Origin of the sequence: Stenotrophomonas sp. TWI273 (assembly GCF_039674765.1) — a bacterium.
Classification (GTDB): Bacteria; Pseudomonadota; Gammaproteobacteria; order Xanthomonadales; family Xanthomonadaceae; genus Stenotrophomonas.
This window is the reverse complement of the sequence record NZ_JBDJOA010000005.1, coordinates 1-112,813: the sequence shown is the minus strand read 5'-3', so window position 1 is coordinate 112,813 and position 112,813 is coordinate 1. Positions and strand designations below refer to the sequence as shown.

Annotated in this window: 102 protein-coding genes, 1 tRNA gene and 1 riboswitch (1 of these 104 cut by a window edge); of the genes, 59 read left to right on the top strand and 44 right to left on the bottom strand. The window is 67.3% G+C overall.

Annotated features, from left to right (window positions below; all coding sequences use genetic code 11):
• The 3 genes in view from ABE571_RS08725 to ABE571_RS08715 are tightly spaced (at most 55 nt apart) and all read right to left on the bottom strand, a layout consistent with a single transcriptional unit that may run on beyond the window.
• On the bottom strand, positions 1-1,794 hold the 5' portion of the coding sequence (locus ABE571_RS08725) for an acetyl/propionyl/methylcrotonyl-CoA carboxylase subunit alpha (protein WP_346493564.1). 189 nt of this gene lie to the left of the window's left edge; only the first 1,794 of its 1,983 coding nucleotides appear in the window; it begins with the start codon at positions 1,792-1,794; its stop codon lies beyond the left edge, outside the window.
• Between the two features lie 55 nt (positions 1,795-1,849).
• Positions 1,850-3,460: a carboxyl transferase domain-containing protein gene (locus ABE571_RS08720; protein WP_070426393.1), complete on the bottom strand. Its 1,611-nt coding sequence runs from the start codon at positions 3,458-3,460 to the stop codon at positions 1,850-1,852.
• Positions 3,461-3,470: 10 nt separating this feature from the next.
• The gene (locus tag ABE571_RS08715) at positions 3,471-4,634 is read right to left on the bottom strand and encodes an isovaleryl-CoA dehydrogenase (RefSeq protein WP_121044350.1); all 1,164 of its coding nucleotides are present in this window, start codon (positions 4,632-4,634) and stop codon (positions 3,471-3,473) included.
• Between the two features lie 146 nt (positions 4,635-4,780).
• On the opposite strand from ABE571_RS08715, the gene ABE571_RS08710 reads away from it, so the two are divergent.
• The 3 genes from ABE571_RS08710 to ABE571_RS08700 all read left to right on the top strand — a co-directional run bounded on the left by ABE571_RS08710 (position 4,781) and on the right by ABE571_RS08700 (position 7,559).
• A complete protein-coding gene (locus tag ABE571_RS08710) occupies positions 4,781-5,386 on the top strand; it encodes a TetR/AcrR family transcriptional regulator (RefSeq protein WP_121044348.1) in 606 nt (201 codons plus the stop codon).
• A gap of 114 nt (positions 5,387-5,500) precedes the next feature.
• Positions 5,501-6,019: a c-type cytochrome gene (locus tag ABE571_RS08705; RefSeq protein WP_070474313.1), complete on the top strand. Its 519-nt coding sequence runs from the start codon at positions 5,501-5,503 to the stop codon at positions 6,017-6,019.
• A 94-nt stretch (positions 6,020-6,113) separates the two neighbouring features.
• Positions 6,114-7,559, top strand: coding sequence for an ExeM/NucH family extracellular endonuclease (locus ABE571_RS08700; RefSeq protein WP_346493563.1), 1,446 nt, complete (start codon positions 6,114-6,116; stop codon positions 7,557-7,559).
• A gap of 83 nt (positions 7,560-7,642) precedes the next feature.
• Here the strand turns inward: ABE571_RS08700 and ABE571_RS08695 are convergent, their stop codons facing one another.
• Positions 7,643-8,509 carry an EamA family transporter gene (locus ABE571_RS08695; protein WP_346482613.1) on the bottom strand — a complete coding sequence of 289 codons (867 nt, stop codon included), beginning with the start codon at positions 8,507-8,509 and terminating at the stop codon, positions 7,643-7,645.
• 55 nt (positions 8,510-8,564) lie between these two features.
• Between ABE571_RS08695 and ABE571_RS08690 the strand changes: the two genes are divergently transcribed.
• Both ABE571_RS08690 and zapE read left to right on the top strand, forming a co-directional pair.
• Positions 8,565-9,239, top strand: a complete 675-nt coding sequence (locus ABE571_RS08690) for a CocE/NonD family hydrolase (protein ID WP_313208898.1) — start codon at positions 8,565-8,567, stop codon at positions 9,237-9,239.
• Positions 9,236-10,336, top strand: a complete 1,101-nt coding sequence (gene zapE / locus ABE571_RS08685) for a cell division protein ZapE (protein WP_313208897.1) — start codon at positions 9,236-9,238, stop codon at positions 10,334-10,336. Before ABE571_RS08690 ends, zapE begins: the two co-directional genes overlap by 4 nt.
• Before the next feature lie 92 nt (positions 10,337-10,428).
• On the opposite strand, the gene ABE571_RS08680 is transcribed toward zapE, so the two are convergent.
• Complete coding sequence (locus tag ABE571_RS08680) at positions 10,429-11,259, bottom strand: DUF2884 family protein (RefSeq protein WP_346465424.1); 831 nt, start codon at positions 11,257-11,259, stop codon at positions 10,429-10,431.
• A gap of 579 nt (positions 11,260-11,838) precedes the next feature.
• Between ABE571_RS08680 and ABE571_RS08675 the strand changes: the two genes are divergently transcribed.
• The 5 genes from ABE571_RS08675 to ABE571_RS08655 all read left to right on the top strand — a co-directional run bounded on the left by ABE571_RS08675 (position 11,839) and on the right by ABE571_RS08655 (position 18,354).
• Positions 11,839-14,223 carry a ribonucleoside-diphosphate reductase subunit alpha gene (locus tag ABE571_RS08675; RefSeq protein WP_313219878.1) on the top strand — a complete coding sequence of 795 codons (2,385 nt, stop codon included), beginning with the start codon at positions 11,839-11,841 and terminating at the stop codon, positions 14,221-14,223.
• 110 nt (positions 14,224-14,333) lie between these two features.
• Complete coding sequence (locus ABE571_RS08670) at positions 14,334-15,353, top strand: ribonucleotide-diphosphate reductase subunit beta (protein WP_313208894.1); 1,020 nt, start codon at positions 14,334-14,336, stop codon at positions 15,351-15,353.
• Positions 15,354-15,868: 515 nt separating this feature from the next.
• Positions 15,869-16,282 carry an acyl-CoA thioesterase gene (locus tag ABE571_RS08665; protein ID WP_313219879.1) on the top strand — a complete coding sequence of 138 codons (414 nt, stop codon included), beginning with the start codon at positions 15,869-15,871 and terminating at the stop codon, positions 16,280-16,282.
• 46 nt (positions 16,283-16,328) lie between these two features.
• A complete protein-coding gene (locus ABE571_RS08660) occupies positions 16,329-17,147 on the top strand; it encodes an NAD-dependent protein deacetylase (protein ID WP_346462707.1) in 819 nt (272 codons plus the stop codon).
• 58 nt (positions 17,148-17,205) lie between these two features.
• A complete protein-coding gene (locus ABE571_RS08655; RefSeq protein ID WP_313208892.1) occupies positions 17,206-18,354 on the top strand; it encodes an NADH:flavin oxidoreductase/NADH oxidase in 1,149 nt (382 codons plus the stop codon).
• 50 nt (positions 18,355-18,404) lie between these two features.
• On the opposite strand, the gene ABE571_RS08650 is transcribed toward ABE571_RS08655, so the two are convergent.
• Positions 18,405-19,337 (bottom strand): LysR substrate-binding domain-containing protein, encoded by a 933-nt coding sequence (locus tag ABE571_RS08650; RefSeq protein WP_313208891.1) that lies wholly within the window; start codon positions 19,335-19,337, stop codon positions 18,405-18,407.
• 223 nt (positions 19,338-19,560) lie between these two features.
• Here ABE571_RS08650 and aceE point away from each other — a divergent pair, with 223 nt between their 5' ends.
• Complete coding sequence (aceE, locus tag ABE571_RS08645) at positions 19,561-22,233, top strand: pyruvate dehydrogenase (acetyl-transferring), homodimeric type (RefSeq protein WP_346493562.1); 2,673 nt, start codon at positions 19,561-19,563, stop codon at positions 22,231-22,233.
• Positions 22,234-22,307: 74 nt separating this feature from the next.
• The gene (gene purU / locus ABE571_RS08640; protein ID WP_313219882.1) at positions 22,308-23,159 is read left to right on the top strand and encodes a formyltetrahydrofolate deformylase; all 852 of its coding nucleotides are present in this window, start codon (positions 22,308-22,310) and stop codon (positions 23,157-23,159) included.
• Between the two features lie 238 nt (positions 23,160-23,397).
• On the opposite strand, the gene pncA is transcribed toward purU, so the two are convergent.
• The 3 genes from pncA to metE all read right to left on the bottom strand — a co-directional run bounded on the left by pncA (position 23,398) and on the right by metE (position 27,134).
• Positions 23,398-24,024: a bifunctional nicotinamidase/pyrazinamidase gene (gene pncA, locus ABE571_RS08635; RefSeq protein WP_313208888.1), complete on the bottom strand. Its 627-nt coding sequence runs from the start codon at positions 24,022-24,024 to the stop codon at positions 23,398-23,400.
• Positions 24,025-24,076: 52 nt separating this feature from the next.
• Positions 24,077-24,766 carry an epoxyqueuosine reductase QueH gene (locus ABE571_RS08630; RefSeq protein WP_346493561.1) on the bottom strand — a complete coding sequence of 230 codons (690 nt, stop codon included), beginning with the start codon at positions 24,764-24,766 and terminating at the stop codon, positions 24,077-24,079.
• A 70-nt stretch (positions 24,767-24,836) separates the two neighbouring features.
• A complete protein-coding gene (metE, locus tag ABE571_RS08625) occupies positions 24,837-27,134 on the bottom strand; it encodes a 5-methyltetrahydropteroyltriglutamate--homocysteine S-methyltransferase (RefSeq protein ID WP_346493560.1) in 2,298 nt (765 codons plus the stop codon).
• Positions 27,135-27,347: 213 nt separating this feature from the next.
• Positions 27,348-27,581: riboswitch (cobalamin riboswitch) on the bottom strand.
• A gap of 104 nt (positions 27,582-27,685) precedes the next feature.
• Between metE and ABE571_RS08620 the strand changes: the two genes are divergently transcribed.
• From ABE571_RS08620 to ABE571_RS08565, 12 genes are all read left to right on the top strand, one after another.
• Complete coding sequence (locus tag ABE571_RS08620; RefSeq protein ID WP_313208885.1) at positions 27,686-28,468, top strand: hypothetical protein; 783 nt, start codon at positions 27,686-27,688, stop codon at positions 28,466-28,468.
• A 70-nt stretch (positions 28,469-28,538) separates the two neighbouring features.
• On the top strand, positions 28,539-29,108 hold the full coding sequence (locus ABE571_RS08615) for a sigma-70 family RNA polymerase sigma factor (RefSeq protein ID WP_313208884.1): 570 nt from the start codon (positions 28,539-28,541) through the stop codon (positions 29,106-29,108).
• Positions 29,105-29,890 carry an anti-sigma factor gene (locus ABE571_RS08610; RefSeq protein WP_313208883.1) on the top strand — a complete coding sequence of 262 codons (786 nt, stop codon included), beginning with the start codon at positions 29,105-29,107 and terminating at the stop codon, positions 29,888-29,890. Before ABE571_RS08615 ends, ABE571_RS08610 begins: the two co-directional genes overlap by 4 nt.
• Positions 29,891-29,981: 91 nt before the next feature.
• Positions 29,982-30,941, top strand: coding sequence for an acyl-CoA desaturase (locus ABE571_RS08605; RefSeq protein WP_070474347.1), 960 nt, complete (start codon positions 29,982-29,984; stop codon positions 30,939-30,941).
• A gap of 1 nt (position 30,942) precedes the next feature.
• Positions 30,943-32,223 carry an FAD-dependent oxidoreductase gene (locus tag ABE571_RS08600; RefSeq protein ID WP_346466237.1) on the top strand — a complete coding sequence of 427 codons (1,281 nt, stop codon included), beginning with the start codon at positions 30,943-30,945 and terminating at the stop codon, positions 32,221-32,223.
• Positions 32,220-32,987, top strand: a complete 768-nt coding sequence (locus ABE571_RS08595) for a DUF1365 domain-containing protein (protein WP_313219890.1) — start codon at positions 32,220-32,222, stop codon at positions 32,985-32,987. Before ABE571_RS08600 ends, ABE571_RS08595 begins: the two co-directional genes overlap by 4 nt.
• Positions 32,984-34,240 (top strand): cyclopropane-fatty-acyl-phospholipid synthase family protein, encoded by a 1,257-nt coding sequence (locus ABE571_RS08590; protein ID WP_313219891.1) that lies wholly within the window; start codon positions 32,984-32,986, stop codon positions 34,238-34,240. Before ABE571_RS08595 ends, ABE571_RS08590 begins: the two co-directional genes overlap by 4 nt.
• Position 34,241: 1 nt before the next feature.
• Positions 34,242-34,799, top strand: a complete 558-nt coding sequence (locus ABE571_RS08585) for a DUF2878 domain-containing protein (protein ID WP_346466235.1) — start codon at positions 34,242-34,244, stop codon at positions 34,797-34,799.
• Entirely contained in the window at positions 34,796-35,593 is a 798-nt protein-coding gene (locus tag ABE571_RS08580; RefSeq protein ID WP_346493559.1) for a DUF1295 domain-containing protein, read from the top strand. Before ABE571_RS08585 ends, ABE571_RS08580 begins: the two co-directional genes overlap by 4 nt.
• Positions 35,590-36,663, top strand: coding sequence for a class I SAM-dependent methyltransferase (locus ABE571_RS08575; RefSeq protein WP_313208877.1), 1,074 nt, complete (start codon positions 35,590-35,592; stop codon positions 36,661-36,663). The genes ABE571_RS08580 and ABE571_RS08575 overlap by 4 nt, the downstream gene beginning before the upstream one ends.
• Before the next feature lie 28 nt (positions 36,664-36,691).
• Positions 36,692-37,228, top strand: coding sequence for a lipocalin family protein (locus ABE571_RS08570; RefSeq protein ID WP_346493558.1), 537 nt, complete (start codon positions 36,692-36,694; stop codon positions 37,226-37,228).
• 144 nt (positions 37,229-37,372) lie between these two features.
• On the top strand, positions 37,373-39,262 hold the full coding sequence (locus ABE571_RS08565; protein ID WP_346482618.1) for an RpoH suppressor: 1,890 nt from the start codon (positions 37,373-37,375) through the stop codon (positions 39,260-39,262).
• A 154-nt stretch (positions 39,263-39,416) separates the two neighbouring features.
• Here the strand turns inward: ABE571_RS08565 and ABE571_RS08560 are convergent, their stop codons facing one another.
• Positions 39,417-40,787, bottom strand: a complete 1,371-nt coding sequence (locus tag ABE571_RS08560; protein WP_346493634.1) for a short-chain fatty acyl-CoA regulator family protein — start codon at positions 40,785-40,787, stop codon at positions 39,417-39,419.
• Positions 40,788-40,898: 111 nt separating this feature from the next.
• Between ABE571_RS08560 and ABE571_RS08555 the strand changes: the two genes are divergently transcribed.
• Genes ABE571_RS08555 through mmsB form a run of 5 tightly spaced genes read left to right on the top strand, consistent with a single transcriptional unit; the run spans position 40,899 to position 46,449 of the window.
• Positions 40,899-42,404 (top strand): CoA-acylating methylmalonate-semialdehyde dehydrogenase, encoded by a 1,506-nt coding sequence (locus ABE571_RS08555; protein ID WP_313208873.1) that lies wholly within the window; start codon positions 40,899-40,901, stop codon positions 42,402-42,404.
• Positions 42,405-42,429: 25 nt separating this feature from the next.
• Positions 42,430-43,596, top strand: a complete 1,167-nt coding sequence (locus ABE571_RS08550; RefSeq protein ID WP_121044261.1) for an acyl-CoA dehydrogenase family protein — start codon at positions 42,430-42,432, stop codon at positions 43,594-43,596.
• The gene (locus ABE571_RS08545) at positions 43,593-44,390 is read left to right on the top strand and encodes an enoyl-CoA hydratase (protein WP_346464223.1); all 798 of its coding nucleotides are present in this window, start codon (positions 43,593-43,595) and stop codon (positions 44,388-44,390) included. The genes ABE571_RS08550 and ABE571_RS08545 overlap by 4 nt, the downstream gene beginning before the upstream one ends.
• Entirely contained in the window at positions 44,387-45,562 is a 1,176-nt protein-coding gene (locus tag ABE571_RS08540) for an enoyl-CoA hydratase/isomerase family protein (RefSeq protein ID WP_346493557.1), read from the top strand. The genes ABE571_RS08545 and ABE571_RS08540 overlap by 4 nt, the downstream gene beginning before the upstream one ends.
• Positions 45,559-46,449: a 3-hydroxyisobutyrate dehydrogenase gene (gene mmsB, locus ABE571_RS08535; RefSeq protein ID WP_346493556.1), complete on the top strand. Its 891-nt coding sequence runs from the start codon at positions 45,559-45,561 to the stop codon at positions 46,447-46,449. Before ABE571_RS08540 ends, mmsB begins: the two co-directional genes overlap by 4 nt.
• Positions 46,450-46,642: 193 nt before the next feature.
• Here mmsB and ABE571_RS08530 read toward each other — a convergent pair whose 3' ends face one another.
• On the bottom strand, positions 46,643-47,425 hold the full coding sequence (locus ABE571_RS08530; RefSeq protein ID WP_346493555.1) for a hypothetical protein: 783 nt from the start codon (positions 47,423-47,425) through the stop codon (positions 46,643-46,645).
• An 86-nt stretch (positions 47,426-47,511) separates the two neighbouring features.
• A complete protein-coding gene (locus ABE571_RS08525; RefSeq protein ID WP_346464218.1) occupies positions 47,512-47,937 on the bottom strand; it encodes an organic hydroperoxide resistance protein in 426 nt (141 codons plus the stop codon).
• A 110-nt stretch (positions 47,938-48,047) separates the two neighbouring features.
• Between ABE571_RS08525 and ABE571_RS08520 the strand changes: the two genes are divergently transcribed.
• The gene (locus ABE571_RS08520; RefSeq protein ID WP_346464216.1) at positions 48,048-48,884 is read left to right on the top strand and encodes an AraC family transcriptional regulator; all 837 of its coding nucleotides are present in this window, start codon (positions 48,048-48,050) and stop codon (positions 48,882-48,884) included.
• 21 nt (positions 48,885-48,905) lie between these two features.
• Here the strand turns inward: ABE571_RS08520 and ABE571_RS08515 are convergent, their stop codons facing one another.
• Positions 48,906-49,862, bottom strand: coding sequence for a cation transporter (locus tag ABE571_RS08515; RefSeq protein ID WP_102788854.1), 957 nt, complete (start codon positions 49,860-49,862; stop codon positions 48,906-48,908).
• Positions 49,863-49,933: 71 nt separating this feature from the next.
• Positions 49,934-50,680: a Crp/Fnr family transcriptional regulator gene (locus ABE571_RS08510; protein WP_346493554.1), complete on the bottom strand. Its 747-nt coding sequence runs from the start codon at positions 50,678-50,680 to the stop codon at positions 49,934-49,936.
• Between ABE571_RS08510 and ABE571_RS08505 the strand changes: the two genes are divergently transcribed.
• The 5 genes from ABE571_RS08505 to ABE571_RS08485 all read left to right on the top strand — a co-directional run bounded on the left by ABE571_RS08505 (position 50,659) and on the right by ABE571_RS08485 (position 55,228).
• Positions 50,659-51,345 (top strand): hypothetical protein, encoded by a 687-nt coding sequence (locus ABE571_RS08505; protein ID WP_346493553.1) that lies wholly within the window; start codon positions 50,659-50,661, stop codon positions 51,343-51,345. The two genes, ABE571_RS08510 and ABE571_RS08505, sit on opposite strands and share 22 nt — an antisense overlap.
• Positions 51,346-51,406: 61 nt before the next feature.
• Positions 51,407-52,441: a tRNA dihydrouridine(20/20a) synthase DusA gene (dusA, locus tag ABE571_RS08500; RefSeq protein WP_346493552.1), complete on the top strand. Its 1,035-nt coding sequence runs from the start codon at positions 51,407-51,409 to the stop codon at positions 52,439-52,441.
• Positions 52,442-52,653: 212 nt separating this feature from the next.
• Positions 52,654-53,022, top strand: coding sequence for a hypothetical protein (locus ABE571_RS08495; RefSeq protein ID WP_313208862.1), 369 nt, complete (start codon positions 52,654-52,656; stop codon positions 53,020-53,022).
• 77 nt (positions 53,023-53,099) lie between these two features.
• Complete coding sequence (locus ABE571_RS08490; RefSeq protein WP_019185514.1) at positions 53,100-53,783, top strand: response regulator transcription factor; 684 nt, start codon at positions 53,100-53,102, stop codon at positions 53,781-53,783.
• Positions 53,784-53,803: 20 nt separating this feature from the next.
• Positions 53,804-55,228, top strand: a complete 1,425-nt coding sequence (locus ABE571_RS08485; protein ID WP_070474511.1) for a sensor histidine kinase — start codon at positions 53,804-53,806, stop codon at positions 55,226-55,228.
• A 94-nt stretch (positions 55,229-55,322) separates the two neighbouring features.
• On the opposite strand, the gene ABE571_RS08480 is transcribed toward ABE571_RS08485, so the two are convergent.
• Together ABE571_RS08480 and ABE571_RS08475 are read right to left on the bottom strand one after the other, a co-directional pair.
• The gene (locus ABE571_RS08480) at positions 55,323-56,108 is read right to left on the bottom strand and encodes a M90 family metallopeptidase (RefSeq protein ID WP_346493551.1); all 786 of its coding nucleotides are present in this window, start codon (positions 56,106-56,108) and stop codon (positions 55,323-55,325) included.
• Positions 56,075-56,350: a hypothetical protein gene (locus tag ABE571_RS08475; protein WP_121044234.1), complete on the bottom strand. Its 276-nt coding sequence runs from the start codon at positions 56,348-56,350 to the stop codon at positions 56,075-56,077. Before ABE571_RS08475 ends, ABE571_RS08480 begins: the two co-directional genes overlap by 34 nt.
• A gap of 129 nt (positions 56,351-56,479) precedes the next feature.
• Here ABE571_RS08475 and birA point away from each other — a divergent pair, with 129 nt between their 5' ends.
• The 7 genes from birA to ABE571_RS08440 all read left to right on the top strand — a co-directional run bounded on the left by birA (position 56,480) and on the right by ABE571_RS08440 (position 60,904).
• Entirely contained in the window at positions 56,480-57,445 is a 966-nt protein-coding gene (gene birA, locus ABE571_RS08470) for a bifunctional biotin--[acetyl-CoA-carboxylase] ligase/biotin operon repressor BirA (RefSeq protein WP_346493550.1), read from the top strand.
• The gene (locus ABE571_RS08465) at positions 57,442-58,179 is read left to right on the top strand and encodes a type III pantothenate kinase (RefSeq protein ID WP_313208859.1); all 738 of its coding nucleotides are present in this window, start codon (positions 57,442-57,444) and stop codon (positions 58,177-58,179) included. The genes birA and ABE571_RS08465 overlap by 4 nt, the downstream gene beginning before the upstream one ends.
• A 9-nt stretch (positions 58,180-58,188) precedes the next feature.
• A complete protein-coding gene (locus tag ABE571_RS08460) occupies positions 58,189-59,022 on the top strand; it encodes an SPOR domain-containing protein (protein ID WP_346493549.1) in 834 nt (277 codons plus the stop codon).
• Positions 59,023-59,063: 41 nt separating this feature from the next.
• Positions 59,064-59,139, top strand: a tRNA-Thr gene (locus tag ABE571_RS08455).
• Between the two features lie 93 nt (positions 59,140-59,232).
• Positions 59,233-60,153 carry an arginase gene (rocF, locus tag ABE571_RS08450; RefSeq protein ID WP_346464204.1) on the top strand — a complete coding sequence of 307 codons (921 nt, stop codon included), beginning with the start codon at positions 59,233-59,235 and terminating at the stop codon, positions 60,151-60,153.
• Positions 60,154-60,344: 191 nt separating this feature from the next.
• Complete coding sequence (locus tag ABE571_RS08445) at positions 60,345-60,482, top strand: entericidin A/B family lipoprotein (protein ID WP_019185522.1); 138 nt, start codon at positions 60,345-60,347, stop codon at positions 60,480-60,482.
• Between the two features lie 200 nt (positions 60,483-60,682).
• Positions 60,683-60,904 carry a CsbD family protein gene (locus ABE571_RS08440; RefSeq protein ID WP_019185523.1) on the top strand — a complete coding sequence of 74 codons (222 nt, stop codon included), beginning with the start codon at positions 60,683-60,685 and terminating at the stop codon, positions 60,902-60,904.
• A gap of 90 nt (positions 60,905-60,994) precedes the next feature.
• On the opposite strand, the gene ABE571_RS08435 is transcribed toward ABE571_RS08440, so the two are convergent.
• Positions 60,995-61,798 (bottom strand): hypothetical protein, encoded by an 804-nt coding sequence (locus ABE571_RS08435; RefSeq protein ID WP_346493548.1) that lies wholly within the window; start codon positions 61,796-61,798, stop codon positions 60,995-60,997.
• A gap of 107 nt (positions 61,799-61,905) precedes the next feature.
• Between ABE571_RS08435 and ABE571_RS08430 the strand changes: the two genes are divergently transcribed.
• The 4 genes from ABE571_RS08430 (at position 61,906) to ABE571_RS08415 (ending at position 66,392) form a co-directional block, all read left to right on the top strand.
• Positions 61,906-63,195, top strand: coding sequence for a tryptophan--tRNA ligase (locus ABE571_RS08430; RefSeq protein WP_313208855.1), 1,290 nt, complete (start codon positions 61,906-61,908; stop codon positions 63,193-63,195).
• Positions 63,196-63,365: 170 nt separating this feature from the next.
• Positions 63,366-63,695, top strand: coding sequence for a hypothetical protein (locus ABE571_RS08425; RefSeq protein ID WP_019185526.1), 330 nt, complete (start codon positions 63,366-63,368; stop codon positions 63,693-63,695).
• 40 nt (positions 63,696-63,735) lie between these two features.
• The gene (locus ABE571_RS08420) at positions 63,736-64,668 is read left to right on the top strand and encodes an MBL fold metallo-hydrolase (protein ID WP_313208854.1); all 933 of its coding nucleotides are present in this window, start codon (positions 63,736-63,738) and stop codon (positions 64,666-64,668) included.
• A 71-nt stretch (positions 64,669-64,739) separates the two neighbouring features.
• A complete protein-coding gene (locus ABE571_RS08415; protein WP_346481178.1) occupies positions 64,740-66,392 on the top strand; it encodes a M28 family metallopeptidase in 1,653 nt (550 codons plus the stop codon).
• Positions 66,393-66,411: 19 nt separating this feature from the next.
• Here ABE571_RS08415 and ABE571_RS08410 read toward each other — a convergent pair whose 3' ends face one another.
• Positions 66,412-66,795: a hypothetical protein gene (locus ABE571_RS08410; RefSeq protein WP_346493547.1), complete on the bottom strand. Its 384-nt coding sequence runs from the start codon at positions 66,793-66,795 to the stop codon at positions 66,412-66,414.
• 40 nt (positions 66,796-66,835) lie between these two features.
• Entirely contained in the window at positions 66,836-68,170 is a 1,335-nt protein-coding gene (locus ABE571_RS08405) for an MFS transporter (protein ID WP_313208852.1), read from the bottom strand.
• A gap of 178 nt (positions 68,171-68,348) precedes the next feature.
• On the opposite strand from ABE571_RS08405, the gene yedA reads away from it, so the two are divergent.
• Both yedA and rarD read left to right on the top strand, forming a co-directional pair.
• Positions 68,349-69,251 carry a drug/metabolite exporter YedA gene (gene yedA / locus ABE571_RS08400; protein WP_313219912.1) on the top strand — a complete coding sequence of 301 codons (903 nt, stop codon included), beginning with the start codon at positions 68,349-68,351 and terminating at the stop codon, positions 69,249-69,251.
• A complete protein-coding gene (gene rarD / locus ABE571_RS08395) occupies positions 69,248-70,168 on the top strand; it encodes an EamA family transporter RarD (RefSeq protein WP_313219913.1) in 921 nt (306 codons plus the stop codon). Before yedA ends, rarD begins: the two co-directional genes overlap by 4 nt.
• Positions 70,169-70,947: 779 nt before the next feature.
• On the opposite strand, the gene ABE571_RS08390 is transcribed toward rarD, so the two are convergent.
• The 6 genes from ABE571_RS08390 to ABE571_RS08365 form a co-directional block, all read right to left on the bottom strand.
• Positions 70,948-73,770, bottom strand: a complete 2,823-nt coding sequence (locus ABE571_RS08390; protein WP_346493546.1) for a TonB-dependent receptor — start codon at positions 73,768-73,770, stop codon at positions 70,948-70,950.
• An 84-nt stretch (positions 73,771-73,854) separates the two neighbouring features.
• The gene (locus ABE571_RS08385; protein ID WP_146027597.1) at positions 73,855-74,103 is read right to left on the bottom strand and encodes a hypothetical protein; all 249 of its coding nucleotides are present in this window, start codon (positions 74,101-74,103) and stop codon (positions 73,855-73,857) included.
• A gap of 98 nt (positions 74,104-74,201) precedes the next feature.
• The gene (locus ABE571_RS08380) at positions 74,202-75,512 is read right to left on the bottom strand and encodes an ABC transporter permease (RefSeq protein WP_313208848.1); all 1,311 of its coding nucleotides are present in this window, start codon (positions 75,510-75,512) and stop codon (positions 74,202-74,204) included.
• A 10-nt stretch (positions 75,513-75,522) separates the two neighbouring features.
• Positions 75,523-76,683 (bottom strand): FtsX-like permease family protein, encoded by a 1,161-nt coding sequence (locus ABE571_RS08375; RefSeq protein ID WP_346493545.1) that lies wholly within the window; start codon positions 76,681-76,683, stop codon positions 75,523-75,525.
• Between the two features lie 14 nt (positions 76,684-76,697).
• A complete protein-coding gene (locus ABE571_RS08370) occupies positions 76,698-77,387 on the bottom strand; it encodes an ABC transporter ATP-binding protein (RefSeq protein ID WP_313208846.1) in 690 nt (229 codons plus the stop codon).
• Positions 77,388-77,553: 166 nt separating this feature from the next.
• The gene (locus ABE571_RS08365; RefSeq protein WP_346493544.1) at positions 77,554-78,789 is read right to left on the bottom strand and encodes an efflux RND transporter periplasmic adaptor subunit; all 1,236 of its coding nucleotides are present in this window, start codon (positions 78,787-78,789) and stop codon (positions 77,554-77,556) included.
• A 205-nt stretch (positions 78,790-78,994) separates the two neighbouring features.
• Between ABE571_RS08365 and ABE571_RS08360 the strand changes: the two genes are divergently transcribed.
• Genes ABE571_RS08360 through ABE571_RS08345 form a run of 4 tightly spaced genes read left to right on the top strand, consistent with a single transcriptional unit; the run spans position 78,995 to position 82,502 of the window.
• Positions 78,995-79,894 carry an ABC transporter ATP-binding protein gene (locus ABE571_RS08360; RefSeq protein WP_313208844.1) on the top strand — a complete coding sequence of 300 codons (900 nt, stop codon included), beginning with the start codon at positions 78,995-78,997 and terminating at the stop codon, positions 79,892-79,894.
• Complete coding sequence (locus ABE571_RS08355; RefSeq protein WP_313208843.1) at positions 79,891-80,661, top strand: ABC transporter permease; 771 nt, start codon at positions 79,891-79,893, stop codon at positions 80,659-80,661. The genes ABE571_RS08360 and ABE571_RS08355 overlap by 4 nt, the downstream gene beginning before the upstream one ends.
• A 6-nt stretch (positions 80,662-80,667) precedes the next feature.
• Positions 80,668-81,903: a sensor histidine kinase gene (locus tag ABE571_RS08350; RefSeq protein WP_313208842.1), complete on the top strand. Its 1,236-nt coding sequence runs from the start codon at positions 80,668-80,670 to the stop codon at positions 81,901-81,903.
• The gene (locus tag ABE571_RS08345; RefSeq protein ID WP_346482634.1) at positions 81,900-82,502 is read left to right on the top strand and encodes a response regulator transcription factor; all 603 of its coding nucleotides are present in this window, start codon (positions 81,900-81,902) and stop codon (positions 82,500-82,502) included. Before ABE571_RS08350 ends, ABE571_RS08345 begins: the two co-directional genes overlap by 4 nt.
• Positions 82,503-82,623: 121 nt before the next feature.
• Here the strand turns inward: ABE571_RS08345 and ABE571_RS08340 are convergent, their stop codons facing one another.
• The 10 genes from ABE571_RS08340 to ABE571_RS08295 all read right to left on the bottom strand — a co-directional run bounded on the left by ABE571_RS08340 (position 82,624) and on the right by ABE571_RS08295 (position 91,319).
• A complete protein-coding gene (locus ABE571_RS08340; protein ID WP_313208840.1) occupies positions 82,624-83,190 on the bottom strand; it encodes a cytochrome b/b6 domain-containing protein in 567 nt (188 codons plus the stop codon).
• A complete protein-coding gene (locus ABE571_RS08335; RefSeq protein WP_346464193.1) occupies positions 83,187-84,299 on the bottom strand; it encodes a catalase family peroxidase in 1,113 nt (370 codons plus the stop codon). The genes ABE571_RS08340 and ABE571_RS08335 overlap by 4 nt, the downstream gene beginning before the upstream one ends.
• 166 nt (positions 84,300-84,465) lie before the next feature.
• Positions 84,466-85,833 (bottom strand): leucyl aminopeptidase family protein, encoded by a 1,368-nt coding sequence (locus tag ABE571_RS08330; RefSeq protein WP_313208838.1) that lies wholly within the window; start codon positions 85,831-85,833, stop codon positions 84,466-84,468.
• Between the two features lie 28 nt (positions 85,834-85,861).
• Positions 85,862-86,572, bottom strand: coding sequence for an HAD family hydrolase (locus ABE571_RS08325; RefSeq protein ID WP_102788871.1), 711 nt, complete (start codon positions 86,570-86,572; stop codon positions 85,862-85,864).
• Between the two features lie 64 nt (positions 86,573-86,636).
• Complete coding sequence (locus ABE571_RS08320) at positions 86,637-87,113, bottom strand: hypothetical protein (protein ID WP_313208837.1); 477 nt, start codon at positions 87,111-87,113, stop codon at positions 86,637-86,639.
• Between the two features lie 85 nt (positions 87,114-87,198).
• The gene (locus ABE571_RS08315) at positions 87,199-88,290 is read right to left on the bottom strand and encodes an AI-2E family transporter (RefSeq protein ID WP_313208836.1); all 1,092 of its coding nucleotides are present in this window, start codon (positions 88,288-88,290) and stop codon (positions 87,199-87,201) included.
• Positions 88,291-88,426: 136 nt separating this feature from the next.
• Complete coding sequence (locus ABE571_RS08310) at positions 88,427-88,909, bottom strand: protein sip-5 (RefSeq protein ID WP_313208835.1); 483 nt, start codon at positions 88,907-88,909, stop codon at positions 88,427-88,429.
• Positions 88,906-89,406, bottom strand: a complete 501-nt coding sequence (locus ABE571_RS08305) for a phage holin family protein (RefSeq protein WP_313208834.1) — start codon at positions 89,404-89,406, stop codon at positions 88,906-88,908. The genes ABE571_RS08310 and ABE571_RS08305 overlap by 4 nt, the downstream gene beginning before the upstream one ends.
• An 8-nt stretch (positions 89,407-89,414) precedes the next feature.
• A complete protein-coding gene (locus ABE571_RS08300) occupies positions 89,415-89,780 on the bottom strand; it encodes a hypothetical protein (protein WP_019185548.1) in 366 nt (121 codons plus the stop codon).
• 111 nt (positions 89,781-89,891) lie between these two features.
• Positions 89,892-91,319: a Do family serine endopeptidase gene (locus ABE571_RS08295; RefSeq protein WP_313219918.1), complete on the bottom strand. Its 1,428-nt coding sequence runs from the start codon at positions 91,317-91,319 to the stop codon at positions 89,892-89,894.
• Positions 91,320-91,874: 555 nt separating this feature from the next.
• On the opposite strand from ABE571_RS08295, the gene ABE571_RS08290 reads away from it, so the two are divergent.
• Both ABE571_RS08290 and ABE571_RS08285 read left to right on the top strand, forming a co-directional pair.
• Positions 91,875-92,879, top strand: a complete 1,005-nt coding sequence (locus tag ABE571_RS08290) for a histone (RefSeq protein ID WP_346493543.1) — start codon at positions 91,875-91,877, stop codon at positions 92,877-92,879.
• 214 nt (positions 92,880-93,093) lie between these two features.
• The gene (locus ABE571_RS08285) at positions 93,094-93,777 is read left to right on the top strand and encodes a hypothetical protein (protein WP_313219924.1); all 684 of its coding nucleotides are present in this window, start codon (positions 93,094-93,096) and stop codon (positions 93,775-93,777) included.
• A 15-nt stretch (positions 93,778-93,792) separates the two neighbouring features.
• On the opposite strand, the gene ABE571_RS08280 is transcribed toward ABE571_RS08285, so the two are convergent.
• Positions 93,793-96,210, bottom strand: a complete 2,418-nt coding sequence (locus ABE571_RS08280; RefSeq protein ID WP_346493542.1) for a DPP IV N-terminal domain-containing protein — start codon at positions 96,208-96,210, stop codon at positions 93,793-93,795.
• Positions 96,211-96,380: 170 nt separating this feature from the next.
• Positions 96,381-96,740 carry a DUF1428 domain-containing protein gene (locus tag ABE571_RS08275; RefSeq protein ID WP_313208823.1) on the bottom strand — a complete coding sequence of 120 codons (360 nt, stop codon included), beginning with the start codon at positions 96,738-96,740 and terminating at the stop codon, positions 96,381-96,383.
• Between the two features lie 662 nt (positions 96,741-97,402).
• Here ABE571_RS08275 and ABE571_RS08270 point away from each other — a divergent pair.
• Together ABE571_RS08270 and ABE571_RS08265 are read left to right on the top strand one after the other, a co-directional pair.
• On the top strand, positions 97,403-97,975 hold the full coding sequence (locus ABE571_RS08270; protein WP_121044142.1) for an Ax21 family protein: 573 nt from the start codon (positions 97,403-97,405) through the stop codon (positions 97,973-97,975).
• 132 nt (positions 97,976-98,107) lie between these two features.
• Positions 98,108-98,533, top strand: a complete 426-nt coding sequence (locus ABE571_RS08265; protein WP_313208822.1) for an NUDIX domain-containing protein — start codon at positions 98,108-98,110, stop codon at positions 98,531-98,533.
• A gap of 19 nt (positions 98,534-98,552) precedes the next feature.
• Here the strand turns inward: ABE571_RS08265 and ABE571_RS08260 are convergent, their stop codons facing one another.
• Genes ABE571_RS08260 through ABE571_RS08235 form a run of 6 tightly spaced genes read right to left on the bottom strand, consistent with a single transcriptional unit; the run spans position 98,553 to position 107,416 of the window.
• The gene (locus ABE571_RS08260; RefSeq protein ID WP_346493541.1) at positions 98,553-99,656 is read right to left on the bottom strand and encodes a sugar kinase; all 1,104 of its coding nucleotides are present in this window, start codon (positions 99,654-99,656) and stop codon (positions 98,553-98,555) included.
• Complete coding sequence (locus tag ABE571_RS08255; RefSeq protein WP_346466209.1) at positions 99,653-100,834, bottom strand: GDSL-type esterase/lipase family protein; 1,182 nt, start codon at positions 100,832-100,834, stop codon at positions 99,653-99,655. Before ABE571_RS08255 ends, ABE571_RS08260 begins: the two co-directional genes overlap by 4 nt.
• Positions 100,835-100,864: 30 nt before the next feature.
• Positions 100,865-101,620: a glucose 1-dehydrogenase gene (locus tag ABE571_RS08250; protein ID WP_346464174.1), complete on the bottom strand. Its 756-nt coding sequence runs from the start codon at positions 101,618-101,620 to the stop codon at positions 100,865-100,867.
• A 44-nt stretch (positions 101,621-101,664) separates the two neighbouring features.
• Positions 101,665-102,957: an MFS transporter gene (locus ABE571_RS08245; protein WP_313208819.1), complete on the bottom strand. Its 1,293-nt coding sequence runs from the start codon at positions 102,955-102,957 to the stop codon at positions 101,665-101,667.
• Positions 102,954-105,194, bottom strand: coding sequence for an oligoalginate lyase (locus tag ABE571_RS08240; RefSeq protein ID WP_346493540.1), 2,241 nt, complete (start codon positions 105,192-105,194; stop codon positions 102,954-102,956). Before ABE571_RS08240 ends, ABE571_RS08245 begins: the two co-directional genes overlap by 4 nt.
• Positions 105,191-107,416: a polysaccharide lyase 6 family protein gene (locus ABE571_RS08235; protein ID WP_346493539.1), complete on the bottom strand. Its 2,226-nt coding sequence runs from the start codon at positions 107,414-107,416 to the stop codon at positions 105,191-105,193. Before ABE571_RS08235 ends, ABE571_RS08240 begins: the two co-directional genes overlap by 4 nt.
• 281 nt (positions 107,417-107,697) lie before the next feature.
• Here ABE571_RS08235 and ABE571_RS08230 point away from each other — a divergent pair, with 281 nt between their 5' ends.
• Positions 107,698-110,589 carry a TonB-dependent receptor gene (locus ABE571_RS08230; protein WP_346493538.1) on the top strand — a complete coding sequence of 964 codons (2,892 nt, stop codon included), beginning with the start codon at positions 107,698-107,700 and terminating at the stop codon, positions 110,587-110,589.
• 89 nt (positions 110,590-110,678) lie between these two features.
• The gene (locus ABE571_RS08225) at positions 110,679-111,422 is read left to right on the top strand and encodes a FadR/GntR family transcriptional regulator (protein ID WP_088432357.1); all 744 of its coding nucleotides are present in this window, start codon (positions 110,679-110,681) and stop codon (positions 111,420-111,422) included.
• A gap of 21 nt (positions 111,423-111,443) precedes the next feature.
• Here ABE571_RS08225 and ABE571_RS08220 read toward each other — a convergent pair whose 3' ends face one another.
• Complete coding sequence (locus ABE571_RS08220; RefSeq protein WP_259260470.1) at positions 111,444-111,833, bottom strand: DUF6165 family protein; 390 nt, start codon at positions 111,831-111,833, stop codon at positions 111,444-111,446.
• Positions 111,834-112,068: 235 nt separating this feature from the next.
• Here ABE571_RS08220 and ABE571_RS08215 point away from each other — a divergent pair, with 235 nt between their 5' ends.
• Positions 112,069-112,707: a TorF family putative porin gene (locus ABE571_RS08215; RefSeq protein WP_346493633.1), complete on the top strand. Its 639-nt coding sequence runs from the start codon at positions 112,069-112,071 to the stop codon at positions 112,705-112,707.
• Positions 112,708-112,813 lie beyond the last annotated feature (106 nt).

The window sequence follows — 112,813 nt, the reverse complement described above, 5'->3', positions numbered from 1 at the left end:
GCCCGGCATCGGCGCGACCAGGCTGCCAGCATCGGCAACGGACTGGTCCGCTTCGCTGACCGGATCATGCAGGGTGAAGCGCTGCACGCCTTCGCTGCCGAACAGGTACAGCTCGTTGCCGTCGCGGATGACGGTGGCGCGGTGCAGCTGCTCGCCGATCTGTACGCGAAGTGCATCACCGTCCAAACCACCGCTGCCCGCGAGCGCGTTGCCATCCATGTGGACGGTCCACTGTTCGCCCGCGCCCTGCACGGTGACGCTGCGCTGCGCGCCCCGGTGTTCCAGCGTCAGCGCGCGTGCGGCGGCCGCGCCGAGGCGCCAGCCGTCCTGGGCCTGCCACGGCGAGTGCGGGTCACGCGCATCACGGCGGGCGGCTTCGCTGGTGGCCACGCCGGCAATCGCGGCCAGCGCCCACAGCGCCGGATCACTGTCGCCGTCGTTGGGGGCCAGGGCGGCCTGCTCGCGCTCGATCAGCGCGGTGTCCAGCTTGGCCTGGGTGAACGAATCGGTCATCACCAGCCGGCGCAGGAAGGCGGCATTGGTGGTCACGCCGACCACTTCGCACTCGGCCAGGGCCTGCTGCATGCGGCGCAGCGCGGCGTCGCGGTCGACATCCCAGACGATCAGCTTGGCGATCATCGGGTCGTAGAACGGGGTGATCGCATCGCCCTGCTCGACACCGGCGTCCACGCGCACGTGCGCGGTGTTGGCCGGCAGGCGCAGGTGGCGCAGGGTGCCGGTGGAGGGCAGGAAACCGCGGTCGGCATCTTCGGCGTACAGGCGGGCTTCCAGTGCATGCCCGCGGATCTGCAGCTGATCCTGCTGCAGCGGCAGTGGCTCACCGCTGGCCACGCGCAGCTGCCATTCCACCAGGTCGGTGCCGGTGATGCACTCGGTGACCGGGTGCTCCACCTGCAGGCGCGTGTTCATTTCCATGAAGTAGAAGTCGCCATCGGGGCCGGCGATGAATTCCACCGTGCCGGCGCCGACGTAGTTGACCGCGCGCGCGGCATCGACGGCGGCCTTGCCCATCGCGGCGCGGCGCTCGGGCGTCATGCCGGGCGCAGGCGCTTCTTCGAGCACCTTCTGATGGCGGCGCTGCACCGAGCAGTCGCGCTCGAACAGGTACACCACGTTGCCGTGGCTGTCGCCGAACACCTGGATCTCGATGTGGCGCGGACGCTCGACATACTTTTCGACCAGCACGTGTGCGTTGCCGAAGGCGGACTGCGCTTCACGCTGGCAGCTGGCCAACGCCTCGGTGAAGGTGGCGCTGTCATCCACGCGGCGCATGCCCTTGCCACCGCCGCCGGCGCTGGCCTTGATCAACACCGGGTAGCCGATGCTGTCGGCCTGCTTGCGCAGGAACTCGGGGATCTGCTCGTCGCCGTGGTAGCCCGGGGTCAGCGGCACGCCGGCCTGCTGCATCAGCGCCTTGGCCGCGCTCTTGTCGCCCATCGCGCGGATCGCCGCCGCAGAGGGGCCGATGAACACGATGCCCGCCTCGGCGCAGGCCTGCGCGAAGCCGGCGTTCTCCGAGAGGAAGCCGTAGCCGGGATGGATCGCCTGCGCGCCGGTGCGGCGGGCGGCGGCCAGGATGGCGTCGCCGCGCAGGTAGCTCTCACGCGCCGGCGCCGGGCCGATCGCGATGGCCTCGTCGGCCAGGCGCACGTGGCGCGCGTTGCGGTCGGCGTCGGAGTACACCGCCACGGTGGCGATGCCCAGGCGCTGGCAGGTAGCGATGACGCGGCAGGCGATTTCGCCACGGTTGGCGATCAGGATCTTGGTGAACATGGTGGTCTCGTTGCGCGGGCCAGGGGCGGCGGTGCCAGGCGGCACCGCTCGTGCATTACATGCGGAACACGCCGAAGTCGGTCTTCTTCGCCGGGGCGTTGAGGCTGGCCGACAGCGCCAGGCCCAGCACACGACGGGTGTCGGCCGGATCGATCACGCCGTCATCCCAGAGACGGGCGCTGGCGTAGTACGGGTGGCCCTGCGATTCGAACTGCGCGCGGATCGGCGACTTGAAGCCGTCTTCTTCCTCGGCCGACCACTGCCCGCCCTTGGCTTCGATGCCATCGCGCTTGACCGTGGCCAGCACGCTGGCGGCCTGCTCGCCGCCCATCACGCCGATGCGCGCGTTCGGCCACATCCACAGGAAGTTGGGCGAGTAGGCGCGGCCGCACATGCCGTAGTTGCCGGCACCGAACGAGCCGCCGATCACCACGGTGAACTTGGGCACCTTGGCGCAGGCCACGGCCATGACCAGCTTGGCCCCGTCCTTGGCGATGCCGCCGTGCTCGTACTTGCGGCCGACCATGAAGCCGGTGATGTTCTGCAGGAACACCAGCGGAATGCCGCGCTGCGTGCACAGTTCGATGAAGTGCGCGCCCTTCAGCGCGGACTCGGAGAACAGGATGCCGTTGTTGGCGATGATGCCCACCGGGTAGCCATGCAGGTGCGCGAAGCCGGTGACCAGGGTGTTGCCGTAGCGCGGCTTGAACTCATCAAAGCGCGAATCGTCGACCAGACGCAGGATCACTTCGCGCACGTCGTACGGCTTGCGCGTGTCGGCCGGGATCACGCCGTACAGCTCGTGGGCCGGATGCCGCGGTTCCACCGGGGCCTGCACCGCCAGTGCCGGCTCGGGCTTGCGCCAGTTGAGCTGGGCGATGATCGCGCGGACCCGGGCCAGCGCCTGCAGGTCGTTGTCGGCCATGTGGTCGGCCACGCCGGAGATGCGCGTATGCACATCGGCACCGCCCAGTTCTTCGGCGGTGACCACTTCACCGGTGGCCGCTTTCACCAGCGGTGGGCCGCCGAGGAAGATGGTGCCCTGCTCGCGCACGATCACCGTTTCATCGCTCATCGCCGGCACGTAGGCGCCACCGGCGGTGCAGCTGCCCATCACGCAGGCGATCTGCGGAATGCCCTGCGCGGACAGGTTGGCCTGGTTGTAGAAGATGCGGCCGAAATGGTCGCGGTCCGGGAACACCTCGTCCTGCAGCGGCAGGAACGCACCGCCGGAATCCACCAGGTAGATGCAGGGCAGGCGGTTCTGCTCGGCCACTTCCTGCGCGCGCAGGTGCTTCTTGACCGTCATCGGGTAGTAGGTGCCACCCTTGACCGTGGCATCGTTGGCCACGATCACGCACTCCACGCCCGAGACCCGGCCGATACCGGCGACCACGCCGGCGCTGGGGATCGGGTCGCCATACATGCCGTGCGCGGCCAGCGGGGCGATTTCCAGGAAGGCGCTGCCCGGGTCGAGCAGGGCATCGATGCGGTCGCGCACCAGCAGCTTGCCGCGTGCGGTGTGCTTGGCGCGTGCCGCTTCGCTGCCGCCCAGCGCGGTCTGCGCCAGGGTGGCGCGCAGGTCATCGACCACCGCCTGCAGCGCGGCGCGGTTGGCCTCGAAGGTGTCGCTGCCCGGTTGCAGCTGGGTGCTCAATACGGTCATGGCAGGGCCCTTACTTGGTGCGCTGGAACAGTTCGCGGCCGATCAGCATGCGGCGGATCTCCGAGGTGCCGGCGCCGATTTCATACAGCTTGGCATCGCGCCACAACCGCCCGGTCGGGTACTCGTTGATGTAGCCGTTGCCGCCCAGGATCTGGATCGCCTGGCCGGTCAGCCAGGTGGCCTTCTCGGCCGAATACAGGATCGCGCCGGCCGCGTCCTGGCGCGTGGTGCGGCCCTGGTCGCAGGCGCGTGCCACCGCGTAGACATAGGCGCGGCAGGCATTGAGGCCCACGTACATGTCGGCCAGCTTGGCCTGGATCAGCTGGAAGGTACCGATCGCCTCGCCGAACTGCTTGCGCTCGTGCACGTACGGCATCACCACATCCATCGCGGCGGCCATCAGGCCGAGCGGGCCACCGGACAGCACCACGCGCTCATAGTCCAGACCGGACATCAGCACCTTGACGCCACCGCCGACCACGCCAAGCACGTTGGCTTCGGGTACTTCGCAATCCTGGAAGACCAGCTCGCAGGTGTTGGAGCCGCGCATGCCGAGCTTGTCCAGCTTCTGCGCCGTGGAGAAGCCCTTCATGCCCTTTTCGATCAGGAACGCGGTGATGCCCTTGGCGCCGCCATCCGGATCGGTCTTGGCATAGACCACCAGCACATCGGCATCCGGGCCGTTGGTGATCCACATCTTGTTGCCGTTGAGCACGTAGTGATCGCCGCGCTTGTCCGCCCGCAGCTTCATCGAGACCACGTCCGAGCCGGCGCCCGGTTCGCTCATGGCCAGCGCGCCGACCAGCTCGCCGCTGCACAGGCCGGGCAGGTAGCGCTTTTTCTGATCTTCGTTGCCGTTCTTGCGCAGCTGGTTCACGCACAGGTTCGAGTGCGCACCGTAGGACAGCGCGATGGCACCGGAGGCGCGCGAGATCTCTTCCATCGCCACCACATGCGCGAGGTAGCCCATGCCGCTGCCGCCGTATTCCTCTTCCACGGTCAGGCCGAGCAGGCCCTGTTCGCCGAGCTTGCGCCACAGCGCATTGGGGAACAGATTCTCTTCGTCGGCCTGGGCCGCCAGCGGGGCGATTTCAGCGGAGGCAAAATGGGCCACGCTCTGGCGCAGCAGGTCGATCTCTTCGCCGAGATCGAAGTTCATGGTCGGGACGTGCATGGGCGACTCCGCAACAACAAGGGATGGGACGCGCCGGGAGGGATGGACGGGCTGACAGGGCCGTCCCGCGGGCGATGTACCCCCAGCGTAGCCGGGTTCGACAAAGAAGTGAACACAAATTCAAAAATTGAACATAGAATCAACAAATGGCCTATAAACGCTCCGCCCTGATGGAAGAACGCCTTGCCGGCGCCCGTGAACGCATCCTGCTGGCGACCCGTGTGCTGGTGGCGGCCGGCGGCTACCGCAACGCCCCGGTGACCGCCGTGGCGGCCGAAGCCGGGGTCTCCACCGGCCTGATCTACCGGCACTTCCCCTCCAAGGCCGAACTGTTCGTGGAGGTGCTGACCGCCGCCGTCGAGCACGAGCTGCGCATCTTCGAGGCGATCGCGGCCGAGCCGCTGCCCGCGCCGGAGCGCCTGCGCCGGGCGATCACCGCCTTCGTGCGCCGCGCGCTGGCCGGGCCTGGCCTGGCCTATGCCTTCATCGCCGAGCCGGTCGATCCGGAAGTGGAAGCCGAGCGCATCCGCTGCCGCCGCCTGTTCGGCGATGTGTTCCGGCGCATCGTCGCCGATGGCGTGGAGGCAGGCACCTTCCCGCCGCAGGACACCCATGTCGCAGCGGCCTGCATCGTCGGCGCGTTCACCGAGGCGCTGGTCGGCCCGACCGCACTGAGCCGCGACGCGCACGGCGACGAAGATGCGCTGGTCGAGTCGATCTGTGTTTTCTGCCTGCGTGCCGCGGGCGCCTGAGCCGCGCCGATGCTGCATTGCGACACCCGGCGGTCGCTTGCGCAGCGCCGCCGACGCTGGTCATACTCGGCCGACAAGCCGTGGTCCAACGACTACCAGCCAGGGGTATAGAGAGTGCGGAATTACGACCTCGAGTTCCTGAAACGCTTTTCCATGGTCATCGCGCTGCTGATGGCCATCACACTCGGCCTCATCATCTTTGCGGCCTACCTGCATACCAGCATTCCCCCTGAAGTCTCGCCGATGGCGGCCAAACGTACCGAGCAGCGCATCGCGCCGGCCGGTGCGGTGTACGCCGGCAGCACCGGTGCCGCCGCGCAGGCCGCCGCCCATGCCGCCGCGCTGGTCAAAGCCGCCTCGCAGGTCGCCTACGGTGGCACCACCGACGGCAAGGTGATCTACGACAACCTCTGCACCGCCTGCCATACCAATGGCGTCGGCAAGGCGCCGACGCTGGATCACGGGCATTGGGATGCGCGCATCGCCCAGGGCAAGGACACGCTCTACAAGCACGCGGTGGAGGGCTATACCGGCCCGGACGGTGGCATCATGCCGCCCAAGGGCGGTAATCCGGCGCTGACCGAGGAGCAGATCCATGCCACGGTCGATTGGATGCTCGCCAACCTGAAATGACGGCTTTGCCGGATCAGGCCACCGACGCCGCCGAAGGGCGGCGTTTCACTTTATGTGGTTAGCCTTGTCGTACTTCCCTGGAGTCCCGCTTCCGATGCGCCGTACCCCCCTCGTGTTCGCTCTCGCGCTGGCGTTGTCCGGCGCGGTCCATGCCGCCCAGCCGCAGCCCGCCACCTCGCCGCAGGTGCGTCCGGCGCCGACCACGTCGGCCACGGTCACCCTGACCGCGCCGCCCACCGACTGGCGCACGCTGGATGGCCAGCAGGTCCGCATCGCCGCGCCGCTGACCCTGGCCGGCACCGATGGCCTGTCGCGCTTTGGTGAGTTGACCGTGGCCTTCGGTGGTCGCCTGTGGCAGCCGAGCGAAGTGGCCGCACCCGGCACCGCCGGGCATGCCCAGGTGGTGGCCGACAACCTGCATCGCCGGCTGGTGCTGGACGATGGCAGCGACGCCCGCGATCCCGGCCCGGTGGCCTACCTGCCGGCGGCCGCGAACCTGCGTACCGGCATGGTCCTGCGCAACGTTGAAGGCATCGTCCGTATCGATCCCAAGGGCAACACCCGCCTGCAGGTGACCCGCCCGCTGAACCTGCCGGCGCTGGAGCGCCCGGCCGTACCGGTGGTGGCCGGGGCTCTGCACGTGGCGGCGTTCAACCTGGAGAACTTCTTCAATGGCGACGGCCAGGGCGGCGGTTTCCCGACCCTGCGTGGCGCCCGTACCCCGGCCGAACACCAGGCGCAGAAGACCAAGCTGGTCGCCACCATCAACGCGCTCGGCGCCGATGTCGCCGCGCTGATGGAACTGGAGAACGATGGCTACGGCCCGCAGTCGGCGATCGCCCAGCTGGTTGATGCGCTCAATGCGGACCGGGGCCAAGGTGCCGACTGGCGTTTCATCGATGCCCGGCAGGGCCCGGGTGACAACCCGATCCGGGTCGGCATCATCTATCGCGCCTCGCGCGTGACCCCGGTCGGCGCCCCCGCCGTGCTGGAGAAGGAGCCCTTCGGCGAGCGCAGCCGCGTGCCGCTGGCGCAGGCCTTCCGTGCGGGCAAGGGCGCGCCGTTCGTGGTCGTGGCCAATCACTTCAAATCCAAGGGCTGCTCCGAAGCGACCGGCGCCGATGCCGATCAGAAGGACGGCCAGGCCTGCTGGAATGCCACCCGGGTCGCCTCGGCCACGCTGCTGGACCAGTGGCTGGCGACCGATCCCACCGCTGCGGGCACCCGCGATGCAGTGCTGCTGGGTGACTTCAACGCCTACGCGATGGAAGACCCGATCCGCACCCTGCACGCGGCCGGCTGGCGGGATGCGTTCGCGGTGGCGAAGGTCGAACGGCCTTACAGCTATGTCTACAACGGCATGACCGGCCGGCTGGACCATGCGCTGTTGAGCCCGGGCATGGCCAAACGCCTGCGCGCGGCCGCGGAGTGGCACATCAATGCCGATGAGGCCGACGATGTCGGCTACCGCGACCGCAACGAAGCGGGCCCGTGGCGCAGCTCGGACCATGATCCGCTGCTGCTGGGGTTTGATCGCTGATACCGCACGGGTGCGCCGGCACGCCCGGCCACCGTCGCGTTGCCCGGGTAGTGCCGGCCGCTGGCCGGCACCGCATCAACCAGTTACCACGTGCCCCACGCGATCAACCCGATCGCCACCACGGCCAACCCCAGGCCCACCCGGTTCCACACACTGGTGCGCTCGCCGAAACCGACGATGCCCACCAGCGCGCCCAGCACCACCACGCCGATGTTCATGCCGGCGAACACCACCGCCGGGCTGTCCGGCAGATGCTGGTGGGCGCGCACGTAGAACAGGATGTTGCCGAAGTTGAGCAGCCCGAGCAGGGCGCCGCCGACCCCGTTGCGCCACTGCAGGCGGGCGATGCCGCGCAGGTGACGCCATAGCTGCAACGCCAGCATCAGCACGAAGGCCAGGCTGAAACTGGCCAGCAGCGCGGCCATCGAGGGCGTGCCCGACAACGCCACCTTCTTGAGCAGGATGTCCACCAGGGCATAGCCCACCCACACCGCCAGCAGCCACGGCCAGGCCCGCCCGCCAGTGGGCTCGGCCGCACCGGCGCGCGGGCGCACGCTGATCCCCAGGATCGCCAGCAGGCCCAACCCCAGGCCGGCCAGCTTCCAGCCGTTGGCGGTCTCCCCGAACACCAGGAACGCGGCCAGCAGCGAAAGCAGGAGTGACAACCGCTGGGCCACGTCGCTACGCACGATCCCGGCGCGGGTGACCGCGCGGGCCATCATCAGGAAGATCGCCGGCAGCGCCAAGGCCAGGCAGAGCAGGGCGGCCCACGGCGCATGCGCGGTCTGCAGTGACGCCAGCGATGGCTGCAGCAGCACCGCGCTGAGCACGCTGGCGACCAGATAATTCCACGTCACCACCTGCGGCATGTCCAGCCGCTGGCGCGGCGCCAGCTTCAGCAGGACCGAGACCAGCACGCTGCAGAGAACGCTGAAAACCAGAAAGTGCATGTACGGATCCGGCGGGGCGGCGGTGAAGCACGCGGAGGGACGGTATTATGACGCCATGCACAATCCCCCATTTCCCCAAGAAAGCGGTGCGCTGACGCTGGACGGACCGGTCGGTCCGCTGGATGTCGTGGTTGATCTGCCCGAGGCCGATGTCGCGGTGCAGCCGGTGGTGGCGATCGTCTGCCATCCGCTGTCCACCGAGGGCGGCAGCATGCACAACAAGGTGGTGACCATGGCCGCGCGCTCGCTGCGCGACCTGGGCATCGCCACCGTGCGCTTCAACTTCCGCAGCGTCGGCGACTCGGCCGGCACGTTCGACAACGGCGTGGGCGAACAGGACGACCTCAAGGCCGTCGCCGCCTGGGTCCGTGCGCAGCGGCCGGGCCAGGCCCTGTGGCTGGCCGGTTTCAGCTTCGGCGCGTACGTCTCGCTGCGCGCGGCGGGCGACCTGCAGCCGACCACGTTGATCTCGATCGCGCCGCCGGCCGGGCGCTGGGATTTCGAGGGCATGCAGCCGCCGGCCCAGTGGCTGGTGATCCAGGGCGAGGAAGACGAGATCGTCGACCCGCAGGCGGTCTATGACTGGCTGGACAGTATGGATGCACCGCATGAACTGGTGCGCATGCCCGATACCAGCCACTTCTTCCACCGCAAGATCGTCGACCTGCGCGGCGCGCTCATCCATGGCGTCAAGCAGTGGCTGCCCAACCCCGCCCCCGACGCGGCATGAGCGACACCGTGATGACCCCGTCGCAGCGCTACGCCGATGGCGTGGCCCGGGGCGAATGGCAGAACGACCCGGCCCAGCACGCCGCCCTGGCCGAGCTGGATCGCATCCATCTGGCGCTGGTCGACAGCGCCCAGGACGGCTGGCTGGACCGCCTCTCCGCATTCTGGAAGAAGCCCGAGCCGGTCAAGGGCCTGTACTTCTGGGGCGGGGTGGGGCGCGGCAAGACCTTCCTGGTCGATCTGTTCTATGACGGCCTGCCGATCGAACAGAAGTACCGCACCCATTTCCATCGCTTCATGCGCGGCATCCACGAGCGCCTGCGCGAGCACCAGGGGCAAAGCGATCCGCTGGCGAAGATCGCCCAGGAGTGGCGCAGCAAACTGCGCGTGCTGGTGCTGGACGAATTCTTCGTCACTGACATCGGCGATGCGATGCTGCTGGCGCGCCTGCTCGAACGCATGTTCGCCGAGGGCGTGACCCTGGTGACCACCTCCAACACCGCGGTGGAAAACCTGTACCTCAACGGCCTGCAGCGCGACAGCTTCCTGCCCGCGATCGGACTGCTGCAGACCTACTGCGTGGAGCTCTACGCCGAAGGCACCGAGGACTACCGCATGCGCGCGCTGACCCGCTCGCCGGTGTACCAGTCCCCGATCGATGCCGGCAGCGATGCCTGGCTGGCCGGCCGCTGGGCCGAGCTCAGTGGTGGGCAACCGGCCAAGGCGGGCAACATCGAGATCGAGGCGCGCAAGATTCCGGTGCGCGGCCGCGGCAAGAGCATCGTCTGGTTCGATTTCAAGGCGCTATGCGAAGGCCCACGCGGCCCGTCGGATTACATCGAGATCGCGCACGAGTTCAACACCGTGCTGCTCGGCGACATCCCGCACTTCGACACACTCAACGAAGATGCCGCGCGCCGCTTCGTCAACCTGATCGACGAGCTGTACGACCGCCACGTCAACCTGGTCTGCACCGCGACCGATTCACCGGTCGGGCTGTATTCGGGCATCCGCCTGCAGGGCGCGTTCGAACGTACCGCCTCGCGCCTGATCGAAATGCAGAGCGCCGAGTACCTGGGCACCCCGCACCGCGCGTAAATCCACGCCGGGCCTGGACAGGCCGTGATGTAGATCCACGCCATGCGTGGATAGGCCGTGCAACGTAGATCCACGCCATGCGTGGATGCTCTCTACAACGGCGGCAACACCAACGCGTCCCCGCGCGGCTGTTCGTGCGCGATCGGCGCGGCCGCGTCCTCGTTGCGGTCCATCACCATCATTGCCAGCGGCCTGCCCTGGTAGCGCACCTCCAGCGACTGCTGGATCGCGTCCAGCGCCAGCACCTGCGTGCACAGCGACTGGGCCTGCGCCTCCAGCGCCTTGCCACGCAACTCCATGCGGTGCTCCAGGTCGGCCTCCATCTTCTCGGCGCGCGCCTCGATCCGGCCAGAGCCGCCGGTCAGCATCGTCCACAGCACCCCGCGGGCAAGCGAGGCCGACATCGACTCGGCCGCCTGCTCGATGCGCGCCTCGAACTGCTCGCCGAACAGGTCCTGCTCCCAGATCCCGCGGCCCAGCGTACGGCCAACGTATTCGTGGGCATCCCTGCGCAGCCCTTCCACCTCGCGCGCCTTGCGGCCGCTGCCGGTCATGATCTCCACCGTCGCCCCCAGCGCATCGAAGGCGATGTCCGTGGCCTCGCCGGCCACCCCGGCCACCGCAGGCACCAGCTGGCGGGTGCCCCATTCGAGCTGGCGCAGGCGCTGGGCATCGGCGTCACTGACCGGGATCGGCTGGCGATCGATGTTCAGCTCGCCATCGTGGAAGAAAATCTCCGCCGGCAGCTGCTCGCGGTTGCGCAGCCAGATCCCGCCGCTGTCCACCAGCACGTTGTAGGGCGTGCTCACCCCGCACTGGCGCGAGGAGAGGGCCGGCGCCTTGGTCTGGCCATCGGCGGCGGCGGTGCCGGTGCCGGCCAGGGTCAGGCCCAGCAACAGACATCCAGTCAGGGGCAGGCGCATGGTCGCGTTCATATGAAAGGAGACGCGTTGGAGCGTCGCACCCCGGGGCGGCCCCGGCGCGGGTCGGAAGTCACCCTGACCGGCGGCCATTCGTTAGGGCCATGTGAGGCCGCTGTTCCGTTTTTCGCGCCCCTGCGTCGCATCCGGCACCGGCGTTTTGGCCTTGACTGCGCACTCGCTTTCGACAGGTCCGGACCGTTCGTCGGACGCCTTTCCGGCCCGGTCCTTGCGCCGCAAGGGATTAGGGAAATTCACTACATTTGGCGTTGACGACACCTGGTACCCCCACTATCTTGTGGCCGTCGGTACCGCCGACCACAAGTCGACGGGCGTATCGCCTTCACGCCGATGGCCTGAAGACCTACTGACAACCGCACGAAGTACAGCGTGTGGTGCCGGTCGCAGGATTCTCCGGGGGGAGAGGACCGGTGACGCAGGGGAACCGCCCGCAGGCTTGCCTGCCCGGGTCGCGGCTCCTGCGACGCCGATAGTCCACCCTGAGCATCTCTGCATCGGTTCCGGCGCCTGCCAGGCAGACCCACGCTGCACCACCCCAAATCACGCCAAGAGGAAAACGCCGTGAGCACCGAAACCAGCGCAGCTATCGATAAGGAAAGCGAATTCCTGCTGACCTCGCCGCCCACGGCGACCGCCATGAGCGTCACCAAGCGCAATGGCACGACCGAACTGGTGGACCTGAACAAGATCGTGCGCGCCGTACAGCGCTGCTGCGAAGGTCTGCATGCGGTGGATCCGATGCGCGTTGCGACCCGCACCATCTCCGGCCTGTATAACGGCGCGACCACCCAGGAGCTGGACGAACTGTCCATCCGCACCTCGGCGCTGCTGATCGGTGAAGAACCCGAATACGGCCGCCTCGCCGCGCGCCTGCTGGCCAACTTCATCGCCAAGGAAGTGTCCGGCCAGGAAATCCATGCGTTCTCGCAGTCGGTCGGCCGCGGCCACGAAGTCGGCCTGATCAACGCACGCCTGCTGGAGTTCGTGCAGGTCAACGCCCGCAAGCTCAACGACGCGATCGATCCGTCGCTGGACCTGCATTTCGATTACTTCGGCCTGCGTACCCTGTACGACCGGTACCTGCTGCGTCATCCGCACACCCGCAAGGTGATCGAGACCCCGCAGCAGTTCTTCCTGCGCATCGCCAGCGCCCTGAGCGAAGACGTGCCGGAAACCCTCGCGCTGTACAAGCGCATGGGCAATCTGGATTACCTGCCCTCCAGCCCGACCCTGTTCAACTCCGGCACCACGCATGAGCAGCTGTCCTCGTGCTTCCTGCTGGATTCGCCGCAGGATTCGCTGGAGTCGATCTACGCCAAGTACGGCGATATCGCCCAGCTCTCCAAGTTCAGCGGCGGCATCGGCGTCAGCTACAGCCGCGTGCGTTCGCGTGGTTCGCTGATCAAGTCGACCAACGGCCATTCCAACGGCATCGTGCCGTGGCTCAAGACCATGGATTCGTCCGTGGCCGCGGTGAACCAGGGCGGCAAGCGCAAGGGCGCGGCCTGTGTGTACCTGGAAACCTGGCACGCCGATATCGAGGACTTCCTCGAACTGCGTGACAACACCGGCGACGAATCGCGCCGTGCGCACAACCTGAATCTGGCCAACTGGATCCCCGACCTGTTCATGCAGCGCGTCGAGGCCGACCAGGAATGGTCGCTGTTCGATCCGAGCGTGGTGCCCGAGTTCACCGATCTGTTCGGCGAAGCGTTCGAGCAGGCCTACCTGCAGGCCGAAGCCCAGGGCAAGGCCCAGCGCACCATCTCCGCACGCAAGCTGTACTCGCGGATGATGCGTACCCTGGCCGAGACCGGCAACGGCTGGATGACCTTCAAGGACAAGTGCAACCGCGCCAGCAACCAGACCCTGCGTCCGGGCAACGTGATCCACCTGTCCAACCTGTGCACCGAAATCCTGGAAATCACCTCGGCCGAAGAGACCGCGGTGTGCAACCTGGGCTCGATCAACCTGGGCAATCATTTCGACGGCCACGGCGAGTTCGATTTCGAGAAGCTGGCCGACACCGTGCGCCTGGCCGTGCGTCAGCTCGACCGCGTGATCGACCTGAACTTCTACCCGATCGAAACCGCCCGCCGCGGCAACCTGCGCTGGCGTCCGGTCGGCCTGGGCTGCATGGGCCTGCAGGACGTGTTCTTCCGCAAGCGTCTGGCCTTTGACAGTGCCGAAGCCCGCGCGCTGTCCAGGCAGATCGCCGAAACGATCTACTTCCACGCGCTGGAAACCTCGTGCGAGCTGGCCCAGGAACGCGGCAAGCACCCGTCCTTCGCCGACACCCGTGCGGCCAGCGGCGAGCTGCAGTTCGATGCCTGGAACGTGGTGCCCGAAGACACCGCCCGTTGGGACGCCCTGCGTGAGCGCATCAAGGAACACGGCCTGCGCAACTCGCTGCTGATCGCGATTGCCCCGACCGCGACCATCGCCTCGATCGCCGGTTGCTACGAGTGCGTCGAGCCGCAGGTCTCCAACCTGTTCAAGCGCGAAACGCTGTCCGGCGACTTCCTGCAGGTCAACCGTTACCTGGTGAACGAGCTGAAGAAGCTCGGCCACTGGACCCCGGAAATGCGCGACGCGATCAAGCTGGCCGAAGGCTCGATCCAGGGCATCACCCAGATCCCGGAAACGCTGCGCCACATTTACCGCACCGCCTGGGAACTGCCGATGCGTTCGCTGATCGACATGGCCGCCGACCGCGGCGCGTTCATCGACCAGTCCGCCTCGCTCAATCTGTTCATGGAAAGCCCGAACATCGGCGCGATGTCCTCCATGTACATGTACGCCTGGAAGCAGGGCATCAAGACCACGTACTACCTGCGTTCGCGCCCGGCGACCAAGATCGCCAAGACGACCGTCAGCAGCTACACCCCGGTCGAAGCCGTCGCCTGCTCGCTGGAAAACCCGGAAAGCTGCGAGGCGTGCCAGTAACCAAGGCGTGCCGACCCACCGGGCCGGCACCGCCGGGTGCACGGACGGAAAATCACACATTCGGTAGCTACCGACCGTTGGTCGGTAGTCGCCAAGAAGGACGAAACACCATGGCCGACAAGCCGACTCAAATGCTGCTCGATCCAGGTTTTGAACTGACGTTGCGCCCGATGCGCTACCCGCAGTTCTATGACATGTATCGCAACGCGATCAAGAACACCTGGACGGTCGAGGAAATCAACTTCCAGATCGACATCAGCGACCTGCACGGCAAGATGTCGCCGGGCGAGCGCCACCTGATCCACCGCCTGGTCGCGTTCTTCGCCACCGGCGATTCGATCGTGTCCAACAATCTGGTGCTGAACCTGTATCAGCATCTGAACGCGCCGGAAGCGCGCATGTACCTGTCGCGCCAGCTGTACGAAGAAGCGCTGCACGTGCAGTTCTACCTGACCCTGCTCGACAACTACCTGCCCGATCCGGACGAGCGCGCCAAGGCGTTCGACGCGGTGGAGAACATCGACTCGATCAAGAAGAAGGCGGACTTCTGCTTCAAATGGATCGATTCGATCCAGAACCTGAAGCGCATCGAGACCCGTGACGAGCGTCGCCAGTTCCTGCTCAACCAGATCTGCTTCGCGGCGTGCATCGAGGGTCTGTTCTTCTTCGCGGCCTTTGCCTACGTCTACTACTTCCGTTCGCGCGGTCTGCTCAACGGTCTGGCCTCGGGCACCAACTGGGTGTTCCGCGACGAGAGCGCGCACATGGAGTTCGCGTTCGAGTGCGTGGACGTGATCCGCGAGGAAGAGCCGGACCTGTTCGACGATGCGATGAAGCAGGAGGTCTACGACATGCTGGCCGACGCGATCGAGTGCGAAGTGCAGTTCGCCGAGGACGTGCTGTCGGGCGGCGTGGCGGGCATTTCGACGCGCGACATGCGCCAGTATCTGCAGCATTGCGCGGACAATCATTTCCATCGCCTGGGCATGGAGAAGAAGTACAACGTGCGCAATCCGCTGAGCTTCATGGAGCTGCAGGACGTGCAGGAGTTGACCAACTTCTTCGAGCGCCGTTCCTCGGCCTACCAGGTAGGCGTGAAGGGCGAAGTGTCGTTCGACATGTCGTTCTGATCTGACGCTCACGTCGTGATTTCGAAAAGCCCCGGACATGTTCCGGGGCTTTTTGTTTGCGCTCTGCTTGCTTGAGCGTTGAAGCGTTGAGGCAACAGCGTTGGCGTCCGGATGCTGCGAGTAGAAGTGACCCGGGCAGGCGAATGCTGGACCCGCCGTAAATACGTCCGTGTAGGCTCGTGGGCCGCATCCATGCGGCCCAACGGTCCTGCATTCGCCTACCCGGGTCACGTCCCATGGATCTTCCATTGCGGTTGGAAAGGCGGTTGCCACCAACGTGCGCTGACTATCAATGAAGACCTTGGTATCAACACGTCGTGTAGAGCCGAGCCATGCTCGGCTGCTCTTCCTCTCCCACACCACGTCGCGTAAGCACTCGCCAAAGCCGCTCTCCCCACCGCGCATAAGCAAACTATCTAGAGGAGGTCGGGGGTCCCTTTGCAGGACCGTTAAGCGGCATGGATGCCCCCCTGTCGTATCATCCGCGCCATCCCACAGCATTCCCGGCCCCCGCCATGACCCCGATCCCCGAAACCATCCCGCCCATCGAAGTCCGCATGGCCGAGATCGTGTTCCCCAACCACACCAATCACCTGGGCACCCTGTTCGGTGGCCAGGCCCTGGCATGGATGGACAAGGCGGCGTTCCTGGCCGCGGCCCGCTACTCGCGCCGCACCGTGGTCACCGCACGCTCGGACCAGGTCGATTTCAAGCTGCCGATCCGCATCGGCCAGATGGTGGAGACCGTTGGCCGCATCGTGGACGTCGGGCGCAGCTCGATGAAGGTGGAGGTTGAACTGATCGCCGAAGACCTCCACACCGGTGAGCGCAAGCTGTGCACGCGCGGACACTTCGTGATGATCGCGCTGGATGCCGACGGTCACCCGACCAGCGTCCCGTCGCTGCCGGGTGACATCCCGGGCCCGTAAGCGGCCCGCGATTGCCTCTCCGCACCTGCGCCCCCATCTGCTGATCATGAGCACACCCCTCGCCGAGTTCATCGACCGCGCCCAGCGCCTGTTCGTGCTGACCGGCGCGGGCTGCAGCACCGATTCGGGCATCCCGGATTACCGCGATGCCGATGGCCAGTGGAAGCGGACGCCGCCGGTCACCTACCAGGCCTTCATGGGCGAGCTGGCCACCCGCCAGCGCTACTGGGCGCGCAGCCTGCTGGGCTGGCCCCGGTTCGGCTGGGCCCGGCCGAACGGCACGCATGCCGCGCTCGCCGCGCTGGAGGCCCGTGGCCAGGTCGAGCTGCTGCTCACCCAGAATGTCGACCGGCTGCATCAGCGGGCGGGCAGCGAGGCGGTGATCGACCTGCATGGGCGGCTGGACCAGGTGCGCTGCATGGGCTGCGAAGCGCGCACCCCGCGCGAGGCGTTCCAGCACCGGCTGCTGGCGCTCAACCCCGGCTGGGAGCATCTGGAGGCCGGACAGGCGCCCGACGGCGATGCCGATCTGGAGATGGACTTCTCCGCCTTCCAGGTGCCGGCCTGCCCGGCATGCGGCGGGGTGCTCAAGCCGGACGTGGTGTTCTTCGGTGAAAGCGTGCCGCGCGAGCGGGTCGCCACCGTCCACGACCATCTGCAGCGGGCCGATGCGGTGCTGGTGGTCGGCTCCTCGCTGATGGTCTATTCCGGCTTCCGCTTCGTGCAGGCCGCGGCCCAGGCCGGGCTGCCGATCGCCGCGCTCAACCGCGGCCTTACCCGCGCCGACGCGCTGCTGAGCCTGAAAGTCGACCAGTCCTGCGCCGACGCGCTGGCCTTCCTGCTGCCAGGAACCGCCGCCGCCTGAGCCGCTACGAAACACTGATCCATTGGCACGGTTGCCTCCGCCGCCGCACAGGAGTGCAATGGCGCCCGGTTCCATTTCCTCTTCCCGAGTTCCCCCCTTGAGCCAGCTCTTCTCCTCCATCCCCTTCGGTCCGCTGACCCTGCCCAACCGCATCGTGATCGCGCCGATGTGCCAGTACTCCTGTGTCGACGGCCTTGCCAACGACTGGCACCGCATCCATCTCGGGCAGCTCTCGCAGTCCGGCGCCGGCCTGCTGATCCTGGAAGCCACCGCCGTGCTGCCGGAAGGCCGCATCAGCTGGGCCGACCTGGGCTTGTGGGATGACGCCACCGAAGCCGCGCTGGCCTCGGTCGTGGCCTCGGTCAAGCAGTGGTCGCCGATGCCGCTGGGCGTGCAGTTGGGTCATGCCGGGCGCAAGGCCTCGGTCAATAAGCCCTGGGAAGGCGGCGGTGCGATGGACCCGTCCGATCCGCGTGCGTGGCCCACGGTCGCACCGTCCGCGCTGCCGTTCGCCAAGACCGACCCGACCCCGACCGAACTGGATCTGGCCGGCATCGATGCCGTGGTCGAGGCTTTCGCGGCCGCCGCCCGCCGCGCAGAGCGCGTCGGCATGGACCTGATCGAACTGCACGCCGCGCACGGCTATCTGCTGCACCAGTTCCTGTCGCCGCTGAGCAACCGCCGCGAGGACGACTACGGTGGCTCGCTGGAAAACCGCATGCGCCTGCTGGTGCGCGTGTTCGATGCCGTGCGTGAGGCCGTCTCGGACCGCATCGCGGTGGGTGTGCGCATCTCCGCCAGCGACTGGGTGGCCGGTGGCTGGGATATCGAACAGACCACGACCCTGGCGCACGTGCTGGATGCGCGCGGCTGCCAGTTCCTGCACGTCTCCAGCGGTGGCAACGACCCGCGCCAGCAGATTCCGCTGTCGCCGGGCTACCAGGTGCCGTTCGCGCAGGCGATCAAGGCGCACAAGCTGCGCATGCCGGTCATCGCGGTGGGCCTGATCACCGAGCCCTCTCAGGCCGAATCGATCCTGCGCCATGGCCATGCCGATGCGATCGCGCTGGCCCGCGGCATCCTCTACGACCCGCGCTGGCCGTGGCATGCCGCCGCCGCACTGGGCGATTCGGTCGCTCCGGCACCGCAGTACCTGCGCTGCGAACCGCGCGAAGCCCGCGGTGTGTTCATCGCGCCGGAACGCTGACACGCTGACGGTAGTGCCGGCCGTTGGCCGGCATCCGGGTGACCCTGTGCTCAGCCGACATCCACCCGCCACGCCGGCGGCAGCCCCTCGATGATGTGCTGCATCAGCGCCCGCACCTTCGGGGTCAGATCGCGGCGATCGCTGACGCACAGGAACAACCGCATCGGCTCCGGTGAGGCCTGGGTGCTCTGCGCATCGCCGGGTTCGAACAGCGCCTGCAGCTCGCCGCGCGCGAGATAGGGCGCGGCCACGAACGCCGCCAGCCGGGTGATGCCGCCGCCGGCCACCGCCATCGCGGCCAGTGCATCGACGTCATCGCTCACCAGCGCCGGGGCCACCTCGGCATCGAAGCGCATGCCGTCGCGGACGAAGCCCCACGGCAGATAGCGCCCGTCCAGCGGGTAGCGCAGCAGCAGGCAACGATGCTCGCGCAGCGCCTCCGGTGTGAGCGGAATCCCGGCCCGCGCGAGATACGACGGTGCCGCGCAGAACACGAACGGCACCTGCGCGATCGGCCGCGCCACCAGGCCTTCCTCCAGCTGCGGTTCAATCCGGATGCTCACGTCCACGTCTTCGTGCGCGTGGTCCACGCTGCGGTCGGTGAGCAGCAGCTCGATCGCCAGGCGGCGGAAGCGGGCCTGCAGCGCGGGCAGCAACGGGGCCAGCGCGTGGCGGCCGAACGCGGTGCTGCTGGCGATCCGCAACCGTCCTTCAGGCGTGGCATCGAGGTCGGTCACGGCGGCCTGGGCGCGCTGCAGGTCGCGTTCGATGTGGCGCACCTGGGCCAGGTACAGCGCACCGCGCTCGGTCAGGGCCAGGGTACGGGTGGTGCGGTTGAGCAGGCGCACGCCCAGATGCGCCTCCAGCCGGGCGATGTTCTGCCCGACCGCCGCCGGGCTCACCCCAAGCGTGCGCGCGGCCGCAGCCAGGCTGCCCGCGTCGGCGGTCCGGATGAAGCTGCGGATTGACTGGAGAATGTTCATGCTGGCCGCCATTCTCGCGCTCCATTGGAAAGAATTTCTTTATAAAGCGCCAAGTCCATCCGGTCTACCCGCCCTGCGGCCCCCTGCTTATCGTGCCTGTCCCGCAACCGCCAGGTTGCCCGCTCGCCCGGCTCTGTTGCCCGGGCGACGCCGCTTCCGCGCTGTGCCGCCCCCGCTGCCGTCGCGTCCTGCGCACGGCCTGGCCGCCTTCCCCGGAGATGACATGAACCCAGCGCTCGCCCCCCTCGATACCGACCCGCAGGAAACCCAGGAATGGCGTGAGTCGCTGGAGGCGGTCATCCACGCCGCCGGCCGCCCGCGCGCGCATTACCTGATGGACCAGCTGACCGAGCTGGACACGGCCCGCCATGGGGATCTGCATGGCCGCGTCTGGACGGCGTATACCAACACCATTCCGGTCGAGCGCCAGCCGGCCTATCCGGGCGATCTCGGCATCGAGCGCCGCCTCAACGCGATGATCCGCTGGAACGCGATGGTCATGGTGCTGCGCGCCGGCAAGCACTCCAACGTGGGTGGCCACATCGCCACGTACCAGTCCGCGGCGGTGCTGTACGACGTCGGCTTCGATCACTTCTTCCGTGGCCGTACCGACACCTTCGATGGCGACATGATCTACATCCAGGGCCACTCGGCGCCCGGCATCTACGGCCGCGCATTCGTCGAAGGCCGCATCGCGCCCGAACGCATGGACAACTTCCGCCGCGAATCTGATCGCGATGGCCTGTCCTCCTATCCGCACCCGCGGCTGATGCCGGACTTCTGGCAGTTCCCCACCGTCTCGATGGGGCTGGGCCCGCTCACCGCCGCCTACCAGGCGCGTTACATGCGCTACCTGGAATACCGCGGGCTGAAGGAGCACCAGGGCCGCAAGGTCTGGGCCTTCCTTGGCGATGGTGAAATGGACCAGCCCGAATCGCTGGCCGCCATTTCCGTGGCCGGCCGCGAGCGCCTGGACAACCTGGTGTTCGTGGTGAACTGCAATCTGCAGCGGCTGGACGGCCCGGTGCGCGGCAACGCCAAGGTGATCCAGGAACTGGAAGGCACCTTCCGCGCCGCCGGCTGGAACGTCATCAAGGTCATCTGGGGCGGCGGCTGGGATGCGCTGCTGGCCAAGGACCGCACCGGCCTGCTGCGCCAGCGCATGATGGAATGCGTGGATGGCGACTATCAGACCTTCAAGTCGCAGAACGGTGCCTACGTGCGCGAGCATTTCTTCGGCAAGTATCCCGAACTGCTGGCGCTGGTCGCGGAGATGAGCGATGACGAGATCTGGGCGCTTGCGCGCGGCGGTCACGATCCGCAGAAGGTCTATGCCGCCTACGCGCAGGCCGTCGCCGGCAACGGCCGGCCGAGCGTGATCCTGGCCAAGACGGTCAAGGGGTTCGGCATGGGCGAGGCCGGTGAAGGCCAGAACATCAATCACCAGCTCAAGAAGATGAGCGCCGATGCCGTGCGTGCGTTCCGTGATCGGTTTGATCTGCCGGTCAGTGACGACCAGCTGGAAGACATGCCGTACCTGCGCCCCGCGCCGGGCAGTGCAGAGGCGCGCTATTTCGCACAGCGCCGCCAGGCCCAGGGCGGCCAGCTGCCGGCGCGGGTGACCCACGTCGATCCGTTGCCGGTGCCGGCGTTGTCGGCGTTCGCCAACCAGTTGCAGGGCAGTGGCGAACGCGGCCAGTCCACTACGATGGGCTTCGTGCGCATCCTCACCACGCTGCTCAAGGACCCGGAACTGGGCAAGCTGATCATTCCGATCGTGCCCGATGAATCGCGCACGTTCGGCATGGAAGGCCTGTTCCGCCAGATCGGCATCCACTCCTACCTCGGCCAGCTGTACACGCCGCAGGATGCCGGCCAGCTGAGCTATTACAAGGAAGCCAAGGACGGCCAGATCCTGCAGGAAGGCATCAACGAATCCGGCGCGATCTGCTCGTGGATCGCCGCCGGTACCGCCTACAGCAACCACGGCCTGGCCACGATTCCGTTCTACATCTTCTACTCGATGTTCGGCCTGCAGCGCGTCGGTGACCTGGCCTGGGCGGCTGCCGATGCACGCACCCGCGGCTTCCTGCTCGGCGCCACCTCCGGCCGTACCACGCTCATGGGCGAGGGCCTGCAGCACGATGACGGCCACAGCCACGTGCTGTCCTCGGTGATCCCCAGCTGCGTGTCCTTCGATCCCACCTACAACTTCGAACTGGCGGTGATCATCCAGGACGGCCTGCGCCGGATGTACGTGGACCAGGAGGACATCTACTACTACATCACCGTGCTCAACGAGGCCTATCCGCACCCGGCACTGCCGGAAGGCAGCGAAGCGGGCATCCTCAAGGGCCTGTACCTGCTGCACCCCGCTGCCGCCGACAGCGACCCGGCGCTGCGCGTGCAGCTGATGGGCAGCGGCGCGATCCTGCGCGAAGTGGAAGCCGCGGCCACCCTGCTGCAGCAGGATTTCGGCATCGCCAGCGACGTGTGGAGCGCCACCAGCCTCACCGAACTGCGCCGTGATGGCCTGGCGGCCGAGCGCTGGAACCTGCTGCACCCCGTGGAGGAGCCGCGGGTGCCGTATGTGCAGCAATGCCTGGCCGCGCACCCGGGCCCGGTGATCGTGGCCACCGACTACATGAAGATCGTCGGCGACCAGGTCCGGCCCTTCATTGACGGCCGCCGCTTCACTGCGTTGGGCACCGATGGCTTCGGCCGCTCGGATACGCGCGAGTCACTGCGTACGTTCTTTGAAGTGGACCGCCACTTCATCGTGCTCGCCGCGCTCAAGTCGCTGGCCGATGACGGCCGGATCGAACGCGGCCAGCTGCAGGTGGCGATCGACCGGTACGGGATCGATGTGGAGAAGGTGGACCCGGCGGCGGTGTAGGGGCTGGGCCGCTGCCCTTGGTTGCATCTGAGAGCATCGACCGCAGCCCGGCGGTGCTCGCTTACACTGGCCGGATGCGCCCCGATTCCATCCTCACCCTCTCATGCCCGGACCGTACCGGGATCGTCTACCGTGTGTCCGGCCTGCTGTTCGAGCTGGGCTGCAACATCCTCGATGCCCAGCAGTTCGGCGACGACGAGAGCGGCCGGTTCTTCCTGCGCGTGCATTTCGATCGTGCCGCCGAGCGGTCACTGGGCGATGTGGAAGCCCGCATGGCCACCCTGGCCGCCGAGTTCGGGATGGACTGGCAGCTGCATGACGCCCGCCGCCGCGCACGGCTGCTGGTGCTGGTGAGCAAGCAGGGGCATTGCCTCAATGACCTGCTGTTCCGCGCGCACAGCCGGCAGCTGCAGGTGGATATCGCGGCGGTGGCCTCCAATCACGAGGACTTCGCTGCCCTGGCCGGCTCCTATGGCGTGCCGTTCCATCACCTGCCGGTCAACGCGGACAACCGCGCCGTGCAGGAGCAGCAGATCATCGATCTGGTCGAGCGCGAGCAGATCGACCTGGTGGTGCTGGCGCGTTACATGCAGATTCTGTCGCCGCGCCTGTGCGAGGCCTTGGCCGGGCGGGCGATCAACATCCACCACAGCTTCCTGCCCAGCTTCAAGGGCGCGCAGCCGTATCACCAGGCGCACGCGCGCGGGGTCAAGATCATTGGCGCGACCGCGCACTATGTGACCCCGGATCTGGACGAAGGCCCGATCATCGAACAGGACGTGGCGCGCGTGGATCACGCGATGACGCCGCGCGACCTGGTGCGGCTGGGCAGCGACACCGAATCGCAGGTACTGGCCCGCGCGGTACGCCGGCATGTGGAGCACCGCATCCTGCGCAACGGGCATCGCACCGTCGTCTTCCGCTGATCGGTAGGTACCCACCGTTGGTCGGTACGACTGACCTGTAGGTACCCACCGTTGGTGGGTACGACGCTCCGGTAGTGCCGGCCGCTGGCCGGCTCATCGCACGCCCCAAACGGTATCGGGAGCCGGCCAGCGGCCGGCACTACCAGCGCACGGCCAGCACCCGCCGATCGTTCTTTGATCCGGTAGGTACCGACCGTTGGTCGGTACGCCGTTCCGGCTGGCGCCCGGAGGTCGCCCGTCAGATAACCGCGATCTTCGCCTTGGCCAACGCCTCGCGCACCATCCCATCGTTGGCCTCGGTCACCGGCCGGGTCAGGTCCCACAGGAACTTCACCCGGAACCCGGATTTCATCGCGTCCTGCGCGCTCCACAGCACGCAGTAATCGCGCGCCAGGCCGCACACATGTACCTCGCGGATGCCGCGCTCATGCAGCCAGCCGGCCAGGCCGGTGGCGGGGCGGGTGCCGTCGGGACCATGGTTTTCACGGAAAGCACTGTATGAGTCCACCTCGCGCCGGGTGCCCTTGCGCAGGATCAGGTCAGCCACCGTCCAGTCCACGCCCGGATGCAGCACGGCGCCATCGCTGCCCTGCACGCAGTGGTCCGGCCACAGGGTCTGCGGCTGGGCGTGCAGCAGGATCGCTTCGAACGGCAGATGCCCCGGGTGCTGGCTGGCGAAGGAGGCGTGGTCGGCCGGGTGCCAGTCCTGGGTCGCCACCACGGTGGCGTACCGGCGTTCGGCCAGCAGGGCGGCAATGTCCGGCACGATCGCATCGCCGTCCACGCAGGCCAGTGCGCCACCGGGCATGAAGTCCGGCTGCAGGTCGATCACGACCAGGGCGACATCGGCGGGGTAACGGCTCATGGCGGCTTCACGGCTGTAGGGGCGCCCAGTCTAGCCGACGCCCCTGCAGCGGTCAGTCGGCGTCGCCCTGCTTCGAGGTGCCATCGCCGTAATACAGCACGCCCAGCTTGATCCGCTCGCGCCCGGTCTCGCGGCGGTGGCGGTTGGCGTCGCGCAGCGAGTACACGCAGCCGCAGTACTCCTGCTGGTAGAACTGCTCGCGCTTGCTGATCTCCACCATCCGCGCGGCGCCGCCGCCCTTGCGCCAGTTGTAATCCCAGTACTGGAGGCCCGGATAGTGCGCGGCGGCGCGGTGGCCGCAGTCGTTGATCTGGTTCATGTCCTTCCAGCGCGAGATGCCCAGCGAGCTGCTGATCACCGCAAAGCCGTTCTCATGCGCGTAAAGCGCGGTGCGCACGAAGCGCATGTCGAAGCACATCGTGCAGCGGATGCCGCGCTCTGGTTCGTTCTCCATGCCGCGGGCGCGCGCGAACCAGGTGTCGGTGTCGTAGTCGGCGTCGACGAACGGCACGCCATGCTTCTCGGCGAAGCGGATGTTCTCCTGCTTGCGCAGTTCGTATTCCTTCACCGGGTGGATGTTGGGGTTGTAGAAGAAGATCGTGTAGTCGATGCCGGAGGCGGTGATCGCCTCCATCACTTCGCCCGAGCACGGCGCGCAGCACGAGTGCAGCAGCAGCTTGGTGTGGCCGTCGGGCAGGGACAGGGTGGGGCGGTCGATCGGTGTCAGGTCATGCGGGTTCATGCGTTTCTCGTCGACCCCACCGCCGGCAACGGCGGCGATGGGGTCCTTGGGTCAGTCTACAAAGGGCCGATCAGGCGGCGTTGGCGTCGGCGATTTCCTCGCGCAGTTCGCGCGCGGCGGCCACCAGTGCTTCCAGCGCGGCACGGGTTTCCGGCCAGCCGCGGGTCTTCAGGCCGCAATCCGGATTGACCCAGATCTGCTCGGGACGCAGCACTTCGGCGGCCTTGCGCAGCAGGGCCAGCATCTCGGCCTTGTCAGGCACGCGGGGGGAGTGGATGTCGTACACGCCCGGCCCGATCTCGTTGGGATACTGGAAGCGCACGAAGGCATCCAGCAGTTCCATGCGCGAGCGGGAGGTTTCGATCGAGATCACGTCCGCGTCCATTGCGGCCACCGAGTGGATGATGTCGTTGAACTCGGAATAGCACATGTGCGTGTGGATCTGGGTCGCATCGCGCACGCCGCTGGCGCTGATCCGGAAGGCTTCCACCGCCCAGTCCAGGTACTCGCGCCATTGCGCACGGCGCAGCGGCAGGCCCTCACGGATGGCCGGCTCGTCGATCTGGATCACGCCGATGCCGGCCGCCTCCAGATCCGTCACTTCATCGCGCAGGGCGAGTGCGATCTGGCGGCAGGTGTCCGCCCGGGACTGGTCATCGCGCACGAACGACCACTGCAGCACCGTCACCGGCCCGGTCAGCATGCCCTTCATCGGCCGCTGCGTGAGCGACTGCGCATACTGCGACCAGCGCACTGTCATCGGCTGCGGACGGGTCACATCGCCGAAGATCACCGGCGGCTTCACGCAGCGCGAGCCGTAGCTCTGCACCCAGCCATTCTTGGTAAAGGCAAAGCCATCGAGCTGCTCGCCGAAGTACTCGACCATGTCGTTGCGCTCGAACTCGCCATGCACCAGCACGTCCAGCCCGATCTGTTCCTGCACGCGCACGCAATGCTCGGTCTGGGTGGCCAGGAACGCATCGTAATCCGCATCGGAGAGCTTGCCGGACTTGTTGCGGGCGCGGGCCTCTCGCACCTCCAGCGTCTGCGGGAACGACCCGATCGTGGTGGTCGGGAAGCGCGGCAGCTTGAGCGCGGCGGCCTGGGCCAGGTGGCGTTGCGGGTAGCGGCTGTGGCGCTGTGCATCGGCCGGGGTCAGCGAGGAAAGACGCGCGGCGACGGCCGGGTTGTGCACGCGCGGCGAACGACGGCGCGATTCGATGCACGCACGCGAATGCGCGAGCGGTGCCTCGGCACGCGCCGGCGCATCGATCGCGTCGGCCAGCACGCGCAGCTCGGCGAGTTTCTGCTTGGAGAACGCCAGCCAGCTGCGCAGTTCGTCGTCCAGCTTCTTTTCGTGGTCCAGATCGACCGGGCTGTGCAGCAGCGAACACGATGGCGCCAGCCACAGCGCATCGCTGCCGACATGACCGTGCGCGTAGCGCGCCAGCACCAGGGCGTTGTCCAGGTGGGTGCGCCAGATGTTGCGGCCGTTGACCAGCCCGGCCGACAGTACGCGACCGGCCGGCAGCGCCTTGATCACCGCATCGAGCTGTTCCGGCGCACGGACCAGATCCACATGCAGGCCATCGACCGGCAGCGAGGCAGCCAGCGCCAGGTTGTCTTCCAGCGCACCAAAGTACGTCGCCACCAGCACCTTGGGGCGGGCGACCTGGCCCAGCACCGCATAGGCGTGCTCGAACGCGGCCCGCGTGGCCTCGTCCAGGTCCTGCACCAGCAGCGGCTCATCCAGCTGCACCCACGCCGCGCCGGCGGCCTTGAGTTCGCCCAGCAGCTGCACGTACACCGGCAGCAGCGCATCGAGCAGGTCCAGGGCGTTGCTGCCATCGGTAGTCTTGGACAGCCGCAGGAAGGTCACCGGCCCGATCAGCACCGGGCGGGTCTCGATCCCCAGCGCCTTGGCCTGGCGGTACTCGGCCAGCGGCTTGTCGCCGCGCACCGCGAAGGTCTGGCCGGCATGCAGTTCGGGCACCAGGTAGTGGTAGTTGGTGTCGAACCACTTGGTCATTTCCAGCGCATGCAGGTCGATGCCATCGCGCTGCAGGCCCCGCGCCATCGCGAAGTAGCCGCTCAGGGGCTCGGCATCGGCGAGCGCGCGGTAGCGGGCCGGGATCGCATCGAACAGGAAGGCCGCATCCAGCACCTGGTCATACAGGCTGAAATCATTGCTCGGCGGCACATCCACGCCGGCCTCGCGCTGCAGCTGCCAGTGGCGTTCACGCAGCTCGGCCGCGGTGTCCTGCAGCGACGCGGCGCTGCTCTCGCCGGACCAGAAGGCTTCGAGCGCGCGCTTGAGTTCGCGCTTGGCACCGATGCGCGGAAAACCCAGGGTGGTAACAGTGGTCATTGGAACGTGTCCTCATTGCGTAGGGGCATTGAGGAACGAAGGAACCGCGCGCCGTCCGGGGCCTTGCAGCCCGTTCCGCCCCGCCAGCGACCTTCGCCCCCGCGGGCGAACCGGATGCCGTGAAGCGGACGCACGGGGGCAGCGCCATGCAGGCGGCATGGCGGCAGGCCCCGGCAACCTCCCCGCGGACGTTCCAGGTCGAATCGGAGGACGGTCATGTCCTCCGGCCGGGGCCGGTATTCGGGCTGATGGACACGGGCGCGGACGCCCACCTAGTACCTGCCGCTTCCCAGGCGCGAAGGCCCAGTGCTGTTGGCAGGAGTCGTTTCCATTCACCGCTGCGGGGCAGCTCCGGAATGGGCGCGCGAGGCGCCTTCACCGGATTCCCGTTTAAATCCATCCCTTCATCTGCATGAAGCGATGGATACCTTCGGCGAGCACAAGGTAGGCCGAAGGCGGGCGATGGTCAAGTCGTCTGTCCGATTCATCCCACTGCATCCAAACCACTGCCACCTGCGTATCTCCCTGCAAGCCCGCCCGTTTGGACCCCCATGCGCCAGCCCTTGCCCTGCCTGATCCTGCTGCTGTTGGCCTTCGCCGCCCCCGTAAGTGCCGCCGATCAGACCGTGCAGCGCCAGGAAGGGCGCGCGTACGCCACCGCCGATGGGCGCCTGCTGTATCGCGAGACCCATTGGCTGCAGGGGCCGGCAAGCGCCCAGTCGAGGTTGGTGCTGTACCGCTGCAGCGACGGGCGTCCCTTCGCGCGCAAGTGGATGACCCCGCAGGGCAGCCCGCAGACGCCGGATTTCACCCTGGACGATGGACGCGATGGGTATCAGGAAGGCGTGCGCGGCGGTGCCGCTACCCGCCAGGTATCGGTCCGCGCCAGCGCGCAGGCACCGACCTTCAGCAGGGCCATCACGATCCCCTCGGGGGCGGTGGTGGATGCCGGGTTCGACGCGGCGGTGCGCAGCCATTGGGCCGCGTTGCAGGCCGGGCAGAGCGTGGCCTTCCAGTTCCTGCTGCCCAGCCGCCAGCGCCTGGTGCCGCTGAAAGTGCAACGCACGGGTGCGGTGACCTGGCAGGGTCAACCGGCCGAACAGCTGCAGATGAAGCTCGATGCCTGGTTCGGTTTCGCCGTGCCCGCGGTCACCTTGGTGTATGCCACCGCAGACCAGCGCCTGCTGCAGTTCACCGGCACCGGCAACGTCCGCGATGAGAAGGGCAAGTACCCGCAGGTGCGGGTCGAGTTTCCCGCCGCACCGGTTGCAACGCCCGCCGCCGAGCTGACCGCTGCCCGCACGCAGCCGCTGGTGAAGACATGCGGTGCCTGAGCGCCCCCTTGCAGATGGCGCCGGGAGCAAGGAGGATGCCGATACGCCCGTTATCGACATTGAGCCTGCAATGCCCGAGCTGGACGCCGCCGCTACCGCTGCATCACATCGTCTGGACGAGCTGCTCGTCCGGGTCGCCGGCGGTGATCGCCAGGCGTTCGAATCGGTCTATCAGCTGGCCTCCGGCCGCCTGTTCGCGATCTGCCTGCAGGTGCTGCGCGACCGCGGCGATGCCGAAGAGGTACTGCAGGACGTGTTCACCACGGTCTGGAACAAGGCGGCGCAGTTCGACCGCGCCAAGGCGGCGGCCATGACCTGGCTGTCGATGCTGGCCCGCAACCGCTCGATCGACCGTCTCCGCGCCGCGCCGCCGCGCGCGCTGGATGATCTGTCGGTGGCCGAGGAACTCCCCGATGTCGCGCCGCAGCCGGCCCAGGTGGCCGAACAGGCGTCGGATCACGAGCGCCTGCAGGACTGCCTGGATACGCTGGAGCCGCGCCGTCGCTCGCTGATCCGGCTGGCCTTCCTCGATGGCGCCAGCTATGAGGAACTGGCGCGCCGCATTGGTTCGCCGCTGGGCTCGGTGAAGAGCTGGATCCGCCGGGGCCTGGGCCAACTGCGGGTGTGCCTGGAACGATGAACGCCCGCGACCTCCATGATCTGCATGACGACGGCGAACCGCCGAGCGCCGACATCCTCGCCGGTGAGTACGTGCTGGGGGTGCTCGATGCCGCGCAGCGTGCCGAGGTTGAACGCCGCATCGCCAGCGATCCCGGCTTCGCGCGATTGGTCGCCCAGTGGGAGAACCGCCTTGCGCCCCTGCTCGAATCGCTCGGTACCGAAGCGGTGCCCGCGCATCTGTGGCCGCGCATCCGCACCTCGCTGGGCTGGCCCGCCGCAACGACCGCCTCGCCACGGGTCTGGCAGCGCACCGGTTTCTGGCAGGGCATGACCGCGCTGGCCGCCGCGCTGGCACTGGTGGCGGTGTTCAGCCGCCGCGATCTGGAGCCGACCACACCGTCGCCTACGCCCGTGGCGGTCACGCCGACCCCGCCGACGACACCGGCCGAGCCGGAGCAGGCCACCAAGCCGGTCACGCCGCTGTTGCACGACGACGGTACGCCGGGCTGGCTGGCGTCCGTCGACAAGGCCCAAGGCAAGGTGCTGATGGTGCCGGTCCCGGCCGCGGCCGATGCGGCCGGCCGTGCACCCGAGCTGTGGCTGATCCCGGCCGGCGGCACCCCGCGTTCGCTGGGCCTGGTCTCGATCAACCGCGCGCACACTGTTGCGGTGCCGGCCACGCTGCGTGATGCACTTGTGAATGGCTCGGTGCTGGCGATCACACTGGAACCGTCAACCGGTGCGCCGCAAGGCATTCCGACCGGCCCGATCATCGCCAAGGGCGACATCGCCAACCTGTAATCGCACGGACGCACGGTTTTTTTTCCGGATCCGTGCATCCAAACGGCGCCCGCTCCCGTATCTCCTGATAACGCCTCAGGAGAAGCGAGTCATGTCGGTCAGCCCCACCCCCGACGCAGGACGCACCGCACAGCGACGCCGCTGGGCCACGCTGTGGCGTTGGTTCGATACCAGCACGGATGCTGCGGCTGCGACCGGCCAGCCACAGCGGGTGGACTGGGTGCGGGCCATCCCGTTCGCGGCGATGCACCTGGCCTGCCTGGCGGTGATCTGGGTGGGTGTGTCCTGGGTCGCGGTCGGCGTGGCGGTGGCACTGTACGCGGTGCGCATGTTCGCGATCACCGCCTTCTACCACCGCTACTTCTCGCACCGTACCTTCCGCACCTCGCGCGCCGTGCAGTTCCTCTTCGCGCTTATCGGCGCCTCCAGCGTGCAGCGCGGCCCGCTGTGGTGGGCCGCGCATCACCGCAACCATCATCGCCATACCGACACGGCGGCCGATCCGCATTCGCCCTCGGTGCATGGCTTCTGGTGGAGCCACATGGGCTGGTTCCTGACGGTGGAAGGCTTCCGTACCGACTGGTCGCGCATTCCCGATCTGGCCAAGTATCCCGAACTGCGCTGGCTGGATCGCTTCGACACGCTGGTGCCGATCGCGCTGGCCGCGGCACTGTTCGGCCTGGGTGCGCTGCTGGAGCGCATCGCGCCGTCGTGGGGCACCACCGGTGGGCAGATGCTGGTGTGGGGCTTCTTCATCTCCACCGTGGTGCTGTTCCACGCCACGGTGACCATCAACTCGCTCGCGCACCGTTTCGGCCGCCAGCGCTTCAACACCGGTGACGACAGCCGCAACAATCTGTGGCTCGCCCTGCTGACGTTTGGCGAAGGCTGGCACAACAACCATCACTTCTTCCCGGGCACCGCGCGCCAGGGCTTCTACTGGTGGGAAGTGGATGTCACCTGGTATGGCCTGCGTGCGATGGCCGCGCTCGGCCTGGTGCGTGACCTCAAACCCGTGCCGGCCTGGGTGCTGGCCAAGGCGGAGCACTGACATGCGTATCGCCGTGATTGGATCGGGTATCGCCGGCCTCGCCAGTGCGTGGTGGCTGAGCCAGCAGCATGAAGTGACGCTGTTCGAGGCCAATGACTACCTCGGGGGCCACACCCATACGCATGAGGTGGAGGTCGATGGCCGCACGCACGCGGTGGACACCGGCTTCATCGTGTTCAACCCCGCGCACTACCCGTTGCTGACCGGCCTGTTCGAGGAACTGGGCGTGGCCTCGCAGCCGACCACGATGAGCTTCTCGGTGCACAGCGAACGCAGCGGGCTGGAGTACAACGCCACCTCGCTGGACACGCTGTTCTGCCAGCGCCGCAACCTGGTGTCGCCGCGCTTCTGGGGCATGCTGCGCGACCTGCGCCGGTTCTACCGCGAGGCGCCGGCGCTGCTTGCGCGCGACGATGAAGGTCCCTCGCTGGGCGAGTTCCTGGACAAGGGCCGTTACGGCCGCACCTTCATCGACGAACATCTGCTGCCGATGGCCTCGGCGCTGTGGTCGTCGCCGACGGCCAGCCTGGCCGCCTTCCCGGCGCGCTACCTCGTGCAGTTCATGGCCAATCACCAGATGCTGCAGATGACCGGGCGCGCGCCATGGCGCGTGGTGCAGGGCGGCTCAGCGCGGTATGTCGACGCGCTGCGCCGCCGCTGGCAGGTGCGTGAGCGCCTGGAGTGCCCGGTGTTCGGCGTGGAGCGCCACGAGCATGGCGTGCGCGTGCACAGCGCTGCCGGGCTGGAAGGCTTCGATCAGCTGGTGCTGGCCTGTCACAGCGACCAGGCGCTGGCCTTGCTGTCCGATGCCGATCTCACCGAGCGCGCGGTACTGGGCGCGATCCGTTACCAGCCCAACGAGGTGGTGCTGCATACCGACGCCAGCCTGCTGCCGCGTGACCGCAAGGCCTGGGCCGCCTGGAACGCGCATGTGCCGCGCGACCCGCTTGCGCCGTGCACGGTCAGCTACTGCATGAACCTGCTGCAGGGCATCGATACCCCCACGCCCTTGGTGGTTACCCTCAACCGCAGCGAGGCGGTCGATCCGGCCACCGTGCTGCGCCGCCTGCAGTATGCCCATCCCGTGCACGACCACGCGATGGTGCGGGCGCAGCAGCGCTGGACGGAAATCCAGGGCCATCGCCGGACCTGGTTCGCCGGTGCGTACTGGGGCTGGGGCTTCCACGAGGATGGCATCCGCAGTGCCCGCCGCGTGGTCGATGCATTGCAGGCGTTGGATGCCGAGTCCTACTGGCCGCTGGCCGAGGCACTGCCAGCATGACCGCCAGTGCGATCTATCGCGGCTGGATGCGCCATCGGCGGCACGCGCCGCACGCGCACGCGTTCGGCTACCCGATCGCGCAGCTGCTGCTGGACCTGGACGAACTGCCGCGCCTGTTCGAGCGGCGCTGGCTGTGGTCGGTGGGTCGCCGCAACGTGGTCGAGTTCCGCCGCAGCGACTATCTCGGTGCGCCCGATCAGCCGCTGGCCGATGCCGTACGTGCACGCATCACCGAGGCACTGGGCCACGCGCCCGCCGGGCCGATCCGCCTGCTGACGCATCCGCGGTATGCCGGCCATGTCTTCAATCCGGTGAGCTTCTATTACTGCTATGCCGCTGATGGCACCACGCTGGACAGCATCGTGGCGGAGATCACCAACACGCCCTGGAAGGAGCGCCACGCCTACGTGCTGCCGGTGGCGCAGGCCGATGCCCAGGGCCGCGCGCTGTGCTGGTCCTTCGACAAGCAGTTCCACGTCTCTCCCTTCATGCAGATGGACTGCGAGTACCGCTGGCGCTTCACCGCGCCGGGCGATGACCTGCACGTGCACATGCAGGTCTGGCGCGAGGGCGCATGCCAGTTCGACGCCGACCTGGTGATGCAGCGCCATCCGCTCACCGGTCGTGGCCTGGCCGGCGTGCTGCTGCGCTACCCGCTGATGACCCTCAAGGTCGTGGCCGCGATCCACTGGCAGGCGCTGCGCCTGTGGCTCAAGCGCAACCCCGTTCACGACCATCCTTCTCTTGCTGGAAAATCCCCATGAACGACATGACCCGTGCGGTGGCCGTACCGCAACCGTCCGCCCTTGAAGGGTTCCTGCGCGGGCGCCTGCTGGCGCAGCTGGCACCGCTGCGCGGCGGGCACCTGCGGCTGCGCGATGCGGTGGGCGATGTGGTGATCGGCGATCCGGACGTCGCGCCCCAGGTGACGGTCTGGGTGGACGATCCCGGTTTCTACCGCGCGGTGGCCGCACAGGGCAGCGTGGGTGCAGGCGAGGCCTACATCCGCGGTGACTGGCGCTGCGATGACCTGGTCGCGCTGGTGCAGCTGCTGGTACGCAACCGCGATCTGCTCGATGGCATGGAGGGCGGCCCGGCTCGCATCGGCGGCTGGCTGCTGAAAGGCTGGAACCGGCTGCGTCGCAACACGCGCGAAGGCAGCCGCCGCAACATCGCCGCGCACTATGACCTCGGCAATCCGTTCTTCTCGCTGTTCCTGTCCCCGGACCTGATGTACTCCTCGGCGCTGTATGCCAGCCCGGAAGATACGCTCGAGGCTGCGTCCGAGCGCAAGCTGGCCCGCATCTGCGAGCAGCTGCAGCTCACCGCGTCTGATCGCGTGGTCGAGATCGGCACCGGCTGGGGCGGCTTCGCGCTGTACGCGGCGCGCCATATCGGCTGCCACGTCACCACCACCACCATCTCGGTGGAGCAGTACACGCTGGCCAGGCAGCGGGTCGAGGCGGCCGGGCTGCAGGACAAGGTCACCCTGCTGCTCAAGGATTACCGCGATCTGGAGGGCCAGTTCGACAAGCTGGTGTCCATCGAAATGATCGAGGCGATCGGCGCGCAGTACCTGGACACCTACTTCGCCACGCTTACCCGCCTGCTCAAGGATGACGGTCTGGCGCTGCTGCAGGCCATCACCATCGAAGACCAGCGTTACGAGCAGGCGCGGCGCAGCGTCGATTACATCAAGCGCTTCGTGTTCCCCGGCAGCTTCATCCCCTCGATCAACGCCATCGTGGCCGCAAAGACCCGCAGCAGTGATCTGCAGCTGATCGGCCAGCACGACTTCGGGCCCTCCTACGCACTCACGCTGCGCGCGTGGCGCCAGCGCTTCCTGGCCCAGCTGCCGGCGGTGCGCGCACAGGGCTTCGATGCGGGCTTCATCCGCATGTGGGAGTTCTACCTGGCGTATTGCGAAGGTGGCTTCCTGGAGCGCTCGATCGGCGTCTCGCACCTGTTGATGGCGCGCCCGGGCTACCGGCCCGCGCTGATGGCCGGGGAGGCCTGACGTGCCACGCTTCTGGGCCAACGTGATCGGCAACCAGCTGGTCTGGCTCTGCGCCGTGATCGGGGCCGGTCACGGGCTGCGCTGGCCCGCGCTGTTGGCAGCGGCGGCTTACGTGGGCACTCAGTTGGCCTGGTCCGCGCAGCCGTCAGTGGAGATCAGATTGATGCTGGTGGCGATCGCCTGCGGGTTGGTCGTAGACGGGCTGGCCGGCGCCTCCGGTTGGGTGACGTACGCGGCCGGCAATGATCCGGCGTGGCTGGCCCCGGTCTGGATCCTCGCGCTGTGGGCTGCCTTCGCAATGACGCTCACGGTGTCGTTCGCGACGCTGCAGCGGCATCTGCGCCTTGCGGCGCTGGTCGGTCTGCTGTTGGCGCCGCTGGCGTATCTGTCCGCCGCGCGCGGCTGGTCGTCGGTGGTGTTCGCCACACCGCAGTGGCGCGGTGTGCTGCTGCTCGGCCTCGGCTGGGCGATCGCACTGCCGGTGCTTGCGGCGTGCGCCCGTCATTGGCAGACCCGCGCGGTACCGCTCGCCACCCTTGCTCCAGGAGACACACGATGAAGATGCTGTGGGTGGTGTGGCTGTACGCCGCCGTGATCATGACCTGGGGCTGGTGGTGGCAGCGCCGGCACCAGAACATCGGCGTGGTCGATGTGCTGTGGGCCAAGGGTGTGGGTGCGTCTGCCCTGTTGCTGGCACTGCTCGGCGATGGCGCGGCGATGCCGCGGATCGCGTTGGCGGTGCTGGGCGGCCTGTGGGGGTCACGTCTGGCGCTGCACCTGTGGCACCGCGTGCGCAGCGAGCCCGAGGACGGCCGCTACCAGCATCTGCGCAAGCATTGGAACGGCCATCAGGGAAAGATCTTCGGTTTCTTCCAGTTCCAGGCAGTGCTGATCGTGCTGTTCGCGCTGCCCTTCGTGGCGGTGTCGGTGAATCCGGCAGCGCAGGGCTGGGGTTGGCTGATCGCCGCGGTGGCGATGTGGCTGCTGAGCGTGGGCGGCGAATCGCTGGCCGACCGTCAGCTGGCGCGCTTCCGTGCCGATCCGGCCAACAAGGGCAAGACCTGCCGCGATGGGCTGTGGCGCTACTCGCGGCATCCCAACTATTTCTTCGAATGGCTGCACTGGTTCACCTACGTGCTGCTGGCCGTGCAGTCGCCGTTGTGGTGGCTGGCGTGGTCCGGCCCGCTGGTGATGTACGTGTTCCTGCGCTGGGTCAGCGGCATTCCCTTCACCGAGGCGCAGGCGCTGCGCTCGCGCGGTGAGGATTACCGCGAGTACCAACGCACCACGCCGATGCTGTTTCCGTGGTTCCCCTCCCGTTCGTCGCATGCCCGCAAGGAGTCTTCATCGTGAATGTCGCCAGTGACCATCTGCCCCTGCCGGACTACGCACCGGGCCTGACCGGCCTGGCCGAACGCGGCGTGCTGCCCGATGCGCTGTTGCGGCTGGGCATCCGCCGCCAGTGCGAGCAGCGCCTGCGCGAAGAGCTGGCCGGTGGCCAGCAGGTCCAGTCGCAGCGCTTTGCGGCGCGCATCGCCGGGCTGGCCAGCAGCGCGGTGGCGCTGCACGTGGATGCGGCCAATCGCCAGCACTATGAAGTGCCGGCCGAATTCTTCCACCGCTGCCTCGGCAAGCGCCTGAAGTACAGCAGCTGCTACTACGCCACGGGCACTGAAACGCTGGACGAGGCCGAAGAGGCGATGCTCGCGCTGTACGGTGAGCGCGCGCAGCTGGCCGATGGGCAGCACATCCTGGAGCTCGGCTGCGGCTGGGGGTCGTTGACGCTGTGGATGGCCGAGCGCTATCCGAACGCGCAGATCACCGCCGTCTCCAACTCCAACAGCCAGCGCGAGTACATCCTCGGGCAGTGTCGTGCACGTGGCCTGATCAACGTCACCGTGCTGACCCGTGACGTGAATCACCTGACGCTCGATGCCGAGACCTTCGACCGCTGCGTCTCGATCGAGATGTTCGAGCACATGCGCAACTACCCGCAGCTGCTGCAGCGCATCCACGCGTGGCTGCGGCCGGAAGGCAAGCTGTTCGTGCACATCTTCGTGCACCGCACGCTGATGTACCCGTTCGAAACCGAGGGCGACGACAACTGGATGGGTCGCCACTTCTTCACCGGTGGCCTGATGCCTGCCGCCGACACCCTGCTGTTCTTCCAGCAGCATCTGCAGCTGCAGCAGCGCTGGCTGCTGGATGGCACCCACTACGAGCGCACCGCCAACCACTGGCTGGCCAACCAGGACCGCGAGAAAGAGGCGGTGATGGCTGTGCTGCGCCAGACCTACGGCGATGCCTCGGCCGCGTTGTGGCACCAGCGCTGGCGCATGTTCTGGATGGCCTGCGCAGAGCTGTTCGGCTACCAGCAGGGCCAGCAGTGGCAGGTGGCCCACTACCTGTTCAACCGTCCGTGATCACCCCACGTTCCTGGAGGAAGCCGTCATGTCCACCCGTGCTCTCGTTCCCCTGCTGGTTGTCGGCATGATGCTCGGCGGCTGCAGCGGCAACACCCGTCCGATCCCGCCCGTGGCGCATGTGGACGTGCCGCGCTTCATGGGCGACTGGTACGTGATCGCGCATATCCCCAGCCGACCCGAGCGTGAGGCGTTCGATGCCGTGGAGTCCTACGCACTGCGTCCGGACGGCCGCATCCAGACCACCTTCCGTTATCGCAAGGGCAGCTTCCAGGCACCGATCAAGACCATGCACCCGGTCGGGACGGTCAAGGAAGGCACCGGCGGCGCGATCTGGGGCATGCAGTTCATCTGGCCGATCCAGGCCGAGTACGTGATCGTGGACCTGGATCCGGAGTACAAGCAGACCATCGTGGGTCGCAGCAAGCGCGACTACATGTGGCTGATGGCGCGCACCCCGACCATCTCCGATGCCGACTATCAAGCGGCCATGACCCGCATCGCCGCGCTCGGTTACGACCTGTCCCAGGTGCGGCGCGTGCCGCAGTCCGGCAACGCTGAATAAGCGGTTCCGTGCCGCGCTTCTCAGGCCCTGAGAAGCGCGCAGGCGATACTGTCGGCATCGATCTTCCGGGTGCCTGCCTCGTGGTGGGTACCGCTGGGGAGGGTGCGTGGATCGGCCACGCACGGGCGGACAGAGGACGGCAACGTGGCGGACAAGTACTGCGATCTGGTCATGAAGGGCGGCATCACCAGCGGCATCGTGTATCCCAACGCGGTGCTGTCGCTGGCCCGTGAGTACCGCTTCAAGAGTATCGGCGGTACCTCGGCCGGCGCCATTGCCGCCGCCGTGGCCGCCGCGGCCGCGTTGGGCGATCGGCGTCGCCAGGCCGGGGAGCCGCTAGCGGCGGCGGTGGGCTTTCCGGGGCTGGCCGACGTGTCCGCGCAGCTGTCCCGGCAGGGCTTCATCCACAGCCTGTTCCAACCGGCGTATGGCGCGCGTACCGCGTATCGCCTGCTGGTGATGCTCACCGGCAAGGCGGGCCTGCTGCGCAAGGTCGCCTGTCTGCTCGCCGCGGTATTCGCCATCGCGCCGGTGGAGCTGCTGGTCTCACTGGCCGGCCTGCTCGGGATCGGTTATCTGGCAGGGGGCATCGACGGCATCTGGGCAACGTTGCTGCCCTCGCTGCTGTGCGCCTACGGGGCCGGTGTACTGGCCTCGGCGCTGCGCGTTGCCCGCGTCGCCCGCCGCAACCTGCTCGGCCTGTGCAATGGCAGCACCCAGCCGAACGCCTCCGCGCCGGCGTTGACGGATTGGCTGCACACCCAGCTGCAGGCCTTGGCCGGCAAGCCGCATGACCAGCCATTGACCTTCGGCGATCTGCACACGGCGCCACGCTATCCCGGCGAGCCCAGCGGCGCGCATGCGATCACGCTGCAGATGATCACCACCTGCGTGTCGCACAGTGAGCCGCGCACGTTGCCGTTCAACGCGGCGCACTTCTGGTTCCTGCGCGAGGAATTCGCGCAGCTGTTTCCGGCCAGCGTGGTCGAGTGGCTGATGGCACGAGCGGGCCCTCCGCAACAGGTCGATGGGCGCGATTACTACCGCCTGGTTGATGGCGAGGATCTGCCGGTGCTGGTCGCCACGCGGATGAGCCTGAGCTTCCCGCTGCTGATCAGCGCGGTGCCGCTGCATGAGCCGGCCCGTCGCGAACGCCGCTGTGAGCCGGTGGCCGATGCCGAACCCCGGCGCGACAACACCAACGTCGCCGACAGCATGGAAGGGCTCACCAGCGGTGGCCAGAACTGCGGCCCGGTGATCACCGCGTTCCGTGTGTGCTGGTTCTCCGATGGCGGCATCAGCAGCAACTTCCCGATCCACCTGTTCGACGCCGCGTTGCCGCGCTGGCCGACCTTCGGCATCAATCTGGTCTACGCGCAGCCTGCCGACGCCGTGAGCATGGTGGCTGAGGGCGACGCGCATGCACGCGCGGAGCAGGCCGTGTTCCTGCCCACCGAGAACCGCCATGGCTGGCAACGCACCTACCACGCCATCGCGCAGCCGATGGCCGCGGCGGAGATGTCCGGTTTCCTGTTTTCGATCGTATCGACCATGCAGAACTGGCGTGATGTGCTGCAGGCCCGCGCGCCGGGCTACCGCGACCGCATCGTGCATGTCGCGCTGGAGGGCGACGAGGGCGGCATGAACCTGGACATGCCGCAGGCCGTGCTCAGCCGCATCGCCGACAAGGGCAGCATCGCCGGGGAGCGCTTCTGCGATTTTTCCTTCGCCAACCATTACTGGATCCGCTGGCGCAATCTGGCCTCGGCCTACCAGCGCTACACGCTGGATGTGGCACGCACCGATGACCCCGCACAACGCGTGGCGGCATACGAAGCGGCGTATCAAAGTGTGGCCACCGGCATGCCGGTGCCGCCGTCCTACCGATTGAGTTCGGAAGACAAACGGCGCGAATCGCAGCAGCTGTGGCGGCACATGGTCGAGCAGGGCCAGACCTGGGAAGACCTCGGGCCGGACCTCACCGACGGCGCACCGCGTCCGCTGCCGCAGATGAAGGTGACGCCAATCTACTGAGTCGGCGATGGACCGCATCCCGATCCGACCTGCCCGCCGTTGGTCGGCTTCCCGTTAAACGTCACATGACCGGTAGAGCCGACCGTTGGTCGGCAGCTCTTCGCAACGGTGCCAACACTCGCGGCATCGGACGCAAGTCGACCAACGGTCGACGCTACCCGCGTCCCGGCAGCTGCGGGAACGCGCGCTGCATGCAATCCTCGCGCGGGCACACCCGGCAGCCCGGGCCGATCGAGACCGAGTTGCCCGGGCTCTGGATATCAAGCCCACGTGTGTAGATCAGCCGTTCGGCATGCTGCAGGTCGCAACCCAGTGCCACCGCGAAGGTTTTGCGTGGTTGACCATGCCCGATAGGCCCACTGCTGACCTGCCGCGCCAGCCAGAAGTGGCGGCGTCCGTCAGGCATGCGCGCGGTCTGGGTCAGTACGCGCCCCGGTTGGTTGAAGGCTTCGTACACGATCCACAGCGGGCACGAGCCGCCCACCTGTGAGAAGTGGAAATCGGTGGCCGAATGCCGTTTGGAGACATTGCCGGCGCGGTCCACACGGATGAAGAAGAACGGCAGGCCGGGCGCGCTGCGTCGCGCCAGCGTGCTCAAGCGATGGCAGACCGCCTCGAAGCCCACGCCGAAGCGATGGGCGAGCGCATCGATGTCGTATGCGCTGTGCTCGGCGGCGCGCAGGAACTGCGCATACGGCATCACCAGCGCACCGGCGAAGTAGTTGGACATGCCGATCCGCGCCTGCGCGATCTGCTCCGCTTCGCCGAAGTCCGCGCGGGCGATCACCGCATCGATCTGCGCCGCATAGCCCAGCAACGCCAGCTCGGCGGCCATCTGGAATGCCTGCTGGCCCGGCTCCAGATAGTCGGGCAGCCACAAGGTGCGGCTGCCGCCGTCGTAGACGCGCTTCTCGCGCCCGGCCTGCAGCGGCCCCACTTCCACCAGCACGCCATGGCGGTCGGCCAGCAGCTGGCGAAGGCGCGGCGCCACGTGCCCGGCTACCAGCCCCCATTCGCCGAACAGCTGCTCGGCCAGGTCATCCAGCTCGGGGATGTGGTTGTGCATGCGGTTGAAGAAATCGCGGACCTGATCGCCCGCGGGCAACGCCTGCCCGGCGTGCACATCACCCAGCTGGAACTCCAGCGCGGCGGCATGCTCGCGCAGCATCAGGTGGCGGCGGTGCAGGTCGAGCAGGGCACGGCTGATCTGCGGCAGGTTGCCCGCCATCGCGCGCAGTTCGGTGCTGCTGACATCGGCCAGGCCCAGGTCGCGCAGGGTCTCGCCCAGCGATTCCTGCAGCGCGCCGGGGTCATCGACCTCGAACAGCTCGCTGACGTCGCCCAGTACGGCACGCAGCTTGCCCTGCACCGCCGGGGTCAGCGGCCGCTTGTTGCGCTCGATCTGGTTCAGGTAGCTGGCCGACAGCCCCAGCGCCCTGGCCAGGGCAAGCTGGCTGTAGCCGCGCTGCTCGCGCAGCTTGAGCAGGCGGAGGCCAATCTGGCGTTGGACGGGCTGGCTATTCACAGAATTCACAAGAATCGTAGCGGGCATTGGCCAGATTAAGCGCATACAGGCCGGAAATCGAGGGTGGCACTGTGAATAATGCCAACAACTTTCGACCCGCCGGGATTGTCCATGACTGTTGCAGCGCCCCGTATCCGCATGTTGATCGATGGCCAGTTCATCGAATCGACCAGCTCGCATTGGCAGAACGTGGTCAATCCGGCCACCCAGGACGTCCTGGCCCAGGTCCCGTTCGCCACCCCCAGCGAAGTCGACGCCGCCGTCGCCTCGGCCAAGGAAGCGTTCAAGACCTGGCGCAAGACCCCGATCGGCACCCGCGCGCGCATCTTCCTGAAGTACCAGCAGCTGATCCGCGAGAACATGAGCGAGCTGGCCCACATCCTCAGCGCCGAGCAGGGCAAGACCGTGCCGGATGCCGAGGGCGATGTGTTCCGTGGCCTGGAAGTGGTCGAGCACGCTGCCGCGATCGGCAACCTGCAGCTCGGTGAGCTGGCCAACAACGTGGCCAACGGCGTGGACACCTACACCCTGCTGCAGCCGCTCGGCGTCTGCGCGGGCATCACCCCGTTCAACTTCCCGGCGATGATTCCGCTGTGGATGTTCCCGATGGCCATCGCCACCGGCAACACCTTCATCCTCAAGCCGTCCGAGCAGGACCCGATGGTCACCATGCGCCTGGTCGAACTGGCGCTGGAAGCGGGTATCCCCAAGGGCGTGCTGAACGTCGTGCACGGCGGCGAAGAGGTGGTCAACGCGATCTGCGATCACCCGGATATCAAGGCCGTTTCGTTCGTCGGTTCCACCCGCGTCGGCACCCACGTGTACAACCGCGCCTCGCTGGCCGGCAAGCGCGTGCAGTGCATGATGGGCGCCAAGAACCACGCCGTGGTGCTGCCGGATGCGAACAAGGAACAGAGCCTCAACGCGATGGTCGGTGCCGCCTTCGGTGCGGCCGGCCAGCGCTGCATGGCCGCCTCCACCCTGGTGCTGGTCGGCGAAGCACGCGAGTGGGTGCCGGACCTGGTGGCCAAGGCCAAGACGCTGAAGGTCAGCGGCGGCAGTGTCGCCGGTACCGATGTCGGTCCGGTGATCTCCTGCGCCGCGCGTGAGCGTGTCGAAGGCCTGATCGCCTCGGGCGTGGAGCAGGGCGCCAAGCTGGTGCTCGATGGCCGCAACCCGCAGGTCGATGGCTTCGAGAAGGGCAACTTCGTTGGTCCGACCATCTTCGCCGGCGTGACGCCGGGGATGCGCGTGTACGACGAGGAAATCTTCGGGCCGGTGCTGGTGATCCTGGAAGCGGACACCCTGGAAGATGCCATCGCACTGATCAACGCCAACCCCAACGGCAACGGCACCGCGCTGTTCACCCAGTCCGGCGCGGCCGCCCGCAAGTTCCAGGAAGACATCGACGTCGGCCAGGTCGGCATCAACGTGCCGATCCCGGTGCCGGTGCCGCTGTTCTCGTTCACCGGCTCGCGTGCCTCCAAGCTCGGCGACCTGGGCCCGTACGGCAAGCAGGTGGTGATGTTCTACACCCAGACCAAGACCATCACCTCGCGCTGGTTCGATGACGAGACGCTGGGTCATGGCGTCAACACCACCATCAGCCTGAAGTAAGCAACAGCAACAACGGAGTTCGACCATGAGCCACTCGATGACGACGGAACTCGACGAAGCGCAGCAGGCCTATAGAGAGGCAGCGCGTGACTTCGCCCAGGCCGAACTGGCGCCGCACGCCGCGCGATGGGATGCGGAGGGCATCTTTCCGCGCGAGGCGATCGCCAAGGCAGGGGAACTCGGGTTCTGTGGTTTGTACATGGATCCCGAGGTCGGTGGCAGCGGCTTGAGCCGTCTGGACGCCGCCGTCGTCATCGAGGAGCTCGCCAATGTGGATCCGTCCACGGCGGCCTATGTCAGCATCCACAACATGGCGTCGTGGATGGTGGCCAAGTGGGGCCAGCAGAGCCTGCGTGCCGCGTGGGGCGCAGACCTCTCCTCCGGCACCAAGCTGGCCTCGTACTGCCTGACCGAACCGGGTGCCGGCTCGGACGCGGCCTCGCTGAAAACCAGCGCGGTGCGTGACGGCGACGATTACGTACTCAATGGCTCCAAGGCCTTCATCTCCGGCGCCGGTGCCACCGAACTGCTGGTGGTGATGGCGCGTACGGGTGGCCCGGGCGCGGGCGGCATCAGCGCGATCGCGGTGCCGGCCGATTTGCCGGGCATCAGCTACGGCCGCAAGGAAGAGAAGATGGGCTGGAACAGCCAGCCGACCCGTGGCATCACGTTCGAGAACGTGCGCGTTCCGGTCAGCCATCTGCTCGGCGAGGAGGGCAGCGGTTTCAAGCTGGCCATGAAGGGCCTGGACGGCGGCCGCATCAACATCGCCGCCTGTTCGCTGGGCGCTGCCCAGGGTGCACTGGACGCCGCCCGCCGTTACATGGGCGAGCGCCGCCAGTTCGGCAAGGCGTTGTCGGAGTTCCAGGCGCTGCAGTTCAAGCTGGCCGATATGGCCACCCAGCTGGTCGCCGCCCGGCAGATGGTGCACACCGCCGCGCGCAAGCTCGACGCGGGTGCCAGCGATGCCAACGTGTGGTGCGCGATGGCCAAGCGCTTCGCCACCGATGCCGGTTTCAACATCTGCAACGATGCGCTGCAGATCCACGGCGGCTACGGCTACATCCGTGAATACCCGATTGAACGGCTGCTGCGCGATTCGCGCGTGCACCAGATCCTGGAGGGCACCAACGAGATCATGCGTGTGATCGTGGCCCGCCACCTGCTCAACACTGAAGAGGAACTGCGATGATGGAGTGGCGCCAGCATGATCATGTCGGCCTGAAGGTCGAGGCCGATGGCCACGTCGCGGTCATCACCCTCAACAATCCGCCGGCGCATACCTGGACCGTGCACAGCCTGTCCGCGCTGCGCGATCTGGTCGACGCACTCAATGCAGACCGCGATATCTACGCGCTGGTGATCACCGGCGATGGCGAGAAATTCTTCTCTGCCGGTGCCGACCTGAAGCAGTTCGCCTCCGGCGACAAGGCCGCCGCACGCGAAGCTGCACGTCGCTTCGGCGAGGCGTTCGAAGCCCTGTCCGGGTTCCGTGGTGTCTCCATCGCGGCAATCAACGGCTACGCGATGGGTGGCGGCCTGGAATGCGCGCTGGCCTGCGACCTGCGCATCATCGAAGAACACGCCCAGGTGGCATTGCCGGAGGCCACCGTCGGCCTGCTGCCGTGCGCCGGCGGCACCCAGAACCTGCCGCGTCTGGTTGGCGAAGGCTGGGCCAAGCGCATGATCCTGCTCGGCGAGCGCATCGATGCGGATACCGCACTGCGTATCGGCCTGGTCGAAGAAAAGGTGGGCAAGGGCGAAGCCAAGGCACTGGCGCTGGCATGGGCGCACAAGGCCGGCAAGCAGAGCCCGACCAGCATCGCCGCGTGCAAGACGCTGGTGCAGGCCACCCGCACCGGTACCCACGCCTCGGCGCTGGTCGCCGAACGCGAGGCCTTCGTCGATCTGTTCGACAGCGCCGACCAGGCCGAAGGCGTGAACGCCTTCCTGGAAAAGCGCGCTGCGCAATGGAAGAACGCATGAGCACCGCCGTCGCCCAGGACGAGGCGCCGGTGCTGTTCGAAGAGCGCGCCGCCGGTAATGGCACGCGCATCGGCATCGCCACGCTCAACGCCGCGCGCACCCTCAACGGGTTCTCGTTGCCGATGGCACATCTGCTGCGCGAGCGGTTGGAGGCCTGGGCCGTTGATGACGGCATCGCGCTGGTCGTGCTGCAGGGCGCGGGCGAAAAAGCCTTCTGCGCCGGCGGCGACCTGCACAGCCTGTACCGCAGCATGGTCGACTACCGCGAGAGCGGAAAGGCCGACATCCGCGGCAACAGTTACGCCGCTGAATTCTTCGACGTCGAGTACCGCGTCGACTACGCGATCCACACCTATCCCAAGCCGATCCTGTGCTGGGGCCATGGCATCGTCATGGGCGGTGGCATCGGCCTGATGTCCGGGGCCAGCCACCGCGTGGTCAGCGAGCGCTCCAAGCTGGCGTTCCCGGAGATCACCGTCGGCCTGTTCCCGGACGTGGGCGGCAGCTGGCTGCTGCCGCGCGTGCCCGGCCACGGCGGCCTGTTCCTGGCCCTGACCGGTGCGCCGCTCAACGCAGGCGATGCGATCTACGCCGGCCTGGCGGATATCCACATCGCCGAGGCACAGCGCGAGACCGTGTTCAACGCGCTGGCGGGCGTGCACTGGAGCCGCGAGGCCAAGCGCAACCACGAACAGTTGACCGCACTGCTGCAGCAACACGCCAGCGATGCGGCCACCGGCCCATTGCTGCGCAATGCCACCACCGTGGATGCGCTGTGCGCCGGTGACGACGTCGGCGCGATCGTCGAGGCGATTCTGGCGCTGGAGACGGACGACCCCTGGCTGAGCACCGCGAAAGCCACGCTCGCCGCCGGTGCGCCCGGCTCGGCGCGGCTCGCGTTCGAGCTGCAGCACCTGGCCGAGGGCGCCTCGTTGGCCGAGGTCTACCGCATCGAGTACATCGCAGCACTGCATGCGGCGGCCCACGGGGATTTCGCCGAAGGCATCCGCGCGCTGCTGATCGACAAGGACCGCACCCCGCAGTGGCAGCCGCGCACGCTGGCGGACGCCACGGCCGAGTGGGCCCGCACCTTCTTCGTTTCGCCGTGGTCCGATGCCGCGCATCCGCTGGCCGACCTCGGTGCCACCGTCCCTGAAAGGAGCCACGCATGAGCCGTATTGCATTCATCGGGTTGGGCAACATGGGTGGCCCGATGGCCGCCAACCTGGCCAAGGCTGGTCACGCCGTGCGCGTGTTCGATCTGGTGCCCGCCGCCGTGCAGGCCGCCGTCGATGCCGGCGCCACCGCCGCCAGCTCGGCACTGGATACGCTGACCGACGCCGAGATCGTCATCTCGATGCTTCCCGCGAGCCGCCACGTGGAAGGCGTTTACCTCGGTGATGATGGCCTGCTGGGCGATATCCCGGGTGGCGCGCTGGTCATCGACTGCAGCACGATCGCCCCGGCCACCGCCCGCAAGGTCGCCGAAGCGGCCGCCGCGCGTGGCCTGCAGATGCTGGATGCCCCGGTGTCCGGCGGTACCGCAGGTGCCCAGGCCGGCACGCTGACCTTCATCGTCGGCGGCGAAGCCGAGGCGCTGGAGCGTGCGCGCCCGCTGCTGCAGGCGATGGGCAAGAACATCTTCCACGTCGGTGCCAGCGGTGCCGGCCAGGTCGCCAAGCTGTGCAACAACATGGCGCTGGGGGTGATCATGGCGGTGACCGGTGAGTCCATCGCCCTGGGCGTGGCACACGGGCTGGACCCGAAGGTGCTCTCGCAGATGATGGCGGTCAGCACCGGCCGCAGCTGGGCCACCGAAGTGTGCAACCCGTGGCCCGGCGTGCTGGAAAACGCCCCGGCCTCGCGCGGCTACAGCGGCGGCTTCGGCAGCGATTTGATGCTCAAGGACATGGGCCTGGCGGTGGAGGCGGCGATGAGTGTCGGCGCCTCGATCCCGCTGGGCGAGCTGGCGCGCAACCTGTATTCGATGAACCACCAGGCCGGTCGCGGCAAGCTGGATTTCTCCAGCGTGGTGCAGCTGATCACGCACGACAAGTAACGGGTAGTGCCGGCCGGGGGCCGCCAACTTCACAATCGAAACCGGCGACAGCCGGCTTCACCGGTTGGCAACGACGGTTGGTCGTTGCCCGCCACACCAGACGCATCCCGTGGGCTCACCCACGGGATCCACCGCGGTGGGATGGGCGGTTGCCAGACGTTCGCGTCAGGCAGCCGCCCATTTTTTTATCGGGTCACTCGGCCGTCGACGGCGCGCGCGGCAAGTCCCGGCAGCGTGCCTGCATGCGCTCGCCACCGGGTGTGCCAGCGCGGATCTCCCCGTCCTGCAACCACCCGTAGATTTCGCGCCGCACGCGATACGCCGCATCCGCTGACTCGACCACATCTGCATTGTCGCTGGCGAGCGGGGCACCCGGCAGCGCCGCCTCCGGGATCCTGCCCAGGACCGCCAGCTGCGTGCACAGACCGGCGTAGTAGGCCGTGCGCTCGTCAACTGCACCGCGATCACCGGCGGCGAAGCCCAGGGCGTGGAAGGTTTCATGCGCGACCAGGTCCACGAGGTTGGCCTCGGTCCGCGCGCGCGATTCGTACACGCGCATGGCCAAGGTCAGATGCGGCACGCGGAAGCGCAGCGATCGGGTGCGCAGGTTCAGGCGCGTTCCGTGGGGCACGAGCAGTGCCGTATAGGCCGCGCGTCGCTCGGGATACCACTGCTGCGCGTGGCGTGCAGCGGCATCGATCAGGGCGCAGGCATCGGTAGCCGGCAGGGTCGCCGGCGGATAGGCCGCGATCCGGATGCGGGTTGCCGCGTCAGGGCAGGCGTAGGTCTCTGGCAGCCCGGGTGCAGCCGTGCCGGGCAGATACAGATCGGTCACCACGTGCACGAACCCGGCGCCGCGGAAGAGAGACAGCGCGTTCATCCCGTTCGAGGCGATCGCCTCGGGTGGCGCGATGGGAGCGGTAGCGCAGCCCCCCAGAAAACCGCTGAGCAACAGCGCGACCAGAATCCTGTGCATGTCCGTTTGCCAGTGAGGATCGTCTGGCCAGTCTACGGTGGCGACGGGGATGTGTGCCCGTCGCCACGGCAGGTCATGCGGGGGGATCAGACCACCGTCAGCGTCACGTCGATGTTGCCGCGGGTCGCGTTGGAATACGGGCACACGATGTGCGCCTTCTGCACCAGCGCTTCGACCTGCTCGCGCGGCAGGCCCGGAACCGAGATTTCCAGCGCCACTTCGATGCCGAAGCCGGTCGGGATCTGGCCGATGCCGACCTTGCCGGTGATCGCAGTCTCGGCCGGCAGAGCGACCTTGGCCTGGCCGGCCACGTACTTCAGCGCGCCCAGGAAGCAGGCCGAGTAGCCCGCGGCGAACAGCTGCTCCGGGTTGGTGCCCGGGCCGCCCGCACCGCCCAGCTCGCGCGGGGTGGAGAGCTGGATGTCCAGCACGTTGTCGGAAGAGACGGCGCGGCCGTCGCGGCCGCCGTTGGCAGTGGCCTGGGCGGTATACAGAACGTTGGCAATGGACATGGGAATCTCCTGCGGAGTGAAAAAGGTGGGCCAGATGGCAGGTGTACTGTGCGCGCCCACATCGTACTTGTGGCAACATTTCGTCCAGAAAACTTGATCTGGAGTCCGCCATGGTCGACCGACTGCAATCCCTGCTGGACCGTTTCGCGGTGTCTGCCGAGGTCTTCCACGCGGGCGCGCTGTGCGGCATCAACGATCTGCCAGCCGACGGCGAGCGCGGTCAACTGCACCTGATCCGCGAGGGCGATGTACGCGTCGAGCACCCGGATGGCAGCACGCTGCAGATCACCACGCCCAGCGTGCTGCTGTACCCGCGCCCGCTCGCGCACCGCTTCGTCACCGATGCCACGCGGGGCGCGGATTTCGCGTGCGCCAACCTGCAGTTCGAAGGGGGCGCCAACAACCCGGTCGCCGCTGCGCTGCCGCCGATCGTGTGCCTGCCGCTGGAGGGCTTGTACGGCGGCCAGCCGGTGCTGTCACTGCTGTTCGAAGAAGCCTTCGCGCAGCGCTGCGGCCGCCAGGCGCTGCTGGATCGTCTGTTTGAAGTCGTGCTCATCCAGATCCTGCGCGCGCTGATGGAAAGCGGTCAGATCCGCGTCGGCCTGCTCGCCGGCATGGCCCATCCGCGCCTGCGTCACGCGCTGGTGGCGATGCATGAAGCGCCCGCCGACGAGTGGACGCTGGAGTCGCTCGCGCAGCGCGCCGGCATGTCACGCAGCGCCTTCGCCGACAGCTTCCGCGACACCATCGGCAGTACGCCCGGTCATTACCTGCAGGGCTGGCGCACCCGCCTGGTGCAGCAGGCGCTGCGCCGCGGCCATCCGCTCAAGCGCATCGCCATCGACGTGGGCTACGGCAGCGAAGCAGCGTTGTCGCGCGCGTTCAAGGCGCAGACAGGGCAGTCGCCGCGGCAGTGGAAACAGGGCAGTGTGGCCACCGAACGATAACGCGATGCACGCCGACGTCGCTCAGATCGCCCACTCCCGATCCGTCGTGAACATGATCGTCAGCCAGCGGTCCGGCGACTCCTCACCCAGCGCTTCGCCGATCTCATCGCGCAGGCGATCCCATTCGATCAGCGCCCGCGGTGGATCATCGGCGCGCACCACGAAGAACAGCTCGATCTGCTCACCGCGCCCGACCTTGGCCACGTAGCTGCGGTATTCCAGGAAACCGTGCCTGGCCACGATATCGCGCGCCACCTCGTCCACGTGGGTCTGCAGATCCAGCGGGGTGATCAGCAGGATGTCCGACAACGCCTGGCGCACCGTGCCCATCGGCGCCACCACCACGAACAGGCAGACCACCAGCAGGATCGCCGGATCGATGTACGGCACCAGCCACGCCCACTGCGTGCCACCCAGCACATAGCCGCCGACGAAGGCGACCAGATACGCCGCCGACATGCTCGCCGCGACCACCCAGTTCTTCGCATCGAGTGCGATGAAGTCCGAGCCGATCGACCGGTTCGCCCGGCGTACGAACAGTGCCAGCCCGGTTTCGGCCACGATCGAGATCACCGCAAACAGGATCGCCGGCCCGAGCGCGATCTCGCGCCCGCCGGACATCAGTGCGTCCACCGCATTGACCGCTGCGTACAGGGCGGCACCGATCATCAACGTGCCGCTGACCCCGAGCACGATCGGCTCCAGGTGCCAGAAGCCCATGGTGAAGCGCTGGTTCAAGCGCGACTGCAGGGTATCGACGTGGGTCGACAGGCTGATCAGGCGCACCACCAGCAGCGACAGCCAGGTCATCACCACGTCGATCAGGCCGTAGATGCCGTCGAAGATGATCAGCGAGGAGTTGGCGAGCAGGCCAAAGGCCACCGCTGCGGCGGCCATCGCCAGCGATGCGGCGATCGACAGGCGCAGGACACCTTGTTCGGTGGTGGGGTCGAAGCTGGGAAGGCGGAGTGCGGGCATGGATGCCTGGCGGGGTTGGTGCAGAGCCGCATTGTCTACCGCCATGGTTGCACGTGTGTACTGCCAGCGCGCTATCGCGCGCGGGCGAGCTGCTCAAGCCCCGCCAGATCCACAATGTCGATCCTGCCGTATCCCACGCGGATCAGGCCTTGCCGCGACCATTGCGCAAGCTGTCGGTTCACCGTTGGCCTGGATACGCCGAGCTGCGTCGCCAGCATTTCTTGAGAAAGGCGCAGCGCGCTGGACCCGGAGTGGGGAAAGTGGCCGATCACGGTGCGCGCCAGTCGGCATTCGAAGGATCGAAGGGTGGTGTCCTCGATCCATTCAATCGTCTGGCGATAGCGCGTGCAGACGAGTTGGCAGACGGCAAGAAGTGCCTCGTTATCCGACCGTATCAAGGCATGAAATGCAGTTGCCGTAACGGTCGCAATGCGGCATTCGCCATGAGCGACGGCGGTAAAGGCGCGGGCCTTCGCATCCAGAAGCGGTGCCTCGCCAAACCACTGGGAGGGCCCCAGAACGGCGACCAGCCGGTGATCCATCGCCTCACCTTCAACACCGACGCGGACGCATCCCTCAAGAACGCCGAACATGGCGGCCGGGCGGGAGCCCTGCTCGAACAGTGGCTGCCCGTTCTTCAGTCTTCGCACTACCGATGCGGCTTTGAACCGCTCGGCGATGTGGCTGGGGAGAGTGCCATCGGCTTGCATCGTTGGAATCCAGTCGGCCAATTGTTCAAGATTTACAGTTAGACCACGCCTGGCGAGCATCATCTGCGCATCGGATAGAGCAGGAGGTGATTCATGTACGTAGGCCATTTCGCGATTGGTTTAGCCTTGAAGGCGCGATTTCCAAAGATCCCCACGCTGCCCCTGCTGATGGGGTGGGATTCCTGGACATCCTCGATGGCCTCTTCATCATTCTCGGCTGGAACCACGTAACGCCCAACCTGCTGGCGGGCCCCTATCTGTTCTTTGATCTGACCTTCATCGACTGGGACCATTCGCTCGCCGCCGCGCTGCTGTGGTCCTGCGTCTGGGGCGCGTTTTTCCTCAACGACAAGCGGGTCGCTGCATTCGCCTTCGTCGCCTGCTTCTCGCATTTCCTCGCGGATTGGCCGATGCATAATGCCGATCTGGCTCTCTATCCCTTCTCGACCCTGCATCTGGGCATGGGGATGTGGGGGAAGCTGGGCACGATGTCCTGGATCATCGAAGGGCTGTTCGTCGCGGTACTTGCAGGCTATGCGTACCTGTCGAGCATGCGCCGGGGCGTCGACCTGCGCTGGCCGATGGTGGTGATGGTGCTCGCTTTCATCAACCTCTCGCCGTGGTTGTCGCCCATGAAGCATGTCGCCACGCTGGGCCAACCGTCTGCCACGCTTGTTCACGGCGCGCTGGTCACTGCCGGGTTCCTGATTCCCGGTGCCTTGTTGACGTGGCTGATCAACAAGGCAGAGCGAAAGGGTGCCGCAGCGCACTAAGGGCAGCATTCATCGGAAGCGGGTAAACTATTGATTGCGCTGGCAATGCCAGTGAATCCAGATGCGCCTGCAGCCGATGACCACCCAGCCCGCCACCGACGCCAACGCGCGTTACGCCGCCTCCCTGCGCCTGTCCGTCGCCCCCATGATGGACTGGACGGACCGCCATTGCCGGTACTTCCACCGGTTGCTGGCACCGGGCGCACGGCTGTACACCGAGATGGTGCACGCCAACGCGGTGATCCACGGCGACCGTGAGCGTCTGCTGGGCTTCGACGGCAGCGAGCATCCGCTCGCGCTGCAGCTCGGTGGCAGCGATCCGGCCCTGCTGGCCCAAGCCGCGCGCATCGCGCAGGAGTGGGGCTACGACGAGGTCAACCTCAACTGCGGCTGCCCCTCCGATCGGGTCCAGGCCGGGCGCTTCGGTGCCTGCCTGATGCGCGAGCCGGCCTTGGTGGCCGAGTGCGTGGGCGCGATGGTCGCCGCGGTGGACATCCCCGTCACGGTCAAGTGCCGCTTGGGCGTGGATGACGACAACGACTACGAAACCTTCCTGAACTTCGTCGATCAATCGGCCAACGCCGGCAGCGCGATGTTCGTGGTGCATGCCCGCAATGCGTGGCTGAAGGGCCTTTCGCCGAAGGAAAACCGCGAAGTGCCGCCGCTGCGCTACGACTGGGCGCACCGGCTCAAGGCCGACCGCCCTCAGTTGCAGATCGTCCTCAACGGCGGCCTGGCTACGGTCGAGGCCGCGCAGGCCCAGTTGCCGGCGCTGGATGGGGTGATGCTGGGCCGTGCGGCCTACCACGACCCCTACGTGCTGCATCAGCTGGAGTCCGCCCAGACCGGTGCCCCGCTGCAGTCACGCGAGGCGCTGCTGCGCGCCATGCAGCCCTACATCGAGGCCCAGCTGGCCCGTGGGCTGGCGCTCAAGCACATCACCCGCCACCTGCTGGGCCTGTTCCACGGCCAGCCGGGCGGGCGCGCCTTCCGCCAGATCCTGAGCGAAGGCTCGCACCGCGTCGGGGCCGACTGGAGCCTGATCGAGAAGGCGCTGGCGGTGACCCGCGCCCAGGCCGAGCGCGTCGCGGCGTGAGCCGCGTCACCTTGCCAGCTTGACAAGGACCCCGGTTTAGCCGCCAATGTTCACTTAGATGAACAAAGCGGGGAGGCAGGCGGAAAAGTTCAGACCGGATTCACTGGCTAAAACCAAGAATTCGCTAAAGATTCGTAAAGCGCCGGCCCAGGCTGGCGGTTGCCGATTCACAACTTTTGAACGTTTAGCCGCGCTCCGCTAGGATCAGACCGATGTTCTCCGTGACCCGCCACCGCCGCATTGCCGCCTTCGCCCTTCTGGCGACGGGCGCAGCTGCCTCCACCAGTGCGTGGGCGCAGATGCCGCCGCCGGAAGCGGCCCGTGCCGAGATGATGCGTACGGCCGAACGCGGCGGTCCGCAGGAGCGCTCGCTGTCCGATGCCGTGCGTCGGGTTCAACGTACTACCGGTGGACACATCCTTGGCGCCGAGCGCGTGCCCTTCGATGGGCGCGATATCAACCGGGTGAAGTACATGGATGACCGCGGTCGCGTCCGCTATATGGACGATCCGGCGACATCGCGTTCACAGCCCCGCACGCCGCGCTCGGATATGTCATCACTACGCGGCGATAACCCCTGAACAGGGATAGTTGTCCGCAGTCATCTGCATTACCCACTGGCCCCATGGGGCCATACCCAGGACACTAGGGAGAGTTCATGCGTATCCTTCTGGTCGAAGACGAAGCCCCGCTGCGGGAAACACTGGCAGCCCGGCTCAAGCGCGAAGGCTTTGCCGTCGATGCTGCGCAGGACGGTGAGGAAGGTCTGTACATGGGCCGCGAAGTTCCGTTCGACGTCGGCATCATCGATCTTGGCCTGCCCAAGATGTCGGGCATGGAGCTGATCAAGGCCCTGCGCGACGAGGGCAAGAAATTCCCGGTGCTGATCCTGACCGCGCGTTCGAGCTGGCAGGACAAGGTCGAGGGCCTCAAGCAGGGCGCCGACGATTACCTCGTCAAGCCGTTCCACGTCGAAGAGCTGCTGGCCCGCGTCAATGCGCTGCTGCGCCGTGCCGCCGGCTGGAGCAAGCCGACGCTGGAGTGCGGCCCGGTCGCGCTGGATCTTGCTGCACAGACGGTCAGCGTCAACGGCAGCAACGTGGATCTCACCAGCTACGAGTACAAGGTGCTGGAGTACCTGATGATGCATGCCGGTGAACTGGTCTCCAAGGCCGACCTCACCGAGCACATCTATCAGCAGGACTTCGACCGCGACTCCAACGTGCTGGAGGTCTTCATCGGTCGCCTGCGCAAGAAGCTCGATGCCGACGGCGAACTCAAGCCGATCGAAACCGTGCGTGGCCGCGGTTACCGCTTCGCCATTCCGCGCAACGAAGGCTGAGCTGCGGCTGGCGATAGATGATGTCCGGCCGTCTGTGGTTCTTTAAACGCTGGCGGCCGCGCTCACTGCAGGCGCGCCAGCTGTTGGCCGCCTCGGTGGGCCTGGTGGCCTTCCTGGCCCTGGCCGGCTACGCGCTGGACGCCGCCTTCGCCGATACCGCGAAGGCCAACCTGCGCGAGCGGCTGAAGAACTACGCCACCGCGTATGCGGCCGGCATCGACTTCACCCGTGACCGCTCGCTGTACATCCGCGAGCAGCCACCGGATCCGCGCTTTGACGTCCCGGGCAGTGGCCTCTATCTGCAGGTCGTGATGCCGGACGGCAAGGGCAACTCCATGTCCGCCGAGGGCCCGATGCTGCCCACGGTAGGCGGCGGCATGCTGGCCCCGCGCCAGGAGGTCTTCGAAGGCCCGTTGCCGATGATCCAGATCGATGGCAGCGAGGGCTCGGCCTACCGCTATGGCATGGGCCTGGTCTGGGATGCCGACGCCGACCCGGCCACCGAATTCCCGTACACGATCTACGTGCTCGAAGACTCGCGCGCGCTGGGCGCACAGCTGCGCGTATTCCGCGGGCGCGTGTGGTTCTACCTCGGCGGCATCGGCCTGATCCTGCTGCTGCTGCAGACGGTAATTTTGCAGTGGAGCCTGCGTCCGATGCGGCGCGTGATCAATGAACTGACCAAGGTCCAGCGCGGTGAAACCGAGCGCATGAGCGAACGCCATCCGCGCGAGCTGGAGCCGCTGACCGACAGCATCAATGCCTTCATCGAGAGCGAGCGCGAGAACCTCGAACGCCAGCGCAACACCTTGGCCGATCTCGCGCACAGCCTGAAGACGCCGCTTGCGGTATTGCGTACGCAGCTCGACAGCGGCGCGCGCGATGAGGATCTGCGCGAGGAATTCGACGTGCAGCTGCGGCGCATGAACAACCTGGTGTCCTACCAGTTGGCGCGCGCGGCATCCTCCGGTCACAAGCTGTTCTCCGCCCCGCTGCCGATTGAATCCAACGCCGAAGAAATCGTGCGGGGTCTGGAGAAGGTGTACGCGTCCAAGGGCGTGCTGTGCGAATTCGACATCGACCCGGCCGCGCGTTTCCACGGCGAGCCCGGCGATCTGCAGGAACTGCTCGGCAACCTGCTGGAGAACGCCTTCAAGTGGGCCAAGCGTCGCGTGTTGCTGACCGCGCATCCGTTGCCGGCACCCGGTGCGCGTCGCGCCGGCCTGGTGCTGTCGGTGGATGACGATGGCCCGGGTATCGCACCGGAAGACATTGCCAAGGTGCTGCAGCGTGGCGTGCGCGGCGATGAGCGGGTGCAGGGTCACGGCATCGGCCTGTCGATCGTGCAGGACCTGATCAAGGATTACCGCGGCGAACTGCAGGTGAAGCGTTCTCCGGAACTGGGTGGTGCACGCTTCGAAGTGAAGCTGCCGCCCGGGCCGTAAGCGCCGTACCGACCAACGGTCGGTACCTGCCGATGGCCCGTACCCCGGCATTCCCACGGGACAGGTAGCCCACGACCGTTGGTCGTGGCGCGCGTCACCGCATCAGCGGTGACGGACCATAGAACCGCTGCAGATGCCCGGCGACCGCCGGCATCTCGCGCGCGAGCAGAGCCGGTGCGGAGAAGTGGTACTCGCTCACCACCGCGAAGAATTCTTCCGGCGCCTCGGACGCATACGGATCGATCAGCGTCTCGCGGCCCTGGTCCACCTCGGCGCAGAACGCGTCATAGGCCTGCTGGAAATCCGCCGCCCATCGTTTCTGCCACGCGCGCGGCAACGGCGGCGTGCCGTCGATCGCCCCGTCCAGCGCATCGATCTTGTGCGCCATCTCATGCACCGCCACGCAGAACCCGGCCTCCGGATCGGCGATGTCGGCCTGGATGTCGGCCCACGACAGAATCAGCGGACCGCTGTCCCACGATTCGCCGATCAACGCATCGTCCCATTCGTGCAGCACGCCGGCCGCATCCACCTGGCTGCGGTGCACGCGGAATGCGTTGGGATAGACGATCAGCTGCGACCAGCCACGCAGGCCGATCTCGCCCAGTTCCAGCAGCGGCAGGCAGCAGAGCGCGGCCAGCAACACGCCATCGGTGTCCTCCAGCTGCAGTTCGGCGGCCGGGCTGATGGTCTTCTCGTGCAGGAAGCGGGCGGCGAGGGCACGCAGGCGTTCGCGGCGGGCAGCGTCCAAGTGCTGCAGCCAGGCGGCGCGGCGGCAGGTGGCGTCCCAGAGGGTAGGGTCGATCTCGCGTGGCGTACGGCGCAGCCAGCCCAACAGTCGTTCGATCAGCGGAACATACCCGGCAGGAAGCTGTGCCACTTGGGTGCGCGCAGGCGCGGCAGCACGTCGTCATCGCCACCACCGCCGGTGCTGGTTCCGCTGCTGGCGCTGGGTTTGACCGTGGCCGGTGCGGCGGCGGCCGAGGCCGAGGCCGGTGCACTGCGCTCGTTCTCGCCTGCCGAATAGACACACGCACCGCGACCCGCAGTGGTGAGCGCATCGGAAGCGTGCGCGGCCAGCGGGGCCATCAGGAGGAGCAGGCAATGGGCGAACGGGCGCATCGTCAACATCCAGCGGCGGGTCAAGTTCTCGATTCTAGCCCGATTCGGCCGGAGGATTGGAAGGCCTCCGGGCGGGCGCTGGCGGCGGCTTTCCCGCATACTTTTCCCGTTTACCCGATGGAAGCTGCCGTGGACGACCGCCAACTGCTGGCCAAACTGGGCGCCGGGCGCCTGTCCGGCGACGCGCTGGCGCGCGAACTGGGCCAGACCCGCGCCGCGATTTGGAAGCGGATTCAAGGACTTAGGGCGGCTGGCGTCGATATCGACGGCCGCGCCGGTGACGGCTACCAGTTGCAGCAGCCGCTGGATCTGCTGGACGCCGAGGCCATCCAGGCGGCGTTGCCGGGCGCCGTCGGCGACCAGCTGAGCTCCCTGCAGGCGGCCTGGTCGGTCGCGTCAACGAACAGTGAATTGCTGCGCTGCAGCGCGCCGGAGCGCGGCGCGATCGTCCTGCTGGCCGAGCGCCAGACCCGCGGCCGTGGTCGCCGTGGGCGGGCATGGGCCTCACCGCTGGCGGCGCATGTGTATCTCTCGGTGCTGCGGGGGTTTGCCGGTGGCCTGTCGCGGCTGGGCGGACTGAGCCTGGTCGCCGGGGTCGCGGTGGCCGAGGCACTGCGCGAGGCCGGCTATCCGGACGTCGCCCTGAAGTGGCCCAATGACCTTGTCGTCGACGGGCATAAGCTCGGCGGCCTGTTGATCGAGGGTGGCGGTGAGTTCGCCGGCCCCGCACGTGCGGTGATCGGCCTGGGCGTCAACGTGCGCATGCCCGCTGCGTTCGCCGCGGAGATCACCCAGCCCTGGACCGATCTGGACACGTTGTCCGGCGCACAGACGTCGCGCAACGTGGTGGTCGCGCGCATCCTGGCCAGCCTGCTGCCGGCGCTGGATGCGTTCGAGCAGGACGGCCTGGCACCGTTCCTCGCGCGCTATGCCGCGCTGGACAGCCTGGCCGGGCGCGAGGTGCAGGTGGAAGAAGGCGGCGTGCTGTTTGCCGGCACGGCGTTGGGTCTGGCCGACGACGGGGCGCTGCGCGTGCGCATCGACGGCAACGAACGGGTTTTCCATGCGGGCGAAGTCAGCGTGAGGGCGCAATGAGCGACTGGTTGTTTGATCTGGGCAATTCGCGCTTCAAGTTCGCGCCGCTGCAGGGCGTGCGCGCGGGCGACGTGCAGGCGTGGCCGCATGGCGCTGAAGCGATGCCGGCCGCGGCACTGGATGCGCTGCCGTCAGGCGACACCGCCTACGTTGCCAGTGTCGCCGCACCTTCGTTGACCGCGGCCATGCTGGACGTATTGCAGGCGCGCTTCCGCCAGGTCCGCGTGGCACGTACCGAAGCCGAGTACGCCGGTGTGCGGATCGCCTATGCCGACCCCGCCCGCTTCGGCGTGGACCGTTATCTGGCGCTGTTGGCGGTGGCTGCACGTGGCCAGGCGGTGCTGATCGCCGGCGTCGGCACCGCGCTCACCATCGATCTGCTCGACGCCGAGGGCCAGCACCACGGCGGGCGCATCTCGGCCTCGCCGACCACCATGCGCGAAGCGTTGCACGCGCGTGCCGTGCAGCTGCCGGCCGCGGGCGGTGACTACAGCGAGTTCGCCAACGACACCGCCGATGCGCTGGCCTCCGGCTGCGATGGGGCCGCGGTGGCGCTGATCGAACGCAGCCGCGTGCAGGGCGGCGAACGGCTCGGTGCGTTGCCGCATCTGCTGGTGCACGGCGGCGGTGCGCCCGCGTTGCTGCCGCTGCTCGGCGATGCCGAATTCCAGCCCTCGCTGGTGCTTGATGGGCTGGCCCGCTGGGCCGTGCATCAACCGCCATCGGCAGGCTAGGATCAGCCGATGCTTACCCGTGCCCTGATCGTCGTCCTGGTCATTCTCAACCTCGGTGTCGCGCTGTGGTGGCTGTTGCGTGGCGAACCGGCCAGCGAACCGCCGGCCTCGCCGGCCGGTGTGGCGCAGCTGGAGGTGTTGCCGGCCACCCAGGCGCCGACGAACATGGTGGCTTCCCCGGATGCCACGCCAGCCCTGCAGGACGTGACGCCCGCCTCCGCGCCGGTGGCCCAACCGCCGGGGCCGGTCTCCGCGCCGGCGACCGCCGTGGCTGACACCTCTGCGCCCAGGCCCGCCGCCAGCCTGCCTGCGCCCGCTCCGGTGGCCGCCGCACCCGCACCGCCCGCCGTACCCGCACCCGTCACCGCACCGCCCGCACCCGCACAGTGCGTGAGCCTGGGGCCCTTCGCTGACCGCGCTGCCGCCCAGGCCGCCCAGTCGCGCGCCGGGGCTGCCCTGCGTGGGGCCAAGCTGCGGGAGGTGGCCGATGCCGGCGCCACCCGTTACCGCGTGCTGCTGCCGCCCGCCGCCAGCCGGGAGGCGGCGCAGGCCACGGTCAAGCGGATCGTGGCAGCGGGCGTGAGCGACTACTACATCATTGCCCAGGGCGAGGACACCAACGCCATCGCCCTGGGCCAGTACCGCAATCGCGAAGGCGCCGATCGCCGCCTGGCCGCCCTGAGCGCGGCCGGTTTCAAGGCAACCATGGTCGCCAGCGGAGGCGATGGCAGCGCGCAGTGGTGGCTGGATGCGACCCTGGCCGACGGTACCGGCACCGCCGTGGCCCGCCAGCGCAGCGGCGCGGCCCAGCAGCGCTCGCTGGAATGCGCGCGCTTGCGCTAGAATCCCGGCTCCGCGACGGGTCGTCCCGCCGCGATGCCGATGCCGGCATAGCTCAGTTGGTAGAGCAACCGCCTTGTAAGCGGTAGGTCCCCAGTTCGAATCCGGGTGCCGGCACCATTGATGCACGGTCGATGACGACTGCTGCAGCGCCGCGAGTCGTATCACGCCGCGCTGGCTATGCTGGGCCTCTTTGCAACGGAGGCAACAGCGATGGCGATGTATTCCCCGGTTTCCCTGATTGGCGTGCCCACCGATATCGGTGCGGGCCACCGTGGCGCGGGTCTGGGACCGGACGCCCTGCGCATTGCCGGGCTGGGGGATGCACTGGCCGCGCGCGGCGTGGAGGTGCGCGACCTTGGCAACCTGGCCGGTCCGCGCAACCCGTGGACGGCACCGGTGCACGGCTACCGCCATCTTGACGAAGTGGTGGCCTGGAACCGCGCGCTGATGGACGCGACCTACGGCGAACTACAGGCCGGGCGCATGCCGATCATGCTCGGCGGCGACCACTGCCTGGGCATCGGCTCGATCACCGCGGTCGCGCGCTGGTGCCGCGAGCAGGGCAAGGACCTGCGCGTGCTGTGGCTGGATGCGCATTCGGATTTCAACACCAGCGAGGTCACCCCGTCAGGCAACGTGCACGGCATGCCGGTGGCCTGCCTGTGCGGGCTCGGCCCGGACGCGTTGACCCGGCTGGGTGGCGATGCGCCGGCGATCCGCCCGCAGCAGGTGCACCAGATCGGCATCCGCTCGGTGGACCAGGAAGAGAAGCGCCTGATCAAGCAGCACCAGGTGGATGTCTATGACATGCGCTACATCGACGAAGCCGGCATGAAGCGCACGATGGAGGCAGCGCTGGCCGGCATCGATGCCAACACGCACCTGCACGTCAGCTTCGACGTGGATTTCCTGGATCCCAGCATTGCACCCGGCGTCGGCACCACGGTGCCGGGCGGGGTGAACTACCGCGAAGCACAGCTGGTGATGGAGATGATCGCCGACACCGGGCGCATGGGATCGCTGGACATCGTGGAGCTGAATCCGCTGCTGGACAACCGCAACGCCACCGCGGAACTGGCGGTGGATCTGGTCGAAAGCCTGTTCGGCAAGTCGACGCTGATGCGCGATTGAGAACGCCTGGCTGAACAGCGTTTTCCTGCATTCACATCCGCTGCACGCCTCTCCCGCCAGATTGCACGTCACGCGGCGCCGTGTGTTTCGACCCACAGCGCTGCAGGTCAGGAAGAGGAGTTGCGCTGGCGTGCTCATCTGACAGGCGGGACCGGATTCCGGTATTGAATTTGATCAACCAGGAGAACCCTATGAAGCGTGTTATCGCACTGATGCTGTTGTCGATGTTCTCGGTCGCCATGCTGTCCGGCTGCAACACCGTTGCTGGTGCTGGCAAGGACGTGCAGAAGGCCGGTGAAACGGTCGAAGGCGCTGCCAAGGGCAACTGATCCACGGATCAGGCGTCAACGGAAAAGGCCGGGGATTCCCGGCCTTTTTCATGTCCAGAAAATGACCGCGCAACGTGTGTGTGGTGAATCCATTCAAGCTCGTGAGTGTGCGCTTCATCGTCGCTTGACCGCGTGCCAACGCGGGCGGGCGCATTCTGATCCCACGGCGAGATGGCCGTTGCAATCGAGGAAGCGAACCCATGAACAAAGACATCATTTCCGGCAAGTGGACGCAGCTCAAGGGCAAGGCGCAGGCCAAGTGGGGCGACCTGACCGACGACGATTTCAAGGTGGCCGAAGGCAACGCCGAGTACCTCGCGGGCCGCCTGCAGGAACGCTATGGCTGGGCACGCGACCGTGCTGAAACCGAAGTCCGCGACTTCGAAGCTGCCATGCGCAAGGATTATCCGGATTACCACTGAGGGGTGATTCGTGACGACGGCACCGCCGTCGGGGGTTGAAACCGGAACGGGCCGCGAGAGCGGCCCGTTTTTGTTGGGGTGCCTTGGCGATCAGCGGCGGCGATACAGCGGTGGATCGGGCACGTACTGGCCGGGGAAGGCCTGTGGCTCGCCACGCACGGGCCCGTTCACCCGCGCAATGATGCCGCGTGCCACCAGGTTGCGTTCGCTGTCGTAGCGCACCTGCACCTGTTGCGCCGGAGACGCGGTATCGCGCTCGAATGTGGTGTTGCGCACCCGCGACGGCTCGCGCTGGCCATGGCCGGTGCCCAGTTGCGGTGCCGGCGCGGTGGTGGAACCGGTCACGCGGGCGGTCTCCATGGAAGACGACCGTGCCTGGGGGCGCGCCTTGGCATCGGCCGCGCCGGCCACGGCGGGCGCGGCGTCCCAGGACACGCGCCCGGCTTCGTGGAAGACCGCCACACCGATCACGCCGATGTTGGCCGGGCGCCCGGTGCGGCCGGCGTAGCTGCGGTCCGGATCGGTGAACACGAACTGCGCGACTTCCTCGGCGGATTTGCGCCAGCCGTGGATATCGGTGGTCTGCCACGGGTTGAGCACGTAGCCGGTCTGGTGGGGCGCGGCCACCTCGCCGCTGATGGCATTCAGACCATCCACCGAGAGCACCACCAGCACCCGCTCGGCGCTGCCGTTGCGCAGGCGCACGCTGTAACGGTGGCCCTGCTGCCCCGCGATCCAGCGCTGGCCGTCCTTGCGGTACTGGGTCAGGGCCTGGCCGCTGTCGCGGTCGATCACCGTCAGGTGGACCGGACCGGTGTCGTGACGCAGCGGGACCGCCGGTTTGAAGCCGCACAGGGCCAGCACGGCAAGGAGGGGCAGGATCAGGTGTTTCATGGGAAGGCTCCGCAGGGCAGGTGCAGGATCAAACGCACGGCCCCGGCCAACGGGGTCGAGCGCGGGCAGGTAAACTGGGGCGGTTCATCTGTCCGCATCGATTCCCCATGACTACCCGCGTTCTTACCGGCATCACCCCCTCCGGCACGCCCCACCTGGGCAACTACGTCGGCGCCATCCGTCCGGCGATCACCGCCAGCCAGGCCTCGGAGATCGAGAGCTTCTTCTTCCTGGCCGACCTGCACAGCCTGATCAAGGCGCAGGAGCCCGAGCGCACCCAGCGCTCCACGCTGGAGATCGCGGCAAGCTGGCTGGCGTGCGGGCTGGATCCGGACAAGGTGTGGTTCTACCGGCAGAGCGACATCCCGGAAACCACCGAGCTGATGTGGTTCCTGACCGTGATCGCCAGCAAGGGCATCCTCAACCGCGCGCACGCCTACAAGGCGGCCGTGGACAAGAACCGCGAGGAGCAGCTGGATGACGACGCCGGGGTCAGCGCGGGGTTGTTCATGTACCCGGTGCTGATGGCCGCCGACATCCTGATCTTCAAGGCCAACCGCGTGCCGGTCGGCCGCGACCAGATCCAGCACATCGAGATGGCGCGCGATTTCGCGCAGCGCTTCAACCATGTCTACGGCCAGGCGTTCTTCCCGCTGCCGGAGGTCGTGATCGATGAGCAGGTCGCCACGCTGGCGGGCCTGGACGGCCGCAAGATGAGCAAGAGCTACCACAACACCATTCCGCTGTTCGCCCCGCGCGCGGAGCTGAAGAAGCTGGTGTTCTCGATCCTGACCGATTCGCGCGCACCCGGCGAGCCCAAGAGCACCGAAGGCTCGGCGCTGTTCCAGATGTACCAGGCGTTCGCCACCCCGGAGCAGACCGCGGCGTTCGCGCAGGCCTTCGCCGAGGGCATCAGCTGGGGCGATGCCAAGCAGCAGCTGTTCGAGCGCATCGACAGCGAGATCACCCCGCTGCGCGAGCGCTATGACGCGCTGATGGCCGAGCCGGAAAAGATCGAGGCGCTGCTGCGTCGTCGTGGCCAGCAGCTGCGCGAGCAGTTCGCGGTGCCGTTGCTCAAGGAGCTGCGTCATGCGGTCGGCCTGCGTGATCTCTCCACCGCCGGTGACGTGCCCAGCGAGGAAAGCGGGGCCGCACGCGCTGCACCGCCGCTGTTCAAGCAGTACCGCGAACAGGATGGCCGCTTCTACTTCAAGCTGCAGGCCAGTGACGGCACGCTGCTGATCCAGAGCGAAGGCTTTGATTCGCCGCGTGACGCCGGCCAGCTGATCGGCGTGCTCAAGCAGACCGAACATGGCGACGGCCTGCAGAGTGAGCTGTTCAAGCTCGAGGCCGAGGTGGACGTGGTGCTGGCCGCACTCCAGGCGCTGCGCGGGTAATGCCGGCGGCTGTCCGGCGACCAGGTAACCGCAGCATCACGTAGTGCCGGCCGCTGGCCGGCAACCAGGCGAACGCCCCATCACGCAGGCATCGACCGTGGGTCGATGCAACCGCTATGGCATGATGCCCCTGCACGCCGCAGGGGCGTGTTCCTGCACGGGAGACTGCGATGGCCTGGTTGTCGTTGTTGTTGTTCCTGCCCTGGTTCGTGCTGCTGGGCACGCTGTACTGGCTGTTTCCGCGCCAGCCGCGTGGCACCGCGCGCCGCGTGTTCGATGGTGCTGCGCTGGTGCTGGCCTTCGTGCTGAGCATCCTGGCGATGCTGTGGGGCCACCACATCGGCGTGGTCCAGAACGATGCCGGACCGATCTGGCGACAGGTGCTGGCGGTGCTCTATGCCTACGGTGCATTCCTGGCGGTGATGGTGGCCGCGGTGCTGCTGCGTGGGCCACTGCTGAGCGCGACTGCGACCAAAGCCGCATCGAAGCCGCTGCACTGATCGACGTAAGATGGAGGCGTTTCGTGCCAGGGATGTGTTGATGCACTCCGAGCCCAGCATTCATACGATTGACACCGCGTTCCAGCGCGATGATTTCGATGCCGCCTACCTGATTGTCGAGAACGGCCGGGCGGCGTTCATCGATTGCGGTACCGGCCTGGCCGTGCCGGCGATGCTCGCCGCGTTGGCGCGCGCCGGCTGCACACCCGAGCAGGTCGACTGGCTGATCCTCACCCACGTGCACCTGGACCATGCCGGGGGTGCCGGCCTGCTGATGCAGCAGCTGGCCAACGCCACGCTGGTGGTGCATCCGCGCGGCGCGCCGCACATGATCGATCCGGCCCGGCTGATCGCCGGTGCCACCGAGGTCTATGGCGAAGCGGAGATCGCGCGCAGTTATGGGCCGATCCTGGCGGTCCCTGCCGACCGGGTGGTGATTGCCGAGGAGGGCCACACCGTGGATCTGGCCGGCCGCCCGCTGCTGTGCGTGGATACGCCCGGGCACGCGCGTCATCATCTGTGCGTGTGGGATGCACGCAGCCGCAGCTGGTTCACCGGCGATACCTTCGGGCTGTCCTACCGCGAGCTGGACAGCGCGCAGGGGGCCTTCATCGTGCCGACCTCATCGCCGGTGCAGTTCGATCCCGAGCCGCTGAAGCAGTCGATCGCGAAGATGCTGGCCTACGATCCACAGGCCATGTACCTGACCCACTACGGGCGCGTGGCACCGCCGCGGAAACTGGCGGCGGATCTTGTCGAGCAGATCGATGCGATGGTCGAGATCGGTCGCCAATGCGATGGTCGGCCGGATCGGCATCGCTGCCTGGTCGCGGCGCTGACCGCGCTGTACCTGGAACGCGCGCAGGCGCATGGCTGTCCGCTCGATGATGAGGCGGTGACCCGGGTGCTGGCGATGGACATCGAACTCAACGCCCAGGGCCTGGCCTGCTGGCTGGATCGCGATCGGCGCTAGTGCACGGTCACGGAGGTGTCACGTTACACTCCGGTGTCCTGTTTTCCGTCCTGGTGTCTGCCGTGAATCCGATGCGCATGCTGCTGCTGTCGTCCTGCCTGTTCGTGGGCGGCCTGGCCCACGCCGCCAATGACCTGCCCGGTGGCGGCATCGATCCCCAGGCCCTGTCGCGGCATGTCCGCATCCTGGCCTCGGACGCGTTCGAAGGCCGCGCGCCGGCCACGCCGGGTGAAGAGCGCACCGTCCAGTACCTGATCGAAGAGTTCAAGACGTACGGCCTGCAGCCCGGCGGCGTCGACGGCAGCTGGGTGCAGCCGGTGCCGATGGTGCGTGCGCAGGTCGATGGCCCGGTGCGTGCGCAGCTGCGCCAGAAGGGCAAGCAGCGCGCCCTGGTCAATGGCGAAGACGTGACCCTGCAGAGCCTGCGTCCGCAGGATGCGGTGGCGATCAAGAACGCTCCGCTGGTGTTCGTGGGCTACGGCATCGATGCGCCCGAGCGCCACTGGAACGATTACAAGGACGTCGATCTGCACGGCAAGATCGCGGTGGTGCTGATCAACGACGCCGATTTCGAGGCCGACCAGCCGGGCGCGTTCGATGGCAAGGCGGTGACCTATTACGGCCGCTGGACGTACAAATTCGAAGAGGCCGCGCGCCGCGGTGCGCAGGGCGTGCTGATCGTGCACGAGACCGCGCCGGCCGCGTATGGCTGGGCCACGGTGAAGAGTTCGGGCACCTCGCCGCTGTTCGATATCGAACGCACCCGCGAGCAGGCCCTGGCCCAGCACGTGCCGGTGCGCGGCTGGATGCAGCGCAGCCTGGCCGAGCAGCTGTTCCGCGATGCGGGCCTGGATTTCGAGGCCGAGAAGCGCCGTGCGATGACCCCGGCCTTCAAGCCGGTCGCGCTGGGCGATGCGCAGCTCTCGGTGGACTTCAAGCTCAAGCGCGAGCAGGTGATCACCCGCAACGTGGTGGCCAAGCTGCCGGGCGGCGCGCATGCCGATGAAGCGGTGATCTTCTCCGCGCATTGGGATGCCTTCGGTATCGGCCAGCCCGATGCCAAGGGCGACCGCATCCGTCGCGGCGCGATCGACAACGCCACCGGCGTGGCCACCGTGCTCGAGCTGGGCCGCGTCTTCGCTGCCGGCCCGCAGCCGCAGCGCACGCTGTACTTCGTGGCGCTGACCGCCGAAGAGAAGGGCCTGCTCGGTGCCAGCTACTACGCCGCGCACCCGCTGGCCCCGCTGGACAAGACCGCCGCGGTGTTGAACATCGAGATGTTCAGCCCGGATGGCCCGACCCGCGATATCGCGTCGTGGGGCAAGGGCCGGGTTTCGCTGGAAGGCGACCTGGAGCGCGTGGCCAAGGCCCGTGGCCGCACCTATTCGCCGGATCCGAACCTGGAAGCGGGCTTCTTCTACCGCGCCGACCACTTCGCCTTCGCCCGCCTCGGCGTGCCGGCGATCACCATCGGGCCGGGGCTGGACATGCGTGAGGGTGGGATCGAGAAGGGCCGAGAGCTGCGCGATGCCTACTTCGCTGCCTGCTATCACCAGGCCTGCGATGCGTGGACCCCGAGCTGGGATCCGAGCGGCCACGCCGCCGATACCCTGCTGGTCTACGACCTGGGCGCAGAGCTGGCCAACAGCCGTCGCTGGCCGCAGTGGGAAGAAGGCTCCGAGTTCCGCGCCGAGCGCGAGAAGAGCGAATCGGCGCGCCGTTGAGGCGTACCGTCGGCGGCGCTCAGCGCCGCCGCAACAGACGCCAGGCGCCCCAGCCGCTGGCCGCGAGCGCGGCCAGGTAACAGGCGATCATCCAGCCGAACCGCGCCGGCTGGGTGTCGGCACTGGCGGCATGCCGGCCGAAACGCAGCTGCAGCGCGCTGTGCCCGCTGCCGAGGTCGGCCGCCAGTTGCAGGGCCAGGGCGAACATCACCGCCAGCAGCGCCAGGCCGAAACCGATACGCGGCCAGCGGGCCTGTGCCGATGGCCGACCCAGCACCCACGCCACGGTCGTGCCGGTGGCGAGCAGGGCAGCCCCCCATAACAATGCAGCGCCCGCAGGGGCGCTGATTGCATGAGCAGCGGTGCCGGCCTGGGCGAAGCCCGGGACCAGCATCGCAAGCATCCCCCCACCCCGCGCGATCGCGGGGTGGGCCGTGCCGCGGTTACTTGCGCGTGCCATCAAGCCAGTTCGGGCCCTTGTTGGTCAGGAAGAACATATAGACCACCAGCGAGACGGCGATGATCGCCGTGACGTATACCGCGAACATGCCGACCTGGCCGGTCTTCAGCGCGCCCTGGTACAGCAGCGGCGCGGTACCACCGAACAGCGAGTTGGCCATCGCATACCCAAAGCCCACGCCCAGTGCGCGCACATGGGTCGGGAACAGTTCGGCTTTGACCACGGCGTTGATCGAGGTGTAGCCGGTCAGGATCACGAAGCCGATGCCCAGCACCAAGAAGGCCATGAACGGATCGTGCTGGTTGGGCAGTTCAGTGATCAGGTACCAGCTGTACAGCACGCCGCCGATGCCGAAGAACACCAGCAGGCTCTTGCGCCCGACCATGTCCGACAGCCAGCCGCCGATCGGCTGCAGCACCATCAGGAAGGTCAGCACGCCGAGGTTGATCATCGTGCCGGTCATGACGTCATCGCCCGCGAATGCGCTCTGGATCATCTTCGGCCCGTTGACCGAATAGGTATAGAACGCGACGGTGCCGCCGGCGGTGATCAGGAAGCACAGCAGCAGCGGACGCCACTGGTTGACGAACAGCTCACGCATCGAGCCGGAGGCCTTGGCGCGGCCATCGCGTGCGGCTTCGATGGAATCGGTCTGCAGCGATTCGTCCATGCTCCGGCGCAGCCAGAACACCACGATCGCCGCGATGCCGCCGATGCCGAACGCCACGCGCCAGCCCCAGGCGGAGATCTCCGGCTTGTCCCAGAAGGTCAGCATGCCCAGCAGGGTCAGCTGCGCCAGCACGTGGCCACCGACCAGCGTGACGTAGTGGAACGAGGACAGGAAGCCGCGCCGGCCGGGGATGGCGGCCTCGGACATGTACGTCGCGCTGGTGCCGTACTCGCCGCCGGTGGCGAAGCCCTGCAGCAGGCGCGCGAACAGCAGGATCACCGCCGCCCAGATGCCGATCTGCGAGGCGGTCGGGGTGATCGCGATCAGGAACGAACAGGCGGCCATCACCGTGACCGACACCGTCAGCGCCAGCCGGCGGCCGTAGCGGTCGGCGAAGCGGCCGAAGTACCACGCGCCGATCGGGCGCATCAGGAAGGTGGCGGCGAAGATCGCCCACACGTACATCGTGGAGTTCTTGTCGGCGGCCGAGAAGAACTGGGATTCGAAGTAGACCGCGAAGACCGAGTAGACGTAGACGTCATACCACTCGACCAGATTGCCGGCCGAGCCTTTGAGGGTATTGGAGATGGAACGCCGCAGGGCGGCCCGGTCGGAAGGTGCCGCGGTGGCGGGGACGGATGTACTCATACAGGGTAGGGGGTCCTGGCGGGGAAGCGTGGATTGCTCTTGTTACCTTACCGCACGTCAAAAACGGGTGCGTGTCAGGCAGCACGAGGCGGCCCGGTGAAATCAGCGTGCCAGCACAAGGGGTGCCGCGCCATCGGCAACGGCCTAGAATTCGTGTTCCCCCGCACTGTGGTGGCCCATGGCCGTCCTACCCGAATCCCCGTCGGCCGCTCCCCGCAGCGGCCTGGTCGTCCTGGCGCTGCTGCTGGTGTACGTGGTCTGGGGGTCCACCTATCTCGGGATCCGGCTGGCGCTGGAGGGCGGCGCGCTGCCGCTGACGATGGTTTCCGGCGGCCGGTTCATCATCGCCGGCTCGCTGATGTACGCCGTGCTGCGCTGGCGTGGCTCGCCTGCCCCGACCCGGCGCCAGTGGCGCAACCTGGCGATCATGGGCCTGACCATGCTGGTGCTGGGCAACGGCATGGTGGTGCTGGCCGAGCGCACGGTGTCCTCGGGCCTGGCCGCGACCGCCGTGGCCTCGGTGCCGCTGTGGATGGCCCTGTTCGGCGCGATGCGCGGGCAGAACGCCAGCCGTGGCGAGTGGCTGGGCATCGCGATCGGCTTCCTCGGCGTGGTCTGGCTCAACGCCGGCAGCAGCCTGACCGCCACGCCGCAGGGGTTGATCCTGCTGCTGATCGCCCCGATCGGCTGGGCCTTCGGCTCGATCTGGGCGCGCGGCCTGGATCTGCCCAGCCCGTTCATGACCGCCGCCGGGCAGATGCTCTGCGGTGGCGCGATGCTGATCGTGCTCGGCCTGCTCAGTGGCGAACGCCCGACCACCTGGCCCAGCATGAATGGGCTGCTGGCGGTGGCCTACCTGTGCATGTTCGGTTCGATCGTCGCCTTCACCGCCTACGTGTGGCTGCTGCACAACGTGCGCCCGGCGCTGGTGGCCAGCTACGCCTACGTCAATCCGGTGATCGCGGTGATCCTGGGCGTGATCATCGGCAACGAGCATTTCGGCGGCCGCGACTTCCTCGCGATGGCGGTGATCCTGGCCGGCGTGGTGGTGCTGACCCTGGCCCGGACGCGCGCGAAGTGAGCCTGCCCGCCCAACACAGCCTGCAGGAACAACGCCGCGGGTTCGCGATCACTGCCTTCACCTTCACCCTGTGGGGCCTGGTGCCGGTCTACTGGCACCTGCTCAAAGCGGTCCCGTCGCAGCAGATCATCGCGCACCGCATCATCTGGAGCACGGTGCTGGTGGTGGCCTGGCTGCTGCTGAGCAACGGAGTGGGCTGGTGGAAGGCCATCGCCGCGCAGCCGCGCGCGCTGCCGACGCTGGCACTGAGCAGCGTGGCGATCGCGTTCAACTGGGGCCTGTACATCTGGGCGATCAACGCCGGGCACGTGATCGAGACCAGCCTGGGGTACTTCATCAACCCGCTGGTCAGCGTGGTGCTCGGCGTGGTGGTGCTCAAAGAGCGCCTGCGCCGCCTGCAGTGGCTCGCGGTGGGCTGCGCGGCCCTCGGTGTGGCATGGCTGACCCTCGATGCGGGAACGCCGCCCTGGATCGCGCTGGGGCTGGCCTGTTCGTTCGGCCTGTACGGACTGCTGCGCAAGATGATCTCGGTGGACCCGGTGGCCGGCCTCGGCGTGGAGAGTCTGTATCTGTTCCTGCCGGCGATCGGGTTCGCGCTGTGGAGCGAGAACGGGCACGGGGGCGGTTTCTTCAGCGGCTGGGGCTGGCGCAATGATGCGCTGTTGATCTTCGGCGGTGCGGTGACGGCGTTGCCGTTGATCGGCTTCGCGTACGGGGTGAAGCGGATTCCGTTGTCGCTGGTCGGGATTCTGCAGTACATCGCGCCCAGTATCGGGTTGTTGTTGGGCGTGTTCTTTTTCCGCGAGCCGTTCGATACGGCCAAGGCGGTGGGCTTCGCGGCGATCTGGACCGGGCTGCTGCTGTTCATCGGCGACGGAGTGTGGCGGTCGCGGGTGGGTGGTGCGTTGAAGCGCTGAAGGCTGAAAGCCTGAAAGCCTGAGCCCTGGTTTGCCGGGGTGCGTGGCCAGGCGGGGTGTGGGTGGGTGCGCGGGACCCGCCGTGAACCCATCCATGGCGGCATATGGTCCCGCGCACCCACCCACACCCCGCCTCCGACAGTGGGCTGGTGGCCAAAGTCAAAGCGACAGGCGGCACGGCGCTGCGGCGCCATTGCTGCAGCGCCGAGCGTATTGATCCGGTGGAAGCAACGCCCGTCGAAGCGTAGCGAAGTCATAGCGCAGCCAAGACAGAGGGCGGCCAGGATAGAGCGCAGCCACGACAGAGCGTAGCCAAGCAGGTGGAGCGGAGTCTGTGAGGCAGAGCAAAGCAACGCTGAGCCCATCAAGCTGGGCGGATCAACGCTGAGCAGATGAAAGCCGCGCAGATCAAAGCCGGGCAGATCAAAAGCCGCAGCCGCGGTGCTGCTGTTCCATTGCGCACCAGCCCACTGTCAAAGGGTGGGCACGGGTGGGTTGGCGGGACCGTATGCCGCCATGGATGGCGGCATACGAGCTTACGTGGACGTACTTGCAGCGGGTCCCGCGAACCCACCCGTGCCCGCCCCAACCAGCGCGACCGCAGCCCTACGCGCTTTTGCGCTTTTGCGCTGTTGCTCTGCTGTTGCGTCTCAACTCACACCTCCTGCAGTCTCGCGAGATCAAAAAAAAGACGGCGCCCGAAGGCGCCGTCTTACTTCCACTCAGCGGCTTGGAGAGAGTAAGCCGCAGATCAGAAAAGGTGGATCAGGCGAACCCGATCAGAAACGCTGCTGATACTTCATGTACATATAGCGGCCGATATCGAACCCACCGTAGTACGTGAAGCTGCTGTTCGGCTGGCTGTACATGATCGGACCCTGATGGTCGAACACATTGTTCAGGCCCATCGAGACCGTGCCATTCCACGGCAGCACATAACGCACCTGGATATCGTGGAACGTGTTCGAGCCCACCTTGTTGATGCCCTGGCGGCCCGTGTACGCCGAACTGAAGCCCGGATTGCTGCACTCGGTCGTGTACGCACAGTTCTCCTTCATGCTGGAGTAGTAACGCGCCGTCCAGCCGAGGCCGAAGTTGCCGTACTGATAGTCCAGATTGAGGTTCGAACGCACGCGGAAGTTGCCCTCCCAGCCCGTGTACTGACGCACCGGGGTGGTGTCGACGTTGTCGTTCTTGCGCTCCAGGTAGTCCACGTACGTGGTGTTCCAGGAGACCGCGAACTTGCCGATCGCCAGCTCCGGCAGACGGTAACGGACCGACAGGTCATAGCCGGCCGTTTCCTGGTAGCCCGCGTTCAACAGCGTGCGGTCCAGACCGTTGACCTGACCGATGGTGCGGCCCGACTTGGCACGGGTGAAGCGGTCGCATGCGGCATCCACACCCAGCACGTAGCACTGGTTGAGCATATCCGTGGCCGACTCACCGACGATCACGTCGTTGATGCGGATCTTCCACCAGTCCAGGCTGAGGTCCAGGCCCGAGACGAACTCCGGGCTGTAGACCACGCCCACGGTCCAGGTCTTGGCGGTTTCCGGCTTCAGTGCGGCGTTGGAGCCCGAGCTGAAGTCCGTGCCACCCTGCTGGCCCGGTACCGTCGCGGCGGTGCCATCAGCGGCGAGCTGGCGGAAGTTGGCCGGGACCCCGTTGGCCAGGCAGCGCGCCAGGACCTGCGGGTTGTTGGCAGCCGCGCCGAAGCTGGTGTCGCACGGATCGGTGTACGAATCGCGCGTGCTGGTGGTGCCGCCGTACAGATCTTCCACGGTCGGTGCACGGAAGCCGGTGCCGTAGGTGGCGCGCACCAGCAGGCTGTCGATCGGCTTCCACTTCAGGCCGAACTTGGTGTTCGTGGTCGAGCCGAAGTTGTTGTAGTCCGAATAGCGACCGGCCATGTCCAGCGACAGTTCACGCGCGAAGGCCATGTCGGCCAGCAGCGGGACCTGCAGTTCCAGGTAGACCTCGTTGAGCGAGTAATCGCCCTGGGTCGGCTGGCCGGTGGTGCCGGCGATCTGGCCCTTCTGGACCATCAGGTCCGGCGAGTAGCTGGCTTCTTCACTGCGGTGCTCCACGCCCAGTGCACCCAGGATGTCACCGGCCGGCAGGCTGAACAGCGAGCCGGAGATGTTGGCGCTGGCCACCTTGGTGGTGCTCTGCATCTTGTCGGTGAAGCGGGTGAACAGGAAGTCCTGCACGTCCTGGTTGCTCAGCGAGCCCGGGCCGGTATAGCCCATCGGGGCCAGCGGGTTCCACGGGGTGCAGCCGGCAATCACGTTGCCGACGCTACCGCAATGGGCGACGTTGTTGGCATCCAGGAACGACGGGCCGACCGACTGGTTCACGTTCGGCTGGTACATGCTGCCCGTGCCGATGCGCTCGCCTTCATTGCGGTTGTACATGTAGCTGACGTTCCAGTCCCAGTACCGCGAACCGGTCTCGAAGCTGCCTTCCAGGCCCAGGCTGGCGCGCTTGGTGGTCAGGTTGTTTTCGGTGCCGCGCGGCAGCTCTTCGGTGCGATGCGCGAAGGCAACGTCACGACCGAACGGGTTGAACGCGCTGTCCTTGGACAGCAGCGCACGCGAACCGGTGCTCTGGTACGGGTAGCCGGCCAGCTGCTTGCTGGACTCGCGCTCGCTGTACAGTGCATCGGCGACCAGGCGCAGGTCATCGGTGATCGAGAAGCCACCGTTGGCGAACACCGACTTGCGCTGCAGCCCGGTGACCAGGCTCATGTTGGTCTTGGTGTTGGCGTCGTTGGCCTTGTCCGCCGGCTTGAAATTGCCCAGCTGGGTCGGATCGCCGCCCGGGCCCACGCTGAGGTTCTTGCCATCCACGGTCGCGTAGCCCCACGGGGTGACGCCGCTCAGGCCGTCGCCGGTGTGGCGCGGGCCGTTCGGGTATGCGGTGAACGCACGCGCGCCGCCCAGGACCGGATCTTCGTCGGTGTACTCGCCACCCACGGTGACCCAGCCACGGTCGAAGGTCTTGCCGAAGGTCGCGCTGTAGGCGGTCTTCTGGCCGTCGCCTTCGCTGTACTGGCCGACGTAGGCGCTGACTTCGGCACCGTCGAAGTTCTTGCGGGTGATGATGTTGACCACGCCGGCAATGGCGTCCGAGCCGTACAGGGCCGAGGCACCGTCGGTCAGCACTTCCACGCGCTCCACGATCGAGGACGGGATCGAGGCCAGATCGGAGTAACCGCCGGCGCTGACGCCCATGCGGCGGCCGTCGATCAGCACCAGGCTGCGTTCCGGGCCCAGGTTGCGCAGGCTCACGTACATGCCGCCGAAGTCGCGACCCGATTCCAGCGAGGAGGCACGGCTCATGCTCGGCGAACCGGCGGCGGTGACGTCCTGCAGGATGTCGGCGACGTTGACGTAGCCCTTCTTCTCGATCTCGGCGCGATTCAGCGCGACGACCGGCTGGGCCGATTCGACACTGGCCTGGCGGATGCGCGAGCCGGTGATCTCGATGCGATCCAGGTTGGTGGTGCCGTCATCGGCACTCTGTGCGAAGGCGGGGACACTGCAGCTGGCGACAAGCGCGATGGCGATCGCGTTGCGCAGCGGATTGGTCTTCAAATACATCCGTGCGTTTCTCTTTCTCGGTAAAAACATTCGCCCGTTGGGGCGGCGTGGGGAACAACACACCACGACGTGGGGGGCGGGAGTCTAATGACTTTTCAAATTTTTTACTTTCATTTGAAAGCGTAAAAACCGCTGTAAATGAACGATTGCTGACAAAACCACGCATTCAGACGAAACCTTTTTCACATCGTCGTGCAGCGCGAAGACAACAGCACCCTCGCGGTGGGCCGAGGCAGCAATAGCGGCGACGTGCGAGGCAACTTGAGTGCGTGCGGCGTGTCGTCGCAGCGCGCGTACAGCTGCGCGATCGACAGCTAAACGTGCAGTGAACACGCACGCACAAAAAAAGAACCGCACTCTTGCAAGTGCGGTTCCAGGCTTGGTATTTCGCGTGCGCGATCACGCGCACGCGCGTTGTTCAAACGTATCGCTCAGGTCTCGCGCAATGCCGTGGTGATCGGCAGCCGCGCCGCGCGCAGTGCCGGGAACAGGCCGCCGACCAGGCCGATGCCGAGTGCCCACTTCAGGCCCGTCCACAGCAGCTGCGGGGAAACCTGGAACTGGAACACCACCTGGCTGAAGTTGTTGCCCAGCGTGGAGACGGTGTAGTTGTTGAACACCAGCCACGCCACCAGCCCACCGAGCAGGCCGCCGAGCAGGGCCAGCAGCATCGTCTCCAGCATCACCGCGGTCACCACCGGCACGCCGCGGAATCCAATCGCGCGCATGGTGGCGATCTCTCTCGCGCGCGTGGCCACGGCCGCGTACATCGTGTTGAGCGCACCGAACACCGCGCCGATCGCCATGATCGCGCCGATCACCGTGCCCAGAATGCTGATCAGCTTGCTCAGGCCGCCGGACTGCTTGCGGTAGTAGTCACGGGTAGTCTCCACATCCAGCTTCAGGCGCGGGTCCGCCTCCATGGCGTCCTTGAACTGCTTGAAGCCCGCCGCCCCCTCGGTGCGCACGTTGACCGACTGATACGCACTGCGGTTGTAGGTGGTGGACAGCGTCTGCGTGTCCGACCACAGCTCCGACTCGTGCACATCGTTGGAGGCGAACACGCCCACCACGGTCCATTCCTGCTTGCCCAGCTGCAGGGTCTTGCCGATCTCCAGGCCCTCGAACTGTGCCTGCGCGCCCTTGCCGACCACGATTTCGCGCAGGCCGGGCTTGAACCTGCGGCCCGCGATGATGCGCACGTTGTCGCGTACCGCCCACGCCTGCTCGCCGACGCCACGGAACTGCACGTTGGTATCGCTGTGGTCGCTGCGCGAGAGCAGGCTGATCACCTGCGACAGCTCGGCGGAGATCAGCGGCTTGCCGTCGCTGCCACGGGCCACGCCGGGCAGGTTCTCGATCAACGGGACCTGGTCGCGCATGATCACCGAGTTGGTTTCCGCCTGCGAGCCGCCGCGCAGCACGATCGCCACGTCATCGCTGCCGCTGCGCTCCAGGGTGGCCTTGAAGCCATCGCCCATCGCCAGCATCGCCACCAGCACGCCGACCACGCCGGCGATGCCGACCACGATCACCGAGGAGGCACCCCAGCGCTGCGGCAGGCTGGCAATGCCGATCCGTGCGGCTGCCAGCGACAAGCGGCCACTGCGGGTAAGCACCAGCCACGCGGCCAGCAGCACGGCGATCGCCAGCACCATCCACCACGGCAGCACGATCCACACCACCAGGGCGACCAGCAACGCCACCACGGTCACTACGTTCCACATCCAGTGCGTTTTCATGGTGGTCTCCTCAGCGCCCGGCCAATGCATCGACGATCTTCAACCGCTGCGCCCGCAATGCCGGCAGCAGGCCCACCACGATTCCGATCACCGCCATCAGGCACAGCGCCACCCCCCACGTCTGCGGTGGCACGCCGGGCAGGCTGATCATGCCCTGGCTGCTGGCGCTGATCACGGGCATCACGATCGAGGCCAGACCCATGCCGATCAGCCCGCCGAGCACGATCAGCAGCACCGACTCGACCATCACCAGGACCAGCACGGTGCCATCCTTGAAGCCCAGCGTCTTGAGGATCGCCAGCTCCGGGATGCGCTCGCGCACGGCCTGGGCCATGGTGTTGCCAGTCAGCAGCACCAGGGTGAAGAACACCGCGGCCATGATGCCGGTGACGATCAGGCCGATATCGGCGAACTGTTTCGCGAAGGCCTGCGAGAACGAGGCCTCGGTCTGCGACTTGGTCTCATGATCGGAGTTCAGCGACAGCGCATCGATCGCCTGCGCCACGCGTGAGGCATGGGCAGGGTTCTCCAGTTGCACGGTATAGAAACTGACCTGGTTCTTGATGTAGTCGTTGGATTCATCGAAGTAGCTCCAGTGCAGCATCATCTGGTTCTCCGCACCGGCGTTGTTGCGGTCCCTGGCCCGGAAGATGCCGGTCAATTCCAGCGGCCAGTCGTTGCTGCCCTTGCGCGGGAAGATCGTGGCCTGCATCGGAATGGTGTCGCCCAGCTTCCAGCCGAAGCGCTTGGCCAGGGCTTCACCGACCAGTGCACCGGTCCGGGTGTTCTTGAATGCCTCGGCCTGCTCGGGCGGCAGCTCGAACTCCGGGTACAGGTCCATGTAGTTGTCCGAGACCGAGAAACTCGGGAAGAAGTTCTTCTGGTCCTGGTAGATGCCGCCGAACCACATGGCGTAGTTGACCTTGCGCACGCCCGGGGTGGCTTCGATATCGCGCAGCAGCCGCAGGGGCAGGCTCTGGGTGATCGAGAGCTTGGAGGAGACCACCAGCCGCTTGGCGCCTTCGATGGTGTCACCGCCGGAGTTGAACGCCACCCGGACCGAATCGAGCATGCCGAACAGCAGGAAGGCCGCCACCACCGACAACAACGTCAGCAGGGTGCGGGTCTTGCTGCGGAACAGCTGTGCCCAGACCAGCGAGAAGTATTTCATCGCCACCTCCTCCGTCAGTGGGCCGCTGGCGCATCGGCCAGTTCGCCCTTGTCCAGGTGCACCGTGTGCGTGGCGTACTCGGCGGCCTTGGGATCATGGGTGACCATGATGATGGTCTTGCCGTGTTCGCGGTTGAGCTGCTGCAGCAGCCCCAGGATTTCCTCGGCGGACTGGCGGTCCAGGTCGCCGGTGGGCTCATCGCAGATCAGGAAGGTCGGGTCGGAAACGATCGCGCGGGCGATCGCCACGCGCTGCTGCTGGCCACCGGACAGTTCGTTGGGGCGGTGGCTGCGGCGGTCGGCAAGGCCGACCAGGGTCAGCGCGATTTCGGCATTGCGCTTGCGCTGCGCTGGGCCCAGGTGCGTGAGCAGCAGCGGCAGCTCCACATTCTTCTGGGCGGTCAGCATCGGCATCAGGTTGTAGAACTGGAACACGAAGCCGACGTGGTGGCTGCGCCAGGTCGAGAGCTGGCCGCCGCTCATGCGGTCGATGCGCTCGCCTTCGATCTCGATCTCGCCGGCGGTGGGCGTATCCAACCCACCGATCAGATTCAGCAGGGTCGTCTTGCCCGAGCCGGAGGGGCCCATCAACGCGACGAAATCGCCCGCCTGGATGTCCAGGTCGATGCCGTGCAGCACCTGCACTTTCTCGGGGCCGCGCTGGTAGGTCTTGGTGATGTTGCGGAGCGAAACCAGGGTGGACATGGGTGGTTCTCCGTGGATCGGGAAGAAAGTGCGTACGGCGCGCCCGGGCGAGGGCCGCCGGGTTCCGCGGTGACGGACAGCCGCCACCGTGCGCGCCGTGACGGCACGAGGGAATCGCACTTGCCGCGAGCGTGAGAGCGGCTCGCGTGACGCAGCTGCTGGCCCGTCAGGGGGTTTCGGTGACCTTGCTGCCGTCATGGAGCTCGGCCGGTGGGGTGGTTACCACGACCTCGCCGGCGCTCAGGCCTTGGGTGACCTGACGGTCGTTGTTGAGCGTGGTGCCCACGGTGATCGCGCGCTGTTCCACCCGCGCGTCGTCCTTGACCACGAAGGCGACGGTCTTCTGCTCGCGCTCCACGATCGCCGAAGCCGGCACGCGCACGCCCTGCGGTTTGGCGGCTTCGGCGGGCTGGGCGCTTTCCAGGAAGCTGACCCGCACGCCCATCTCGGGAACGATGCGCGGGTCCTTTGTCTTCAGCGCCACGCGCACTTTCACGGTGGCCTTGCCGCGGTCGGCGGTGGGGATGATCGCGATCACTTCGGCCGGAATCTTCCAGTCCGGGTAGGCATTGAGGGTGGCTTCGACCGGCATCTTCGGCTGCACGCGGCCGATGAAGGATTCGCCGACCTCGACTTCGATCTCAAGCGACTCCATGTCCACGATGGTGCCGATGCCGGTCCGGGTGAACCCGCCACCGGCCGACAGTGGCGAGACGATCTCGCCCGGCTGCGCGGCCTTGGCGGTGACCACGCCGGAGAACGGCGCGCGCACGATGTTGTTGTCCACGCCGAGGTCGGCGATCGCCAGCGAGTCACTGGCCACGGTGGTATTGCGCTGGGCGGTTCTGAGCTGGGCGCGCAGGTTGTCGCGCTGGGCGATGGCCAGGTCGTACTGCGAGCGCGAGACCAGCTGCTGGCCGACCAGTGCCTGCAGGCGGCCGGCTTCGGCACCGGCCTGGGCCACCTGGGCCTGGAGACCGGCGAGCTGGCTGCGCGCCGCCTCCAGCTGCGAGGCCGAGAGGCTGCGCTGGGCGTTGGCATCGATCGGGTCGAGCGTGGCCATCACCTGGCCCTCTTCCACGCGCATGCCTTCTTCGATCATCACCTCACGCACCTTGCCGGTGATCTTGGCCGAGACCGTGGCCATGCGCCGGGCGACCACATAGCCGCTGGCGTCGAGCACCGAGCTGCTGGCACCGCCCTGCTGGATCGCCACCACGGGCGCGGTGGTCACGGCGATCGGGCGCTCGCGACCGAGCACGAACCAGGCCAGGCCGGCCAACACAATGAGAAGGACGATCGCCAGCACGATCCAGCGGCCGCGTCGCGAGGGCGACGGGGGCGGGGAACCGGCCTTGCGGTCGATGCGGAGTTCCTTGAGCAGTTCAGCGGATGCGTTCATCGTGAGTCTGGACGGGGAATCGGGCCGAGTGTGACCGCATCGGCGGCCGGGGGGCAAACCGGCACGGTGGCCGGGGTGGTGCACAGCATGCCCGGCGGCCTGCGGCGGCGGCAGTGACAGCTGTCACCCGCATGGGCTGACGACGGCCACTGGGGTGGCCGCGGCCGGCAGCAGAAGCTGTGGGTGTCCTCTCCGGGAGTCCGCCATGACTGAATCCACTGCCTCGCCACTGGCCTGTCTGCACGACGTCCAGGTCCACTACGGTGACGTCGCCGCCCTGCAGGGCGTGAGTTTCTCGCTGCACCGCGGTGAAGTGCTGGCCCTGCTCGGCCGCAACGGCGCCGGCAAGAGCACGGCCATTTCGCTGCTGCTGGGCCTGCGCCGCGCGGATGCGGGTCGGGTGGAGCTGCTCGGCGGCGACCCGCAGGATCGGGACCGTCGCGGCGGCATCGGGGTGATGCTGCAGGCCACCGCGTTGCCACCGGTGCTGCAGGTCCGGGAACTGATTGATCTGGCGCGCACCTGTTACGTCGATCCGCGCTCACTGGCGGACTGCCTTGCACTGGCCGGGCTGACCGATCTTGCCCGGCGTCGCTACGGAACGCTGTCCGGCGGCCAGCAGCGCCGGGTGCAGTTCGCCATCGCGGTCTGCGGGCGGCCGCAGCTGCTGTTCCTCGATGAGCCGACCACCGGCCTGGACATCCAGGCGCGGCAGCAGCTCTGGCAGGCGATCCGGCAGCTGGCGGCCGAGGGCTGCGGTGTGCTGCTGACCACGCATTATCTGGAAGAAGCCGAGGCGCTGGCCCAGCGCGTGGTGGTGATCGAACAGGGCCGGGTGCTGGCCGATGGTCCGCTGGCGCAGTTCCGCCAGCAGCTCGCGCCGCGTCGCATCCGCTGCCGCAGCGCACTGGACGTGGAGACGCTGAAGACCTGGCCGGGCGTGCGCGAGGCGGTCCGCGATGGCCTGCACCTGCAGCTGCTGGCCGAACCGGCCGAGCCGGTGGTCGCGCGGCTGCTCGCCGAAGATCCGCAACTGCAGGAACTGGACGTGCATGGCGGCGGGCTGGCCGACGCCTTCGTTGAACTGACCCGGGAGGCCGCATGAACACCGTGACTGAAACCGTATCCGCCACGTCCGCCCGCGTGCCCGCGTGGCCGATCTACCGCGCCGAGATCGTGTGCGAACTGCGGCGTGCCTGGCGCTACCCGGGCTTCGTGCTGCCGTCGCTGCTGTTCCCGGTGTTGTTCTATTCTTTGTTCGGTGTGCTGCTCGGTCGCGGCCAGGCCTCGATCTATCTGCTGGCCACCTACTGCGTGTTCGGTGCAATGGCGCCGGCGCTGTTCGGCTTCGGCGTGCAGTTGGCGCTGGACCGCGAGGGCGGCCTGCTCACACTCAAGCGTGCACTGCCGATGCCACCGATGGCACCCCTGCTCGCACGCCTGCTGATGGCCGTCCTGTTCGCGGTGCTGGTGGCGGTGCTGCTCATGGCGGTGGCGATGGGCGCCGGCGTGTCTGTCACCCCTTGGGCCGCGCTTCATCTGCTGGCGGTGGCGGCGTTCGCGGCGCTGCCGCTGGGCGCGATCGGCCTGTTGATCGGCAGCCATGTCAGCGCCAACGCGGCGCCGGCGGTGGTCAACCTGGTCTATCTGCCGCTGGCGTTGTTGTCCGGGCTGTGGCTGCCGCTGTCGATGCTGCCACCGCTGTTCAGCGCCATGGCGCCGCTGTGGCCGACCTGGCATCTGGCCCAGCTGGCATTGCCGGCGGTCGGTCAGCCGGCGCAGGGCAGTGCCTGGGTCCACGTGGCCGTACTGCTTTGCATTACCGTCGTGGCGCTTGGGCTGGCACGGCGCCGCCTGCGGCGGATCGGCTGAAGTGGCATGATCGCGCCTGTTCGTTCTGCCTTGGAATCGTCCGTGTCCTTCAGTCGGCTCGCCTCCCTGCTGCGCCCCGCGCCGGATTCGGCCGTGGCCGAGAACCTGCGGCGCGGCAGATCGCCGTGGGTCGATGCGATCCACCTGCTGTGGACGCTGTGGGTGTTCCTGACGCCGCTGTTCGGCGGTGGCTACACGTGGCGATGGGCGGCGCTGACCCTGCTGACCTACCCGGTGTTCCTGGTCCTGTACGCCGGTGTGCTGCTCGCACCGCGTTGCCACGCGCCGCGCTATGCGCTGTCGATGGTGGTGCTGGGGCTGGTGCCGCTGGCGTGGTACCCCTCGGCGGTGAGCTACTTCATTTTCGGCTGTGTCACCCTGCGCGTCTCGCGCCGCAGTGGCTATGGGCGCTATCTGCTGCAGCTGGTGGGCTTGAACGCGTTGTTCGTGGTGGTGGGTTTGTTGGCCCACTATCCGTGGCAGGCGCTGATCTGGATCCCGAGCATGGCGATGATCATCAGCCTGGTGGTCAATTTCGAAACCGCGAGCCATGAACAGGATGCAGCGCTGCAGCTGTCCCAGGACGAAGTGCGTCGGCTGGCGGCAACGGCCGAACGTGAGCGCATTGGCCGCGATCTGCACGATCTGCTGGGGCATACGCTGTCCTTGATCACCTTGAAGCTTGAGCTCTCGCGCAAGCTGGCCGACCGCGATCCAGCCGGCTCGCGCCGCGAAGTGGACGAGGCTGAAACGATCGCGCGGCAGGCGCTGGCCGAAGTGCGCAGTGCAGTCACCGGTATCCGCGCCAGCGATCTGGCGGCCGAACTCGCCTCGGCGCGGTTGCTGCTGGAGTACCAGCATGTGCATCTGCACTACGCGCCACCGCCGCCGATGCCGGTCGATACGGAGCGGGCGCTGTCGCTGGTGCTGCGCGAGGCGGTGACCAATGTCGCCCGTCATGCACAGGCGCGGCAGGCGTGGATCACCTTCGAGCAGGACGGGCGCAGTCTGTTGATGCAGATCCGTGATGACGGGCGCGGCGGCGCCCACGTCGATGGCAACGGCCTGACCGGGATGCGCGAACGCGTCGCTGCACTGCGTGGCACCCTGGCGGTGCAGTCCGCAAAAGGGGAGGGCACCTGCGTGACGGTGCGGGTCACCTTGCCGGCCGCGACCACCGCCGTGGTGGCGCCGGTGGAGGTGCCGACAGCGCCGTCGCTGCCTGCCGGGGGTGCATCATGATCCGCATCGTGCTCGCCGAAGACCAGGCGATGGTGCGTGGCGCCTTGTCCGCGCTGCTCGGGTTGGAGCCGGATATCGAGGTGCTGGGCAGCGCCGCCGATGGGGAAGCCGCGTGGCGGATGCTGCAGCAGCTGCACCCGGACATCCTGGTCACCGATATCGAAATGCCCGGTCTGTCCGGGCTGGAACTGGCGCAGCGGATCGCCCGCCAGGGCCTGCCGATCAAGGTCGTGATCGTCACCACCTTCGCGCGCTCCGGCTTCCTGCGCCGCGCGCTGGATGCCGGCGTCTGCGGCTATCTGCTCAAGGATGCCCCGGCCGAACGCCTGGCCGATGCACTGCGCCAGGTGCAGCACGGCGGCCGCGCGATCGATCCGCAGCTGGCGCTGGATGCCTGGTCGCAGGCCGATCCGCTCAACGACCGCGAGCGCCAGGTGCTGCGGCTTTCCGGCGACGGACGCTCGGCCAGCGAGATCGCCACCCAGCTCGGGCTCTCGCACGGCACGGTGCGCAACTACCTGTCCGAATGCATCGGCAAACTGGGTGTGGCCAACCGCATCGAGGCGTATCGGCTGGCGCGGCAGAAAGGCTGGCTGTAGTGCCGGCCGCTGGCCGGCTCTGCACCCTCTCTGTCGAGAATAACGGGAGCCGGCCAGCGGCCGGCACTACCGGGGTGCCAGCGATGCATGCGATCCGATACCACCGACCAACGGTCGGTGGCTACCGGGGATCGGTGTCGGTGGGGGAGGTGCGGCCCGGCCCCTTCGCCATCGCCTGGAACACGCCATCGCGGCGCACCCACAGGTGGAACAGCGCGGCTGACAGATGCATCACCACCGTGGCGAACAGCACATAGGCGAGCAGGCTGTGCGCATTGCGCAGCGCCGCGTACAGCGCCGGGTTGTGCGGCAGGATCGCGGGCAGGTGCACGCCGCCGCCCATCACGATCGGGTAGCCGCCGGCAGAGAGCATGCCCCAGCCGACCAGCGGCATGGCCAGCATCAGCCCGTACAGCACCCAGTGCGAGGCATGCGCCGCCGCGGCCTGCCAGGCGGGCAGGTCGGCCGGCAGCGGCGGCGGGCGATGCCGCAGGCGGTTGTACAGGCGCACCAGCACCAGCAGCAGGATGGCGATGCCGAGTGGCCGATGCAGGTCGATCAGCATCGGCCGCCAGTGCAGTGACGCGACCATGGTCACGCCGACGAACAGCATGGTCAGGATCATCGCCGCCATCAGCCAGTGCAGGATGCGCGCGAGGAGATTGAAATGGCCGGCATCACGGTTCATCGCGCACCTTCCTTGCCCGTGGCGGCGGGCGCTTTGCCGCTGGCGATTTCGCGCTCGCGGCGATTGAACGATTGCGAATACACCGCCGAGCGTGCGGCCAGGATCGGATCATCCGTGCCGGCCACGCCGCTGGGCAGGATCAGCGGATCGTAGTTGAGGTCGCGGCAGGCACCGGTGGCCTGCGGCTGCATGCTGCTCAGGGTCAGCGTGCCGGCCTTCACCTGGCGGCGGTCTTCCGGCCACACCTGCGAGGGGTCATTGATCGGGTCGCCGTCGTTGGCGATCGTCACCCACATGTCCCAGCGCACCGGGCCCTGTGCCAGCCGCTGCGCGAACTCCTCACTGAGGAAATCATCGTCGGACTGCGCGCGCTGTTCCGGCGTCATGTCCTCGAAGGGCGCCTGTGGGCGCATGCTCCAGCGCACGAAGTGGTGGCTGCCATCGGCGGCGGTGAAACGAAAACTGTTGACGCCGTTGTAGGGGGTGTTGGCCCAGCTGTTCGACCACGGGGCGGTCTTGGCCCACTGCTGGAAGGCACGCGCGGAGGGGTACTTCTCCAGCACGGCGGCCATCTTTGCCGGGTCCGGTTTACCGGTGGCCGGGTCCGGCGTGCCGGCGCGGGTCTGTTCCAGGAAGGCCTCGGCGGTGGGCACCGCGAAGAACGGGAAGCTGTTCATCGCCATGCGCCATTCCTGCCCATCGTCGCTGACCAGCTGCAGCGCCATGCTGCGCACGCGGGCCTTGTTGTCGGCGCCATGCGGGTCGCCGCCGCCGATCGACAGGCGGCCCAACACCGGTACCTGGCGCTGCCGGAACACGCGGGCCGAACTCAGCGCCGCGCCTTCCGGCGTGCCCTGGAACACACCGCTGACGCAGACCCCCTTGGTATGCGCGCGGCGGAAGCCGGGCTGCGGGGGGCCGGTCGCCTCGATGGCATCGGTGAAGGTCTGCGCGGTGACGCGGTCGCGGCCGATCCAGCCGGCCAGCCAGGCGAAGGCCAGCACCAGGCCACCCGAGATCAGGGCGATCAGCGCGATCCACAGCAGCGGTGATTGAGGGCGTGGAGCGCCCGGTTCGCGACCAGCGCGGGTATAGCCGAAGAGCGACATGTCCGGATTCCTGCCTTCACGATGTGTGTGGGTGGGCGACAGGAGCATGGTGTCAGAACCCGGCGCAGGCCGATATTCACATTTTCGCCAACTCTGCAGAAACGACGATCCCCGCCGGAGCGGGGATCGTGGGAACAGCGCGTACCGGGTACTAGCCGGTGCAGCCTCAGGCGTACCGCGTCTTCAGCATCGCCCACGCCGAACGCAGCGCCAGCGCTTCGCCACCGGCCGGACGGCCCGGGCGTTCGCCGTCGTTCCAGGCGTAGACATCCAGATGCGCCCAGGTCTGGCCTTCGGCGATGAATCGCTCCAGGTACAGCGCGGCGGTGACCGAGCCGGCCATGCGCGAACCGGCGTTGGCCAGATCCGCGATGTTGCTGTGCAGGTAGCGCAGGTACGGGCGCCACAGCGGCATGCGCCAGACCGGATCGCGCACCGATTCACCGGCCTGCAGCCACTGCTGGGCCAGGGTGTCGTCGTTGCTGAACAGTGCCGGCAGGTCCGGGCCCAGCGCGATGCGGGCCGCGCCGGTCAGGGTGGCGAAATCGAGCACGATCTCCGGCTGCTGCTCGCTGGCGTAGGTCAGCGCATCGGCGAGGATCACGCGCCCTTCTGCATCGGTGTTGTCGATCTCGATGCTCAGGCCCTTGCGGGTGGCGATCACTTCGCCCGGGCGGAACGCATCCGGACCGATCGCGTTTTCCACCGCCGGGATCAGCAGGGTCAGCTGCACCGGCAACTGCTGGGCCATGATCAGGCCGGCCAGGCCCAGTGCGTGCGCGGCGCCGCCCATGTCCTTTTTCATGTTGCGCATGCCGTCACCCGGCTTGATGTCCAGCCCGCCGGTGTCAAAGCACACGCCCTTGCCGACCAGCGCCACGTGCGGCTGGCCTGCGTTGCCCCAGCGCAGCACGATCAGGCGGGGCGCGCGATGCGAGGCGCGGCCCACGGCGTGGATGGACGGGAAGTTCTGCTCCAGCAGCGCATCGCCGGTGATCACGTCGATCTGCGCACCATGCGCGGTGGCCAGTTCGCGCGCGGCATCTTCCAGCTGCTGCGGACCCATGTCCTCGGTCGGGGTGTTGACCCAGTCGCGCACGCGCAGGCTGGCGATGATCACATCGCGCACTTCGGCCGAAGGCGTGGCAGCCAGCTGGGCCGGCGCGCGGTTGGGCGTTCGGTAGCGCGCGAAGCGGTAGCTGCCCAGGCCCCAGCCGATCTGCAGCAGGGTCTCGATCTCCGGCGCCAGTGCATCCGCCAGTGTCCAGACGGTGCCTTCCGGCAGCGCGAACGGCGCGTGCGCGTAGCTGTAGACATCCCCCGGGTCGCCAACACCGACGATCGCGCCGGCCAGGCCGTGCTCGCCCGGCAGCAGCACCACGCTGCCACCGCTGCCGTTGAAGCGCTGCGCGTCCAGCCACGCGCCGAGCGCGTCGGATTGCTGCGCACGCCAGCCGGCGTACTGCTCGCGGGTCATCACATGCAGCGGCAGCGCATGCGAGGTGTCGGACGTGAAACCGTTGATCTGGGACATGGGACTCGAGTGCTCCTTGGGCGGCGGCTTACGCGTGCTGGGCGGATGCGTTCGCATCCAGCCAGTCGGCCAGCCCGGTCAGGGTGTCGAACTGCAGATCGGGCTGCAGTGAAGGGTGGGTCCAGGGGTGTTCTTCGCGGTTGATCCAGCAGCCGCGCAGGCCGGCCTGCATCGCACCGACCACGTCCATCTCGGCGTGGTCGCCGACGTGCAGCACGTGGGCAGGGGCCACCGCGAGGCGCTCGCAGGCCGCATGGAAGATGCTCGCTGCGGGCTTGGCCGCGCCGTGCTCGCGCGAGCCGAGCTGGAAGGTGAAATGGTGGGACACGCCGATGCGCTGCAGGTCGGCATTGCCGTTGCTGAGGGCGGCGACCGGCACGCGTGCGGCGATCCGGGCCAGCGCGTCCATCGCATCCGGATAGAACTCGACCTGGTTGCGCGCGGCGTAGAACGCCTCGTAGGCCGGTTCCAGCAGGGCCGGATCGGCGCCGCTTTTCTCCAGCGCCTCGCTCAGCGTCAACCGGCGCAGCGCGCTGAGGTCGTAGTGCAGGTGCGGGTTGTCATGGAAGGAGCGCTCGCGCAGTTCGCGCATCGCCGCCACCGGGTACATCGCGGCGGTGGCGGGGCTGTGCTGGAGCATCCACTCGTACAACACCTGGTCGATGCGGGCGCCGATGGGGGCGAACGGCCACAAGGTGTCGTCGAGGTCTAGGGTGATGGCTTGGACGGGGAAATTCACCCCGCCATTCTACGCCTGCGCGCGCGGGCTTTCATGGCGCGCGCAGGCGCCGAGGTGAGGTGCTTCAGCGCAGGTCGTAGGAGCAGGCGATGGAGGCCTGGCCCTCGTCCTGCCGCACGCTCAGGTCGTGGCGGCCCACTTCCAGGGTGTAGTCGCCGGCTTCGTTGCGCGGAATCTTCGCCAGCGCTGCGATCTGTTCGATACCGGCTGTGCTGAAGTAGGCGGTATAGCTGTCGATGCTGTCCTCGCCGTTGGCACCGTCGTACAGGTGCAGGCGGTTCACTGGCTGGCCCAGCACGAGCAGCGGCGTGGTCAGCGCATACTCGCCATCGGACAGTTCGCCGTAAGCCTGCAGCTCGGTCGGCTTGAGCACCTTCGCCAGCGCGGCGAACTGCGCAGGCGTCAGGTGACGCTTGCAGGTGACCGCCTCGACCAGCTGGCGGCTGGCCACCTCGGCGCTGGGTGGGGGAGCGGCCAACGTCGGGGCAGCGAGGGTGACAAGGCCGGCGAGGGCCAGGCAACGGGTAGCGAGGGAAGACATCAGGGCCGGGATCCATCCGAAAAGGTGCCGGTATTCTGGCACCACCGGGGATCGCGCGGCCAGCCGTACCCTTGGCCTTGACGGCTTATTCCAGCAGCTTGGCCCAGCCCTGGGTGCCATCCAGCCGCGCCAGCACCAGCTTGATGCAGACCAGCAACGGCACCGCCAGCAGCAGGCCGACCATGCCCCACAGCCAGCCGAACACCATCAGCGCCAGGATCAGGATCAGCGGCGAGATCGCCATCTGCCGGCCCAGTACGATCGGGGTCACCACCTGGCCTTCGATGGTGTGCAGCGCGAGGTAGCAGGCCGCGGGCAGCAGTGCTTTGAAGGGATCGCTGAACTCCACGAACCCCATCAGCAGCATCAGGGCCACGCCGATCAGCGGGCCGACGTAGGGCGCGAAGTTCAGCAGGGCCGCCACGGTGCCCCATAGCAGCGCCTCCTGCAGCGAGATGCCGAGCAGCAGCAGGATGCCGGAGAACACCAGGCCGACCAGCGTGTTGATCACGGTGATGGTGAGGACGTATCGGGAAACCTCGCGCTCGATCGAGCGCAGGATGTCCGTGGTGAAACGTTGCTGCTGGCGGCTGGGGAACAGCGCGATGGCGTGCTTCTGCAGGTTCTGCCCGTAGATCATGAAGAACAGGGTCAACAGCACCACCGCCAGCACCGAGGCGGCCAGGCGTGGCGCGCGGGTCAGCACCTTGTAGGGATCATCGAGCTGGGTGCGCACGATCTGCACGCGGCGGCTGCCTTCGCCACCGGCGACGCGCGCGAAGTTCTCGGCGGCCTGGTTGGCCTGCTGCACCGGCTTGGTCAGGTTCTGCACCTGGCGGGCGACCTTGCGCAGCTGCTGCGGTGCTTCCTGGGCCCATTCCATCGCCGGGCCGACCAGCTGCACGCCGAGCGCGGCGGCACCACTCAGGCCGACGCCGAGCACCAGCACCGCGCCGAGAAACCGGGGAATCCAGATCTTCTGCAGCATCCGCAGGATCGGGTTGCCGACCAGTGCGAAGAACATGGCCAGCAGGATCGGCAGCACCACGTCCTGTGCCGCCCACAGGGTAAAGGCCACCGCCAGGGTGGCCAGGATCACCAGCGACATCGGCGCGCGCGGGCGCGGCGCAGGCGGTGCGACGACGGCTTCGGCAGAAGGGGGAACCGGGACGCTCATTCGGATCGCACACGGGAAAGGAGCGCCATTATTGGGCAAGCCGGGTGCGCATGGCGTGTGGGGTACGTGCAGACGAAGAAAGGCCCCGCGGCGGGTGCCGCAGGGCCTTCGGATGTTGCTGCCGACCGCACTGCGATCAGCGTTCGGACAGGTCCGTGGCCGCTTCGGCCGGTTGCGGCTGATGGGGCGAGGCCGGTTCGGCACGCCGTTCCGGGTTGAGCCGTGGCGTTGCCGGGGCCGCAGGCCTCGGAGCCGGAGCCGCCTGACGCGGCGCCTCATCGGTGGCCTCATCCACCTTGTCAGCAGCCTGCTCGGCGGTATCGGCCGCTTCGCTGGCCTGCATCGAGGCGAACGCGGCCTGGGTACTGGCCACCAGATTGGAGACCGAGCCGATCATCTGCAGCCACCGCGCGCCCTGCACCTTCGCGCCCAGGCCGGTGGGCTCCAGCTTGCCGGCCAGGAAACCGCCGGCCAGACCCACGGTGATGATGCGCAGCGGCGTCCATCCGGTCCGCCAGACGGTGCTGAGGGTGGACCAGCTGCTGCGGGTCTTCTCGACCCGCACCGCCACCACCAGCTCGGCGCGCTGGACGCGTTGCCGCAAGGCTTCGAAGTTCATCGCTTCACCCCCGTGGTATCGACGTCGGCATCGGGATCTTCCTCGCTGGGCTCGTCATACAGCCCCAACCGCGACAGCTGGCGGCGGGTGGCATGCATGCCGGTATGGCGGAAGAAGAACGACACCCGCCACATCGCGTAGCCGGTCACCAGCAGGCTGACGATCGAGGTGATCAACAGCGAATGGAACCAGGACAGGCCCCAGCGCTGCATCAGGGCGATCAGCGTGCCGGCCAGCAACAACCAGGCCGACGCGCCGAACACGATCGCCACGCCCGCCCAGGCCAATGCCCGGCCAAATGCGCTGCGCGCCAGTGCGAAGTCGGCCGAAGCCAACCGTCGCAGGGAGCGCAGGGTGTGCTTGGCCGAATCGACGGTCTCACGGCCGGCCTCACCGACCTGGCGGATGCTCTCGTCCAGGCGCGGTGCTTTTTCACCGCTGTCCGGTGGCGGGATATCCGCGCCACCGGCAGCGCTCGACTGGGCTTGATCGCTCACGCCGCTGCTTACTTGTCGCCGCCGCTGCGGGCCAGCTTGGCGATGATCCAGCCGGCTGCGAAGGCCACGCCGAACGACGCCAGCGGACGCTCACGGATCAGTTCAGCGGCGCTGTCGACAAGGTCCTTGCCCTTGTCCATCAGTGCATCAACCTGTTCCTTGGCGGCGGCACCGCCGAACTCGGCCGCGGCCAGGCCGGAGAGCGCGGTATCGGACAGTTCGGCCTTGACGTTGGCCTTGCCGATGCGCAGCTCATCACCGGCAGCGCCGGTGGCGCCCTTGATCGCACCGCCGGCAGCGGTGGCCGCCGACTTCAGGTGCGAGCCGGCTTCGCCCAGGTGTTCCTTCAGATTCTCGGTATTGGTAGGGCTCATCGTGTATCTCCTGCTATGCGATGGGGAAGGTGACCGCGGACGATCCGACGGCAACGAACACAAGGTAATAGCATCGGCCGGGTGTAAGCGACGTTACGGCTGACGCCGCGTTCAGCGCATCACCAGCTGGCCGCCGCCATTGCCACGGATGATCCTGAGGACCAACTGTGCCGGGCGCTGCTGGAAGTTGGCGCGCCAGCTGGCGAGGTCGGCAAACTCACCTGCCGTTGCCGCGGTGATCACGTCACCCTGCGCCAGCCCGGAGGCTGCCGCGCGGCTGCCGCGTTTGACGTCACTGACCAATACCCCGCTGACACCGGCCTGGCGCAGCGATTCGGGCAGGTCGACGAAGGTGGCCCCGCCCAGGCGCGGATCGAGCGACTCGCCGGTGACCGCGCGTGCCTGTTCCTTCAGCGTGGCCTTGATCTGCAGCGGCTTGCCCTCGCGGCGCACGTCCAGGGTCAGCGTACTGCCGACCGGCTGCAGGCCTTCCACGTTGTGCAGCGCCTGCGCGCTGTCCACGCGCTGGCCGTTGGCCGACACCACCACGTCGCCCGGCTTGAGCCCGGCGGCCGCGGCACTGGACCCGGCCAGCACGCGGGTCACCAGCGCGCCCCGCGTCTCGGTCAGGCCCAGGCCCTGCGCGATCTGCTGGGTCAGGTTCTGCGCCTCGATGCCGAGCGTGCCACGCACCACCACGCCGTGTTTGACCAGCTGGTCGACCACATCGCGCGCCAGGTTGGAAGGGATCGCCAGGCCCAGGCCGATGTTGCCGGCCATGCTGCCCTGCGGATTGAAGCTGGCGGTATTGATGCCGACCAGCTGACCCTGCAGATTGACCAGCGCACCGCCGGAATTGCCCGGGTTGATCGAGGCATCGGTCTGGATGAAGTTCTGGTAGCCCAGCCCGCGGATGCCGCTGCGTCCCACCGCCGAGACGATGCCGGAGGTGACCGTCTGGCTGAAACCGAACGGATTGCCGATCGCCACCACGAAGTCGCCCACGCGCAGCTGGGCGCTGTCGCCGAGCTTGATCTCGGTCAGGTTGCCGGTCGGAATGCGGATCAACGCGACATCGGTATCGGCATCGGAGCCGATGAATTCAGCCTTCACCGTCCGCCCGTCGGCCAGGGTCACCTGCACGTCGTCGGCGTTGTCGATCACATGGTGGTTGGTCAACACCAGCCCTTCGGCGGCATCGATGATGACGCCAGAGCCCAGCGATTCGTTGATGCGTTCCTGCGGCACTTCGGGGAACAGGCGGCGGAAGAACGGGTCGTTGAAGTAGGGGTTGCGCACGCGCACCACCTGCTTGGTGTTGACGCTGACCACGGCCGGCATCACCCGTTCCAGCATCGGTGCCAGCGACGGCACCGCCTGGCCGGCAACCGCTGCGGGCAGCGCCGCTGTGGTCGGGATGGTGTATGCGGCCGGCGCCGCCTCGGCACGGTTGTCCAGGTGCGCGTTGATGGCCGTGGCGGTGAACCCGCCGAAGGCAGCGGCGAGGGCGAGCGTGAGCAGGGTCGGGAGCGGTCGCATGGTCCGGCGGTTCCGTGTCGGAGGGGACGGGGCAGGGAAAACACGTATACGGTAATTCAACCTGAATGAGTGTGTCCGCAATCGGCTAAACCCGGGATGAAATTCGCCGCGTCGTCGGCCATCCGGTGACGCAGCCTGGGCACGGATGGCGGTGCCGAAATCGGCCGGTGGCGAGGTGCCAAGCAGGGCGGTGCAGTGCGCTCGGCGACGTCCAAAGCAACGCTGGTCGTGCGCCTGCAGGGCGCATCCGCGTCATCGAAACCAGCGCAAATGCCGGGTACGAGGGCAGGGAATGGATCAAGTGCGACGATCAATCATGGGCGCATTGAATGCAGCCGACATGCGCATCGAGACACATCGCGTGCGCCACGCGCTGGAGCGCCGATGCTGTTTTCAAGGGGTTTCGTGCAAGAGGTTGGTGCGTTGCTTGCTGCCGACGATGGGGGTGCTACTGTCGGCTTGGCACGAGCATCGCATCAAGACCGTTCCACGATGGACCGCGCCGGTATAGCATCGCCAGCGATTTGACTAACCAGGCCCCTCAGGAGGCACTCAATGAGCAACGGTAATGGTGTGACCACGGTTCTCTCGCAGACCGTCGAAGATGCAAAAGAAACCGCCACCAACGTCGGCGAGACCATCGCACACGTTGCGGAGGATGCAGTGGCTTCGGTGAAGAAGACCGCCAAGCGCGCACGCAAGGCTGCCACCACCCAGGTCGCCAAGGTCAAGAAGGCCGTGACCAAGGTCGAGAAGACCGTCGCCAAGAAGGCTGACAAGGCGGCCAAGTCGGTCGGCAAGACCCTGGCCACCGCCAAGCAGAAGCTGGAAGCGGCCAAGAAGAACGCCAAGGCTGAAGCCACCGCCATCAAGAAGCAGGTCGCCAAGAAGAAGGCCGCCGCTGAAAAGGCCGTGACCAAGACCACCAAGGCTGCCGGCAAGAAGGCCACGACCGCCAAGAAGGCCGTGACCAAGAAGGCCGCCGCTGCCAAGAAGACCGTGACCAAGAAGGTCGCCACCGCCAAGAAGGCTGTCGCCAAGAAGACCGCGACTGCCAAGAAGGCCGTGACCAAGAAGACCGCTGCCGCCAAGAAGACCGTCGGCAAGAAGGTCGCCGCTGCCAAGACCGCTGTTGCCAGGAAGTCGGCGACCGCCAAGAAGGCCGTGACCAAGAAGACCGCAGCGGTCAAGAAGGTGGCTGGCAAGAAGACCGCCGTCGCCAAGAAGACCGTCGGCAAGAAGGTCGCCGCGGCCAAGAAGGCCGTTGCCAAGAAGTCGGCGACCGCCAAGAAGACCGTGACCAGGAAGACCGCGACCGCCAAGAAGGTGGCCGGCAAGAAGACCGCCGTCGCCCGCAAGTCGGTTGGCAAGAAGGTCGCCACCGCCAAGAAGGCCGTGACCAAGAAGACCGCGGCCGCCAAGAAGACCGTCGGCAAGAAGGTCGCTACCGCCAAGAAGGCTGTGGCCAAGAAGGCCCCGGCCCGCAAGGCTGCGCCCGCCAAGCGTGCCGCCGCCAAGCCGGTTGCCCGCAAGGCACCGGCCAAGCGCGCCCGCAAGTAAGGCGTCGCAACGTGCTGCTCCTGCCTGAGGGCGGGAGCGGCATGGTGGGGTGGGCCTGTGTCCGCCCGCGGTCATTTGCCCGTTCCCGGTCATTTCGGCATCCCCGGTCGAGCGCATCGCGTCACTGTGCGATCAGGCTCCCGGACCCTGCCATCACCATCACCTCCCTGCGTCCCTTGCTAACCTGATCGGCAGACGTTCACGGGAAGACGCAATGCGCGGACTCGATTTCAGCTCCTGGCAGGCCATGCTCTCGACCCTGGTCGGCCTGGCGGTCATCACCCTGATCGGTGTCGGCATCCGGCTGCTGGTCATGCAGACCATGCAGCAGCGCCGCGAGCGTGAGAATCGCCAGATCAACGAGCGTCTGCGCACGCTGATCGCGGCTTACAAAGTCCTCGGCGGATCGTTCACCGGCACGCTCGATGTCGATCCACGCCATCGCCGCGATTTCCGCGCGCTGCCCGAGGGGAGCGAAGAAGGCGATGCGCTGCATCTGCCGGCGGAGGCCGAGAGCGGTGGCGAGCGTGCGCGTCGGATCCGTGATGCAGTGGAAGCGGCCCTGTCGGACATCGTGCTGCTGGGCACGGATGAGCAGGTGCGCCTGGCTGCGCACGCCGCCAACGAGATGGCCCAGGGCCGCGTCGTTCCTACGGCCGACCTGGTGGTGTCGCTGCGCGACTTCATCCGTCAGGCACTGGACCTGGATCCGATTCCAACCACGGTTGCCATCCCGCGCCAGGGTCCGGCACGACCTTCGGCCGGTGCGAAGGGCAAGGGCGATGCGGGTGACAAGGGTGGCGGTAAAGGCGGCGGTGGCGGTGGTATGGGAGGAATGGGAGGAATGGGCGGTGGTGCCATGGGGGGCGGGCCGGACGATACCGATACCCACCGCTGAGCGGCCCGCATCACCTCATGGCAAAGCCGCCGCCCCGATCCGGTACGGTGGCGGCGTCGCACCCATCAGATGGGTGACGAAGTAATCCCACATCCGGCGCATGTAGTAATCATCGTTGCGGAACAGTTCGTGGTCCTGGTTAGGCAGGTACAGCAGATCGTAGTCCTTGTTGGCCAGCGTGAGGGCGCGCGCCAGCTGCAGGGTCAGGGCCGGCATCGCGTTCTCGTCCAGGTCGCCGTAGACCAGCATCAGCCGGCCCTGCAGGCGGTCGGCCAGGGCATCGTTGGCCAGCGGCTGGAACAGCGCGGGCACCGCATCCGGTTGTGGGCGCACCGCGGTACCGTCGGCATAGACCGGCTGGCCGCCGACCAGGCGGTCCATGCCGTGGATCGCGCCACCGTACATGCCCTGGAAGCTGTGGCTGCCGGCCGAAGCCACCCCGACCTTGTAGAACGCCGGATGGCGCAGCAGGGCACGCGCCGCGCTGTAGCCGCCGAAGGAATGCCCGTAGATGCCGACCCGTGTCAGGTCCATGCCCCGATAGCGTTTGGCCAGGTCCCCGATCGCTGCGACGTGATCATCCAGCTGCAGATCGGCTGCGGTCAGGAAGCTGGCATCGTGGAAGGCCTTGGAGCGTCCGGGCGTGCCGCGTGCATCGATGCTCACCACCACGAAGCCGAGCTGGGCCAGGCTGGCGCGCGCGACCGGATTCATCGTCGCGGTGGCCTCGACGAAACCGACCGGCGCATTGGTGATGTGCGGTCCGCCGTACATCGCATCGATGACCGGATGACGTCCGTCCTCGCGGTAGCCGGGCGGCAGATAGACCGTGGCCTGCAGTTCGGTGTGGCCATCGGCGGCGAGGACGCTCACCCGTTGCGGGGGCGTCCAGCCGGCGGCCTGCACCGCGTGGGCGTCGGCGCGTTCCAGTTCCAGTACGGCACGGCCATCGCTGGTGGCGCGCAGCACGCTGACCGGCACCTGGTCCACCCGCGAGTAGCTGTCGACCACGTAAGCCGCGGAGGGCGACAGCAGGTGGGAGGGCCGCCCGCCCATGAGCACGCCGGTTCCGCCATCGATCGCATGATCGGCTGCCTCCGGTGTGAGCAGGACCGGGGCGCCACCGTCCAGCGACACGCGGTACAGGCGCCGCTGATAGGGATCGCCCGGCTCGCGCCCGCCGGCGGTGAACAGCACCTGGCGACGCACCTCATCGACGCCGACCACATCGCGCACCAGCCATGCGCCCTTGGTCAGCTGACGCACGACACGTCCATCACGGCGATCGACCAGGTACAGATGGCCCCAGCCATCGCGCTGCGAGAACCAGACGATGCCATCGTCGTGCTGCAGGACGTGCACCGCCGGCCGGTTGTAGGGATAGCTGCTGAGCTGCACGCGGGTATCGCTGCGCTCTTCCCGCACGGTACGCACGCTGCCGGTGCGGACATCCACCTCGACCAGGCGCAGCCGTGCGGGGGGGGCATAGCGCACGATCGCCGTATAGACCTTGCCGGCATCGGCCGACCAGCCCAGCACGCCGGCTTCGGTCAACGTGTGCCAGCCCTCGGGAACGGCGATGCTGCGTGTGCCGCCCTCCACCTCGGTGACGAACCAGGTATCGCGGACCTGCTCGGCGTCGCCCAGCAGGCCCAGGCGCACTTCATGCACGACCGGGCGGAACCCGGTGATCGGCGCGGTCGCCAGGTAGGGATAGGGCAGGACCTGACGTTCGTCGTAGCGCACGCCGAACAGGCGCTGGCTGTCCGGCGACCAGGTGACCGCGAACGGCGGCATCTGCATACGGCCTTCCCGCCGCGGAATACCGCGCAATGCAAAATCGGGCAGTACCCCATAGCCGTACGAGGGCTCGCCATCCACGGTGAGCGCCCGTCGTTCACCGTCGGTACCGCGCCGCAGCCAGAGGTTGTCCTGCTCGACCCGCACGCTGTGCCGACCGTCCGGCGCAGGCAGGTCGCGCGGGTCGGCGACCGGTAACGCGTGCATCTCGCACGGCATCGGCAGCGTGCACATCACCACCCGCTGTGGGTCCACGCGCAGCGTGATCCGCACTCCATCGCCGCTAAGGGCGACGCGGTCCACCTGCTGCATCACCGCGCCTGGATCGGCGACCCCGGCAACCTGCAGTGCCGCCTGCATGACGTCCTGGTCAAACAGCGCCGTGCGCGTGGAGGCCGCCGGATCGACCAGCAGGTAGCGGGTGCGGCCATCGTGCTCCTGGCGCGCATACCAGAAGCGGCCGTCCTCCAGCCAGCGCGGCGCGACGGTGGCATTGCGGACCTTGCCGCGCAGCCGCTGGTCGAGCACACGTTCGGCGCGCTGGTACTGCATCAGGCCCGGCGCGTCGGCGTGGGCCGACGGGCTGGCGGTCGCGGTGACCGCCAGCCCCAGAAAGAGCAGAAAGTGAAACATTCCCGAACGTGCTGCGGCCATGCGTCTCGCTCCCTGATGACGGTCGCCTGGCAGGCAGCATCGTCATCATGGCGCGTGCTCCCTGTCAGCCTGAAGCACCGAGCATGCCGGTGCCCCAGCGCGCACTCAAGCGGCGCTGCCGCAACGGCCGTGCCCCTCCTGGCCCCCGCTCACTGCTTCAGTTCCACCACCGGCACGAAGCCGCCGTAGATCATCCGCTTGCCGTCGAACGGCATCGGATTGTTCTCCGGGTTCATCCGTGGATCCTCCATCATCTTCTGCATGCCGGCATCGCGCGTGGCCTTGTCCGGCCATTCGATCCAGGAGAACAACACGGCCTCATCGTCCTTGGCCGCCACCGCACGATGGAAGTCGGTCTGCTTGCCATGCGGGACATCGTCGCCCCAGCACTCCACCACGCGCAGCGCGCCATGCTCGATGCAGATCGCATCGCCCATGTGGGCGTGTTCCAGGAATTTCGCTTTGTTCGCGTTCGGCACGGCAAGTACAAAACCATCGATATAGGCCATGGCAGTGCTCCAGATGACGCGCCGGGATGGGCGCCTTCATGACATACGACGAACCGGGGGAAGGAACCTCGACACTGCGCGCGGTGGCCTTTGCGGCCGGTGAATGTGTCCAGGCAGGACACGAGGTGAACAGATTCAGCATTCAATCGGACATTTTCGGCCGCCTTCGGGACAAAGGTCAGAAAACTCTGAGTCATTGTGCGGAACATCCTGATAGGCGCGCTGACGTATTCAGCACATGATGGGGTTGCCGGGCAGGACGCCCCACGGCGCCCTGCGGTCCAACGCCCCACGGCACGGACCTCGGTGCATCCAGGAGGATGGACGCGTTAGCCGATAACTCCCCAAGAGCGGCTTCCCCAGCGCGTGACGCCCCGAAAGGGCACCGTCGTGACCAGAATCCTTTCCGGCTTGCCCGCCGCGACTCCCCCCTGCCTGACGGCTCCGCGTGATCATCCCGCCAGGCCGCACTCACGCCGTCATCGCCTGAAAAAAGCCACGCGCGTATGCCAGAGCGCGTCTGAACGCCGCCCCAAAATTCACTTTTGTGGACGCGGTCAACTTCAGGGCGGGTTGTGTCGAATAACGGAGAATTTACATTCCCGATGCAGTCCGGCCTCCATGCCGGGTGCAAGTAGTCCAAGACATAAAGGTGTACCCCCATGAAGACTTCGTTGATTGCTCTGGCCCTGGCCGCCGCCCTCCCGTTCACCGCTTCGGCGGCTGAAGGCCTGTCCTACAACTACGCTGAAGCCGACTACGTCAAGACCGACGCAGATGGCGGCAAGGCCGATGGTTGGGGCGTGAAGGGTTCCTATGCCTTCCTGCCGAACTTCCACGCCTTCGGTGAGTACAACCAGCAGAAGACCGACATCGGCAACTTCAAGGTTGACCAGTGGCGCGTCGGCGTCGGCTACAACCAGGAAATCGGCAACAGCACCGACTTCGTGGGCCGCGTTGCCTACAACAAGTTCGACCCGAAGGAAGGCCTGGACTTCAACGGCTACAGCGCTGAAGCCGGTATCCGTACCGCGTTCGGCCAGCACGCCGAAGTCTATGCCATGGCCGGCTACGAGGATTACAGCAAGAAGCACGGCGTCAATCCGGATGGCCAGTTCTACGGCCGCCTGGGTGGCCAGGTGAAGTTGAACCAGAACTGGGGCATCAACGGCGACATCAAGATGGATCGCCACGGTGACAAGGAATGGTCGGTCGGCCCGCGCTTCAGCTGGTAATTCCAGCGTGACCGCATCGCCACGTGCCTGATCGGCGTGGCAGGAAAGGCCCGGCATCGCCGGGCCTTTTTCGTGGGCGCTATCCAGGCACGGGGCCCGAGAGATAATGAGTCACTTCCATGGAGATGCCCGATGTCCCCATCCACCGATCTGCAGCAGCCTCGCCTCGGCTGTGGTGCCGTCATCCAGCGCGCCGACGGCGCGATCCTGCTGGTCCAGCGCGGGCGTCCGCCTGAGCAGGGGCATTGGGGGTTGCCGGGGGGCAAGGTCGATTGGATGGAAACCGTCGAACACGCGGTGATCCGTGAGGTGGAGGAAGAAACCGCACTTCAGGTGACGGTGGAGCGTCTGTTGTGCGTGGTCGATCATTTCGAGCCGGCGCTTGGCCAGCACTGGGTCGCCCCGGTGTATCTGGTGCGGGCGCAGGACACCACGATCGCGTCCGTTCAGGAGCCCGAGGCACTGCTCGGGCTGGGGTGGTTCACCGCGGATGCACTGCCCGCGCCGCTGACGCTCTCCACGCGCAAGGCCCTGGAACACCTCTCGATCGCGCACTGAGTCCTCGCGCGCAGGGCGCTCAGCGTCGTGCGGCGGCCCCATCGCCGCGCGCCACGGCCTCCACTTCAGCCAGGCTGGTGACAGCGCAGTCGCCCGCCGTGGACATCGCCAGCGCGCCATGCGCGGCGCCCAGCTCCACCGCTGCCTGCTCGCCCTTACCGCTGAGCAGGGCATGCACCACGCCGGCCACGAAGGCGTCGCCACCGCCGACACGGTCGAGCAGGTCTACTTCGCGTGCGGCGGAGACATACAGTTGCGACCGGGTGCGCAGCGCACCGGCCCAGCCGTGGCGGGCGGCGTTGGCGGCGTCGCGCAGCGTGAACGCCACCGCCTGCAGCGCCGGGAACTGCGTCATCGCGCGCACGGCGGCCGCCTCGGCCGGACCGACATCCATCGGTGTGTGGCGGCGACCGAGATCGCTCAGGTCCATGCCCAGGCATGCGGCGAACGAATACTCATCGCCGATCAACAGGTCGCACTCGGCCGCGATGGCGCAGTTGGCGTGACGCGCGGCATCCGGGTCGGGATGGCTGTTCCAGAGGCTGGCGCGGTAGTTGAGATCGTAAGAGACCGCCACGCCGTGCCGGCGTGCGGCCCGCACCGCGGTGATCGCGGTCTGCGCGCTGTGCTCGGACAGCGCGGCGAAGATCCCACCGGTGTGCAGCCAACGCACGCCGTGCTGCCCGAACAGCGCATCCCAGTCGAACGCCGCCGGCTGCAGCTGCGAGGCCGCCGAGTACGCGCGATCGGACATACCCAGCGGCGCACGCACCCCGAAGCCGCGCTCGGTGAAGTTCAGGCCCATCCGGGTGTTGCGGCCGATGCCATCGTAGTCGCGCCACACGATCTGGCTGGCATCCACCCCGCCGGCCTGGATCAGCTGCTGGGCCAGCAGACCCAGCTCGTTGCGCGGCAGGGCGGTGAGGACCCCGGTGCGATGGGCGAAGGTGCTGCACAGGCCGCGGGCGACGTTGTACTCGCCACCGCCCTCCCACACGGTGAACTGGCTCGCGCTGCGGATCCGGCCTTCGCCGGGATCGAAGCGCAGCATCACCTCCCCCAGTGCCAGCGCGTCCCAGCGCTGGCCGTTGTCGGCCGCAACCTGGAAGGTCTGGGCACTCATCGCGCCGGGCACCCGAGCAGGGCCAGATCGATGCCCTCGGCCATGCGCCGGTAGCCCTCGTCGTTGGGATGCAGGTGGTCACGGGTGATGTCCTCGGGCAGGTTCTCCGGGTGGGACGGATCGCGCAGGATCTGGTCGAAGTCGATCAGGCCATCGAAGCCGCTGCGGCCGCCGCGCATCCAGGCGTTGAGCGTGGTGCGGGTGGCGGCCGCGATCGGCTCGTAGCGGTCCGAACCACCGAACGGCGTGATCGTGGCGGCAATCGGGCGGATGCCGTTGCTGTGCAGGCGTTCGGCGATCTGCCGGTAGCCCAGCACCATGTCCTCGGCGTTGCGGCCGGCCACGGGTGGGGTGCCGCCGTCGTGGCGGATGTCGTTGATGCCTTCGAACAGGATCACGCGGTCCACGTTCGGCAGTGCGATCACGTCGCGGTCCAGCCGCGCCAGCGCGCTGTGGCTGCGGCCGTGATCCATCACCTTGTTGCCGCTGATGCCGGCGTTGACCACCACCACCTGGTCCGGGCACGCCTGCTGCAGACGGGCGGACAGCAGTGCGGGCCAGTCGCCGTTGCTGCCGCGGGTGGCAGTGGCGCCTTCGGTGATCGAGTCGCCCAGGGCGACCACCACCACCGGCTTGCTGGCGCGTTCGGCGAGCACGGCGGAGACCACATTCTGGCGGTAGGCGAGCTTGACCGCGTCGCCCACAGTGGCTGCGCGGCCATCGGCGATGCGCAGCGCGGTACGCCGCACGGCCGGCCGTGTGGCATCGGGGAAATACACGGTGAGCGAGACGTCGGCCAGCGCCGGCGCGGTGATCGCGACCGGGTCGCTGAGCAGCGCAGCGCCAACCGGCACCACGATCTCGCCACGCCCATTGAAGGTGACCGGCCTGGCCGCCGTGGCGGTGCCGGTGAGGTGGGCCGAGGCCCCGCCGATATGCAGCGGGGCCTGGCCGAGTTCATTGCTGATGCGGAAGCGCAGGGCGCGGGCCGAGCTGCCCAGGCGCATGTCCTGGCGCACGGTCTGGTTCGCGAACTGCACCGGGGCCTCGGGGGTGCCATCAAGACGGTCCGGCGCCGGCGAGGCGGTCCAGGCCGGCACCCAGACCTGGGCCTGGGCGGGCAGCGCCGCGGCGCTGGTGGCAAGTGCAAGAGAGAATGCAGTGATCCAGCGCAGCATGGCGGCCCTCCCAGGCGGTCAGCGGGTCAATCAGGAGAAGTAGGTGCCGCCATTGACGTCGACGTTGGCACCGGTGATGAAACCGGCTGCATCCGAGGCCAGGTACACCGCGGTATCGGCGGCTTCCTGCGGTCGGCCCTGGCGGCGCAGCGGCGTATTGCCGGCCACCGCGGTGCGCACTTCCGGCTTGGTGAATTCATCATGGAAGCGGGTGGCGATCATGCCGCAGCACAGCGCGTTGACGCGGATGCCGCGCGGGCCCAGTTCCTTGGCCATGGCGCGGGTGAAGGTCATCACTGCAGCCTTGGCCGTGGCGTAGATCGCCGCGCCCGGTCCACCGCCATCGCGCCCGGCCTGCGAGGCGAAGTTCACGATCGCGCCGCCTTCGGGCATGTGCGGCACCACCGCATGCGTGGTCAGGTAGACCGAGCTCATGTTGAGGTCCATCACCTTGTGGAAGAACGCCTCGTCGATCTCGGCCAGCGGACGGCGCTGGACCATGCCACCGGCGACGTTCACCAGCACATCGATCTGCGGGCCGAACGCAGCCTGGGTCGCAGCGACCATCGCGGCCACGGCCTTGGCATCGGTGACATCGGCGCGATGCACGATCGCCGTGCCGCCGGCGGCTTCGACCTGTTTGAGGGTCTCCTGCGCGCTGGCCTCATCGTTGGCGTAGTTGATGCAGACCTTGGCACCGGCCGAGGCCAGCTTGAGCGAGATCTCGCGGCCGATGTCACGGCCGCCACCGGTGACGATGGCCACCTTGTCCTTGAATTGGGTCATGAAACACTCCTGTGATGCGTTGGGGGGAAAGGGAAGAAGAGGGCTCAGCGGCGCTCGACCGGGCCGTGGATTTTTTCCACGCGACCGGTGACCAGCCACAGCGCCAGCAGGGAGGCCGGCACCAGGGCCGCCACCAGGATGAAAATGGGTGCATAGGATTCGTGGGTCATCGCCGGCACCAGCCACGTGGTGATCAGCGTGCCGGCCACCGCGGCCATGCCGCCCAGGCCGGCGACCGAGCCGACCGATTTGCCGCTGAAGATATCGCCGGGCAGGGTCTGGATGTTGCCGATGGCGATCTGGAAGCCGAACAGCACGAAGGCGATGGTCACCACGGCCCAGACCGGATCGGTGGCCAGCACCGCGCCCAGCAGCGCCGGGGCCATGATCGCGCCGCCCAGGGTGATCACCACCTTGCGGGCCTTGTCCACGCTCCAGCCCGCGCCGATCAGGCGCCCAGACAACCAGCCGCCGCCGAGGCTGCCGATCATCGCGCCGACATACGGCACCCAGGCGAAGATGCCGATCTGCTTGATGTCGAAGCCGAAGGTGTCGGCCAGGTAGAGCGGCAGCCAGGACACGAACAGCCACCAGATCGGGTCCAGGAAGAACCGCGAGATCAGGATGCCCCAGGTCTGCCGATGGCCCAGCAGCTGGCGCATGCTGGGCACGTACTCGGGGACCGGCACGGCCGGTTGTTCGGTGGGCGCATCCAGGATCAACGCGCGCTCGGCGGCGCTCACCCACGGGTGCTTGTCCGGGCCGGCGCGGTAGATGATCAGCCAGGGCAGCAGCCAGATGAAGCCGATCGCACCGATCAGGATGAAGGTGCCGCGCCAGCCCAGCCACAGGAACAGCACGGCGATCAGCGGTGCCGACACGATCGCGCCGATCGACGCACCCGCATTGAACACGCCCTGCGCCAGCGCCCGCTCACGCGCCGGGAACCACTCGGCATTGGCCTTGACCGCGCCCGGCCACGCGCCGGCTTCGCTGATGCCGAGCATGGCGCGCACGATGCTGAAGGACAGGATGGAATGGGTGACCGAGTGCAGCGCGATCGAGATCGACCACACCGCGATCGACAGCGCAAAGCCCAGCCGCGTGCCGATGATGTCGAACAGGCGGCCGAACACGAACTGGCCGGCGGCATAGAACAGCATGAAGACCGTGACCAGCAGCGCGTAGTCTTCCTTCGTCGCGCCGACGTCCTTGGAGATCTGCGGCCACATCACGGCCAACGCGTTGCGGTCGATGTAGTTGATCACCGTGGCAATGGCGATCAGCGCCACAATCAGCCAACGGACATAGGTGCGGGCCTGCGTGGTGACCTTCATTTGCCGTCCTTGCCGGTACGGGTGCCGGTATCGAAGCGCTTCCAGCCACCGTCCCAGCGCCAGCTGTGTCCGCCGCCGCTCACTTCATGCGATCCGCCCTTGGCCGGGTCATCGGCGATGCCCACGGCGAGCTGCTTGCCGCCAGCCAGGTCGAGCACCAGCACGTCTGCATCCTTGCCGCGGTAGTGGGTGAGGCGGTCGATGCGGCTGTTGGCGCCGCGCACGGTTTCGGCGGTGCCGTCGTACTGGCCATGGGGTTCGAGCACGCCGTAGAACGTGGTGGCGGCCTGGCCATCCACCCGCTGCAGCAGCATTGGCTCACGGCGCAGGTTGAACGAGGGATCATTCGCGCCGCTCTCGCCGATCAACGCACGTGAGGGCGCGGTGCTGGCGAAACGGTAGGTATAGAAGCGGCCGTCCAGCAGCCAGGTCAGGCTGCGTGCGTCGCGGGTCGGCTCGCTGGCCGCATCGATCCACACATGCTGGTAACCGTTGGCCTTGCCCAGCACCGGACGTGCGGCGAGCGCGGACTGGCTCTTGAAGCCCACGTCCATGATGTGACCGTTGAAGTGCAGCGGCAGGTCATAGCGCGCGGCCTTGCTGCCGGTGACGCGCAGCAGATCCAGTACCACCGGCTCGCCCAGCGAGGGGTGCGAGAGCAGCGCCTGGGTACGGGTGAAGCTGACCCCGTCGTAGGCACCCTCCATCCGTGACGAAGCGATCTGGGTATCGTCACTGACCGCGAACAGCAGCGGCGTCGGTGCCAGTGGCTGGCCCTTCTTCCAGTCGCCGCCGAAGTGGCTCTGTTCGTTCACCACCAGCGTGTTGTGCGCGATGGTCTGCCGGGCCCAGCTGCTGTTCTCCGGCAGGTAGATGCCACCGGCCTTCGCCTCGATGTTGAGGAAGCGCGCCGCGCCGTAATCGGTGACCACGCGCTGGCCGTTGTCGTAGAACAACCAGTTGAGCTTGTCGAAGTGGCCGTGGCCCATGCCCTGCTTGGTGTTCTTCATCACCAGCGCCTGGCCGTTCTCGCCCCCCATGCGCAGGATCGCCAGTGCGCCTTCGGTGCCGTCCGGGCCATCGCGCAGCAGGGTCGGTACGAAGGCAAACGGCTTGGCCTTGTTATCCGCCAGCGCCTGGGCCACCTGCAGGCCTTCGGGCGAGAGCAGCACGCGCTTCTGTGTTTTGGCGACGGACAGCAGGCGTGCATCACCGGTCTGCGCGTAGGCGATATCGATGCCGGCCACCAGTTCCTCGGTGTCCAGGCCCTTGTCGAGAATGGCGTCGTTGATCGGGAAGAAGTAGCCGCCGTAGCTGCTCTGCACCAGCGCATCGACTGCCTTGAGCAGCACGCCGTCGCGGCGCTTGAAGATGCCGCGTTGCGGTTCGTTGCGCTCGATGGCGTTGGCGAACAGGATGAACGGGGCCAGCGCATAGCGCTGGTAGTACGGGCCTTCTTCGTAATACCCGTCCGGCGAGAACAGCTGATCAACCTGTTTCAGGAAGCCGGCGCTGCCATCGCGTTTGCTGCCCTGCAGGGCCTTGTCGACGTAGTTGGTGTCGCGCAGCACGTAGCCGGTCATGCCCACCGCAGCGACCGCCCAGGTGGCGTGGTTGTGGATCTTGTCGAAGTTCTCCGGCGTGCCGGACAGGAAGTCGGCCATCGCGCGGAACACGTTGTCGTCGATCGTCTTGCGGTCGGCGTCACTGAGCGTGTCGCGGATCGCGTCGTAGCCCTGCGCCGCGCTGACCAGCCACACCGAATCGTTGAGGGTCTGCCAGAACAGCCGGCCGGGAATCTGGCCGCGGCCCTGCGGGTGCGCGCCCAGGCCCGGGTAGAGCTTGGCGTAGCCCAGCAGCAGGTCGCGGGCGAAGGTGGCATAGGCCTTGTCGCCGGTCAGCCGATACAGCGCGCCGGCGGCCTGGATGGCCTGGTAATTGCGCTTGTGCTGTTCGTGCGTGTAACCGCCGCCCTTGTCCTTGGGCACCGGCACGTCGATGCCGGCCTTCATCATCGCGCGCACGCGCTGTTCGGCACGCTGCTGTTCCTTGGCGAACAGTGGCGAGCGCGCACCCTCGGCACGCATCTGCGTCCACTGCGCGGCGGTGACCAGCACCGGTGCGGTGGCGGATGCCGCGGGCGCCTGCCGGGCGGCGGGTGCGGCCTGCGCAGCGGGCAACGCGGCCCCGCCAAGCGTGGCGGCGAGCAGCAGCATCAGGGGCGGGACGTGATTCATGGCAGGGCCTCAACAGGGGTATCGGACAGCAACGGCGCGGTGGCCGTCAGCGGGTTGTCGCCCATGCGCAGGGTCGGTTCCCCGACGCGATGGCTGAAACGGATGCGGCCGCTGCGGTCGAAGCGGTTGTCGCGGATGCTGGCGAACTGCACGCCATGCAGGCGCAGGCTGGTGTCATCGGCCACCCCTGCCTGCTCGAACTGGTTGCCGTGCACCTGCAGCGCCGGACCGAAGGTGCTTTCGTCGGTGCCGCCGCGATACAGGTTCACCACCGGCCCGCCGATGCGGCGGAACGTGGAGTCCAGCAGATCCACCTGCTCGGCGTTGTAGGTGCCCAGGTCATCGGTCTCGGCGGCCGCGGCGATCACACTGCCGGTGATGTCCTCCACCGTGACGTGGGTCAGTGCGATCCGCGCGGCCAGGCTGCCCTTGCCGGTGGCGATCACATCGAAGGCCTTGTTGGCGGTCAGCCCGTGTACGCGGCTGTCCTCGATGCGCAGCGTGTAGTTGAAGGCCTGGCTGCCCGGCGGCACGCGAATCACCGCATTGCCGGCGGCATCCGGGGCGAGCGCGCCGTCGATATCCAGCCGCGCCAGGCGCAACGAACCGCGCGCGCCGATCTCGAACAGGCTCGGCCGCGAGAACTGCACGCTGGCCTGGCCACGTGCGGGGCCGACCACGCTGAGCGGATGGTCCACCGCCAGCACCTGGCTCACGGTGTAGCGGCCGCGCTGCAGCTGCAGCCGGTCGCCCGGGGCGCTGGCGGCCACGGCGGCGGTGAGGGTGTCCTCGCCCGGTGCGACCCTGCGCACCGCGCCGCTGTCCAAGGCGGTGGTCGGCAGCGTCTTGGGGTACCAGTCCACGCCGACCTGGTCGCGGGCAATCGGGGTCAGATCGCGCGGGGCACCGGCATCGATGGCGGCGGTGGGGTAGAGCAGGCCGTTGGCCGCGCGCTGCAGGGTCAGGGTCTGGCCGCTGACACCACCAGGAAAGCCGGCAGACGCGGCAGGGCTCTGCACATTGCCCGCGAAGCTGATGCCGGAGAGATCGCCCTGCGTGCGCAGCAGCTCGCGGTGTCCATCGCCGATGAACAGGTTGCCGGCGATGCGGCTGTTCACTGGCATCGCGTTGCGCTCCTCATCCAGCCCCGCGCCCAGCAACAGCGTGCCGACCTGGATGAAGCTGTTGCGTTCGATCACCGCGTGATCGATCTGCTCGTAGCGGTTCAACGGCGCGTTGTGGGTACCGGCCATCATGCTCAAGGCCGCGGCGAAGTTGTCGCCGGCAATGCCTTCGAAGTAGTTGTCGCGCACCGTCTGGTTGCGGTTGATCACGCGCACGCCGCCGGTATGCGCCTTGCCATGGCCGAGGAACACATTGCGTTCGACCCGGTTGCCATGGCCGTGACGCAGCACCAGTGAGCCGCGCGAGTCCTGGAAGACGTTGCCGCGGTAAGTGTTGCCGCCGGACTTGTTGGAGACGATCTCCACCTCGCCATCGCACTGCTCGAACCAGTTGTTCTCCACCACGGTGCGCGAATCGGACTGCGAATCGTGGCTGGTGCCGATGCGCATCGTCTCGCCGCCGTTGGAACCGAGGTTGGGGCGCGGGCCGAACCAGTTGTGGTCGATGCGGTGCTGGTTGTCCAGGCCGCTGGTGGCGTTGCGCACCACCACCAGGGTGGTGCCCGCATTGGTCTTGCCGACCAGCTGGTTGTGGTCGAAGCGGTTGTGCTGGCCGTACAGCGCCACCCAGTGATCGGACTGCTGGCGATCCGGCTTGTTGTAGCGGTCGATCACGATCCCGGTCACCCGGCTGTGGTTGGCCCACTCACTGGCTGACCGCCGAAATGACACCACTTCGCCACCCGGTGCCCAACCATCGCGGAAGACGAGGTTGGAGACCTCCAGGTGCTCACCGGCCAGACGCAGCTGGGACTGGCCGCTGAGAATCACCTTGCCGGGGGTCTGCGCCGTCAACTTAATTGGTTGACCAATTTTGCCGGTTCCCCGGAAAAGCAGGTCCACGTCGCGCCAGACGCCGTCCGCCAGGATCACCGTATCGCCGGGGGCGAGGGCGCGTACGGCGGTGGCATAGGCAGCAGCGTCGCGCACCAGATAATCGGCCGCCACGGCAGGGAATGCCGCCAGGGACAGGCTCAACAGCAAGGCCTTGGCCATGGGACGCCGCGCCAACGGCGCATGCGAGTGTTGCAAAGTCACGGGCTTACCCTCCCAGATGAACCGTGGCGACTGACGCGAGCCACGATCCTAACAGGTTGCCGTGCGCGGACGTCAACCACAATCGCATACCACTTTAGGCGCATGTGGTATGTGGTTTGCGCATTTTTCTGCTGCGTCCGCACATTAATTCCATGCAAAGTGGTCTGGACGGTGGTGCGGGGTAGACTTTAGTACCAATTCATTGACATTGGTTCATCAGTCGTGAATCTTCCGGATCGAATCCGTGTAATCGGACGATCCATCCTGGGAGGGAGATCACGATGTTGCATGACCGCCGTACGGCCTCACCACGAGGCCTCCGCCGCACCGCGCTGCACAGCGCGCTGTTCTATGCCCTGTGTGCCACCGCGGCCCTGCCGCTGGCCCACGCACAGGACGCCGATGCACCGGCCTCGCCGCCGGGGCAAGCCACCACGCTGGATCAGGTCCAGGTGACCGGCATCCGCGGCACCATCCAGACCTCGATCGACAAGAAGCGCGAGGAGACCGTGGTCTCCGATGTGCTGGCCGCCGACGACATCGGTGATCTGCCGGCGCTGTCGATCGGTGAAGCGATCGAAACGATCACTGGTGCCTCCACCCACCGCGAAAAGGGCGGTGCGTCGGAAATCTCGATCCGTGGCCTGGGCCCGTTCCTCGGTTCGTCCACCTTCAATGGCCGCGAGGCCACCAACGGCAGTGGCGACCGCTCGGTGAACTTCAACCAGTTCCCGTCCGAGCTGATCAACACTGTGGCGATCTACAAGACCCAGCGCGCCGACTTCGTCGAAGGTGGCGTGGCGGGCACGATCAACATGGAGACGGTCAAACCACTGGAGTACGGCAAGCGCACGTTCCAGCTCGATGGCCGGGGCACCTGGCAGGACTACGATGACCGTCTGAAGGACAAGGACGGCGTCGGCTGGCGCGGTACCGCCAGCTACATCGACCAGTTCGACATGGGCAACGCCGGCAAGCTCGGTGTCTCCATCGGCGTGCAGGCGCTGGAAGGCAGCAACCCGGAAGAGATGTTCTCCAGCAGCTCCACCTGGGTGGCCTGCGATGGCCGTGAAGTGGTTGGCGCAACGCGCAACTGCACCCAGGTCAACGGCAACCAGGTCGCCAACGGCGTGCCGTATTACCTGGTGCCCAGCAGCCGCATCTACCGCCAGTTCATCGAGCACGACAAGCGCGATTCGCAGTTCGCCGCACTCCAGTGGCGGCCCAGCGATACGGTGGAAGTGAACCTGGATTACCAGCACTCCAAGCGCGATTACACCGAAGACCGCTCGGATCTGTCGCTGTCCTCGATGATGCGCAACCTCAACAACCGCGTCGTCACCGACGATGGCGCGCTGCTGCACCACACCGGCAGCACCACGGTCGATTCCACCGGCAATTTCCTGGAGCGCCAGGAGGAATACACCGGCGGCGGGCTCAACGTGATCTTCCGGCCGAGCCCGGCGTGGACGCTGTCCACCGATCTGTCCTACTCCAACACCGAGCGCGATCAGATCGAACGCAGCACCCGCCTGCGTGCCGGCCGCACCGACGTCAACGGCAGGCCGGTCGGCGGCATCAAGAACACCCGCTACGTCGATTACACCTATGACTACAGCGGTGATGTGCCGAGCATTTACCTGGATCCGGCGTTCGATGTGAACAACCCGGACAACTTCACCGATTCGGCGCTGGTGCGTCGACGTCAGCAGCACCGCGAGCACACCATCCGTGCCGGCCGCTTCGATGCCACGTTCACCCCGGAAAGCGGCTTCTTCACCGCGATCAAGGGGGGCCTGCGCCGCTCCGAGGCGACCTACACCGATTACACCGACACAGTGGATGTCACCACCACCAATGTCGCCGCGATCCGCGCTGCCAACCTGGCCTGCCGCCAGGCGTTCCCGCAGGACGATTTCCTGGCCAACGCCAGTGGCAACACCATCGACCAGTGGGCCAGCTTCGACAGCCGCTGCCTGTTCAAGGCCTTCACCGGCGTGGACGACACCGGGCTGAGCGCGGACCTGCGCAACCCGGCCAACAACGATGTCGCCGAGAAAACCAGCGCGCTGTACCTGATGGGCGATTACAGCGCCGAATGGTTCGGCCTGCCGGTGACCGGCAACATCGGCGTGCGGGGTGTGCGCACCGAGGTGCGCTCGGTCGGGCTGCGCAGCGGCCTGGATGTGATCAACAATCCCGACGGCACCGTGACCCTGGAGCCCACCGGCGATTACACCTCGCAGGTGCTCAAGTCCAGCAATACCGAATGGCTGCCCAGCTTCAACGCGGCCTTCGAACTGCGCCCGGACCTGCTGCTGCGCGTGGGCGCGTATCGGGCGATGTCGCGTCCGGACCTGGCCGCTGAAGGCTTTGGCCGCACCTTCAACCTGGGCGAGGTGGATACCGAGTTCAACAGCGTGGGCGATGCGCTGCGCAGCATCACCGCCACCGGCAACCCGCGCGCCAAGCCGTTGATGTCGTGGAACGGCGACCTCTCGCTGGAGTGGTATGCCAACGAAGACACCATGTTGTCCGGTGCGCTGTACTACAAGCAGTTCAACGGCGGCTCGATGCCGGTGATCGTCAACGAATCGTTCGATATCGACGGCCAGAGCGTGACCGTGCCGGTGGAGCAGTTGGCCACCAGCGACCAGAAGAGCGATCTGTTCGGCGTGGAGTTCACCGCCTCGCACAGTTTCTCCTACCTGCCGGGGATCTTCTCCGGACTGGGTGTGAAGGCCAGCTACAACTACGCCGATTCCAACTTCAAGACCGAAGACCTGCGCCTGGGCGAGTCCACCGACCCCTCGACCGGCGTGGTGACCCCGGGTATCGTCGAGCCGGCCAATATCTTCGGGTTGTCCAAGCATGTGGCGTCGGCACAGGTGTACTGGGGCCTGGGCAAGCTCGATCTGCAGGCGATCTACAAGTACCGCTCCGACTATTACCAGCAGTTTGTCGGCGACCCGTCGCAGAACCGCTATGTGCGGGACAATGGCTCGCTGGACTTCCGCGCCACCTACAAAGTGAACAAGCACTTGTCGTTGTCGCTGTCGGCCAGCAACCTCACCGATGAGCCGCGGGTGTCGGATATGCCCATCCTCGGCAGCTTCCGCGAGTACACCACGTACGGGCGGCGGTATTATCTGGGGGTGCGCTACCGCTTCTGAGGTCAGTGGCGCGGTTTTTCCGACCGCGCCGCTCTCTGAAGGCGCGGTCGCGTGTCGGTCCCCAGCCACCTGTCAGCAGGCCTTTGATGATGTCCGAACCCCGTCTGTACCAGTCCATTGCTGCCGAAATCGTCGCGCTGATCGAGAAGGGTGAATTCCCGCCGGGCTCGCGCCTGCCGGGCGAGCGCGACCTGGCCGAACGCCTGGGCGTGAGCCGGGTGACGGTGCGCGAGGCGGAAATCGCGCTGGAAGCGCAGGGCCTGATCACCATCAAGACCGGCTCCGGCGTTTACGTGAAGGCCAAGCCGTCGCAGGCGCCGGGCGCACTGCCCGACGTCTCGGCGTTCGACCTGACCGCGGCACGTGCGGTGATCGAGGCCGAGGCCGCCGCGATGGCGGCCAGCCGCATCACCGATGCCGAACTGGAGGACCTGGCCGGCCTGATCGCGGCCATGGTCGACCCGAATTCGGGCGAGGCGGCGGCCAGCGAGGCGGATCGTCAGTTCCACCTGTCGATCGCGCGGATCGCCGGCAACCCGGTGGTGGAGCACTGCGTGCAGCTGATCTGGCGGATGCGCAACGAGCTGCCGCGGGTCAAGCAGGTCTACGCCAACGTCTGCCACAACGACGATGACACCCGCGACGAGGAACACACCCGGATTCTGGATGCACTGCGCCAACGCGACCCGGCAGCGGCGCGGTCGGCCATGCGCAACCACTTCCAGCGGCTGTTCGAATCGATGCTGGAAGCCACCGAGAATGAAGCGCTGGCCGAAATCCGCCGGCGTACCCAGCAGGACCGCGAACGCTTCATGGCCGCGACCGGGCACTGAGCCCGGCGCGTACCCGCGGGCTTACTCGCCCTGGTACTGCTTTTCTTCGACCAGCTGCGAGCCGGCGATGCGGTTGATCTCGTTCTTGACTTTGACCCGCTCGCCATTGGTGCCATAGACACCGCGCGCCAGCTGGATGAAGGCATCGTCGAACACCTGCGCTGCTTCCTTGTCGCGCAGCTGATCCTGGATCTCCCACATGCGCTCGTTGATTGCCTTGAGCTGCGTCTTCAACGCCTCCAGCCCCGGCTGGGCGCTTACCTGCTGCTGCCACAGCGGCCACAGGCCCTCGAGTTCCTTGCGGACGTTGGCGTTCTTGCCCGCATCGGCGATGCGTTCGGCCTTGATTTCCAGGATGGTGATCTTGTCGATCAGCTCGCCAATCGATACCGGGGTCAGGATCGCGTCCACGCCATTACTCGCAACAGGTCAGAGCGGCCATGATACCGCGCACCTCCGGGCACCACCCTGACGCAGGATTTACAGAAACGTTGCGCCGATCGCCCGGGTACGCCATGGCGGCGTTACGCCCCGCCTGACGACACTGTCGCTCTCGACGGCGCGGCCGTCATCTGGAGCAGGGCACGTGGTGGGTAAACCTTTGAAACAGCGCCTGCGCTGCGGCGCGGTGCTGGTGGGGCTGGTCATGAGTGGTGCGGCCGCGGCCGCGGTGGAGGGCAATGCGACGCTGACCTCGGACTACGTCTGGCGCGGCAGCTCCCAGAGCGACGGCGATCCGGCCGCGCAGGCCGGCGTGAAGCTCGGTACGGTCACCGGCTGGTATGCCTCGGCGTGGGGCTCGGGCGTCTCGTTCCGCCCGGACAACGGCGCGCGCAGCGAATTCGATCTCGTCGCCGGCTGGAGCGGCGCGGTGACGCCGGACTGGAGCGTGGACGTCAATCTGACCCGCTACCTGTATCCCTCGACCACCGTCGATCTGGACTGGACCGAGCTCAACGGCACGGTGACCTGGCGGCAACGCGCGTGGCTGCAGGTCGGCGTCTCCGACAACGCGTTGGCCGGTGGCCACGGCGGCACCTATGCGCAGCTCGGCGCGCGTCTGCCGCTGGGCGGGCAGTGGCGCATCGAGGGCGCGGTGGGCCATTACTGGCTGGACAGCGCGCAGGCCGAGGATTACCTGCACGGCCAGCTCAGCCTGGTGTGGCGGGTGCACGGGCCGTGGGAGCTGCGGGTGACCGGGCATGACACCGACGGTGCCGCGAAACAGCTGTTCCCGGGCAACGCGGGATCGCGCGTCGAGGTCGCGGTACAAACCGCCTTCTAACGTAGGGTCAACCCGGGTAGAGCCGACCGTTGGTCGGCTGCCCCAGGCGGTAGAGCCGACCGGGGGGGGGCGGCCCCCCGCGGCGCGCCACGCACCCCACCAACAC

What these genes read in the sequence shown, in the direction of transcription:
- ABE571_RS08720 (WP_070426393.1), bottom strand. Translation starts at nt 3,460, where the DNA reads ATGACCGTATTGAGCACCCAGCTGCAACCGGGCAGCGACACCTTCGAG.
- ABE571_RS08715 (WP_121044350.1), bottom strand. Translation starts at nt 4,634, where the DNA reads ATGCACGTCCCGACCATGAACTTCGATCTCGGCGAAGAGATCGACCTG.
- ABE571_RS08710 (WP_121044348.1), top strand. Translation starts at nt 4,781, where the DNA reads ATGGCCTATAAACGCTCCGCCCTGATGGAAGAACGCCTTGCCGGCGCC.
- ABE571_RS08700 (WP_346493563.1), top strand. Translation starts at nt 6,114, where the DNA reads ATGCGCCGTACCCCCCTCGTGTTCGCTCTCGCGCTGGCGTTGTCCGGC.
- ABE571_RS08695 (WP_346482613.1), bottom strand. Translation starts at nt 8,509, where the DNA reads ATGCACTTTCTGGTTTTCAGCGTTCTCTGCAGCGTGCTGGTCTCGGTC.
- ABE571_RS08690 (WP_313208898.1), top strand. Translation starts at nt 8,565, where the DNA reads ATGCACAATCCCCCATTTCCCCAAGAAAGCGGTGCGCTGACGCTGGAC.
- zapE (WP_313208897.1), top strand. Translation starts at nt 9,236, where the DNA reads ATGAGCGACACCGTGATGACCCCGTCGCAGCGCTACGCCGATGGCGTG.
- ABE571_RS08680 (WP_346465424.1), bottom strand. Translation starts at nt 11,259, where the DNA reads ATGCGCCTGCCCCTGACTGGATGTCTGTTGCTGGGCCTGACCCTGGCC.
- ABE571_RS08670 (WP_313208894.1), top strand. Translation starts at nt 14,334, where the DNA reads ATGGCCGACAAGCCGACTCAAATGCTGCTCGATCCAGGTTTTGAACTG.
- ABE571_RS08665 (WP_313219879.1), top strand. Translation starts at nt 15,869, where the DNA reads ATGACCCCGATCCCCGAAACCATCCCGCCCATCGAAGTCCGCATGGCC.
- ABE571_RS08660 (WP_346462707.1), top strand. Translation starts at nt 16,329, where the DNA reads ATGAGCACACCCCTCGCCGAGTTCATCGACCGCGCCCAGCGCCTGTTC.
- ABE571_RS08655 (WP_313208892.1), top strand. Translation starts at nt 17,206, where the DNA reads ATGGCGCCCGGTTCCATTTCCTCTTCCCGAGTTCCCCCCTTGAGCCAG.
- ABE571_RS08650 (WP_313208891.1), bottom strand. Translation starts at nt 19,337, where the DNA reads ATGAACATTCTCCAGTCAATCCGCAGCTTCATCCGGACCGCCGACGCG.
- aceE (WP_346493562.1), top strand. Translation starts at nt 19,561, where the DNA reads ATGAACCCAGCGCTCGCCCCCCTCGATACCGACCCGCAGGAAACCCAG.
- purU (WP_313219882.1), top strand. Translation starts at nt 22,308, where the DNA reads ATGCGCCCCGATTCCATCCTCACCCTCTCATGCCCGGACCGTACCGGG.
- pncA (WP_313208888.1), bottom strand. Translation starts at nt 24,024, where the DNA reads ATGAGCCGTTACCCCGCCGATGTCGCCCTGGTCGTGATCGACCTGCAG.
- ABE571_RS08630 (WP_346493561.1), bottom strand. Translation starts at nt 24,766, where the DNA reads ATGAACCCGCATGACCTGACACCGATCGACCGCCCCACCCTGTCCCTG.
- metE (WP_346493560.1), bottom strand. Translation starts at nt 27,134, where the DNA reads ATGACCACTGTTACCACCCTGGGTTTTCCGCGCATCGGTGCCAAGCGC.
- ABE571_RS08620 (WP_313208885.1), top strand. Translation starts at nt 27,686, where the DNA reads ATGCGCCAGCCCTTGCCCTGCCTGATCCTGCTGCTGTTGGCCTTCGCC.
- ABE571_RS08615 (WP_313208884.1), top strand. Translation starts at nt 28,539, where the DNA reads ATGCCCGAGCTGGACGCCGCCGCTACCGCTGCATCACATCGTCTGGAC.
- ABE571_RS08610 (WP_313208883.1), top strand. Translation starts at nt 29,105, where the DNA reads ATGAACGCCCGCGACCTCCATGATCTGCATGACGACGGCGAACCGCCG.
- ABE571_RS08605 (WP_070474347.1), top strand. Translation starts at nt 29,982, where the DNA reads ATGTCGGTCAGCCCCACCCCCGACGCAGGACGCACCGCACAGCGACGC.
- ABE571_RS08600 (WP_346466237.1), top strand. Translation starts at nt 30,943, where the DNA reads ATGCGTATCGCCGTGATTGGATCGGGTATCGCCGGCCTCGCCAGTGCG.
- ABE571_RS08595 (WP_313219890.1), top strand. Translation starts at nt 32,220, where the DNA reads ATGACCGCCAGTGCGATCTATCGCGGCTGGATGCGCCATCGGCGGCAC.
- ABE571_RS08590 (WP_313219891.1), top strand. Translation starts at nt 32,984, where the DNA reads ATGAACGACATGACCCGTGCGGTGGCCGTACCGCAACCGTCCGCCCTT.
- ABE571_RS08580 (WP_346493559.1), top strand. Translation starts at nt 34,796, where the DNA reads ATGAAGATGCTGTGGGTGGTGTGGCTGTACGCCGCCGTGATCATGACC.
- ABE571_RS08570 (WP_346493558.1), top strand. Translation starts at nt 36,692, where the DNA reads ATGTCCACCCGTGCTCTCGTTCCCCTGCTGGTTGTCGGCATGATGCTC.
- ABE571_RS08555 (WP_313208873.1), top strand. Translation starts at nt 40,899, where the DNA reads ATGACTGTTGCAGCGCCCCGTATCCGCATGTTGATCGATGGCCAGTTC.
- ABE571_RS08550 (WP_121044261.1), top strand. Translation starts at nt 42,430, where the DNA reads ATGAGCCACTCGATGACGACGGAACTCGACGAAGCGCAGCAGGCCTAT.
- ABE571_RS08545 (WP_346464223.1), top strand. Translation starts at nt 43,593, where the DNA reads ATGATGGAGTGGCGCCAGCATGATCATGTCGGCCTGAAGGTCGAGGCC.
- ABE571_RS08540 (WP_346493557.1), top strand. Translation starts at nt 44,387, where the DNA reads ATGAGCACCGCCGTCGCCCAGGACGAGGCGCCGGTGCTGTTCGAAGAG.
- mmsB (WP_346493556.1), top strand. Translation starts at nt 45,559, where the DNA reads ATGAGCCGTATTGCATTCATCGGGTTGGGCAACATGGGTGGCCCGATG.
- ABE571_RS08530 (WP_346493555.1), bottom strand. Translation starts at nt 47,425, where the DNA reads ATGCACAGGATTCTGGTCGCGCTGTTGCTCAGCGGTTTTCTGGGGGGC.
- ABE571_RS08525 (WP_346464218.1), bottom strand. Translation starts at nt 47,937, where the DNA reads ATGTCCATTGCCAACGTTCTGTATACCGCCCAGGCCACTGCCAACGGC.
- ABE571_RS08520 (WP_346464216.1), top strand. Translation starts at nt 48,048, where the DNA reads ATGGTCGACCGACTGCAATCCCTGCTGGACCGTTTCGCGGTGTCTGCC.
- ABE571_RS08515 (WP_102788854.1), bottom strand. Translation starts at nt 49,862, where the DNA reads ATGCCCGCACTCCGCCTTCCCAGCTTCGACCCCACCACCGAACAAGGT.
- ABE571_RS08510 (WP_346493554.1), bottom strand. Translation starts at nt 50,680, where the DNA reads ATGGCCTACGTACATGAATCACCTCCTGCTCTATCCGATGCGCAGATG.
- dusA (WP_346493552.1), top strand. Translation starts at nt 51,407, where the DNA reads ATGCGCCTGCAGCCGATGACCACCCAGCCCGCCACCGACGCCAACGCG.
- ABE571_RS08495 (WP_313208862.1), top strand. Translation starts at nt 52,654, where the DNA reads ATGTTCTCCGTGACCCGCCACCGCCGCATTGCCGCCTTCGCCCTTCTG.
- ABE571_RS08490 (WP_019185514.1), top strand. Translation starts at nt 53,100, where the DNA reads ATGCGTATCCTTCTGGTCGAAGACGAAGCCCCGCTGCGGGAAACACTG.
- ABE571_RS08485 (WP_070474511.1), top strand. Translation starts at nt 53,804, where the DNA reads ATGTCCGGCCGTCTGTGGTTCTTTAAACGCTGGCGGCCGCGCTCACTG.
- ABE571_RS08475 (WP_121044234.1), bottom strand. Translation starts at nt 56,350, where the DNA reads ATGCGCCCGTTCGCCCATTGCCTGCTCCTCCTGATGGCCCCGCTGGCC.
- ABE571_RS08465 (WP_313208859.1), top strand. Translation starts at nt 57,442, where the DNA reads ATGAGCGACTGGTTGTTTGATCTGGGCAATTCGCGCTTCAAGTTCGCG.
- ABE571_RS08460 (WP_346493549.1), top strand. Translation starts at nt 58,189, where the DNA reads ATGCTTACCCGTGCCCTGATCGTCGTCCTGGTCATTCTCAACCTCGGT.
- rocF (WP_346464204.1), top strand. Translation starts at nt 59,233, where the DNA reads ATGGCGATGTATTCCCCGGTTTCCCTGATTGGCGTGCCCACCGATATC.
- ABE571_RS08445 (WP_019185522.1), top strand. Translation starts at nt 60,345, where the DNA reads ATGAAGCGTGTTATCGCACTGATGCTGTTGTCGATGTTCTCGGTCGCC.
- ABE571_RS08440 (WP_019185523.1), top strand. Translation starts at nt 60,683, where the DNA reads ATGAACAAAGACATCATTTCCGGCAAGTGGACGCAGCTCAAGGGCAAG.
- ABE571_RS08435 (WP_346493548.1), bottom strand. Translation starts at nt 61,798, where the DNA reads ATGAAACACCTGATCCTGCCCCTCCTTGCCGTGCTGGCCCTGTGCGGC.
- ABE571_RS08430 (WP_313208855.1), top strand. Translation starts at nt 61,906, where the DNA reads ATGACTACCCGCGTTCTTACCGGCATCACCCCCTCCGGCACGCCCCAC.
- ABE571_RS08425 (WP_019185526.1), top strand. Translation starts at nt 63,366, where the DNA reads ATGGCCTGGTTGTCGTTGTTGTTGTTCCTGCCCTGGTTCGTGCTGCTG.
- ABE571_RS08420 (WP_313208854.1), top strand. Translation starts at nt 63,736, where the DNA reads ATGCACTCCGAGCCCAGCATTCATACGATTGACACCGCGTTCCAGCGC.
- ABE571_RS08415 (WP_346481178.1), top strand. Translation starts at nt 64,740, where the DNA reads ATGCGCATGCTGCTGCTGTCGTCCTGCCTGTTCGTGGGCGGCCTGGCC.
- ABE571_RS08410 (WP_346493547.1), bottom strand. Translation starts at nt 66,795, where the DNA reads ATGCTTGCGATGCTGGTCCCGGGCTTCGCCCAGGCCGGCACCGCTGCT.
- ABE571_RS08405 (WP_313208852.1), bottom strand. Translation starts at nt 68,170, where the DNA reads ATGAGTACATCCGTCCCCGCCACCGCGGCACCTTCCGACCGGGCCGCC.
- yedA (WP_313219912.1), top strand. Translation starts at nt 68,349, where the DNA reads ATGGCCGTCCTACCCGAATCCCCGTCGGCCGCTCCCCGCAGCGGCCTG.
- ABE571_RS08390 (WP_346493546.1), bottom strand. Translation starts at nt 73,770, where the DNA reads ATGTATTTGAAGACCAATCCGCTGCGCAACGCGATCGCCATCGCGCTT.
- ABE571_RS08380 (WP_313208848.1), bottom strand. Translation starts at nt 75,512, where the DNA reads ATGAAAACGCACTGGATGTGGAACGTAGTGACCGTGGTGGCGTTGCTG.
- ABE571_RS08375 (WP_346493545.1), bottom strand. Translation starts at nt 76,683, where the DNA reads ATGAAATACTTCTCGCTGGTCTGGGCACAGCTGTTCCGCAGCAAGACC.
- ABE571_RS08370 (WP_313208846.1), bottom strand. Translation starts at nt 77,387, where the DNA reads ATGTCCACCCTGGTTTCGCTCCGCAACATCACCAAGACCTACCAGCGC.
- ABE571_RS08365 (WP_346493544.1), bottom strand. Translation starts at nt 78,789, where the DNA reads ATGAACGCATCCGCTGAACTGCTCAAGGAACTCCGCATCGACCGCAAG.
- ABE571_RS08360 (WP_313208844.1), top strand. Translation starts at nt 78,995, where the DNA reads ATGACTGAATCCACTGCCTCGCCACTGGCCTGTCTGCACGACGTCCAG.
- ABE571_RS08355 (WP_313208843.1), top strand. Translation starts at nt 79,891, where the DNA reads ATGAACACCGTGACTGAAACCGTATCCGCCACGTCCGCCCGCGTGCCC.
- ABE571_RS08350 (WP_313208842.1), top strand. Translation starts at nt 80,668, where the DNA reads ATGATCGCGCCTGTTCGTTCTGCCTTGGAATCGTCCGTGTCCTTCAGT.
- ABE571_RS08345 (WP_346482634.1), top strand. Translation starts at nt 81,900, where the DNA reads ATGATCCGCATCGTGCTCGCCGAAGACCAGGCGATGGTGCGTGGCGCC.
- ABE571_RS08340 (WP_313208840.1), bottom strand. Translation starts at nt 83,190, where the DNA reads ATGAACCGTGATGCCGGCCATTTCAATCTCCTCGCGCGCATCCTGCAC.
- ABE571_RS08335 (WP_346464193.1), bottom strand. Translation starts at nt 84,299, where the DNA reads ATGTCGCTCTTCGGCTATACCCGCGCTGGTCGCGAACCGGGCGCTCCA.
- ABE571_RS08330 (WP_313208838.1), bottom strand. Translation starts at nt 85,833, where the DNA reads ATGTCCCAGATCAACGGTTTCACGTCCGACACCTCGCATGCGCTGCCG.
- ABE571_RS08320 (WP_313208837.1), bottom strand. Translation starts at nt 87,113, where the DNA reads ATGTCTTCCCTCGCTACCCGTTGCCTGGCCCTCGCCGGCCTTGTCACC.
- ABE571_RS08315 (WP_313208836.1), bottom strand. Translation starts at nt 88,290, where the DNA reads ATGAGCGTCCCGGTTCCCCCTTCTGCCGAAGCCGTCGTCGCACCGCCT.
- ABE571_RS08310 (WP_313208835.1), bottom strand. Translation starts at nt 88,909, where the DNA reads ATGAACTTCGAAGCCTTGCGGCAACGCGTCCAGCGCGCCGAGCTGGTG.
- ABE571_RS08300 (WP_019185548.1), bottom strand. Translation starts at nt 89,780, where the DNA reads ATGAGCCCTACCAATACCGAGAATCTGAAGGAACACCTGGGCGAAGCC.
- ABE571_RS08295 (WP_313219918.1), bottom strand. Translation starts at nt 91,319, where the DNA reads ATGCGACCGCTCCCGACCCTGCTCACGCTCGCCCTCGCCGCTGCCTTC.
- ABE571_RS08290 (WP_346493543.1), top strand. Translation starts at nt 91,875, where the DNA reads ATGAGCAACGGTAATGGTGTGACCACGGTTCTCTCGCAGACCGTCGAA.
- ABE571_RS08285 (WP_313219924.1), top strand. Translation starts at nt 93,094, where the DNA reads ATGCGCGGACTCGATTTCAGCTCCTGGCAGGCCATGCTCTCGACCCTG.
- ABE571_RS08280 (WP_346493542.1), bottom strand. Translation starts at nt 96,210, where the DNA reads ATGTTTCACTTTCTGCTCTTTCTGGGGCTGGCGGTCACCGCGACCGCC.
- ABE571_RS08275 (WP_313208823.1), bottom strand. Translation starts at nt 96,740, where the DNA reads ATGGCCTATATCGATGGTTTTGTACTTGCCGTGCCGAACGCGAACAAA.
- ABE571_RS08270 (WP_121044142.1), top strand. Translation starts at nt 97,403, where the DNA reads ATGAAGACTTCGTTGATTGCTCTGGCCCTGGCCGCCGCCCTCCCGTTC.
- ABE571_RS08265 (WP_313208822.1), top strand. Translation starts at nt 98,108, where the DNA reads ATGTCCCCATCCACCGATCTGCAGCAGCCTCGCCTCGGCTGTGGTGCC.
- ABE571_RS08260 (WP_346493541.1), bottom strand. Translation starts at nt 99,656, where the DNA reads ATGAGTGCCCAGACCTTCCAGGTTGCGGCCGACAACGGCCAGCGCTGG.
- ABE571_RS08255 (WP_346466209.1), bottom strand. Translation starts at nt 100,834, where the DNA reads ATGCTGCGCTGGATCACTGCATTCTCTCTTGCACTTGCCACCAGCGCC.
- ABE571_RS08250 (WP_346464174.1), bottom strand. Translation starts at nt 101,620, where the DNA reads ATGACCCAATTCAAGGACAAGGTGGCCATCGTCACCGGTGGCGGCCGT.
- ABE571_RS08245 (WP_313208819.1), bottom strand. Translation starts at nt 102,957, where the DNA reads ATGAAGGTCACCACGCAGGCCCGCACCTATGTCCGTTGGCTGATTGTG.
- ABE571_RS08240 (WP_346493540.1), bottom strand. Translation starts at nt 105,194, where the DNA reads ATGAATCACGTCCCGCCCCTGATGCTGCTGCTCGCCGCCACGCTTGGC.
- ABE571_RS08230 (WP_346493538.1), top strand. Translation starts at nt 107,698, where the DNA reads ATGTTGCATGACCGCCGTACGGCCTCACCACGAGGCCTCCGCCGCACC.
- ABE571_RS08225 (WP_088432357.1), top strand. Translation starts at nt 110,679, where the DNA reads ATGTCCGAACCCCGTCTGTACCAGTCCATTGCTGCCGAAATCGTCGCG.
- ABE571_RS08215 (WP_346493633.1), top strand. Translation starts at nt 112,069, where the DNA reads ATGAGTGGTGCGGCCGCGGCCGCGGTGGAGGGCAATGCGACGCTGACC.